Source organism: Arthrobacter zhaoxinii (assembly GCF_024385505.1).
In the GTDB taxonomy this organism is placed as follows: Bacteria; Actinomycetota; Actinomycetes; order Actinomycetales; family Micrococcaceae; genus Arthrobacter_B; species Arthrobacter_B zhaoxinii.
The window spans coordinates 394,113-509,455 of the sequence record NZ_JANFLT010000002.1; the positions used below are offsets into that span (position 1 = coordinate 394,113).

Consider the following 115,343-nt stretch of genomic DNA (forward strand, 5'->3'; position numbering starts at 1 on the left):
TCTCGGTGCTGAACGGCTTCATCAGTCCGGTCAGTTCCAGCTTCTCGGCGACGACGGCGCGCTTGGCCGTGCGGCCGCCGCGCAGCCGCATCTTGACGTTCTGTTCAACGGGAAGGGCTTCCGGCGGGCCGGCTTCCAGGAATTTGGCCAGCCGGGTCTGGGCCGCGTGGTACCGGTTGGCCATGTCGGAGCGGAAGGCAGCCTTGTTCTTGTACATGTTGACGAGTTCCTTGAGCTTGAGATGCTCCTCGTCCCAGCGCCGGCGCAGTTCCTCGAACCGGGCGTTGCGGTCTTCCCTGGCTTTGACGTAGCTGCTGAAGGCGCCGCCGTGGATCCAGGCGGAGGCGCCGTTGATGCCCGGCTCCAGGGTCACGATGCGGGTGGCGGCGTTGTCCAGCAGCTCGCGGTCGTGGCTGACGAACAGCACGGACTTTTTGGAGGCGGCAAGTTTTCCTTCGAGCCAGCGTTTGCCGGGCACGTCCAGGTAGTTGTCCGGTTCATCCAGGAGCAGGAGCTCGTCCGGGCCGGCGAAAAGCGCCTCCAGGACCAGCCGCTTCTGCTCACCGCCGGACAGCGTTGCTGCCTTGCGGTACTGTGCCCGGTCGAAGGGCAGGCCGAGCGCGGCCATGGTCACCTCGTCCCAGACGGTTTCCTGCTCGTAGCCGCCGACGTCGCCCCATTCGGTGATGGCGGTGGCGTAGCGCATCTGGGTGGGCTCGTCGTCGTGCTCCATCATGGCCAGCTCGGCGGCATCCACTTCGCGGGCGGCGGCAGCAAGCGCCGGCGGTGCGGCCGAGACGAGCAGGTCGCGGACCGTGCTGTCATCCCGGACCTGCCCGACGAACTGGCGCATGATGCCCATATTCCCGGACCGTGCCACCGTGCCCTCGTCCGGCCGCAGGTCACCGGCGATAATCCGCAGCAGGGTGGTTTTTCCGGTGCCGTTGGGCCCGATCAGGGCCGTCTTGTGCCCGTCGCCGACCTTGAAGCTGACGCCGTTGAGCAGCTGCCGTCCGTCGGAGAGGAAATAGTCAATGTTGGATACGTCGAGGTGCGCCACGTACCCATCTTCCCATTCCTTCCGGGCCGCCCGCCGGTGGCCCGGTGCCGCCGTCCGGACATACGATGAAAACCCTTGGAATGCAAGGAAAATCTCAAGAAAGCAGGACCGAAATGATCTTCATTACCGTCAAGTTCCTCGTCAAGCCCGAGTGGACCGAGCGCTGGCCGGAGCTGACCGCCGGGTTCACCGAAGCCACCCGCGCCGAGCCCGGCAACCTCTGGTTTGACTGGTCCCGCAGCCTGGAAAACCCGAACGAGTTTGTCCTGGTGGAGGCCTTCAAGGACGACGCCGCGGCCGCCCACGTCCAGAGCGACCATTTCCAGCAGGCCATGAAGGACATGGTCCCGGCACTGGTGGAGACACCGAAGATCATCAACACCGTCATTGACGGCGAAGAGTGGTCCCGGATGGGTGAACTGACCGTCGACTAAGGATGCGCCGGCCCGGCCATGGGGAACCTTCTGCATTCAGTTCCCCATGGCCGGCGCCCGCCCACCGGCCCGCGGCGTTTGCCTGCTGCTAGTCCCCGAACGTGATGTTGATCTTGTCTCCCTGGATATCGACCATGGCCGGCATCGAGTAGAGCTCGACCGTGCCCTTCTGCGTGCCCCACTCGTTGCCGCGCTTCATTTCGGCTTCCAGAGTGAACTGTCCGTCTTTCGCCTGCAGCGGGAACGGATAGGACGGGTCACCTTCAATGGACTCGTAAGTGGGCTCCTTGGTCATGCTCCACTTGATATTGCGGAAATTATTAGGGTCCTCGCCGTCCGCCTTGTTGGGGCACCCCTGAGGCTGCAGTTCCGTGGACTTCATGCAGCTTGCCAGGTGTGCCTTGGTCTGGGCCTTGATTTCCTCTCGGGCCGCATCCGTGAGTTCAGGCCGGTAGACGACATCCAGCACCTCCGCGGGCACCTCCGGGTCACCCACACCCACGCTCACCTTTTCTTCACCGCTGTAACCGACGTACTCGGTGCCCTTGGGGGTGTTGAAGGTGTAGTCACCCGGGTAGACCGAGAAGTACTTGGAATCCTCGAATCCTTCAATAGCGACGCCGTTCACGGCCAGTTCCGTGCTGTCTCCGTCCACCCGGTACGCAATTTCCGACTCCTGCAGCGGAGAGGTCAGCTCCCACTTTTCGAAAAAGACCGCCGCATCTCCCGCGGACGTCAAGTCAAAGGTCACGGACGTGGTCTCGTCACCCTGTTTCACGTCCGCTGTCACTTCGGCGAAGATGCCGGAGGCGTCCACATTGGTTATTTCGAATCCGCTGATCCGGTTTTCGGCCTTCGAATAGATCTCGTTGGTCATCAGGGAAAAGTCCTGCGCCGCGTAATAGCCGTTCTCTTCGTCATAGGCCGCGACCATATCCATGGCCCCTTCAACGTCCCCGTCGACTACTGCCTGAAGGTATGCCTCAACCTGCAGCTTCGGGTTGTGCTTCTCGCTCAGGTGCTTGTACCCAAAGAACCCGCCGACCACCAGGAGTACCAACAGCCCGCCGACAACACTGCCGGCAATAATCAGGCGTTTACGCAGCTTCGGGTTCGGCTTCTTCGGTGCGGGCACGGGTGCGCCCTCGTACCCGGCTCCGGGAGGCACCGCATAGGGCGACTGTCCCTGTGCAGCGGCGCCGGGCGGCGGCGGAGCCCCTTGGTATCCCTGCGCGTCAGCTCGCGGGCCTTGGCTATCCATTTGTCTGTCCCCCATGACTTGTTCCCCGGTTCAAGTACCGGCGGCGGTGCCGGTACCCGATAACATACAAGGTTTTGCGGCACGGGTCACAATCTTCCAACGGCCCCCGGACCGGGGATATCGGGTGGGTCACAGACGGCAGGCGTGGCGGTGTCCCCTGCCCGTCTCCTACGGGGCCAGCGGGGGCACGGGCAGCCCGAACACGTCCTTCAGGGCGAGGCTTGCCGCGTGCAGGCCGCCCATGCCGTGTACTCCGGGGCCCGGCGGGGTGGACGCGGAGCTGAGGTAGACACCGGGAACCGCAGTGCGCCACGGTTTCGGCGACAGGACGGGGCGGATCAGCATCTGGGCCAGCGTCACGGCCCCGCCGCCGAAATCCCCGCCCACATAGTTGGCGTTGTACTGTTCCAGGTCCGCCGCCGTCGTCACCCGCGAGTCGACAACGACGTCGCGGAATCCGGGGGCGAACCGCTCAATCTGCGCCGTGACCGCTTCGGTCATGTCCGCCGTGGAACCTGCGGGCACATGGCAGTAGGACCACAGGACGTGCCGGCCCGCGGGGGCACGGGTGGGGTCGAAGCCGCTGGGCTGGGACAGCAGCACGTAGGGGCGGCGCGGATGCCGCCCGGACGCAACGTCGTCCTCGGCAGCAGCCAGTTCGGCGCGCGTGCCGCCCAGATGGGCCGTTCCCGTGCGTGCCATCTCCGGGTTCGCCCACGGCACCGGGCCGGAGAGGATGAAGTCCACCTTGCACGCAGCGTTCCCGTAACGGAACCGCTCCAGGGCCTTGGCATAGCGCGGCGGCAGCCGGTCCCCGCCCAGCTCCAGCAGCACCGAGGGGGACACGTCCAGAATGACTGCCCGGGAATCGGCCACCTCGTCCAGGGACATGATCCGGTGCCCGGTGGAGATCTCACCGCCGTGCGCCCGCAGGTCATCGGCCATCGCGTCGGCGATGGCCTGCGAACCGCCTACCGGGATTGGCCAGCCCACGGAGTGGGCCAGGGTTCCCAGCATCAGTCCGCCGCCTGCGGAAGGCAGCGACGGCATTTTCCCGACGGGGTGCGCCGCGACGCCGGAGAGCAGGGCCGGCGCGGCGTCCTCCACGAACCGGCGGTTCCACAGGGGCGTGCCCTGGTCCAGGGCGGCCAGGCCGAAGGCGGTTAGCGCAACCGGATCCCGGGGAACGCTCAGCAGGGAGCCCATCAGCAGGTCGGTGACGGCCTCGCTGCGGTTCACCAGCGGTGCCATCAGGCGCCGGTAGGCGGCACCGTCGCGTCCCAGCCCGTCCACGGTCCGGTCCAGGTCCTTATACGCCAGTGCCGCACGTCCGCCGTCGAGCGGGGAGGCGTAGGAAATCTCCGGCACCACCAGGTCGATCCGCCGGTCCAGCCCGAAGCTGCGGAAGAACGGAGAGGCCAGGGCCATGGGGTGCACTGCGGAGCAGATGTCGTGCAGGTGGCCGGGTTCCATCAGTTCCTTGGTGCGGCTGCCGCCGCCTACCGTGGACCGGGTTTCGAACACGCGGACCGTGAGGCCGGCGCGGGCCATGATGACCGCCGCCGCGAGCCCGTTCGGGCCGGCCCCGACTACACTGACATCGCTCACTAAGCCGCCTCTTTGCCCCTCCGGCCGGTGATCCGGCCCGCCAGTCCCTTGGCGGAGTCCGGGAAGCTGCGGAGTTTCCCGGGCGCCTCCCGCCGCAGTTTCAGGGCGTTTGCCACCAGAGCGTACCGGAGCGGATGCAGGGGAATGTCATAGGTGGTGGGAATGGTGACCACGGTCTTGGAGAAGTTCCGCTTAAACGTGGTGACGTTGATCAGGCCCGGATAGTTGTCGCTGACGATGCCGGTGAGGCCGCACGCGGTGTTGCCGGCCTCCTTGAGGACCTTGAAGGCCTCCCAGAGCAGCAGGTAGGGGGCGTTGGTCTTGCGGGCGCTGTGCGAACTGGCCGCGAAGTAGTAGACGGAGTAGCCGCGGTACTCCGTGGTGATGAGCCAGGACACCGGCTGGCCGTCCATGTAGGCCACCATGAGGCGCAGATGGTCACCGAGTTCGGTGAGCAGGGTTTCGTAGAAGCCGGACTCGAAGCTCGAGAAGCCGTCCCGCGAGGCGGTTTCCTGCATGATGGGGAAGAGTTCGGTGCGGAACACCTCGGCCCAGCGGTCGCGCTCGATGGTCTGGACCTTGACGCCCAGCTTCTCCGCCTTGCGGATCAGGTTCCGTGCGTTGGACCGGAAAGACGCGAAGATCTCGTCCGTATCCGGGGTCAGGTCGACGACGATTTCGCGTTCGTACCAGCCGTGTTCCAGCGGCCCGGTGACGGGCGGCTGCGGATGCGCGATCTGCATGCGGATGTACAGCGGGTCCACGGCGGGATCGGCCCGGAACTGTTCCTGCACAGTGGACACGAGCCGGGCTTCGGCGTTGTGCGTGCGCGTGGTGAACCAGGTGGGGCCGTTGACGACCACCAGGGACGGGCGCAGCCGCCGTTCGGAGCGGAGGTAGCTGGCCGTCGCAACCAGTGTGCCGCCGTCGTAATAGGCCCAGATGCCGTACGGGCTGCGGCCAAGCTTCCGCTCAAAATCAGCCCAGTAGGGGGTCTGCTCCAGCGGGATCACCACATCGGGGTGCGCGGCGGCGAGCGCCTCGAACTCCTCGTGGCTGAGCTGCTCGGAACGGTATGGAACGGGGGTCACTGTGCTTCTTTCGCCGGGGCCGCATGCGTTTCCAAGGATACCGGCCTTCGCCGCCGCAGGGCCCAGCGGTCGGGGGCACCGTCGAACGGCCCGCCCTGCGGATCATCCACGCCGCCCCGGCGCACCGGGTCGCCGTCGGGTTCCAGGATGTCGGACACCACCCGGTACATCAGATAGACCGTGGCCAGCACGTGGCCCAGCACAGCCAGCACGTAGTAGGGCGAATCGAGGTTGTTCTCGGCCGCGCCGCCGGAGGTCTCCTTCGCGAGGTACATCCAGATGGCCCACCAGTGCATCACCTCGAAGAACTGCCAGATCAGGAAGTCGAGCCACCTCGGCCGGGCCAGGGCGACGAGCGGAATAAGCCAGAGGACAAACTGCGGCGAGTAGACCTTGTTGGTGAGGATGAATGCCGCCACGATCAGGAACGCCAGCTGCGCCAGGCGCGGCCGGCGCCCGGCCCGCAGCGCCAGCACGGCGATTCCTCCGCACGCGAGTGCGAAAAGCAGGTACGCGAAGACGTTGATGAACTCCGCGCCGACGCCGGTTCCGCCGGCCCGTTCCACGGTCAGGTTCCACGCGAACCAGACGGAGGAATAGCCGGCCGGGCGGTCCCCCGTGAAGGTCAGGAAGAAACGCCAGGACTCGTAGTCCCGGAGCATAAACGGGAGGTTCACCGCCAGCCAGGTGAGTGCCGCGGCCGCGAAGGCCAGCAGCGCCGGGCGCAGGCGCAGGGTCCGCAGTGCCAGCACCAGCACGGCGCCGAGGATCAGCACCGGATAGAGCTTCAGCGCGGTCCCCAGCCCAATCAGCACTCCCGCCGCCACCGGGCGGTTCCGGGCAAAGGCCAGCATTCCCAGCGTGGCAAGCATCACGGCGAAAATGTCCCAGTTGATGAACACGGACAGGATCGCCGCCGGGGCCAAAGCCACCATGGCTGCATCCCAGGGCCGGCGGCCGGCCAGGCGCATGGTGGCAATGACCGTGGCCATCCACGCCGCCGTGGCCAGCACTGCGTTGACGTCGAAATACTGCAGGGATCTCAGTGCGGTGCCGCCCTCGCCGGGTACCACCAGGGCGGTGGCTCCGGCCAGAAGGCCCAGGAGGACCGGATACTCAAAGAACGAGCCCTCCGTGAGGAACGGGAAGACCCCTTCCGCCAGTCCCCGGGTGCGGAAGAGCTCCGGCCAGTCCGAATAGCAGGCGGCGTAAAAATGGTCCGGAGTGTTCCAGCCGCCCGCGCGGCAGGGGGTCTTGACCAGGACCGCCAGCAGTGCGGCGACGACGGTGAACAGGATCAGCACCCGTTCCACGGTGAAGAATCCAGGGGAAACAATGCCCGGCGCGGCGTGGCGGCCCATCGGGCCGCCGATGCCTTCCGTGAACCTCCGCAGGAACGGATCGTTGCGGGACGGCACCACAATGCGCTGCGGGCCGCGCCGGGAGTTGGGCTGCATGGGTCCAGTATCCATCAGTGAGCTGCAGCTTCCGGCACGGCCGCAAGGCCGGCAGCCGCGGCTTCCCGGACATGGTGCACCGGGCCCAAACCGCCGATGTGACGGCAAGCACGTAGACTATGGGGGTTGTCTGCGCCCGCGGCGGGCGTTCAACATTTTCTTCAAAGGAGAACCGTGTCCGAGAATCCCATTCGGGTGGCAATTGTCGGTGTTGGAAACTGCGCAGCTTCGCTGGTGCAGGGTGTCCAGTACTACCGAAGCGCCGACCCCAACGAAACCGTTCCAGGCCTGATGCACGTCAAGTTCGGCGATTACCACGTCAATGACGTGAATTTCGTTGCCGCTTTCGACGTGGACAGCAAGAAGGTCGGCCTCGATCTGGCTGACGCAATCGGTGCAAGCGAAAACAACACCATCAAGATTGCCGATGTTCCGCAGACCGGCATCACGGTGCAGCGCGGGCACACCCTGGACGGGCTGGGCAAGTACTACCGGGAAACCATCACCGAATCCGATGCCTCGCCGGTGGATATTGTTGCTGCCCTGCGGGACAACGCCGTGGACGTTATGGTCTGCTACCTGCCGGTGGGTTCCGAGCAGGCGGCAAAGTTCTATGCCCAGTGCGCCATCGATGCCGGCGTCGGCTTCGTTAATGCGCTGCCAGTTTTCATTGCCGGCACCAAGGAATGGGCGGACAAGTTCACCGCGGCCGGCGTGCCGATTGTCGGCGACGACATCAAGAGCCAGATCGGCGCCACCATCACGCACCGCGTGATGGCCAAGCTGTTCGAGGACCGCGGCGTCGTCCTGGACCGCACGTACCAGCTGAACGTCGGCGGCAACATGGACTTCAAGAACATGCTTGAGCGCGAGCGCCTGGAGTCAAAGAAGATCTCCAAGACGCAGGCCGTCACCTCCAACACCTCCGCCGAGCTGAAGGCCGACGACGTCCACATCGGCCCGTCGGACTACGTTGCCTGGCTCGATGACCGCAAGTGGGCCTTTGTCCGGCTCGAAGGCCGCAACTTCGGCGACGCTCCGGTATCCCTGGAATACAAGCTGGAGGTCTGGGATTCCCCCAACTCCGCCGGTGTCATCATCGATGCCGTGCGCGCCGCCAAGATCGCCATGGACCGCGGCGTCGGCGGACCCATCCTCTCGGCCTCGAGCTACTTCATGAAGTCTCCGCCGGAGCAGTACAACGACGACATTGCCAAGGAAAAGGTGGAGCAGTTCATCCGCGGCGAGGTCGAGCGCTAAGACCCCGGCAGCACAAGGCCCCCGTCCCCGGAACGCTCCGGGACCGGGGGCCTTGCCGTATCCGGACCGCTCCGGCCCACCCGGGCCGCTCCGGCCCACCCGGGCCGCTCCGGCCCTCCCCGGGCGGATCCTAGATAAGTCCGCTCGGCGTCCCGTCCGCGGCCACGCCCATGCGCAGCGCCGCCGGCTCCCTGGGCAGTCCCGGCATGGTCATGACCGCCCCGGTCAGCGCCACCACGAAGCCGGCCCCGGTCTTGATGGACAGATCCCGCACGTGCAGGGTGAAGCCCGACGGCGCGCCCAGGGCCGCGGGGTCGTCGGAGAAGGAGTACGGCGTCTTGGCCATGCAGACCGGCAGGTGCTCCAGGCCCCGCGCCGCGATTTCCTCCAGCCGGCGCAGCGCGGCCGGAGCAAATTCGACGTCGGCGGCACCGTAGATCTCCCGGGCCACGGCCCGGATCTTCTGTTCCACCGGCAGCTCGTCCGGATAGAGGAACCGGAAGTCCGCCGGCCGCTCCAGGGCCCGGAGCACCGCCGCCGCCAGGTCATCGCCGCCCGGACCGCCGCCGCCGTGCGCCCACACCTCGGCCACCGCGGCGCTGACGCCCTGCTCGGCGCACCAGTCCATCAGCCAGCGCAGTTCGGCGTCCGTATCGGTGCTGAAGCGGTTGACCGCCACCACGGGGTTGATCCCGAACCGGCGGACGTTCTCCAGGTGCCGGTGCAGGTTGACGACGCCGGCCTGCAGCGCCGGAAGGTTCTCCGCCGCCAGCCCGGTCCTGGGCACGCCCCCGTGCATCTTCAGTGCCCGGACGGTGGCCACCACCACTATGGCGTCCGGGGCGACATCCGCCACCCGGGACTTGATGTCCAGGTACTTCTCCGCTCCGAGGTCCGCCCCGAATCCGGCTTCCGTCACAACGAGATCGGCCAGCCGGAGGGCAGCGGACGTGGCAATGACCGAATTGCAGCCGTGCGCGATGTTGGCGAACGGCCCGCCGTGGACGAGGGCCGGGGTTCCGGCCAGGGTCTGCACCAGGTTCGGTTTCAGTGCGTCGCGCAGCAGCAGCGTCATGGCGCCCTGCGCGCCGAGATCGGCAACGGTGACGGGCCGCCGGTCGTAGGTGTACCCGACGGTGATCCGGGACAGGCGTTCGGTGAGGTCCGCCAGGTTCCGGGCGAGGCAGAAAACAGCCATCACCTCCGAGGCCACGGTGATGTCGAAGCCGTCCTGCCGCGGCACGCCCTGGGCCGGTCCGCCAAGGCCGATGACGACCTCGCGCAGGGCGCGGTCATTCATGTCCAGGACGCGTTTGATGGTGATGCGCCGCGGATCCAGGCCCAGCTGGTTGCCCTGGAAGATATGGTTGTCCAGCAGTGCGGCCAGTGCATTGTTCGCCGAGGTAATGGCGTGGAAATCGCCGGTGAAATGCAGGTTGATGTCCTCCATGGGCACCACCTGCGAATAGCCGCCGCCGGTGGCGCCTCCCTTCATGCCGAGAACCGGACCCATGGACGGCTCGCGCAAGGCAATCATCACGTTTTCCCCGGCCCGGTGCAGGGCGTCCGCCAAACCCACCGTCACAGTTGATTTTCCTTCACCGGCAGGCGTGGGGCTCATGGCCGTCACCAGGACCACCCGGCCGCGGACCGAATCCTCCCGCAGGAGCGCCGGATCGATTTTCGCCTTGTACCGTCCGTAGGATTCCAGGGCGGCGTCGGGAATCGACGCGGCGCGGGCAATCTCCGTGATCGGCAGCAGGCGGGCCGCCCGGGAAATTTCGAGGTCCGAGGGCATATCGGCACTGATACCCATGGTCTGCGTTCCTTCCGCTGTGCCGTCAACGGATTCGCTGGACGGCTGCTGGTCGCTGGTTGGAAGCCAAGCTACCAGCAGTGCCGGACCGCGGGGGCTGCTTCGGCCTACTTGCGCACCGAGCGGCTGGCGAACTGGTCCGCTGCCTCCCGGTAGCTTTCCGCCGTCAGCATGGCTGTCCGGCGCCAGCCGAACGCCTGGGCATGGGCAGCCGCGCCTTCTCCGAGCGCACGACGGCGGTCGGTGCCGTCGTAGAGTGCCTCCAGTTCAGCGGCCCACCGGCCGGGAGCATGGCCGTCAACAAGGACGCCGCTTCGACCGTTGCGCACGGCCTTGGGCAGCCCGCCCACGTTCGCAGCCAGGACGGGAGTTCCGCAGGCCTGGGCTTCCAGGGCCACCAGGCCAAACGATTCGCTGAACGAAGGCACGGCAACGACGTCGGCGGCACGGAACCAGTCTGCAAGCTGGTGCGGTTCCACCGGAGGCCGCAGGGACACTGTGTCCTGCAGGCCAAGGCGGCGCACAAGCGGTACCAGGTCCAGCACGGAGGAGCCGCTGCCGGCGCCGAGGATGCTGACGCGCAGGGGAATGTCCGGACGGCGGCGGCGCAGCTCGGCGGCCGCCTCGACCAGCACCTGGGGGCCTTTGAGTCGCTGGATCCGGCCGGCGAAGACAACGTGGAAAACGTCGGGCAGGAACCCCAGGCCGGCCTGCACCCCGGGCCTGCCCCGGGGAGAAAACACATTCAGGTCCACACCGGGCGCCACCACATCCACGGCGGCCGGATCGGCGCCGTAGAGCGTTTCCAGTTCGGCGGCCTCGGTGCTGGTGTTGGCAATCAGGCGGGTGGCCCCGAGCACCACCTGCTGTTCGCCGTCGATCCGGATCTGCGGTTCGGCGGCCTCGCCCGGCTGGGCCTGGAGGTTCTTGACGCGGGCCATGGTGTGCATGGTGTGGACCAGCGGGAGGTCCCACTGCTGCGCGACGGACAAGCCTGCCGTACCGGAGACCCAGTAGTGCGAGTGGACAACGTCGAACCCGCCGTCGAGCAAAAACGGCTGCGCTTCGGCCACTGCAGAGGCCAGGTCCAGATAGGGCAGCTGTTCCTTGGGCATCTTGCGGGCCGGACCCGCGGTGACGTGGCGGACGGTCACTCCCGGCACCAGCTCCACGTCGGCAGTCTGCAGCGGGTCGGTGGCACGGGTGAAGATCTCGACCTCGGTGCCGCCGCGCGCCAGTTCGAGGGCTACCGAGCGGACGTACACGTTCATTCCGCCGGCGTCGCCGGAGCCTGGCTGTTCAAGCGGGGAGGTATGGAGGGAGAGCATGGCCACACGCTTGACCTGGGGCACCTTGCTCCCTTCCTTACCGAAATCTTCTCTATCGACTTTATAACGCCGCGCGCCTGAGCTTTGTTTCCTGTCGGCTGGAACACTTCCGCATCAGCCCTGGCCCATGCCCCGGAGGCGGTTCTGCCCGGCACCTCGCGGAGGTGCCGGGCAGAACCCGTCGAACCGTTCCGGGTCAGGCCCGGAATCACTTAACCGAATGGAAGTAGTGCAGGAGCAGGTAACCCTGTTCACCGTTCAGGGCCGCATCCAACCGGGCGTCGTGGACGGCACTGGAGCGGAGGTAGGAGCTTCGCAGGCGCTTGAGCATGAAGTACACCCCCTTGGCGGCTCGTCGCAGGACCGGAGCGGGTTGTTCCGGAGGCCGGGCCGGAGGCAGCAGCTGCACATCGTTGCCGGCGGCATCCTTGGGCAGTCCGGTCCGGAATCCGGGATCGGTAAGGGTTTTTTTGGGCAGGGTCGTATTGGGCTGGGGGTATTCAGGCACTGGAATCTCCGACAGGAATGGCCCGGAAAAGGGCACAAAAGAATAAGGAGGTAAACAAAGCATCTAAAATGATGCGGAAAGCCCCTCTAGAATGGCGTCAGTAATTACGTCAAGGCGATTTGCGGGAAATACCCGACCATGACGGGACGGCACGATTCAAGGGGAATGCCGGCTGCTGGACAGCACATAAACCCCGGCGCCGCCGGGCGGCTCCCTGGGAGGAGCGGCGCCGAGGGTCTAGTGCCGGAGAAGTTGTGCGTGATGCCTGCACCGGAGGCGCTGGGCGGCTTTGCCGGGGCGGCAGCGTCTACGCTGGAACGCCCGGCCGGCCTGCAGCCGCGGTAAACCGCGAATCAACGTACAGCCAGCCCGAGAGGACCGAAGACGGTACCCGAGGGAAGGATGGCCGGAGATTGCCGCCGGCATTGCCACCGGTTCCAACAATGTGAATGCCATTAGTGTTCATCAATCTCCACCTCCTGTTTGCGGTACCCGGGGTACTGGACACGGGAATCCAGTTCGGTCTAAAGCGGACCATCAAAGTGCCCGCAAAAGAAAGGTACAACAAGCACCCGGACGCTGCCAAGCCCTTTTAGAGAAATTCCGGAAAAACTTTATTTCGGGGCGGGGTGAAACGTTCCTTGCCGCAGTGTCAGAGGTTCCAACCCACAACGGCAGGAGTGTGCTTATCCCAGCCGAGGGTGCAGACCGCCGCGGTGCTCAAGGCGAAATGCCGACCCATCTCGGGAGGAAGACCCAGCCAGCGGGCCGCCAGGATGCGCAGGAAATGGCCGTGCGCCACAAGGAGGACTTTCTCCACCGGCACGGCCTCGGGATCGCGGTCCATTTCAGTTCCGGAGCCGGCCTGCACGGAGGAGATGATGCGGTCTGCCCGTTCGGCCACCTGGGCCAGGGTTTCCCCGTTGGGCACACCGTCCTTCCAGATCAGGTAACCCGGATTCTCGGCGCGGACCTGGCGGCTGTTGCGGCCCTCGTTGTCGCCGTAGTCCCATTCGTGGGCATGCGGAACCACCTCGGGGTCAGGGTAGCCGACCAGTTCCGCGGTGCGGCGGGCACGGATCAGCGGGGAGGAGAGCACCCGGTCGAACGCCACCGGGCCGATCTTCTCACGGGCGGCTACGGCCTGCGCCTCGCCCTCCGGGGTCAGCGGAATGTCCGTGAGGCCGGTGTAGTTGCCTTCACGGGACCATTCGGTCTCACCGTGGCGCAGCAGCCAGAGACGGGGCAGCCGGGTTCCGGAGGGAGTCAGGTCCGGAACTGCCGGTCCGAAGTTTTCCCCGTTGCTCATTTGCTGTCCTTCTCGTTCGTCCCGGGTGATTCCGGTTCCCCGGAGGGTTCCTTTTCCGTTGTATCAGGTGTTGTGCCACCGGCGGCAACCGGGTTTTCGGGCTGCTCGGCCCACCAGGCGCGGAGCAGCTGCGCTGTTTCCTCCTCGCTGCGGGGTCCGTTCTCCATCCGTTCCTCGAGCAGGAACCGGTACGCGCGTCCCACCACCGGGCCAGGCCGGATCTGCAGCAGGGCCATGATCTGCTCGCCGTCCAGGTCCGGGCGGATGGCGGCCAGCTCCTCCTGCTCCGCCAGGGCGGCAATCCGCTGTTCCAGGTCGTCATAGGCGAAGGCCAGCCGCTCGGCCTTGCGCCGGTTGCGGGTGGTCACGTCGGAGCGCGTGAGGCGGTGCAGGCGCTGCAGCAGCGGCCCGGCGTCGTTCACGTACCGCCGCACCGCCGAGTCGGTCCAGCCCGCGTCGCCGTACCCGTAGAAGCGCATGTGCAGCTCCACCAGCCGGGCGACGGCCTTGATGGTGTCATTGTCGAACCGCAGGGCCTTCATGCGCTTGGCAGTGAGCTTGGCGCCCACGCCGTCGTGGTGAAGGAAACTGACGGAGCCGTTTGGCTCGAAACGCCGCGTGGCCGGCTTGCCGACGTCGTGCATCAGGGCAGCGAAACGCAGGACGAAGTCCGGCGCCGGCACCGGACCCTCGCTGCCGGTTTCCAGCTCGCAGGCCTGGCGGAGCACCGTCAGCGAGTGCTGGTACACGTCCTTGTGCCGGTGGTGCTCGTCGATCTCCAGCCGAAGGGCCGAGACCTCGGGCAGCACGTGGTCGGCCAGACCGCTCTCCACCAGCAGGTCCACACCGGTCCATGGAGCCTTCCCGCAGATCAGCTTGGTCAGTTCATCCCGGACCCGTTCGGCGGAGATGATCCCGATCCGTCCGGCCATCTCCCGCATCGCTTCAAAGACATCCGGTGCCACTTCCACGCCCAGCTGGGAGGCGAAGCGGGCGGCCCGCATCATGCGCAGCGGATCGTCGGAGAACGACGTCGACGGCGCACCCGGGGTGCGCACCATGCCGGCGTGCAGGTCGCGGGCTCCGCCGAAGGGATCCACCAGTTCCATGGACGGCAGCCGCAGCGCCATCGCGTTCATGGTGAAGTCACGGCGGAACAGGTCGTCTTCAAGCTTGTCGCCGAAAGCCACGGCGGGCTTGCGGGAGTCGGGATCATAGGCATCGGCGCGGTAGGTCGTGACCTCCACCTGGAAGCCGTCCTTGCGCATGCCGATGGTGCCGAACTCCCGGCCGATCTCCCAGTAGGTGTCGGCCCAGCCCTTGATGATCCGGATGATGTCGTCCGGGCGCGCGTTGGTGGTGAAATCCAGGTCGGGGGAAACCCTGCCCAGGAACAGGTCGCGGACGGGACCGCCAACGAGCGAAAGCTCGTACCCGGCATCCTCGAAACGCGCACCGAGGTCCGGGATCACGTCGGGTAACGGGGAGTTCAAGGCCGAACTATCAAAAAGGTGCACCATAGTGCTTTAAGCCTGCCAGATAAAACAGCGAAGACCGACAACAGGGCTTCGCCGACGGGCGGACACGCCGAGGGTTCCCGCTTCCTCCCCGGCAGCCCGGATAACAGTCATCATCGCCGGGCAAAGATCGTTACAGTGGGAGTATGGCCCATCCCGTACCGAGCGCCCCCAAGCGGACCCCGTTGACAGCGTCAATGGGCGGCGCCGGTGCGCATTCGGTACATGCGCCCCTCCCCACGGTCGAGGAAGTGTCCGCCGGCGGGATTGTGGTGGACACCTCCACCGGGCAGCTGCAGGTCGCCATCATCGCCCGCCTGAACCGCGGCGGGCGGCTGGAATGGTGCCTGCCGAAGGGCCATCCCGAAAACGACGAAGACAACCAGGCCGCTGCCATCCGGGAAATCGCTGAGGAAACCGGCATTGACGGCCGCATCCTCACGGCGCTGGGCAGCATTGACTACTGGTTCACGGTCAGCGGGCACCGCGTGCATAAGACGGTCCATCACTTCCTTCTCGAGGCCTGCGGCGGGCACCTGACCATCGAAAACGATCCGGACCATGAGGCCGTGGATGTTGCCTGGGTTCCGTTGGCAGAACTCGGCCGGAGACTCTCCTTCCCCAACGAGCGCCGCATCGCGGACCTCGCCCGCGAGATCCTCCCCCGCTACCTCTGACCCGCCCCGGCGCCGGTTGAGGCAATCCGGACCCGAGGTGAGAACATAGGGTCACGATGGCCGAAAAGAACATAGCCCCCAGTACCGCGCGTTCGAGCGCCGTGATGGCAGCCGGAACACTCGTTTCCCGCGTCCTAGGATTGGTCCGCACCGCACTGTTGGCAATTGCCATCGGAAACACCGGGCTCGTCACAGACATCTTCAGCTCCGCGAACGTGCTGCCCAACTTCATCTACCTGATGGTGGCCGGCGGCGTCTTCAACGCGGTGCTGGTTCCGCAGATCATCAAGGCAAGCAAGCAGGAAGACCGCGGGACGGAGTATGTCTCCCGGATCCTGACCCTGAGCCTCATGCTGCTGGCAGGCATTGCCCTTGCCGCCACCCTCCTGGCGCGGCCGATCCTGGACTTCGTCCTGTCGCTGAGCCCGGAACAGCTGCCGCTGGCCACCACGTTCGCGTACTGGCTGTTCCCGCAGATCTTCTTCTACGGCGCCTATGCAGTGATCGGGCAGATCCTCAACGCCAACGGCAGGTTCGGTGCCTATATGTGGGCGCCCGTGGTCAACAACATCGTGGCAATCGCCGGCCTGCTCGTCTTCATCACCTTCATCGGCAGGGAGGAGACGTCGTCGTTCTCCCCGGACACCTGGACCGGTCAGGCCACCCTTATCCTCGCCGGCAGCACCACCCTGGGCATCGTGCTGCAGGCCGCCGTACTCCTGTTTCCCCTGCGCCGGCTCGGACTGGGACTGCGGCCGTCCTTCGGGCTGCGGGGCGTGGGGCTGCGGCAGACCGGCAAGGTGGCCAAGTGGACCATCATCACCATGCTGATCGGCAACGGCGCGTACCTGGTCTACACGCATGTGGCCACGATTGCGTCCAAGGCCCGGCCCGAATACCAGGCCATGGGCCAGGAGATCGCCGGCCACCTGAACCTCGAGACGGCGTCGATGCTGTACATCATTCCGCACTCGGTCATCACGCTGTCACTCGCCACCGTGCTGTTCAACAACATGTCCCACGCCTACGCGGAAAAGGACTACGACGGCGTCCGGGAAACCCTCTCGCAGGGGCTGCGGGCAATCGGTGTGGCCACCGTCTTTTGTTCCGCCGTGCTGATTGTCCTGGCCGGACCGATCAGTATCTGGTTCAGCGGCGGGTCGAATGTCTCGGCCGCCCTGCAGGCCCAGGTGCTGGTGCTGCTGGCTGTTACTGCCCCCTTCCTCAGCGCCACGTTCCTGATGAACCGCGCCTTCTACGCCAACGAGGACGGCCGGACCCCGCTGATCATGCAGGTCATCCTCTCGGCCCTCGGCATCGGCCTGGCCCTGGCCGCGGCCACCCTGCCTGCTGACAAGATCGTCTTTGCCCTGGCCGGAGCCTATTCAGTAGGCAACATTGCCGCCGTCATCGTGAGCCATATCTTCCTGAAGCGCAGCCTCGGGGACTACGGCGGAGCCAGGGTCTTTGACGTGCACGTCCGTCTGGTGGTTGCGGCCCTTGCTGCGGGGGCCGTCGGTTCCGCAGGGCTTGCCCTGCTGGGCGGATACTCGACCGGAGGCTTTGCCTGGCAGTCGGTCCCGTCAGCCACCGTCACCATGGTGGTCTGCGGCGGTCTTATGGCCGTGGTGTACTACCTGATGCTGCGTGTGCTGAAGGTGCAGGAGCTCGATGCGTTCCTCCGGCCGCTCCTTGCCAAACTCCGCCGAACTCCCTAAAGTGCCTGCTCCGGCATTCTGAGAAGTCACAGGTAGCATGGGAACACAGCAGGCAGTTCAGGGCTGCGGCAGCCGGCCGTGTTCCGTGTCCGTGAACAAAGATCCAAGTATGCATGGTCAGATACGCAGAGTCAGATAATCCTGACGCAGTCTTATTGCCGTTTTCATGGGAGGAACACGTGCCACAGTCGGTAGACGTCGGTTCAGTACTGGGCGGCCGTTACAAGGTGACAGCCCGGGTACTCGCCTCAGCGGAGCAGGATCTGGTGCTCGACGGTGTGGACCAGGTCCTCAACCGTTCCGTCAGCATCCTCGTAGCCGCCCCCGTGAACGCCAGCCAGGTCTCGGCAAGCGCCCGTGAAATCGCCACCGGTGAACGCTACGGCAACGTTCAGGTGCTCGATCTGGGGGTCAGTGACGGCCGCACCTATCTGGTCACGAACGATGCCAATGCTGCGGATCTGCTGGATCTCGTGATCGAGCGGGATGCCCCCTATGTAGAGCCGTTCTTCACCGACACCCTGGGCTCGGAAATCTTCGGTATGCCCCGCTCCCGTGAGCCTGAAACCGATGGGGAAGACCGCTACGAAGAGCATGAGGAGCGGGAGCCCCGCAAGCCGCTGCTCTCCGGCATCCACAAGCCCAAGTTGCCGCGGTTCGGCCGGAACGGCGCGGCGGCCGGCGCGGTCGCCGGGGCCGGGTCCGCCGCTGCGGAACGCGATCTCGAGTTCGGGGATGCCGCCGGTGAACCTGCGGAAGCAGCCACCGGAGGTGCCAATGTTCCCCCGGCACCGGCCACCCGGCCCAAGCAGCCCGCGGCGGCCAAGGTCACCAAGTGGGAAGAGGACGAGGAAGCCCGGGAGGTGCCGGTTCCGGAACGCGGCGCGCGTTCGGCGTCGACTTTCCCCAAGTCCGCCCTGGCCGCAGGCAACTATGAGGACGACGGCTACGCCTCCGACAGCGACGCCTACGGCAATGCGGACGAAGACTACGACGACGACAGTGCCACGGACAGGCCGAACCGCAAGTCCGGCCGCGTGCTCATTGGTGCGGTCCTGAGCCTCGTGCTCGTCCTGGCCGTGGTTCTCGCGCTCTCCCAGCTGGGCAAAATGGGGGACATGTTCGCGTCCGGCCAGGAGGCGGAAGCTTCAACCGCTCCGACGCAGGAAGCCGCACCGGCAGCCCCGGACGCGAGCGAAGCGGCACCCGCGCCGGCTCCGGCGGCGGAAATTGCCGGCATCACCCGCGTCGTTCCGGGAAACCCGCAGCTCGATTCTGCCAGCGACGGCGCCCTGCCGCAGATCATCGACGGCAATCCGTCCTCCTACTGGTCCAGCTATGTGTACGCCAGCGACACCTTCGGCGGACTCGCACCGAGCCTTGCCCTGGTAGTGGACCTGGGCGCTGAATCGGCAGTCAATGAGGTGAACATCACCCAGCTGAACGGCACGGGCGGCAGCTTCTCCGTGATGCTCAACGACACCCCGGATCTGGAGGGGGCGACGTCGGTGGCCCAGAGCGGCTTCACCGGCCCCACCACCAGCATTCCGGTGCCCAAAACGGATGATCAGGCTGCCTCCGCCCGGTACGTGATTATCAACTTCACGCAGCTGCCCCGCCTGAGCGGCGTACAGGCCGCGTACCCCTGGGGCCTGAGGATCGCCGAAATCGGCGTGTCCTGACTCTGCGCTTCGGTCGCGGCCGCCCGGCCGCGACCGAAGCACCACCGCCGCCGGAATAAGCTGGAGACGATAGTGGTTGTGCAGGGTGATCCACTCGTCGAATCGGCCCTGCATATTCGGTTCGCATTTTTAGTTCAACAAGGAAGAGGTTCACCGCCCCGTGAGCACCGCAAACCCCGTTGCCTCTGCCGGCGACGTCCGCGAGGTCATCATCGTCGGCTCCGGCCCCTCCGGATACACCGCCGCAGTCTACGCAGCGCGTGCCAACCTGAAGCCGCTCCTGATCGCCGGCTCCGTCACCGCCGGCGGCGAGCTGATGAACACCACGGACGTCGAGAACTTCCCCGGGTTCCCCGAAGGAATCATGGGTCCGGACCTGATGGCGAACTTCGAAAAGCAGGCAGCACGTTTCGGAACGGAAATCCTTTTCGAGGACGTCACCGAGGTCAGGCTCGACGGCGACATCAAGACGGTCACCATCGGTACCGGTGAAACCTTCCGTGCCCGGGCCATCATCATTTCCACCGGTTCCGCTTACCGGGAACTTGGCCTGCCGGACGAAAAGCGCCTCTCCGGCCGCGGCGTGAGCTGGTGCGCAACGTGTGACGGCTTCTTCTTCAAGGGCCAGGACATTGCTGTCGTAGGCGGCGGCGACTCCGCTCTGGAGGAGGCCCTGTTCCTCACCAAGTTCGCCTCTTCGGTGACGGTGGTCCACCGCCGGGACAGCCTGCGTGCCTCCAAGATCATGCAGGAGCGCGCCCTGTCGCATGAGAAGATCCGCTTTGCCTGGGATTCTGAAGTAGCTGCCATCCGCGGCGAGGACAAGGTCACCGGCCTCGTGCTGCGCAACACCAAGGACGGCTCCGAGTCGGAGCTTCCCGTCACGGGCGTGTTCGTGGCCATCGGCAACGACCCCCGGGTGGACCTCGTACGCGGCCAGCTGGAACTCACCGAGGAAGGCACCATCGCCGTCCTCGGCCGCACCTCGAAGACCTCGCTGCCGGGCGTTTTCGCGGCAGGCGACGTCATCGACCCGACGTACCGGCAGGCCATCACGGCCTCCGGCTCCGGCTGCGTGGCCGCCGTCGACGTCGAGCACTACCTCGCCGATCTGGGCGACTCCGTTGCCACGGCCGCGGAGGTCCCCACCCCGGCGTCCGAATCTGTTTCCGAACACGCCGCCCTTTAATTTCCGTTCTTTGTTAGGAGAGCAAAAATGAGCAGTGCCAAAGCAGTAACCGACGCTTCCTTCGGTACCGATGTCCTGACCGCCGAGAAGCCCGTCATCGTGGACTTCTGGGCCGAATGGTGCGGCCCCTGCCGCATGCTGTCCCCCATCCTCGACGACATTGCCGCACAGTACAGCGACAAGGTCGACGTGGTGAAGGTCAACGTGGACGAAAACCCCGCGATCGCCGCCCAGTACGGCATCACGTCCATCCCGGCGGTTTACGTGTTCCAGGGCGGTGAGGTTGCGGCGACTTCCATCGGCGCCAAGCCGAAGCAGGTCCTGGAGCAGGAATTCGCGGCCTTCCTGAAGTAAATATCAATGACTGTGCATGCTGAAAGCCTGCGGAGGCTGGATGCCAGCCGGCGTGTGGTGGCGCTTCGTGAAGCGTTGCTGCGCGCCGGCGTCACCCTGTCCTACCTGGCACCGGACGCCGTAAACGATCCGACCATTTTCGATGACCACGTCGACGCCGCGGTCCGCGCTTTCCAGCAAAGCCGCGGCCTGATTGTTGACGGGGTCGCCGGGCCGGATACGCAGCGCGCGCTTTCCGAAGCACAGTTCCGGTTCGGGGACCGCACCCTGAACTACGTCGAGGGTGCGCAGCTGCGGGGCGACGACGTCGCTGAACTGCAGCGTCATTTGTCGCATCTGGGTTTCTACTACGGCCATATCGACGGCAGTTTCGGCGTGCGTACCCGCTATGCAGTAGCCGAACTGCAGCAGAACCTCGGCCTGCCGGGCAGCGGGGTATGCGACGGCGACACCATGCGCTCCATGTCCCGGGTGAACCGTGCCATCACTCCCAGCCAGGCCTTCGCCCTGCGTGACTACGAACGGCTGGACCGTTCCACCGCAGCCCTGCGCGGGCGCGTCATTTCGGTGAACATCGGCCGTTCCCGGCTTGAGTCCCCGCATGCCGCCGAGCGGCTCAGCGGGGATCCGCTGACCGAGCAGCTGGTCACCACGGACATCGCGGGGCGCGTGGAACGCATCCTGCGGGAATTCGGTGCCCTGCTGGTGCCGCAGCAGCGCGAGCCGATGCGGGAGGCAGGGTCGCGGCGGAACCCGCCCAGCCTGAACCTGGACATCCACTGCGACTGGCTGGACCAGCAGGCAGCCTCCGGCATGGCCGCCTATTACTGGGGTCTTCCCGGCACCGGAGAGGCGCGCTCCCCCATCGGCCACCGTGCAGCCATCCTCCTGATGAAGGAGCTGGGCGCCCGCACCGACCTGGACAATCTGGGTGTCCACGCCCGCACCTGGGACACCTTGAAAGTGCCGGGTGTGCCGTCCGTCGGGCTTGATCTGGGTTATCTCAGCAACGCGCACGACGCCGAGCGCCTCGCCGATCCAGTCTTCCGCCAGACGGTTGCCGATTCCATTGTGATCGGAATCCAGCGCCTGTACCTGCTGGAAGAGGAAGACCAGCCCACGGGAACCCTGGCCCTGGACGACGTGCTGAAGTTCAACCCGAGGGAAGATCCGGCTGCCCGGCGGGTTTCGGGCCTGTAGGTTCCCTCTTCCCAGGCTGCCTCAGGACGGCTTGAGGGCGCTGATGAATCCCTGTGCCTGCCGCTCCCGGCCTGCCGGAGCGCGGCTCAGAGTGGCGCGGACCCGGAAACCGTTGTGGCTTCCCGGGCCAGACAGACCATGCGCCGCGAGATGTCGCATCAGTCGACCGCCAGCGCAGCGAGAGTGTCGAGATAGGTAATCATCCGTCCGGGTCCGCATCCTGCGTCCAGGATGGCTGCCCCTGACGGAAGTGACGCGGCAAATTCCCTCACCATGGCCAGCTCCTAGGTCCGTTTCCGGGTCACCTTCCCTGCCGGCGGTGGGGATTAGCTCCGCATAGGAGCGGGCGACGACGTCGTATGCGCGCGCGACGTCGGCGGCCGCAACCCCCGTGTCTTCCTCCTCCATGGCACCAACGTACCGTCCCGCATGCCATGCTTCTGCCATGACGACTCGAGGGATCTTATGACGACGAATGCTGTCCGCCTGTCGCCGAATGAGGAAGCCGTCGCTGCGATGCTGTCGGTGGAGCCCTACCTGATTGACGTTCTCCCTGCGGGCGAGGTCGTCCCGGGCATGGGCAAAGACACGATACTCGTCTCGGGGCCCCTGATGCGCTGGCAGGATTACACCGGATGCCAACGCTTCGCGGTTGTTGGCGCTGCATTATTTGAAGGTCTGGCCTCCTCTGAAGCAGAGGCGGATGCCCTGCTCCGTTCGGGCGCTATCCGGCTGGGCTCCTGTCACGACTACGGCAGCGTAGGTTCCCTCACCGGGGTCTGCACCGCTTCAATGCCGGTTCTTGTGGTGCAGGACCGGGTGTCGGGCAGAACGGCAACCTGCAGGATGAATGAAGGCCCGGGAACACAGGCACTGACATTCGGATCCCGCGGACCTGCAGTTAGTGCCAACCTTGCCGTCATCAGGGACCAGGTGGCTCCGTCCCTTGGCCGCATCCTTCGTGACGCGCCGTTGCCGCTCCTGCCGGTCATGGCTTCGGCCCTGTCCATGGGGGACGAACTTCATGGAAGGTCAAAGGCTGCGGCGCTCCTGTTCCGGAATGCCATCCTCGAAGGCGTTGTGAACAGTCCCGAAACCTACCCGGACACCGCGGCATTGCTGGCCTACCTCGACACTGCGGTATTTCACTTCCTGCACGTCGCCATGGCGGCCGCGAAGCTGGTGGCTGACGCGGCGGAGGGGATTGCCGGCAGCTCGATCGTCACGGCCATGGCAATGAACGAGAAGGAGTTTGGTGTTCGGATTTCCGGCGTTCCCGGGCAATGGTTCCGTGCACCGCTGCCCCCAGTCTCCGGGTTTCCCGGAAGGTTCATGGCACCTTGGACCTCCAACGACCTGGGGTATAGCGGAGGCGACAGCCTCATTCTGGAAACGCTCGGCTTGGGCGGCGCTGCCGCTGCCGCTGCCCCTTCGCTGAGCCCCGTCTCCGTTGGAACTCCCGCAGAGATGGCAGACCTGACTACGTCCCTCTTCAAGGTCGCGCTGACGGAGCATCCGACGCTGCGGATACCAGCACTGGGCGGGCGAGGGATTCCGTACGGCTTGGACGTTGCGTCGATTGCCCAGCACCGACTCGTGCCACCGGTGCACCTTGGCGCAACGCTGCGCACCGGCGGCCTGGCCGGGGCCATCTTTTTCACCCCTCCGCTGCAACCGTTCAGCGAGGCCTACGAACACCTGCAGGCTTCTTTACTCGGCGTTTCACGTGAAACAACTGAAGCGGTCTCCGAAAGTAGATGCTTGATCTAAGTCTTTAAAATCAAACAATTGCAATTGTTAGTCCGTGTTTTGCGCAGCTGGAGTCTCGGGTTCCGGTCCGGTGCCGGCGTCGGGGTGGATGGCCAGAAAAAGGGAATAGGGGGTACCGCCGTCCGCAGCTTCCTCCGCTTCGGCTTCGTCTAGCAAATCCTGGACGCGTTCCAGCAGCCTCGCATACCCGTCTTCCGTCAGGCGGATGCCCAGCCGGGAAATCGCGACCTGCTCTGATGCGGGTACTTGCCCGACCTCGGACATAAATGCACCGATCATGGCGCCCCGCAAACGCAGGTCCCGGCCGTCCAGATTCAGTTGCCATGATTTTCCCGTCGCACGGTATGGGATTTCGAATGCGCCACTGGGGCCGGACCGGGCCTCCTGCGGTTCCAGGAAACCCGCCGCAACAAGTTTTCGCACGTGATAAAGCACTGTCGCCGGGTTGGCCGCGAGCTTGGTCGCGATTTCCTTGTTGGTTAGCTGCTCTTTGAGGCAGAGACGCAGGATCCGGATCCGCACCGCCGAAGCAAGGGCTTTTGCCTCATCCTCACTTGCTGACCGCCGGGGGGTCTGCCCGCTCTCCTTTGGCATGCCTGCAGACTACCAGAGGTCTATTGACAAACATCAATCGATTGGCGAGAGTCAACCGCATGACGACTGAAGATGGTGCCGGCAGCAAGGCCAACGGTGGGGTCCTCAAGGATCATGACTTCCGTTTCCTTTTCTATTCCACCTCGCTGAGCCAGTTAGGGCAGCAGATCTCAGGCCTCGCCCTGCCGCTGGTGGCCGTGGTGACCCTCGCTGCCAGTGAATTCGAAGTCGGAATGCTGTCCGCAATGAGCACCGTCGCTTTCCTGCTGATCGGATTGCCTGCCGGCGTCTGGGTTGACCGGCTTCGGTACCGCCACATACTTATCTCATCGGATGTCATCCGAGCGGCCGTACTGCTGACCGTTCCCGCTGCTTGGTGGATGGGAGTCCTGACGGTCTGGCAGCTCTACGCGGTAGCGCTGGTCATGGGCGTCTTCAGCGTCTTCTTCGACGTGGCCTACCAGAGTTACCTCCCACGGCTTATCGGGCGCGGCCAGCTGGTCGAAGGAAATGCCAAACTGGAGACAGTCCATTCTGTGGCGCAACTTGGTGGCCCCGTTGCTGCCGGGCAACTCATTGCCTGGCTCACGGCACCTGTGGCGCTGGCCCTGGATGTCGTCGCCATGGGCCTGTCTGCTCTGTTCATTGGACGCATGCGGTACCGGCAGTCCAAACCGGTGCCCCTCCCAGGATCACGGCTCACTGCCGATATTGCGGAGGGCCTTCGGTTTGTTCTGGGCAATCCGCTGCTCCGCGTCATCGCCGGGTCAACAGCGTTGTTCAACCTTGCCTTCTCGGCCTACACGGCCATGCTGGTGTTCTTCCTGCCCCGTGAACTCGGGCTGGGTGCACACGAGGTCGGCATCGTCTTCTCGGTCCTGGGTGTCGGCGGCCTAGCCGGCGCCCTGGCAACGCGCCGGGTGACCCTGTGGCTGGGTGAGGGAAGGACAATCTGGCTCTCCATGGCTCTGACAGCGCCGTTTGCCCTCCTTCTTCCGGCGGCTCAGGATGGATGGTCAGTCTGGCTTGGCGCCGCCGGGCTGGGCCTAGTCAGCTTCGGAGTAGTTATCTACAACGTTACGCAGGTGAGTTTTCGCCAGCGGGTGACCCCGGACCGCCTGCTGGGGCGCATGAATGCCACGATGCGCTTCCTGGTGTGGGGAACCCAGCCCGTCGGGGCCTTGCTCGGAGGCGTGCTGGGGCAGTTCTACGGTGCGGAGGCTGCGCTCTGGATCGCGGGTACTGCGGCCTGCGCAGCGTTCCTGCCGGTCGCGCTGTCCCCCTTGCGGAAAATGCGGCAGTTGCCGGACGCTTCGCCTGCGTCCCTTCCTTCGTAGTATTTGGCATCGGCTCCGCGCTGCCGATTGCCGTATGCCGGCGCACTGGTCCCACAGGGAGAACTCGTTTCTCCTTGAGACCCGGGAAGTTGAAGGCCGGTTGCGACCGAGTTCCCGAAGCAGGAGCCTGAGCGCCGGTGCTTCCCGGTTACGCCCCGGGGCTCTGCCCCCCCTACCAAACAGAGGTGCGCAGGAAGCGCCGGGAGTAGGTACGGGCTGCTGCAGGAAGCGTGCTGGCGTCCTGTCCTATCGGACAGGCCCTCAGGTTGTCCTGTCCCTGCGGCAGCCGGAGGCGGCCGGAAGCGGCCGGCAACGGGCGTACATGTGTACAGGTACAGCCGGTGCGGGGCACTGCCGCCGCATCCACCCCTTCCCTTCGCCGGGAGGCGCTCAGCCGGCGTGACGTGGGGGGGGGCGGACAAATACGGAATCCAGCCCCCTCGTCCTTCGCGGTGAGGTTCCCCATCCTTCCCTCTTGGGCGGAACTACGCAGACCGACGGCAGCTCTGCTGCGATGCTCTGGAGTGACACCTCCGAAACCTTCCTCGCGGAGCCGTGGACGATGCAGCTGGACCGCTGGGCGCTGACAGGGCAGCTGGGGATTCGTTCAGTGCTTGGTTCGGGCGGGGAGGCCGATCCCTATCGATCCACTGGTTCTGGGCTGCTGCACCCGCAGCGCAGCTTTCCCGCAGCCCTGCCTACCGAAACTGAGCCACCCGCGCGGCAAGTGGTCGCTTTCGGCGAGCGAACGGCCAATGCATTCCACAACAACACCCGGCGGTAAGCACGACTGGCACCACCAGGGGCTTGCCCCCGTGCATTTATTCCAGTCCTGCAACTCGACCCTTGGAAGCCGTGAGCCCGGTCAGATGACGAACCTGGGGAAGTTGGCCCGATTGCACCGATGCCGCGATCCGCTCCTGGTGGCTATGGCACCGGTTGCCTGACCATGTGCTGACGACCTTGGCAGATGACGACAATTAAACTGCCAGATCGCGCGGTCGCACACCAGAGGACAGCGGCCCGCCATCTGCAGGATCCGCAGTATCCATTGGAGATCGCGGCAATAGGATCCTGTGGTTCGGCTAGGGTGCTCCAAAGCTCCTACGCTGCTTCTCTAGTGCTGCACCAGTAGTGAACATCACTGCGTTTCACGTGAAACAGTGAGTTTCAGGGCGTCGCTTCGCACAGAGCGGTGACCGGTATCTTACGGTGTTTGCCATCAGGGATCATGTTCTCAGAATTGCTCCGCGCTTGATGCCAGTGACCGGACGGCTCGTTTAGCTCGACGTTGAACGCCGGCGATCATCTTGAGCGCCGCGGCAGTAGGCGGCCACCACACACACAATAGGTGGGCGGATCATGTCACGAGTGGCTAGCTTTCGCTCACTCAAGCGGATGTGTTAGCTACCTCCCGTGCGCGTATCCATAGTCTTTCCGCCCTTCAAGCATGGGATCCCGCACAATTTGACGCCGTTTCACGTGAAACACGCGTACCGGGACCAGCTCCAGGAACCGTCGGAACGCGCGCACCTCCACCACTTCGCTCGAGGAGCCACCCGTCCTACATCAGTTCGATCCTTGGGCAAGCCACACGTGAGTTCAGCTCCGCACCGGCCACCAACGATGCTGCTTCCAGGCAAGAGTAAGCTACCGAGCTTCACGATGACGCAGTCCGCACACTGGGTCGGGAGATGCTCTTGACCAAGATCAGTTGCGCATGCCCACTCTGCGGTTGTGACGCTTGAAAAGAACCAGTGTGCACGGCCCTCCGGAGGACCTCTTCCGTTTTAGCGGAGCTCAGATAGCACCCGTCCGAGCGATGTTGTTGTCGTCGTTGAGAGCCCACACAGGCGGGCGCCTATCCGAGTATGTTCCAGGAGCTATAAGGCTAATGCGGCGCGGCAGTTGGAACGGACAGGCCAGGGCATGACAACGGTCCAGTGGGGCGCGGGTACGGATCGAAAGGGGGCAGTTTCACGTGAAACATTGCAGCACTGCACTGGCACCCCGATACCCTCGGGCCCGCGCGAATCTAGACCAAGTTCCCCAGGCCGGAGCCATCCTCAGACCGCCGGGGGTAGTACGTCCTGGCACCTACTAACACGGATGGGAGATCCCGCTGCTTGCGAGCAGACCACACGGCCGTATATCAGGAAGGGGCCATTCGGATAGCCCGCCGAATACTGGCGCGCCTCACCGCGGAAGTCATCTGGCAGGCTTACCCCGGAGAAGCAACCAGCAACCGGACAGTACTCGGCGCTGCTTTTCCCATGTTCCGCGTATCCAATGCAATAGCTCTCCTAGCCGACAGCAGCATTTTGGTTCGCATTGGCCGGCCCTCGTTTCACGTGAAACGATGCATCATCTCCGACCCCGAGAGACCATTAAAGAGGGAAGAACCAACGTGCGCAACCTTGAGGCATAGACTCGGGAGTATAAACAATGGTTTACTGTCGAGTTTATCCGGAAAGATGACAGGGCGCGATTGCACGGAACCAGGCCAGCACACCGTGGCTTGCAGGGCAGGACACGAGCTGCACAGCGGCAGCATGGAACAGACCGCCTATTAGATATGTGTGGAGGGCGTGCCTGACGGAGTGCCCATAAACCGCGGGCCTATCGCCACCAAGTTTAAAGTCGCATCCCGGAAAAGCCTGTTGCCTGGCTCGTCCTGGCGCTAATGGAGCAGCAGTCTCGCTGTTTCACGTGAAACAAGGCGGTCGTGCTAATCGATTTAGGGGTGCCGGCACGTACTCCCCACGGAGGGCAAACACCTGCAACCTCTGTTGCGGGCTGGCCCGCGATCGGCCAACCTTCGCTTTACGACCGCATAGCCTGCGCGCCTAGCCGTCCTGAACGAGGTGTACCCAACCAAATGGACGTGCATACCGATGCGGATACGGAATAAATGATTCTCTCGGGATCGCAGCCACCGTCTGGATTCCAATGGCAACACTGCCGGACAAGGGCTGCGACGGGGAACGCGGGGGCGAGGGAGACGCTGACTGCAGTAGAAGCATCACGGGACAAGTCCTTACCGCCACAGATCGAACTCCGGGCACACAGGTACGACCGGTTAAACGCTCGTAATGCTCTGCGGGGCCGCTACTCGCTGGGAGCGGCAAGAACTCCCATGATCCGGTTCAGGTCATCGACACTGGCGAATTCGATGCTGACCTTGCCCTTACGTGCTCCGAGAGTGATCTTGACATTGGTATCAAGGCGGTCGGAGAGCGACGTTGCCAGGTAGTCGAGGCGTTCGTGACGTGCGCCGACTTTCGGTTTGGACGACTTTGCCGGCTTCCGAAGCCCGTCGGCAAGAGAGACGATTTCCTCGGTGGCCCGGACAGAGAGGCCCTCTGCCACAATTTTCTGTGCCAGCTTCTCCATCTCAGCGGGATCCCCCAGGCCCAGCAGGGCGCGCGCATGTCCTGCGGACACGACCCCTGCAGCAAGACGCCTCTGCACCAGCGGGGGAAGCTTCATCAACCTGAGGGTGTTGGTTACCTGGGGCCGCGACCTTCCGATGCGGTCCGCTAGCTCCTCGTGCGAGCATTCAAAATCGTCCAGGAGCTGCTGGTACGCCGCTGCTTCTTCAAGGGGGTTCAGCTGGCTCCGGTGCAGGTTCTCCAGCAGTGCATCACGGAGGAGGTCAACATCCTGGGTTGATCGGATGATCGCCGGCACAAAGTCCAGCCCGGCCTCCCGCGATGCCCGCCAGCGCCGTTCACCCATAACCAGTTCATAGGGGTGTTCTGCATCGTCTTCAGGAGAAGGGCGGACAACGATGGGCTGCAGCACGCCGATTTCACGAATGGAATGCACCAGCTCGGCCATGTCATCTTCGTCGAAGACTGAACGTGGCTGCTTGCGGTTCGGGTGGATGGAATCAATCGGCAGTTCCGCAAAGATTGCCCCGGGAACCTGAACTAGCCCCGTGCCGCCGTCATCCGAACGCGATGTTTCACGGGAAACATCTGCGGCCTGCTTCCGGCCGGCGTCATCCGTGGGCTGCCCGGCGACCTCCTGGGGATCGGATCGATCCGCGGCGGCCATCGGTTCGACGGCGGCTGCCGGGTCCTTGCTGCCGTTTGTAGACGCAGTCGCTGCGTCCGGCGCGCTCTTGTTCTCTGTCACTTCCGGAGCAGTGGCGGTGTCTTCGGCAGCACGTCCTGCAGTAGTACTTCCAGCGGCCTTCTCAGCCCGTTTGGGCGCCTGGTTTCCCGTTGCCGGGGAGGGCTCGCCTGTAGAGCCGGACGAAGCCAGGGTAGCCGGCTGAACGGCCTCGGGGGCAGCAGCAGCGCTGACCTCAGGGAGCTCTGCATCCTTAGCAGCGTCGTCCTGGGCAGACGACCGCGCGGTGGAGCTACGGGTGGTGGACTTCTTTGCAGGTCCGCGCAGGGCTTCCTTATTAATCCCCGCGCCCCGACGGGGACCGGACCCGGAGGCAGAGGCACGGGGCTCGTCCGCTGCAGCGAAAAACAAATCAACCGGACGGCCGGAAGCAACGTTTGCCTGGCTCGGAGTTTCAGTCTCCGCAGGCTCCGCGCTGCTGGGAATCAATGCACCCAGACCGCGGCCTAAACCGCGACGCTTCTCGGCCATGGGTAAGTCCTTCCCTTATGCACGCCTATCAAGCGGCACGGATTGATTGTGAGAGTATTCTACGGCGAGGCGACGGACTGGCGTCCGAACCGCGCCGGGGTGTCCCTAGGCCCGCTGGGCTATCTCGGCAGCCGCTTCCGAGTAGGACAAGGCGCCGGTAGAGGACGGATCATAAGTCATTACCGTCTGCTGGTAGCTCGGCGCCTCGGAAACTCGTACGGAACGCGGAACAACTGCACGCAGCACCTGTTCCGGGAAATGCTCACGGACCTCCGCCGCCACCTGAGCGGCGAGGTTGGTTCTTCCGTCATACATGGTCAGCAGAATCGTGGAGACAACCAGATCGGCGTTCAGGTGCTTCTGGATCATCTCAATGTTCTTCAGCAGCTGGCTGAGGCCCTCGAGCGCGTAGTACTCGCACTGGATCGGGATGAGAACTTCCCTTGCCGCGACAAAGGCATTGACGGTCAGCAGGCCGAGGCTGGGCGGGCAGTCGATGAAGATGTAATCGAGCCGCTCCAGGCCCTGCTTTTCCCGCTCGGCAGCGTAAACATTGATTGCCCGGCTCAAGCGCTGCTCACGCGCCACGAGGGAGACCAGCTCGATTTCGGCGCCGGCCAAGTGGATCGTGGCCGGCGCGCAGATGAGATTGCTGATGTCCGGGCACTGTGCAACCACATTGGCCAGCGGAAGGTCATCGATCAGCACATCGTAGATACTCTCCACGTCCGCACGGTGGTCAATGCCGAGGGCCGTTGATGCATTCCCCTGCGGATCGATATCAATAACCAGGACGTTCTGGCCCGCGGTAGCCAGGGCGGCCGCCAGGTTGACCGTCGTGGTGGTCTTTCCGACCCCGCCCTTCTGGTTACTTACCGTCATGATCCGCGTCTTGGGCGGGCGCGGCAAAACGCGGCCGCGCAGCTTTTCCCGGCGCCGGTTTTCGCTCACCAGTTCCCGGGCCAGCGGAGTGCTCTCATCCATCAAGTCCATAACGTCTACCGATGACGGCGCGGGAGCGGCTTCATCGGATACACCACCTTCGATAGCTGGGGGGGCCGGCACGAGTACGGCACTGCTTTCAGGCTGGGCGGGCTGCGGCGGCTCAATTGCCGCCGTTTCACGTGAAACAACCGCCGGTGATTTACTAGCTTCACTCACCTGCGGTTGCTTACGGCCGAATGATGCAGACAGGGCAGAACCGAGTGCGGCAAAAGGGGGAATTCGTTTTGCGGCAGAATCACGCGCACTCACCTGGTCATGCTCACTTTCCAACATAAAGCGTTAAGGCATTAGTCCATCTAGACTATCCGCTTCGCCGCCATTCCCCGTGACCGGCGTGGGTGTGTGCATGAAGGCTAAGGTGTCAGACAGCTCACCCTACAGAGATGCGCACCACGGTGGTGGGTTCCTCGAGGACGTCTGAACCTACGGTGAGCACGGCCGTATCGCGGCCGCCCAGCTTGCGGATCGCCTTGGCGGCCTTCTGGACCTCTTCTTCAGCACTGCGCCCCTTGATGGCCAGCACCTGTCCCTTGCCGTGCAGCAGCGGCACGGTAAGGCCCGCCAATCCACCGAGTGCGGAGACGGCACGCGCCGTGGCGACCTCCACATTGACCTCGTCTACCACCTGTTCGGCGCGGCCGCGGATCACCCGCACGTTGTCGAGACCCAGATCGGCGACGACCTCGTTGAGCCAGATCACCCGCCGTTCGAGGGGCTCAATAAGCGTCATGGCAAGGTCCGGCCGGGCGATGGCCAGGCATAGCCCGGGCAGCCCGGCGCCGCTGCCGACGTCGGCAACAGTGGCGTTCGCAGGAATGAGTTCTGCGACCACGGCACAGTTGAGCACGTGCCGGCTCCAGAGCCTCGGAACTTCACGGGGACCTAGGAGGCCTCGTTCCATGCCCGACGTCGCGAGGTGCTCCACGTATCTCTGTGCGAGATTCAGTCGATCACCGAAGATTGCCCGGGCGGCGTCCAGTTCTGCGGGCGTTGTTTCAACCACTTACTTGATATTCCTTGTCTGCACTGCCGGGACGATAACTAGGATGCCGGCAGGGATACGACGATGTGACGGTCCGCGCCTTCACCCTCGGATTCGCTGACCAGACCCAGTTCCGCGACGGCGTCGTGAACTATTTTGCGCTCATAGGCACTCATGGGAACGAGCGCCACTTCCTGCCCGGTCTCCTTGGCACGCTTGGCTGCATCCTCGGCAATGGACTGCAGCTGGCCGCCGCGCTCTTCACGGTAGCCGGTGATGTCCAGGACCAGCCGGGAGCGGTTCTCCGTGGCCGTCAGCACCGACAGCCGGGTGAGCTCCTGCAGGGCCTCGAGTACTTCGCCGTCGCGGCCCACAAGCGCCTGGAGGGCTGTGTCGTCGCCCTCCTCGGATACTACGGAGATGTACGTGCGTCCGTTGCGGACTTCAATGTCGATATCACCATCGATGTCGGCGATGTCCAGGAGTTCCTCAAGGTAGTCGGCGGCTACGTCGCCCTCCTCCTCAAGCCGGCCGGTGCGCCCCGAAACAGGTTCCGCAGCATCCTCGACGGGGGCTACGGGATCGTCAATGTGCTCCGGGCTCATTTTCTTTTCCTGTTCTTCCGCTGCGGCTGGGTGCGCTGGCCTTTCGGTGCTGCAGGTACTTCTACCGGCGCCTCGCCCTTCTTTTCTCCGAGAAGCGGGGCCATCGGCAGGCCCTTGCGGGCACGGCGCTCAGCGAGTGCCTTGGCAGCGGGCGAGCCGGGGGTGGGCATCCGGCGGATCACGAAGAACTGCTGGCCCATGGTCCACAGGTTAGTGGTGGTCCAGTAGATGAGAACACCGATGGGGAAGTTGATGCCGCCGACGCCGAAGACGATGGGCAGTACGTACAGCATCATCTTCTGCTGGCGCATGAACGGGCTGGCCAGGGCCTCCTCGGACATGTTCTTGGACATGATCTGCTTCTGCGTAATGAACTGCGAAGCGGTCATGGCCAGGATCATGACGATCGAGAGCAGCACTACGGACAGGTGTCCCTCGTCGCCGAAGCCGTGCAGGAGCGAGGAGGACAGCGGCGCACCCAGAATGGTCGCCTCGTCGAACTGCTGGATGGCACTGTGGGACAGCGCACCCTGGCCTTCGCCCCGAGCGTTGGAGGTGGAGATTCCGTTCAGCACCTGGAACAGGGCGAAGAAGAACGGCATCTGCACGAGCATGGGGAGGCAGGCTGCAAACGGGTTGGTCCCGTGCTTCTTGTACAGGGCCATCTGCTCCTGCGTCATTGCCTGACGCGAGAGCTGGTCGGTCTTACCCTTGTACTTCTGCTGCAGCTTGCGCAGGTCGGGCTGCAGGGACTGCATGCCCCGCTGCGCCTTGATCTGCTTCACGAAGACCGGGATCAACGCGGCGCGGATCACGATCACCAGGCCGATGATGGACAACGTCCAGGTCCAGCCGGATGCGGCATCCATCCCGAGGAAAACAAATCCCTCGTGGAAGACCCACATGATCCATGACACTACCCACTTAAAGGGGAACAGTATCGTCTCGAAGAAACCCATTTACTCTCCTCAGGCCGCCGAGCGGCTGTCTTCGTCAGCTGGAATCACGGGGTGATTCAGCACAATGATCCTCGGGACCTTCGTTGAGTCCCAAATCCGGTGTCCATCAGGTACGTGGTCCACGCCGCCGCCGTTCCAAGGATGGCAGCGGATCAGCCGACGGAAAGCCAGCCAGGAGCCCTTGACGGCTCCGTGGACGGTGACTGCTTCGAGGGCATAGGCGGAACACGAGGGGAAAAATCGGCAGACCTGGCCGTAAAGCGGCGAAACGGCCTTGCGGTAGGCCATCAACAGGCCAATGAGGAGCAGGCGCGGAAGGTTCCATAAAAAACGGGCAACAGCAATCAAGGCCCTCAACGGATTTGCTCCGGAGTCCCTCATCGCTGGCTCATCCTTCCTCACCTGGCATGTCTAAAGCTGCGAAAGTTTGGCTATACAGGCGTTCAAAGCACTGTCGTAATCGGCGCGGAGCACAGGCCACGACGCCGAGGCAGAAGCGGGCAGGGCCCGCACTACTATGTCCAAACCAGTCGGGTGGAGAGCAAGGCTCTGCGCTGCCGCTTCCCTCAGTCTTCTCTTAACGAGGTTGCGTGTCACCGCGTTCCCGACGGATTTGGCCACAATAAAGCCTATGCGGCTCGGTTGGTCACCCGTACGGACCGCATATAGCACTACGTTCCGGCGCCCGCTTCGGGCACCGGAACGTACAGTACGAGAAAAATCTGCCGATACCCTGACCCGGTTCCGCACGGCCAACATTAGGACCACCTGGAATCCGGGCTAGAGCTGCTTAGAGGCAGCATCGACAAACTTTGAGGTTATTTAGGCCGACAGTTCGGTACGGCCCTTGCCACGGCGTGCAGAAAGGATGGCACGGCCGGCACGGGTACGCATGCGAAGGCGGAAGCCGTGCTTCTTGGCACGACGGCGGTTATTCGGCTGAAAAGTCCGCTTGCTCACGGTAGTTACTCCAAGACAATCTTGAGTCGCGCCGGCACTTGTTGCGACAAGGGGGAAGAACAAGCGGCGCTTTTTTCATGTGTCTGTCTGTACTCGCCCGGACCTGGACCCTGATTTCCAGAACCCCTGCAGGGCATGTGTGAGTACAGATAGCAGACACAAAGGACTACTTCACGTTAGGGGAGACAGGGGCGCCAGTCAAACCAGGATCCGGACTGCATCCTGCGTGCAGCCATACCGGGTTGTGGACAGGCTGTGGACAGTCTGTGGACAAGCCGCACCCCGGCTGTGTACCGAGGTTTTTCAACAGTTGTGGACAACTACTGTGGGTATCTTCCCGCACCAGGCTCTGTGAGACGCCCGACAGGCGCTTGTTCCAGCGGATTTCCAGCTACCACCAAGGGAAATCATCCTCTAGGCTTGGCGACGGGTACTTTATCCACTATCTGTGTATAACTCTGTGGATGAAGTGCCGGGGTCCCCACCGGGATCCCGAGTTTTCTTAGACAGCCGCAGGGCGTCATGAGAGGTTTTTGTGGGTACGGACGAAATCAACGATGTTGGCAGCTCCTGGCGCAAGGTCATTCGGACTCTGGAGTCCGATGACCGGGTAACTCCCCGACAGCGTGGATTCGTTGTGCTGGCACAGGCCCAGGGCCTGATCGGCACCACCCTTCTGGTAGCGGTTCCCAACGAACTGACCCGCGAAGTACTGCAGACACAACTGAAGAACATCCTCGACGAGGTTCTCCGAGGCGTCTTCCAGGCTGATATCCAGTGTGCGTTCGTCATTGATTCGGACCTCACGCCGGTGGCGGAGGCGGAGCCCGAGCCCGAGGAACAGCCGGCGGCCCCAAGCCCGGTGCCTTCCGGGGAAAGCGGCGCACCCTCCCCGACGCCGCCGAGCACCAGCCAGGAATTCGGCCGGCTCAATCCCAAGTATGTCTTTGAGACCTTCGTGATCGGGTCCTCGAACCGGTTTGCGCATGCCGCAGCCGTTGCTGTGGCGGAGGCTCCGGCCAAGGCCTATAACCCCTTGTTCATCTACGGGGACTCGGGGTTGGGCAAGACCCACCTCCTTCACGCCATCGGCCATTACGCACGCCACCTCTACACGGGGATCCGCGTTCGGTATGTGAATTCGGAGGAATTCACCAACGACTTCATCAACTCCATCCGGTACGACGAGGGTGCCAGCTTCAAGCAGCTCTACCGCAACGTGGACATCCTGCTGATTGACGACATCCAGTTCCTCGCCAACAAGGACGCCACCCAGGAAGAGTTCTTCCACACCTTCAATGCCCTGCACAATCACAACAAGCAGGTCGTCATCACCTCCGACCTTCCGCCGAAGCAGCTCTCCGGGTTCGAGGAACGGATGCGGTCGCGGTTCGAGTGGGGCCTGCTGACAGACGTCCAGCCGCCGGAACTTGAGACCCGCATCGCCATCCTTCGAAAGAAGGCAATCGGCGACAGCCTGAGTGCGCCGGACGACGTCCTCGAATACATCGCGTCCAAAATCTCCACCAACATCCGGGAACTGGAGGGCGCGCTGATCCGGGTGACCGCCTTCGCCAGCCTGAACCGGCAGCAGGTGGATGTGGGGCTGGCCGAGATTGTGCTGAAGGACCTGATTACCGACGACGGCGCCCAGGAGATCACTGCCGCGTCAATCCTCGGGCAGACCGCCGCCTACTTCCAGATCAGCCTGGAGGAACTTTGCAGCAAATCCCGGACCCGCACGCTGGTCACTGCCCGGCAGATTGCCATGTACCTCTGCCGCGAGCTGACCGACATGTCACTTCCCAAGATCGGCCAGGAACTGGGTGGACGCGACCACACCACCGTGATCCACGCAGACCGGAAAATCCGCGAGCTGATGGCTGAGCGGCGGGCGATCTACAACCAGGTCACCGAGCTGACCAACAGGATCAAGCAGCAGCAGCGCGAGGCCTGAGACAGCCGGGAAGAGGGCCCCGAAGGGGCTCGAATTAACATTTGTGGACAAGGGTGTGGATAACCCGGTGGACAACCCGTGGTTACGCACACTTCCCTGTGGATACGCGGAATCCTTAAAAAGTTTCCAACAGCCCGGAGCGCAGCGGCTGCGGAGCGTCCACAGGTTATCAACAGGCTTAAACAGCCGGGATGCCCCGGTGCAGGCGGTTATCCACAGTATCCACAGGAGTTATTAACACTACGGACCTTAAGCAATTGGGTTCCACCAAATAACAACTAAGCTTTCGACACCCTCGAACCGACCCGACATCTCAACCCCAAAAATCTCATTGACCGGACCGGTCACCACCGGACCGCCGGTCCCTTGGAGTTGATACCGGTACAGCAGGCCAGTCGACGGGGCTAAGCTGTCACAGAGTATGGTTGTCATTCGCAGATACACCCGTACGGTCCGGCAGCCGGGGCGAAATCCCCGGTATCCGCCTCCGGACCGGACCTGTCCGCGGATGCTTCAACCCGTTCCACCACACACGGCTCACTCCGAGCCCAAGACAAAATCAGTTGTACTGAGAAGTACGTTGCGAAAGGCGGCACCCTTCAGTGAAGTTTCGAGTTGAGCGGGATGTCCTGGCCGAGGCCGTTACGTGGACAGCACGTTCCCTGTCCCCGCGCCCCCCGGTTCCGGTCCTTTCGGGACTGCTTATCAAGGCTGAAAACGGCTCCCTGAGCATCGCCAGCTTCGATTACGAAATTTCCGCCCGCCTGCAGATCCCTGCCGACATCAGCGAAGAAGGCACCATCCTGGTCTCCGGCCGCCTGCTGGCCGAGATCTGCCGGAGTCTTCCCTCGGCGCCGGTGGAAGTGGAAACCGACGGAGCAAAGGTCACGCTCACCTGCCGCAACAGCCGGTTCAACCTCGCCACCATGCCTGAAGCGGAATATCCGGAACTGCCGGCCCTTCCCGAGGTGAGCGGCGTCGTCGACGGCGACGCTTTTGCCCAGGCCGTGTCGCAGGTCATCATTGCCGCCAGCCGGGATGACACTCTGCCCATCCTCACCGGTGTTCGCATGGAAATCGAGGATGACCTCATCACGTTCCTGGCCACGGACCGGTACCGTCTGGCGCTTCGGGAACTGTCCTGGAAGCCGGCTACTCCGGGAATTTCCACCAGTGCCCTCGTGAAAGCCAAGACCCTCAACGAAGTCGCCAAGACTCTCGGCGGAGCCGGGGACCTCAACATCGCCCTGTCCGACGACAGCGAGCTCATCGGTTTTGAGAGCGGCGGACGGCGCACCACGTCACTGCTGGTGGATGGCGATTACCCCAAGATCCGGTCACTTTTCCCCGAAAACACGCCTATCCATGCCACCGTGGAAACCCACGCACTGGTGGAAGCCGTACGCCGCGTCTCCCTCGTCGCCGAGCGGAACACCCCCGTCCGGCTGGCCTTCACCGACGGCCAGCTCTCCCTTGACGCCGGTACCGGTGAAGATGCCCAGGCCTCCGAAGCCCTGGAAGCCGCACTGGTCGGCGATGACATCACGGTTGCCTTCAACCCGCATTACCTGAGCGAAGGCCTGAGCGCGTTCCCGAGCAAATATGTCCGCTTCTCCTTCACCACGCCGCCCAAGCCGGCCGTGATCTCGGCCCAGGAAGAGCTCACCGGCGATGACCAGGCGGACTACCGCTACCTGCTGATGCCGGTGCGTCTCCCGAACCAGTAGTCCACCGCCGTCCGCCCGCCGGATCCACCTGCAGTTCGCTGCCGGAGAAAGCGGGCGGCGGCGTAAAAAATCCAGCGTAACAATGCCGATGTAACACAATTTGACATTGTCTGTCCGGGGTTGGTGCCTGCCGGCCGGCATATGAGCGGGAGCCAGACAGGTTGAACGGATAGGAGAGAGGACCAGGACCGATGTACGTTGACCACCTGTCCCTGACCGGTTTCCGCAGCTATGCGCAGCTGGATGTTCGGTTGGAACCGGGTGTCACCGTGTTTGTGGGTCCCAACGGCACCGGCAAAACCAACATTGTCGAGGCCATCGGTTACCTGGCGACGCTCTCCTCCCACCGTGTGAGCACGGATGCCCCGCTGGTGAATTTCGATGCGGCCCAGGCACTGATCCGGGCGCGGCTGGTGCGCGGCCCGCAGGCCACCGGCGTGGAACTGGAGCTGAACCCCGGCCGCGGCAACCGGGCGCGGATCAACCGGGCCAATCCGGTCCGTGCCCGCGACATCCTCGGCCTGTGCCGGACCGTGCTTTTCGCCCCGGAGGACCTGGCGCTGGTCAAAGGCGATCCCGGCAGCCGCCGCCGTTTCCTGGATGAGCTGATTGTGTCCCTGGTGCCGCGCCATGCAGCAACGCGCTCGGATTATGAGCGCGTACTGAAACAGCGGAATGCACTGCTGAAATCCGCCCGCGCCGCCGGCCGTTTCAGCTCCGCCCACGAAGCCACGCTGGATGTCTGGGACCAGCACATGGCCGTGGCCGGCGCCCAGCTGGTTGCTGCGCGGCTCGAAGCCCTGCAGCGGCTGCAGCCGCATCTGCAGTCCGCCTACCGCGATCTGACCGACGGCTCCAAGACTGCCCGGGCCATCTACCGCTCCACGCTGCAGGGCGCAGTGAACGACGACGGCGCAGTGGAGGCAGCGCAGGATCCGGATGAGCTGTATGCCCTGGACGTACCGGAACTGACCGAGCGGTTCCTGCAGGCCTTTGCCGCCAACCGGCGCCGCGAACTGGACCGCGGGATCTCCCTGGTGGGCCCGCACCGGGATGAACTGGAACTCGTCCTGGGACAGGCCCCCGCCAAGGGGTATGCCTCCCACGGGGAAACCTGGTCCTTCGCACTGGCTCTTCGTCTGGGGTCCTACTACCTGCTGACCAGCGATGACCCCACCCCCGGCGCGGGGCCGATCCTGATCCTGGACGACGTGTTTGCCGAGCTGGATGTGCAGCGCCGGCAGCGGCTTGCCGGCATTGTTGCCGGTGCTGAGCAGGTGCTGGTCACGGCGGCCGTGGGAGATGACATCCCGGAGGCACTGGCGGGACGCGTCATCAACGTGGTTCCGGGAGGCGTCAGTGTGCCCGTCTCCTGAGCGCGTGCTCCCCGGCGAGGAGCCCGAGGACCGGCCCGATGCCGCCCGGGAGCAGCTCAACCGCATGCGCCAGGCCGCACAGGCCCGCGGAAACCAGCGCACCCCCGCAACCCGGCGCAAGACCGGCCGCAGCCGGCAGACCCCCTTTATCCCAGGAGAGTACGTCGGCCGGGACCCGCAGGGTCTGGGCAACGTCTTCACCCGCTTCGTGAACGAGCGCGGCTGGAACTCTCCGGTTGCCGTCGGATCCGTGATTTCCCGTTGGGAAGAGCTTGTGGGCAGTGAAGTGAGTGCCCACTGCAAGCCGGAGTCCTTTCAGGACACCACCGTTCAGGTCCGCTGTGACTCGACGGCCTGGGCGACTCAGCTTCGGTTGCTGCGGGACACCCTCATTGCCCGGTTCGACGCCGAACTGGGCTCCGGCGTCGTGACCAAGATCGAGGTCATCGGCCCGGCGGCGCCGAACTGGCGCAAGGGACTGCGAAGCGTCAAGGGCCGCGGTCCGCGCGACACCTACGGGTAGGGCGAATGACCCGCCGCCGTCTTCCCTTTGCAGCGGGAAGGCGCGGAAACCCGGCCCGTACAGGAGCCGGTTAGGGGCCGGAGAACCCCCTGGTTGGTATCCGTCCCTATCCGGGGCGCTCCGATTCGCTTCAAACCGTCATTGGTGGCCTGTCAGGGGGTGTTTTGGGCAGGTTTGCCGCCCGCGGCGCGGTAGAATTGAGAGTGGAGATGCCTGTCCGCTGGGGAGGCTTCAATTTCTGACGAACACAAGAGGAGTCGACAGCACCTGTGGCTAACGACAATGAGATGGACAACTCAGAGGTAACACCAGAGGACCACGCCGCACCGGAAAAGGCCACCCCCGTGGAATACGGCGCGAACGAAATTACGGTCCTGGAAGGCCTTGAGGCAGTCCGCAAACGCCCGGGCATGTACATCGGTTCCACCGGTCCCCGCGGCCTGCACCACCTGGTGTACGAAGTGGTTGACAACTCCGTCGATGAGGCACTGGCGGGCTACTGCGACCACATCGAGGTGGTCCTGCAGGCCGACGGCGGCGTGCGCGTCACGGACAACGGCCGCGGCATCCCCGTGGACCTCCACCCCACCGAGGGCATTCCCACCGTCCAGGTTGTTATGACCATCCTGCACGCCGGCGGCAAGTTCGGCGGCGGCGGTTACGCTGTGTCCGGCGGGCTGCACGGCGTCGGCATTTCCGTGGTCAACGCCCTCTCCGAGCGGGTGGAAACCGAGGTGCGCCGGCAGGGCTTTGTCTGGCACCAGAGCTTCGCGAACGGCGGGCACCCCGTCGGCGAGCTGCGCCAGGGCGAAGAAACCAGCGAAACCGGCACCACCCAGACCTTCTACCCGGACCCGGACATCTTCGAGACCACCGAGTTCGACTTCGAAACCCTGCGTGCCCGCTTCCAGCAGATGGCCTTCCTGAACAAGGGCCTGCGCATCCGGCTGACCGACGAGCGGACGCTGGAAGAGGAAACCGAGGAAATCGCCGAGACCACCGACGCAGACGCGGCTCCGAAGCACCGCACGGTGGACTACCTCTACGCGGACGGGCTGCTCGACTACGTCAAGTACCTGAACTCCGCGAAGAAGGTCGAAGTTGTCCACGACGATGTGATCGCCTTCGAGACCGAAGACTCGGACAAGAAGATGGCCGTGGAAATGGCCATGCAGTGGACCACTGCCTACTCCGAGAGCGTCCACACCTACGCCAACACGATCAACACCCATGAGGGCGGAACGCACGAAGAAGGCTTCCGCGCCGCCATGACGTCGCTGATCAACCGGTACGCCCGTGAGAAGAACATCATCAAGGAAAAGGATGACAACCTCACCGGCGATGACATCCGCGAGGGCCTGACCGCCGTTATCTCGGTCAAGCTCGCCGAACCGCAGTTCGAAGGCCAGACCAAAACCAAGCTCGGCAACTCCGAAGTGAAGGGGTTTGTCCAGCGGGTGGTCACGGACCAGCTCGGCGACTGGCTTGAGCGCAACCCGGGCCCTGCCCGCGACGTCATCCGCAAGTCCATCCAGGCCTCCCAGGCCCGGCTCGCCGCCCGCAAGGCACGTGAATCCACGCGCCGCAAGGGGCTGCTGGAATCCGGCGGCATGCCCGGAAAGCTGAAGGACTGCTCCTCCAAGGATCCGTCGAAGTCCGAAATCTACATTGTGGAGGGTGACTCCGCAGGCGGCTCGGCCGTCCGCGGACGCAACCCCGAAACGCAGGCCATCCTGCCGCTGCGCGGCAAGATCCTGAACGTGGAGCGCGCCCGTCTCGACCGGGCCCTGGGCAACGCGGAAGTCCAGGCAATGATCACCGCGTTCGGCGCCGGGATCGGCGAGGACTTCGACGTCGAAAAGGCCAGGTATCACAAGATCGTGCTGATGGCCGATGCCGACGTCGACGGCCAGCACATCACCACCCTGCTGCTGACGCTGCTCTTCCGCTACATGCGTCCGCTGATCGAAAACGGCTACGTCTACCTGGCCCAGCCGCCGCTGTACCGCATCAAGTGGTCCAACCACGCCCACGACTACGTCTACAGCGACCGTGAGCGGGACGAGGTCATCACCCGCGGCCTGGCCAACAACCAGCGCCTGCCGAAGGACAACGGCATCCAGCGCTACAAGGGCCTGGGCGAAATGGACTACACCGAACTCTGGGACACCACCATGGACCCGGACCACCGCACCCTGCTGCAGGTCACCATGGACGACGCAGCTGCCGTGGACTCCGTCTTCTCGGTGCTGATGGGCGAAGACGTTGAGTCCCGCCGCAGCTTCATCCAGCAGAACGCCAAGGACGTGCGCTTCCTGGACATCTAGGCGATTCGGGGCCGGCGCCAGCTGCCGGCGGCAACGCATGTGGACTTTAGCGACTTAGAAACGGAAGCAGAACTATGAGTGATGAGACTCCCGAGGTAACCGGGGACGAGACTCCCCTGGCCGGGACCGCACTGACAGACCGGGTTGAGCAGATTGACCTGCAGACCGAGATGCAGCGCTCCTACCTTGACTACGCCATGGCGGTCATTGTGGGGCGCGCGCTCCCCGATGTGCGGGACGGTCTGAAGCCCGTGCACCGCCGCGTGCTCTACGCAATGTTCGACGGCGGCTACCGCCCGGACCGCTCCTTCAACAAGTGCGCCCGCGTGGTCGGCGAGGTCATGGGCCAGTACCACCCGCACGGCGACTCGGCGATCTATGACGCCCTGGTCCGCCTGATCCAGGACTGGACTATGCGTTACCCGCTGGCCCTGGGCCAGGGCAACTTTGGGTCCCCGGGTAACGACGGCGCGGCGGCACCCCGTTACACGGAAACCAAGATGGCACCGCTGGCCATGGAAATGGTCCGCGACATCGACGAGGAAACCGTCGACTTCCAGGACAACTACGACGGCCGCAACCAGGAACCGACCATTCTGCCGTCCCGGTTCCCGAACCTCCTGGTCAATGGTTCCTCCGGCATTGCCGTGGGCATGGCCACCAACATCCCGCCGCACAACCTGCGCGAAGTTGTTGACGGCGTCCAGTGGTACCTGCAGAACCCGGACGCACCGAATGACGAGCTGCTCGAAGAGCTGATCCGCCGGGTTAAGGGCCCCGACTTCCCCACCGGTGCTCAGATCCTGGGCCACAAGGGTATCGAGGATGCCTACCGCACCGGCCGCGGCTCCATCACCATGCGTGCCGTCGTCAACGTCGAGGAACTCCAGGGCCGCACCTGCCTGGTGGTCACCGAGCTGCCCTACCAGGCCAACCCGGACAACCTCGCCGTGAAGATCGCGGAACTGGTCAAGGACGGGAAAATCTCCGGCATCGCCGATATGCGCGATGAAACCTCCGGCCGCACCGGCCAGCGCCTGGTGATTGTGCTCAAGCGCGACGCCGTCGCCAAGGTGGTCCTGAACAACCTGTACAAGCACACCCAGCTGCAGGACAACTTCGGTGCCAACATGCTGGCCATTGTGGACGGCGTGCCCCGCACCCTGAGCCTGGACGCCTTCATCCGGCACTGGGTCACCCACCAGCTCGAAGTCATTGTCCGCCGCACCCGGTACCGGCTGCGCAAGGCCGAGGAAGCCGCACACATCCTGCGCGGCCTGCTCAAGGCCCTGGACGCACTGGACGAGGTCATTGCCCTGATCCGCCGCTCCTCCACCGTCGAGGACGCCCGGAACGGCCTGATGGGCCTGCTGGAGATCGACGAGATCCAGTCCCAGGCCATCCTGGACATGCAGCTGCGCCGCCTGGCTGCCCTGGAACGCCAGAAGATCACGGACCAGCACGCCAAGCTGGAAGCCGAAATCGCCGAGTACAACGTCATCCTGGCCTCCAACGAGCGCCAGCGGCAGATTGTCAGCGAGGAACTGCAGGAAATCGCCGACAAGTACGGCGACGACCGCCGCACCCATATCCTCATGGGCTACGACGGCGACATGAGCATGGAAGACCTCATTCCCGAAGAGGAAATGGTGGTCACCATCACCCGCGGCGGCTACGTCAAGCGCACCCGCAGCGACAACTACCGGCAGCAGGCCCGCGGCGGCAAGGGCATCAAGGGCGCCCAGCTGCGCGGGGACGACGTCGTCGAGCACTTCTTCGTCACCACCACGCACCACTGGCTGCTGTTCTTCACCAACCTGGGCCGGGTCTACCGCGCCAAGGCCTACGAACTGACCGAAGCCGGCCGGGACGCCAAGGGCCAGCATGTCGCCAACCTCCTGGCCTTCCAGCCGGACGAGCACATCGCCCAGGTGCTGGCGCTGCCGGATTACGACGCCGCTCCGTACCTGGTGCTGGCAACCAAGCGCGGACTGGTCAAGAAGACCCGTCTGGCGGACTATGACACGAACCGGTCCGCCGGCGTCATCGCCATCAATCTGCGTGACGGCGACGAGCTGGTGTCCGCCCAGCTGGTGTCCGAGACGGATGACCTGATGCTGGTCTCGCGCATGGGCCAGTCGCTGCGCTTCACCGCCACCGACGATGCCCTGCGCCCGATGGGCCGGGCCACCTCCGGTGTGACGGGCATGAAGTTCCGCGAGGACGACGAACTCCTGGCGGCCGACGTCGTCACCGAGGACTCGTTTGTCTTCACCGTGACCGAAGGCGGCTACGCCAAGCGTACGAGCTCGGACGAATACCGCGTCCAGGGCCGAGGCGGCCTGGGTATCAAGGTGGGCAAGCTCGCGGAGGAACGCGGCCACCTGGTGGGTGCCATGGTGGTGCAGGAAGAGGACGAAGTGCTGGTGGTGATGCAGGGCGGCAAGGTTGTCCGCTCCTCCGTCACGGGAGTTCCGTCCAAGGGCCGCGACACGATGGGCGTGATCTTCGCCAAGCCGGACAAGAATGACCGGATTATCGCCGTTGCCCGAAATTCCGAGCGCGACCTGGCCATTGAAGAGGACGCGGACGCGTCCGAAGCGGCGGCGTCAGCAACCGGGGCGGAACCTGTAGCGGCCTCAGGCGATGAAGTACCGTTGTCTACAGACGAAACGGCTGCGCCCGACGCACAGTCAGCACAAGATGGAGGTAGCGAGTGAGCTCGACCAACCCAAGCCCCAGGTCGTCCTCGGGCGGCGGGCCGCGGGTAAAGACCCCGGCCCGTCCCGCCCAGCGTCCTGCAGGGGGTCAGAGCGCCTCAGGCAACCGCGAGCCGCTGGTCAAGCCCGCTCCCAAGGCCAAGGCCCGCAAGGCCAGGCTCCTCGTCAGCAAGGTTGATCCCTGGTCCGTCCTGAAAATGGCGTTCCTGCTTTCCGTGGCTCTTGGCGTGGTCACCGTGGTGGCGGCAATCGTGCTGTGGTCCGTGCTGGACCTGACCGGCATCTTTGACCGCGTCAACACGCTGCTGGGAGAGATTGCCGGCAGCGAATCCGGCGGTTTCGACCTCCGCGACTTCGCCTCGCTGGGACAGGTGGTTTCCTTCGCCACCATCATCGCCGTGGTGAACGTGCTGCTGCTGACGGCACTGTCGATGCTCTCCGCCGTGCTCTATAACATCGCCTCCACGCTGGTGGGCGGCATTGGTGTAACCCTCACGGACGACTAGTTTCCTGCCGTTCCGGAGGCGCCTGACAGGGGGTCTCCGGAACGCCGAGGAACTCGATTTGGCGCGGGGCCGAAGGTGCGGTAATGTTTTATCTCGGCCCGAGAAGGTATCGGGGCGCATAGCTCAGGCGGTTAGAGCGCTTCGCTGATAACGAAGAGGTCCCAGGTTCAAGTCCTGGTGCGCCCACGGAACACCTTGCAAAAGGTGGACCACAACGGCAAGGAGATTTCCGTGAAAAAGTTGCTGGCAGCTACGGCGGCAGCCGCTGCGGGAATCTTTGCTTTCAAGAAGTGGCAGGAAACTGCCGCTGAGAAAACCGTTTGGAAGGAATCGACCGACAAGGTCGACTGACTGACAAAAGGTTGGTCTGGTTATAACCCCCGGCAACGGTAGGCTATACTGGACAAGTTCTCCTTTCGGGGGCATGGCGCAATTGGTAGCGCACCTGCTTTGCAAGCAGGGGGTTCGGGGTTCGAGTCCCCGTGCCTCCACCGAATACAGAAGGTCCCCGCTCTTCGGAGCGGGGACCTTCTGCGTTTCTGCCGGTTCTCCCCGGCACCGCCGGCTCCTGTCACCGCGCCGATGCCACGGCAGCCCTGCACTAGTGTTGGCCTGTGAATGTTTTCCTTGCGGTGGTAGGCGTGCTGGGTGTTTCCGCATCAGGCCCCATCATGGCCGCGACTGCCGCCCCTGCCCTGGCCATAGCCTTCTGGCGCAACGCCCTCGGAGCAGTGCTCATGGGCACTCCCGCTGTGCTGGGCCGCCGCCGGGAGTTCGGCAGGCTGACCGCACGCGACTATAAATGGACCACAGTGGCCGCAGTGGCCCTTGCGCTTCACTTCGCCTGCTTCATTACGTCTTTGCAGCTGACATCGGTTGCTGCAGCCACTGCACTGGTGTGCCTGCAGGCGGGCTGGATTGCCCTCTTCAATGTGCTGCGGGGCATCCGGGTCCCGCCGGTGGTCCTGGCAGGACTTGCCGCCGCATTTGCCGGCGTGGTGGTTATTTCCGGGTTCGACCTGGGCCTCTCGGAGGAAGCACTGTTAGGCGACGTGCTGGCCGTGGCCGGAGGCGTCCTTGCCGCCGTCTACACAATCGCAGGAGGCAAGGCCAGAGAGTCTATGTCCACCGGCACCTATACAACCCTCTGCTACGGCGCCTGCGCCGTACTGCTCCTTGCCCTCTGTGCCGCCTTTCGGCAGCCGATCGTGGGTTTCCCGCCGGCGGCCTGGTTGGGCATCCTCGGGGTGACTGTCGTGGCGCAGATTCTGGGCCACACGGTATTCAACCACCTGCTGGCCGTGATCAGCCCTCTGGTGGTCTCCATGATCATCCTGCTGGAGATCCCGGGCGCAGCCATCCTGGCAGCTGTCTTCCTCCATGAGCAGCTTCCCGCCGGCACATATGCAGGCCTGGGACTGATCCTGGCGGGACTAACGGTGGTAGTGGCAGGCCAGGGCAGGATCCGGCGGCAATCCGGGGCCAAGCAGCAGCCGGTGGTGCCTCCGGCCCCGCCTGCCCTGGGCGGGGACGCCCTGTAGTCCGCCGCCAACGCATCAAAGGAGGGCCCCGCCATCGGCGGGGCCCTCCTTTGATGGTCGTCCCGGGACCGGCGATTCAGCCGGTGCCCGAACGGGTTCTGCTACTTGCCGGTGTTGTTCTCCGAGTGGGCGCCCGAGGGCTTTGCAGCTCCCTTGGCGTCACCGGTGGTTCCCTTGGTGTGCTTGCCGGCGTCAGAGTCCTTCTCGCCGGAACGGGCGGCAGCGCGCTCGGCGGCCTCCTTGATGCTGGCTACGGTTTCCGCTGTATCGGACGCAGCCGGAGCGGAGGTCTCCGTGGCCTTGGCAGCAGGCTTGGCTGCCGCCGTCGGCTTGGGAACCTCAACCTTGGCCGTAGCCGCAGGCTTGGTGGCTGCGGCCGAGGAGGAACCCGTGCTTGCAGGGGCCGTTGCCGGAGTGGTGGCGGCGGCGGGCTTGGCTGCTGCCGGAGTCGCGGCCGAAGTGGTGGCCGGAGTGGTGGCGGCGGGCTTGGGCGCCGGCGTCTTCCACGGGTCCTCGACCGGACGGGAAGCGCGCCAGGCGGCTACGCCGGCGGTCACTGCAGCTGCAATGATGCCAAAGACCAGCCAGCCCTTGCCGCCGCCCTTCTGGCCCTTGCGGGCTTCCTTGGCAGCCTGTGCAGCAGCCTTCTGGGCCCGCTTCAGGGCCTTCTTGTTGCCGGTGACCTTGGCAACGGCCGTCTGCACGGGCACGTTGGCCGCGGTCAGGCTGCGCGAAACGCTGTCTGCGGCGGTACCGATGCGCGTGGAGAGGGCGGGAATGTAGTCGTCGACAACCCGGTCCTTGGCAGTGTTCAGTGCCGGGGTTGCCCGGTCCAGGGTGCCCTGGATGCGAGGAGTGGCTTCATCCACAGCGTGGCTGATGCGCGGCCCAACCTTCTCGAGCCCGCCCTGAATGCGGGGCGTCACGGTGGCTACACCCTGGGCGATTTCGTCGGCAGCGCGCTTGATGCCGTCCTGGATCTTCGGGGATGCGGTTTCGATCCCCTTTTCGATGCGCGGAACGGCCCAGTCTCTGGCTGCTTCGACCTTGGGTGATGCCCAGTCGCGGGCAGTCACGATGCCTGCTGCGACGTTGGCTTCGAGGTCATGGGTGATGCGGTCCTTCTTCAAAACTACCTCCCGGGATAGTTGTCGTTTCAGCCTTAGCCTACGTGTTCCGGCTGGTCTCTGCTATTAGGTGCCCTGGCAGGGCGCGGTTTTCACTGTGCGCTGAACAAGGCCGTTTCCGCCCGCACGCAGAAGTGCCGTGGAACAATGGGCTTATGACTGCTATTCCTACAGCAAAAGCAACCATCCACACTTCCATGGGCGACATCAGTGTCAACCTCTTCGGAAACCACGCCCCCAAGACGGTCAAGAACTTCGTCGGCCTGGCTACCGGCGAGATCGAGTGGACCGATCCGGCGACGGGCGAAAAGACCAACCGCCCGCTCTACGACGGAACGATCTTCCACCGCATCATCAAGGACTTCATGATCCAGGGCGGCGATCCCCTGGGCCGCGGCACCGGCGGACCGGGTTACCAGTTCGACGACGAGATCAACCCTGATCTCGACTTCTCCGCCCCGTACAAGCTGGCCATGGCCAACGCAGGCGTGCAGATGGGCCGCGGCACCAACGGCTCGCAGTTCTTCATCACCTCCGTGCCCACCACGTGGCTGCAGGGCAAGCACACCATCTTCGGTGAGGTTGCCGACGACGAATCGCGTGCACTGGTTGATCAGCTCAACGCTGTTTCCACCGACGGCCGCGACAAGCCGACCGAAGACGTGGTCATCAACAGCATTACCGTCGAGCAGCTCTAGTCTGCTCGAAGGTGCCCCGGCCGGATTCTCCGGCCGGGGCCTTTCTCCAATCCGGGAGTTCCAGCAATGTCATATGGAGTGCCGGCCGAGGTGCCGGATTCGCAGGTTCCCGTGTGTCCCCGCCATCCGGACCGGGTCAGCTACATCCGCTGCCAGCGCTGCGGGCGCCCGGCCTGCCCCGAATGCCAGAAGAATGCCGCCGTGGGTGTGCAGTGCATTGATTGCTTCAACCAGCAGCGCAAGGACCAGCCGACCTACCGCACCTCCTTTGGAGGCCGCGTCGCCGGCGATGGAAAACCCGTGGTTACCATCACGATCATGGCTGTCTGTGCCGTCGCCTACGTCATTCAGCTGCTGCTGCCGGAATTCACGCGCACCTTCTTTTACGCCCCCGTACTGACGGACTCCCAGCCTTGGCGGATGCTCACCTCGGCGTTCCTGCATTCCCAGGGCAGCCCCATTCACATTGCCTTCAACCTCTATGCCCTCTGGTTCCTGGGCAGCAGCCTGGAACCCCTGTTCGGCCGCGCCCGCTTCGCCCTGCTCTATCTGATTTCCGCAGTGGGGGGCTCCGTGGGCGTGATGTACCTCGGAGAGCCCGTCACAGCTGTGGTGGGGGCCTCCGGCGCTGTCTTCGGCCTCTTTGGTGCACTGTTCGTCGTGATCCGGCAGCGGCGCGGGGAACTGCGGTCCCTGCTGATCCTGCTGGCGGTGAACCTGGTTCTGGGGTTCGTAGTGCCCGGAATCGCCTGGCAGGCCCACGTAGGCGGTCTGCTGACCGGCGCGGCCTGTGCAGCCATTCTGGCGTATACCCCGAGGAGCAGGCACCGAACGGCCATCCAGTTCGCCGGACTGGCGGGGATTGTGCTGCTGCTTGTCGCGGCGGCGGTGCTCTGGCAGGCCCCCGTACGGATCATCCCGGGGTAACCGGCCCTTCCCGAAGAAACTGTGCCCGCTGCTTCCCTGCAGCGGGCACAGGCGTTTAACGGCGCCCACAGCGCTGCATAGTTATCCACAGGGATACCCACAGTGTTAATAACCTACATGGTTGTAGTTTCCGGATCCGGAGCCCGATCCACAGGGTTATCCATAGGCTGGGAAGACTTACACACATGTAATTCCACAGCTGTGGATAACCTGCTTCCCTTTATTTGCAAGGAAGTTCGAGAAGTAACCCACAGAGTTACCCACACCTGTGGATAACTCCGTGCACAACCTGTGAACAACAGGAAAATACGGGGATAGCGGCTCCCGGGGGCACAAAAAAGGCTTCCCGGTGCCGAAGACGGCACGGGGAAGCCTGCCCTGTATGCGGGTGTGTCAGCGCCAGCGCGTTGTCATCAGGAAGCCCACAATCGCGATGCCGAAGCCCACCAGGATGTTACTGGCACCGAAAGACGGCACAGGGTACTGGCCCTGGGTGATGTAGTACGTAATGATCCACAGCAGGCCCAGAATCATCAGGCCGAACATCACCGGTTTGTACCAAACGGGGTTTTCCTTGGGAGCGGACACGGTTTTGGCCGGGGCAGGGCGGGAAGCCTTCTTGCGGGACTTGGACTCAGGCACGGATCCTCCTAGCGGAACCGGCTCTGCAGACGCCGGTGGTTGTAGTCATGGTCGGGGACAACCGCGGCCCGCAGGAGAAGTCTCCTTCACCGCACAGACCTGTTAGGGTCATCCCTATTCTGATTATCCTAGCGAATTCCCCGGCCAAGCTGGCGCCGGTTCCCTGACGCCGCGAAATACCGGCACCGCCATAAGGAGAGCATTGGCTGAGCCACCCGTCACCACCATGCAGCGCCGCCGCGGGCGCCGTACCTCCTCCCGCCGTCCGGCAGGGAAAGGGAGGATGGTGGTCCAGGTTGTCGGTGAGCTGCTGATAACACTCGGGATTATCCTTGCCCTGTTTGTTGCATGGCAGCTCTGGTGGACCAACCTCGAGTCAAACCAGGCACAGCAGGAAGCCATTGACGTGTTGTTTGAGGACTTTGACCTGCCGGCAGCACCGGCCCCGGCAGCTTCGCCCCGGGACTACGGGGAACCGGTGGTGATGGAACCGATGAGTGCGGAAGGGACGACGTTCGCCGTTGTCTACGTGCCCCGCTTCGGCGAGGGGTATTCCACACCGGTGACCAGCGGCGTGGGAACGGCGGTGCTGGATACCCTCGGGCTGGGGCACTACCCCGCAACCGCCATGCCCGGTGCCGTGGGGAACTTCGCGGTAGCCGGCCACCGGCAGACCCACGGCAAGGCACTGGATCCCATCCACACCCTGGTACCCGGCGACCATATCTATGTGCAGACCGCTGACGGGTACTACGACTACGTCTACCGCAATACGCAGATAGTGCTGCCGGACCGGGTTGATGTACTCGCGGCCGTCCCCACGGAGCCCGCAGCGGTCCCCAGCGAGCGGTTCCTCACCCTTACCAGCTGCAATCCGCGCTTCGGGTCGCAGGAACGCATTATTGCCTATGCCCTGATGGACTCCTGGCAGCCCTTGTCCGCTGGTCCGCCGCCGGCAATCGCCGACGCCGTTGCCGCCAATGCCTCCGGAGGTCGCTAAAATGTACGGATGGTTGTTCCGGCACCTTCCCGGTCCGTTGTGGTTCCGGGTCCTTCTCTCCGCGGTGTTGATTGCCGCAGCAGTGCTGGCCCTGATGGAGTATGTTTTCCCCTGGCTTGCCGAGACCAGCTTTCTTCCTTCTTTGACGGATTCAACGATTGGCGGTTCCTAGCACCATGAGCACCCGGATCCTGGTGGTCGATAACTACGACAGCTTTGTCTATACGCTGGTGGGCTACCTTCAGGAACTCGGCGCCCAGACCACGGTCATCCGCAACGACGACCTGAGCGTCGAGGAGGCTGTGGAACTGGCCGCGCGCCATGACGGAGTGCTGGTATCTCCGGGTCCGGGGACACCGGGTGAGGCGGGGGTATCCGTGGACCTGATCCGCTGGTGCGGAGCCACCGCCACCCCCATGCTGGGTATCTGCCTTGGCCACCAGGCACTGGCAGAGGCCTTCGGCGGCACGGTCACGCACGCACCCGAACTGATGCACGGGAAGACCTCGCTCGTGGAACACGGCGGTGAGGATGTGTTTGCGGGGCTGCCCAGCCCGCTCACGGCCACCCGCTACCATTCGCTGGCAGCTGTTACCGACAGCATTCCCGCTGAGCTGCGAGTCACGGCACGGACCGCAAGCGGCATCATCATGGGGCTGCGGCACGCGGCGGCACCGCTGTCCGGAGTGCAGTTCCACCCGGAATCCGTCCTCACCGAGGGCGGCTACCAGATGCTGGGAAACTGGCTGGAATCAGCTGGTCTGGCAGGAGCGGCGGCCCATGCCGCCACGCTCAGCCCGCTCATCAGCAGTTAGGCACCCCGCAGCAGGCGGCCAGCGGCGTTCCGCGGACGCTGACTGCCTAGCGCCGTCCCGGCGGGGTGGCCGACGGGCTGGACGGCGACGGCGACGGCGAGGACGTCGGCTGGGGTGTCGGCTCCGGAGCCGGTGCCTTGGCAACCGTCAGAATCACGGTACTTCCCGGGGCCACATTGGTGCCGAACGGGAGGCTCTGCAGGATGACCGTCCCCGGCACGGCGTCCGAGGTTTCGACATATGTTACCTTGGGCGTCAGAAGCAATGAGGGATCGACCAGTGTTGCTTGAGCCTGGTCAACCGGAGAATCTACGAGATTGGGAACGGTTACCAGCCCGGTGGAGACCACGATGACCACTTCGCTGCGCGTGGGGACGGTCTCGCCGATAGCGGGATCGGTGGCGAGCACGCGTCCCCGCTCCATGGTGGAGCTGTTGGCCTCGGTCGTGGCCCCGCCCTTGAGCCCGAGCCCGCGAAGCTCATCCCGGGCGCCGGACTCGGTCATTCCGACCAGGTCCTGGGGAATGGTCACGGCGGATGGTCCCTGCGAGACGTAGAGCGTGATGGCCTCGTCCTTGGCGACATCCGCCCCGCCCGCCGGGCTGGTGCGGACGGCCAGGTCCTCGGCCACGCTGTCGCTGTATTCCTCGCTGATGCGGGGCGGCTGGAAGCCGGCACCGATGATCTCGTTCATCGCCTCGGTCTGGGATTTCCCCTCAACCTCGGGAACGGTCGCGGTAACGGGGGCGGGAGGTTCGGCGGTGAGAATGTTCCACCCGACAAATCCGCCGACGGCGAGGACCAGGACAAGCAGAATGCTGAAGACCGTGATCCAGGCCCTCCGCCGCGCCTTTTGCTGGGGGTCGCGGTCACCGGTGGACCCGATGGCCAGAACTGAGCTGTCCTCGTCCTCCCGGGGATGATCATCATCCGTCAGGAGCGAACCCCCGGCGAGGACCTTGGCCATGGCCCGGGTGCGGGGCTCGTCTTCAGCGGAAACGGTGACGGCAGTAGTGGCCGGTGCCGCCGGACCGCGCACGGGGATCGCCTGCGTGGCAGCGGTGACGGGGCCGCCGTCGCGCGCCGAAAGCAGGGCTTCGCGGAATTCCCGGGCCGTCTGGTAGCGGTGGTCGCGGTCCTTGGCCAACCCGCGTTTCAAAACCTCGTCCAGGGCTGCCGGAACCTCGGGGTTCAGGCTGCTGGCGGTGACGGGCTGTTCACGCACGTGCTGGTAGGCGACGGAGACGGGGCTATCACCGATGAACGGAGGCCTGCCCGTGAGCAGTTCGAAGAGCAGGCAGGCAGCGGAGTAAAGATCGCTGCGGGCGTCCACGGTTTCACCTCTGGCCTGCTCGGGCGAGAGGTACTGCGCTGTGCCGACCACGGCCTGTGTCTGGGTCATGGTAGCGGCTGAATCCGCCATGGCGCGCGCGATGCCGAAGTCCATGACCTTCACCCCGCCGTCGGCCGTCACCATGACATTGGCCGGCTTGATATCCCGGTGGACAATCCCCGAGCGGTGGCTGTAATCCAGTGCAGCGAGGACACCGAGGGAATAGTCAATGGCCTCCCCGATGCTGAGTCCCTCCGCCTTGATCAAATCGCGAAGTGTCCGGCCCGGAACATACTCCATCACGATGTACGGCAGCCGCACGTCGTCGCGCGGGGAGGTTGACTCCTGGTCCCCGGTGTCGTATACGGACACTACGGAGGGATGATTCAATCCGGCGACGGCCCGGGCCTCGCGGCGGAAACGGGACTGGAACAGCGGATCCCGGGCCAGATCGGGGCGCAGTACCTTGATGGCCACGGTCCGGCCCAGCCGGATGTCACGCCCAAGGTAGACGTCGGCCATTCCGCCGCGTCCAATGAGTTCACCTACCTCGTAGCGCCCGTTCAGGACGTTATCGGTGTTGAGGGTGGGCTGCCCTCGAAGGAATTCTGCGCTCATGGTCTCTTAGTTACTGCCTGTAGGGCCGGTCATGCTGGCGCCGCCGGGCTGGCTCAGCTCGGAGCCGGCCCCGGTGCCATTGCTGTTGCCGTTGTTGCCGGCGTTCCCGTTGTTCCCGTTGCCGTTATTGCCGTTATTTCCGGAGTTGCCGTTATTACCCGTCGGCGAGGGGACAGGGGCCTGGGCGGCCTCGGCAATGTAGTACGTGACGGAAGATCCGCTCGGCAGGGTGGTTCCCTCACCAGGATTGACTCCCACAACCGTGCCCGGTGCTGCATCGGACTGCTGGGTGCCGCCGTTGACCGGAACCAGACCGGCATTGACGATGAGCTGACGGGCATCGGCTTCCCGCTGTCCTGTCAGGGCAGGGACCGAAACCATTTCCGGACCCGAGGAGTACGTGATGGTCACTGCATCTCCGCGCTCCAGGGAACCCGACGGGTTAACCTCGATCACAGTCCCTTCCGCAATGTTGGCATCAGAGACCGGCAGCCGCTGGACCTGGAATCCGAGCGATATCAATTCGGAGTAGACGTCATTGACCGGCCGACCCGCATAATTTGCCGAGTCGAGCACGATTGTCTCATCGCTGGGGGTGGCTGAAGGGGTCTGCGAAGGTGTCGCCGACGGGGTCGGAGTTTCGCTGGGCGTCTCTGACGGGGTCTTGGAAGGGGAGGGGCTGCGGGACGGGCTGGCAGCCGACGAACTCGCGGCCGGGGCCGGATCTTCGTCACTTTCGGAGCCCGTGAGGATGAAGAAAGCTACGACGCCGGCCAGGATCAGCAGGAGCAGGGCAATCAGCGGAATCGTCCAGGGGCTCCGGCGCTTTTCCTCCGCAGCATCCCCCGGCCCGCCGTCGTCGTAATCGACATCGTCTTCGTCAGTCCACTCACGGGACGCAGCGAGTTCACCCGTGCGGGCGTCATCTGCGGCCACGGTGGCGCCGGCGACCGTGGGCAGGGCCGACGTCGACGGCGCGGTGTCCACCACGCGGGTAACCGAAGTGCCGGTGGTGGGGACCGGGGCAGTAACCGCACTGGCGGAGGAGCCGAAGAGCAGCATGCCCGGGACGGCCTCCTGCGCGGCATTGATGTCCCCGCGGCGGATGGCGGCAACGGCCAGGGCCAGCGACTCGGCGTCCGCGGGGCGGTCCGCCGGATCCTTGGCCAGCATGGACATGATCAGGGCGCGGACCGGTTCCGGAATGGTCTCAGGCAGCGGCGGAGGCGTGTCGTTGACCTGCGCCAGGGCAATCGCAATCTGGGATTCACCGGAGAACGGACGGCGGCCGGCAAGCAGCTCGTAGCCAATGACACCAAGCGCGTAGATGTCGCTGGAACCCGTAGCCTGCTGTCCCGTTGCCTGTTCCGGAGCCAGGTACTGGGCCGTGCCCATGACCTGTCCGGTGGCGGTCAGCGGTACCTGGTCGGCAAGGCGGGCAATGCCGAAGTCGGTGATCTTGACCTTGCCGTCGGGCATGATGAGCAGGTTGCCCGGCTTCACGTCCCGGTGCACCAGGCCCTGGTTGTGCGCTACGGCCAGCGCCGTGGCGACCTGCCCGATGATGGACAGGGTCCGGTCCGGGGAGAGCACCTTGTCGCGCTCGATGATGGTGGACAGCGGCTGTCCGGGAACGAGTTCCATGACCAGATAGGCGGAACCGTCCTCTTCGCCGTAGTCAAAGACGTTGGCGATCCCGGGATGGTTCAGCAGCGCCGTGTGCCGGGCCTCCGCCCGGAAACGGTTAAGGAATCCCGGGTCCCCGGTGTACTCCTCCTTGAGGATCTTGATGGCAACAATGCGGCCCAGGACCAAGTCCCGTGCCTTCCAGACCTCGCCCATACCGCCAATGGCAATACGGTCGGTCAGCTGGAATCTGCCGCCTAAGGTGATACCCGATGTAGGCCTCACTTGTTCAACACCGCCTCTAGGAGTTTCTGCGCGCTTGGAGTGGTCAATTGGGCACCGGTGGCCAGGTCCACGTCTTCCATAACAACGGAAATGGCGACCTGGGGATCGTCGGCCGGAGCGAAACCGGTGAACCAGGCATTGTCTCCCCGGCCGTCAACCTGGGCCGTGCCGGTCTTGCCGGCCACCTGGAAGCCAGGAACCTGGGCGGACTTGGCCGAGCCGTTGTCTACGACGCCGACCATCCACTCGGTGAGCTGGCGGGCTGTGTCGGGGCTGATGGAAGTGTTCAGTTCAGTGGGTTTCGGTTCGTCAATCACGGACAGATCAGGAGCGCGGACGCTGCGGATCAGGTTGGGGGTCATCTGTACGCCGTTGTTCGCGATCGCCGCGGAAATCATGGCGACTTCCAGCGGGGTGGCGGTCACGCTGCCCTGGCCGATGGAGGCGAGGGCCAGCTGGGCCTCGTCCTCGTTGTCGGGGAAGTGGCTCGCCACGACCTCGTTGGGGATGGCCAACGGGGTGTCGAAACCGAACTTCTTGGCCTGCGCCGCAATATTGTCCTGCCCGAGGTCCAGCGCCACCTGCGCGAAGACCGTATTGCAGGACCACGCAAGAGCAAAGGCGAAATCCGCCTCGGACCGGGCAGAACAGGCGCCCGTGGTGAAGTTCGGGAGCGAGATGTTGGTTCCGGGCAGCGGCAGCTCGGGCGGATTCGGAATCACCGAGTCGGCGTCATACTTGCCGGACTCCAGCGCCGCCGCCGTGTCGATGAGCTTGAAGACGGATCCGGGAGCCAGCAGCGACTGGGTGGCCGGGTTCAGGTAGGGAGACAGTCCCGGCGTGGACGTCAGTGCATCCATATTGGCTCCGAGCAGTGCGGTGTCATGCCCGGCCAGGAGATTGGTGTCGTAGCTGGGCTTGGACACCATGGCAAGGATGTCACCGGTCTTGGGATCCATCATCACAATGGTTCCACGCTGTCCGTCCGGAATGAGGTCGTAGGCCAGCTGCTGCAGCTCCGGATCGATCGTCAGTTCCACGGATGCGCCCTGGCTCTGGGCACCGGAGAAGAGGGAGACCAGCTTGTCGTAGAACTGCTGGGAGCTGTTGCCGGACAACTCGGCATTCATATTCATTTCCAGCTGGGTGGTCCCGTTCAGGTTGAAGAACCCTGTCAGGTGCGAATACAGCTCGGGGCTGTTGTAGACCCGCTGGTAATTGAACTCGTCGTTCGAGGGGACGGACTCGGCGATGGCCTTGCCATCGACCAGGATGGAGCCGCGGGGTTCCCCGAAGTCGCGGTAAATGCCCCGGTTGTTGTTCGGGTTGGTGTTGAGTTTGTCGGCGGCAAAAAACTGCACATACGTCAGCGAACCGAGAATGAGCACGAACATTGCCAGGGCCACTACCCAGCTGTTACGGATGGCCTGGTTCATTCGTCTCCTTCCTTAGTGGAACGCCGGGTACGTGCGGAAGCGCCGGACCGGGATTCGGACATGGCCGGAACCATGTCGGTGGACAGCGGACCGGTAGGCGTGGGCCTGCGGGCAGCATCGGAGATCATGAGCAGGAGCGCCACGATGATCCAGTTGGCCAGCAGCGACGATCCGCCTGCGGACATGAACGGGGTGGTCAGGCCGGTCAACGGGATCAGCCGCGTCACGCCGCCGATCACCACGAAGCACTGCAGGGCGATGATGAACGACAATCCGCATGCCAGGAGCTTGCCGAAACCATCCCTGGTGCCCAGGGCAGCGCGGAAGCCGCGGGACACCAGCAGGACGTACATCAGGACAATCGCAAAGATGCCGATCAGGCCCAGTTCCTCGCCGAGGGCGGCAATAATCATATCGCTGTTCGCGAAGGTCACCAGATCCGGACGGCCCTGTCCCAGGCCGGTGCCGACAAGCCCGCCGCTGGCCAGGCCGAAGAGGCCCTGTACCACCTGGTAGCTGCCGCCGACCCCGTTGTAGACCTCCGGATCGAAAGCGTTCAGCCAGCCGTGGATGCGCCGCTGCAGGTGGCTGAACAGCTGGAGGGCGACGAATCCGCCCGCTGCCAGCAGGCCCAAGCCGATCAGCACCCAGCTCACGCGGCTGGTGGCGACGTAGATCATGGCCATGAACAGGCCGAAGAAGAGGATGGACGAGCCAAGGTCCCGCTGGAACACCAGGACGCCGATGCTGACGAGCCAGGCAACGACCATGGGGCCCATGTCCTGCATACGCGGGAACTGCAGCGGCCCCACTTTCCTGCCGGCGAGCAGAATGAGGTCACGGTTGGTGGATAGATACCCGGCGAAGAATATGGCCAGGGTGATCTTGGCGATTTCACCGGGCTGGAAAGTCCCGATGCCCACGTTGATCCAGATTCGCGCGCCGTTGATTTCCTGCCCCAGACCCGGCATCAGCGGAAGCAGCAGGAGGATGGCGCTGACTATCAGGGAGATGTAGGTGTAGCGGCGCAGGATCCGGTGGTCCTTGATGATGAACAGCACGGCGATTCCGGCCGCCACGGCTACGGTGCTCCACAGGAGCTGCCGGTCCGCCGCATCGTCGCCGTTGGTGATGTCCAACCGGTGGATCATGGCCAGCCCGATGCCGTTGAGCGCCGTGACGATCGGAAGTATTACCGGATCGGCATACTTGGCGCGGAAGCGCAGCACGAGGTGGAAGACGATTACCAGGGCCATCAGGGTGCCACCCTGGACCCAGAAGTCCGAATCGAAGGCGCGGTCCTCGTCAAGGCCGACAATCATGTTCGCGCCGACCCCTACCAGCAGGGCAACGAGGAGCAGGAGCGCTTCGATGTTGCGGCGCGGCTTAGGCACGGTCTGGATGTCCGACACTACCGCTCACCTCCGCAGGCATTGTTCTGTTCGGTTCCCGGCGCAGACGTCGCACCCGGCGTAGGTGCTGCGGTCGGGGAAGGGGTGTCGGCCGGAGGGCACAGCACTGCCTTGGCAGTGTCGCGCAGCTCGCTGACAATTTCCCCGGCATGCTCCAGGTCCCGGGCCGGAAGGGTGTCCTCCACCCGGTTGCGGTGATACTCGGAGAGGCTGTCCACCGGAATATCGGAAATATCGGTGACGTGAGAGAGCTGGATAGGCCCAACCGTCTGGGAGACACCGTTGTAGATTGCAACCCGGTTGTCATAGGACCCCACGTAGTAGCGGGTCTGTGTCCAGGTGTAGCCCAGCCACACCACGACGACCAGCAGGAGGGCGACGACGGTCAGGAAGGCGGGCAGCAGCCAGCGCTTCCAGCCGGCACGGGGCGAATCCCCGTCCTGCTGCGGCTGCTCGGTTCCCGCCTTGTGGGTCAGCATGCGGGCAGCCCGGCGTTCCGCCGACCGCTTGGTGACGATGGGGATCTCGCCGGTTTCGGTAGCCAGCGAGGCAGCACCAACCAATACGTGGGGGCGGGAGGAGAGATCCTGGCGGATCAGGGCCGCGCGTTCCCGCTCGCTCTCGGGGTCTTCGGAGGCGGGGGCGGCCTCTGCCTCGGGTGCATCTTCCAGCGCGGGCGGTGCCGCGGCGGTCACTGCTGAGGCGCGGGGGCCGTGGTCGCGGGAGGGCAGTTCGGAGAGCCGCGCAGTGGCGGGTGCGGAGCCGGCGTCGGGATCCTCGGTGATTTCGATGACCGCCACCGTGACATTGTCCGGAGAACCGCCGGCCAGGGTCAGCTCAACCAGGGTGTCCACGCATTCCTGCAGGTCCTGGGTGGAGCTGAGGACTCCCTCAATGTCGGTGTCCCGCAGAACCGCCGTAAGCCCGTCGGAACAGAGCAGCCAGCGTTCCCCCGGCTCCACGTCGAAGGTAGCCAGATCCAGTTCCGGGCTGGCGTCGACGTCTCCAAGGACACGCATCAGCACGTTCTTGTGCGGGTGTACTTCAGCCTCTTCGGGCCGCAGCCGGCCTTCGTCGATCAGCCGCTGCACGAAGGTGTGGTCAATGCTGATCTGCTCGAACCGGCCGTCTTTGAGCCGGTAGGCACGGGAATCACCGATGTGCGCCAGCGCCAGGCGCTGCTCGTGCAGCAGCAGTGCCGTGACTGTGGTTCCCATGCCGGAGAGCTGCGGGCTGGTGGTCACCAGTTCGGACAGAAGCGAATTTGCCGCCTGGATTTCATCGGCAAGGACCGTCAGGGGTTCGTCCTCGTAGACAGCACTGTCCAGATGGACCAGATCGAGCACGGTGGAGGCGGAGGCGACGTTGCCCCCGGCATGTCCGCCCATGCCGTCGGCAACCACGGCGAGGTATCGGCCTACGTAGGCGGAATCGTCATTCTTGAAACGAACCATGCCGACATCGGACCGTGCTGCATATCGAAGAACCAGGGCCACCGTCAGGGCCTCAATTCAATGACCGTCTTACCGATGCGGATGGGTACACCGGGTTCGACGGGCAGCGCCCGGGTGAGTTGGCTTCCGCCAAGGTAGGTTCCGTTGGTGGAGCCGAGGTCCTCAACGAACCAGCGGCTGCCCTGGGGGAAGAGCCGGGCATGGCGGCCGGAGGCGTAATCGTCTTCCAGGACGAGCGTTGCTTCCTGCGCGCGGCCGAGGAGGATGGGGCTGGCGGACAGCTCCAGAGTGGTGCCGCGCAGCGGGCCTTCCGTGACGACCAGTTCGCGGGGCGTCACCTTGCTGGGCGCCGGTGCCCGCTTTTCAAGGGTCGGGTCCTTACGGATCTGGCGCGCCGTGGGGGTTCCGGTCCGGTTACGGCTGCCGACGGTGAGGTCGCGCCGGATGGCGCCTACCACGCTGATGACCATGATCCACAGCAGGATCAGGAAGCCGTAGCGCAGGAGTGTTTCGGTTAATTCGCTGAGCACTAACGTCCCCCGGTCCGGACGGGCAGCAGCCGAAAGACAATTCGGGTGCGCCCCATGGCAATGGTGGATCCGTCGGTAAGCACTGCTTCACCTTGAACTTTCTGGCCGTTGACGAAGCTGCCGTTGGTGGAGCCCAGATCGATGGCGCGGCTGGCCCCGTTCTCGGTGCGGATCTCCAGGTGACGGCGGGAAACTCCTGTGTCGTCCACGAGGATGTCGGCTTCTGAGGAGCGTCCCAGGACCACGGACGGCGCGTTGAGGGTGTAACGCTGGCCGTCTACATCCAGGACGGGCTGCATCCGGGCCGACGGTCCCTGCCGCGGCGCCGGGGGAGAGGGGACCCGGGACTGTGCCGAAGAGGCCTTCTCGGTGGACGAATCCACTTCGAGTACCCCTGCTTTAAGGGACGAATCCCGGGTGAACGAGACCCGGACCGGGCCCTGGAGTGTGTAGGACTGGCTGCGGGCGTGCTTGATGACGACGTCGCAGAGTTCTTCAGCCAGCGGCGCGCCCCACTTCTGCGCCTGGGTGAAGTCTGAATTGGAAAGCCGCACCGTAAAGACATTTGGTGCCAGGGTACGGCCCTGGCCCAGGACCATGGATCGCTGGTCGAGTTCCCTGCGGAGTGCGATGGCAAGTTCCAGGGGTTCAACACGGCCGGACGAACCGGATGAGAAAGCACCGCGGACGATCTTTTCGATTCCGCGTTCGACATTGTCGAGTAAGCCCATGTCCGTCTCCTTCCGTGTCCTGTCCGATGAATTGCGGCGTCCGCTGCATCTGCCCCCGGCACCGCGGTGCGGGCGGAAATGCCCGCCGGGACTGGTGGAGGACTGCTTCCGGCAGGGCACAGGTACATGCGTCCACTCCGATACTACTGGTGAGCACAGATAAATGTCTTACCGCGGCCCCGAGCGTCCCCCGCGCCGCAGGATGCCGATCTGCGGCGGGAAGGCGGAGCAGGGAGGCCCCGGCGGGGCCACGGATGCAGGCCGGTTTTCCCTGTAAAGCCGCGGGTTTCGAGCGGGTTTATGAGCCGTTTAGGTGTTTGGCCCAAATGCCGGTATGCTTGATTCTGCTGTTCCCGAGGAAACGGAACGGATCACCGCAGTACATGGTCAGGCAGGACCGCTGAGGTTATCCAAACAAGTTCTCCACGGGAAACCATTTATGCGCGAGTGGCGGAACGGCAGACGCGCTGGCTTCAGGTGCCAGTGTCCGAAAGGGCGTGGGGGTTCAAATCCCCCCTCGCGCACATAGATAAAGAAGAACCCCGGTCACATGGCCGGGGTTCTTCTTTTTGTCCGAAAGACCTGCCGCTCAGCTCGCAGGCTCATCGGGGCCGGACAACCCCCGGCAGGACACCCCCGGCAAGACAAGAGGGACCGTGCAGTGGCTGCGCGGTCCCTCTCTTTTTCAGGTCCTGTGTATATCGGACGGCTGCTTTAGGCGCCTGCGGCCTTTTTCGCTTCAGCTTCCTTTACCCGCTGGGCTTCGGCACGAACGGCAGCAAAGCTGGCGCGTTCTTCCACCAGCCATGCCGGCGGCTCGGCCAGCAGTGCCTTGATTTCCTCGGTGGTCAGCGCTTCGGTCACGCCGGCGCGGGTCAGGCCGCCGATCGAGACGTTGAGTTTCTGCGCCACGACGGGGCGCGGGTGCGGGCCGTTGCGGCGCAGTTCGTTGAGCCACTCGGGGGGATTGGACTGCAGCTCGTCGAACTGGGCCCGCGAAATAGGCCCGTCCTGGAAGTCCTGCGGCGCTGCAGGCAGGTAGATGCCCAGTTTCTTGGCTGCCGTGGCAGGCTTCATGGATTGGGGAGATTTCTCGGTGCTCATATTCCAAGGGTATCCGCCAGACGGGCCCCCACCCTGTGGGCTAAGGTGTTCTGATGCCCACAGACACATCAGCACCCCTGCAGGGGTCGACGTCGCGGCCGCTGACCGTGGCCTACGTACCGGGCGTGACGCCGGGCAAATGGATTACCCGCTGGCGGGAACGGCAGAACCAGGAACTGCGCACTTTCCAGTGCGAGGAACCCGCAGCCCTGGAGGAACTTGCCTCCGGCCGGGCGGATCTGGCCTTTATCCGTATTCCTGCCGAAGGTTTTGCACGCCCGGACGGCGTGAACATGATTCCGCTTTATGAAGAGCAGCCGGTGGCCGCTGCCTCAAAGGAGCACCCGCTGGCTGCCTTCGACGCGGTTGAGCTGGCTGACCTCGACGGAGAGACCATCCTGGACATCGGTGAGATGGGAGGTGTCGCCGTCGCTCTGGAGGTGGCGGCGGCCGGCAGCGGCATTGTGATCCTGCCCATGTCGGTAGCCCGCCTGCACTCCCGTAAGGACATTGAAGCGCGGCCGGTGAACGGCGTTCCCGCAACACGGATCGGCATTGCCTGGCTGCAGGATCGGGACGAGCCCGATATCGAAGAGTTCATCGGTGTGGTGCGGGGACGGACCGCGAACAGCTCCCGCCAGCCTTCCATCCAGGCCGAACAACAATCCTCCGCGAAAAAGCGGACCAAGGAACGCCAGACGCGGAGCGGGCCCAAACCGGCCACGAAGTCAGGCGGCCGTCCAGGGGGCAAGGCCAAGGGCGCCGGCAAGGGCGGGAAACCGCGCCGCAGCCGGTAGGCCACCACTTCTTCCGGCACGGCTGACACCGCCCGGAGCCGGGGGTACCCTTTGGCGGATGCGGATCAAAATGAGCGGCATCCACGTGGTCGACCCGGAGCGCGCCTACGAGTTCTATACCGGCACCCTGGGCCTGGAACCCCTGATGGCGATGCCAGAATACAATCTGTTCATCGTCTGCTCACCGGAGGATCCGGGCGGACCGGGGCTGCTGCTCGAACCCAGCGACAATCCGGTTGCCGAAGCCTACCGGTCAGGGCTTTACCGGGAGAAGCTGCCCGTCCTGGTGCTTGGTGTTCCCGATGTGCAGGCCGAGTATGAGCGGCTTACCGGGCTCGGCGTCGAATTTCTCGGCGAGCCGACCCTGGATTCGACAGGCTCCCAGGCGATTTTCGACGACGGCTGCGGCAATTATCTTCAACTTCACCAGGACTGACTGCAGCGGTCAGTGCTCGCCAAGCCGCGGCCGCAGGCGGGATTCCTCCAGGTCCAGCAGCCGCTGCGCCTCCGCAAGGGTCCGCGAAGCAAAGCGCCCTTCCCTGCGGGCCAGGAGCAACTGGTCCCGTTCGGCCTCGACGACGGCGCGGCGCAGCGCCCGGTACTGGAGCTGCGGCGTCGGATCCTCGTTGGCCCCGAGCGCCCGCACCCGCTCCCAGGCGAGCTCGCTGCGCAGGAAGGTGCTCTGCCGCACCCTTTCCACTACGTCCGGGTCCACTTCCTGAGGCACGTCCAGGCATTCTTCGGGCTGCTCCAGGACCGTGAGTCCGGCACCGCTGAGCTCATCGAGCAGCCTGGCCAGCTCCCGCTGGTCCATGGCCACATCCCTGCCCTGTACGCCCAGGACGCGGATCAGCCAGGGCAGGGTGAGGCCCTGCAGCAGCAGGGTGGCCACGGCGACGGTGAAGGCGATCAGCACCAGCTGCTCGTGATACGGGGTCTGTTCCGGCAGGGACTGGGCTGCGGCCAGGGTCACCACGCCGCGCATGCCGGACCAGGAAATCACCATGCCGCCGCGCCAACCCAGACCTTCGCGGTTCAGCTGTTCGACGTCGGCCCGGCGCCGCAGGTAGAGCAGCTCGGCGCGCCGGTGCCGCCGGCGCTGCCGCTCATCTTTCAGTCCCCGTGCCTTGATCCGGTCCAGGCCGAGCCGGAACCGCTTGGTCCGCCGGGCCTGGTGCCGGACCTTCAGCCGCAGCAGGTAGATCAGCGGCGTCACCCAGGCGAAGCGCAGCAGGATCAGCAGCACAGTGGTGGCAAGACCGATCAGCACGGCATCGAGGACAGGAAGAAGACTGGTGTCGACGTTCTCCACCAGGTGGCGCAGTTCCAGCCCCATCAGCAGGAACACGCCGTTTTCCAGCAGGAACTGGATGGTCCGCCAGTTGATGCTGTCATTGATCCGGGCCTGCGCCGTGAACGCGGACGCGCTTCGGTGCCCGGTGTACAGTCCTGCAACCACCACGGCGAGCACACCGGATGCCCCGGCTTCCTCCGCCGGGATGAAGGCAAGGAACGGGACCACGAAGGAGATTGCGGTGTCCAGCACCGGATCGGAGAGTTTTGACCGGACGAAGACGGTGGCCGCGCCTACCAGCAGGCCAACGAGAACGGCAACGACGACGGCGAAACCGAAGTCGCCGATGCCGGCCCAGATGCTGGACAAGCCGCCGGCAGAAGCTGCGACGGCGGAGCGCAGCAGCACCAGGGCGGTGGCATCGTTGACCAGGCCTTCGCCTTCGAGCACCGTGACCAGGCGTGGAGGCAGGCCCAGTTTCTTTCCGATCGAGGTGGCCGCAACGGCGTCGGGCGGGCTGACGACGGCGCCCAGGGCCACCGCGGCGGCGAAGTTCAGGTCCGGCAGCAGCAGGTAGAGGAGCAGGCCCGTGGAGAAGGCGGAGAAAAGCACGAGGAAGACGGAGAGCGAGGAGATTGCGCCGATGTTCCGCCGGAAGTCCACCACGGGGACGTTCACCGCCGCGGCGTAGAGCAGCGGGGGAAGCACACCCATCAGGATCCATTCGTGCGGAACCGAGAACTCAGGGACGCCCGGCGTGTAGGACAAGGCCAGGCCCACCACCACCAGGATCAGTGGTGCAGCTATCCCAAGACGCCTGGAGAAGGCAGCAACGATGACAATGACAGCGACGCCCACCACGGCAACAAGACCCAATTCCACATATCAACATTAGCCCCGCTTCGGTGGCGGTCGCTGGCGGAGGGTCGGGTCAGGAGTAGGGGGACCAGCCGGTCAGGGCAGTCATGCCGTCGATGGTGACACCGAAAATCGCGTAGATGGTCACCGGCACCATCAACGCCCACTCCCGCCAGGATCCGGCCGCGCCGATCAGCGGCAGCGAAAAGGCCCCGCTGCTCCGCCAGAGCTTGCTGACCACTGGAAAGCGGACAAGCGAACGCGGACGTTTGATCCGAAGCGGCCACAGGATCATGACCCCTTGATGGGTGAGGAGGTCGCCGACAATATGGACCGCCACGCCCAGCCCTACCGCAACGGGCAGCCAGTCGTTGTTTTCCGGGGCATACACGGCAATGAACGCCGAGAAAGCCAGGGCAAGGAACCAGCTGCGGGCCGGACCGCCGGCTATCTTCAACGCTTTGAAGGCGAATCCCATCAGCAGCACGGACAGGATCCCCGCACCCAGCGCTACGGAGCCGAAGACCGGCACGTCGGTGGTGATCCTGCCCAGCGCCGTCGCCAGGGCCACGAACACGGCCAGGCCGAGCAGGGAATGCGTGCCTCGGCGGTGCCCGCCGCTGACGGTTTCCGTCATGCGGGCGAGGATTTTCGTAATAGGCGGAAGGGAATGCGCAATGGTGCCGCTGTGATGATCGAGGTCTGGCAGCAGCGCTGCTCCGGCCGTCAACAGGGCGCCGGTGACGACGCCGAGCGGCGTCACCGGATACCAGCCGAAGGCGTGCGGAGCAGTGGAGGCGACGGCTACCCAGGCCGCGGCGCCGCTAGCGGCATGGTGGCCACCCATCATGGTTGAAAAGTCCTTCCAGAGGGCGGTGCAGGCGCCGAAGAATTTAGTGCAGCTATCTATTTTTCCACGGTTTCCTGCAGCCGGTGTTCACTCCGGACCGGCCGCATCAGCGGTCAGGCCGCGGCGAAGCCCAGATGGTAGAGAATGGCGTCCACGATTTCGGCCGGCGTATTTGTAATCTCGATCTTCAGGCCTGCCTCATCCGCGGACAGCGGCTCCAGGGTGCTCAACTGCGAGGGGAGAAGCGACGGCGGCATGAAGTGTCCGCTGCGCGTTTTCATGCGTTCGGCAAGCAGTTCCCTGTCTCCGTCCAGATGTACGAAGGTGACCGCTCCCGGCGCCTGGGCAAGGACGCTTCGGTAAGTGCGTTTCAAGGCGGAACAGGTGACGATGGTGGAACGGCCGTTGGCTTCCTGGATGCCCATCCAGTCGCGGATGGCGTGGAGCCACGGCCACCGGTCGTCGTCATCCAGCGGGACGCCGGCGGACATCTTGGCGATGTTGGCTGCGGGATGGAACTCGTCCGCTTCGGCAGCGATCCAGCCGAGGCGTTTGGAGAGCAGGTTGGCGACGGTGGTTTTCCCCGAGCCGGCAACGCCCATGATGACGAGGTGCTGTGCAGTGGTGGACATTTCAATCTCCTTGGGGACGCCATTGTCAGGGTGTGGACCGGCTTGCCGCTCGGTGGCATAAAGGTATCACCAAAGCAGTGGGAATTCCTGGACCCAATGGCTTGGGGGAAGAACTGGACTGCAGAAGGTCAAGGGGCGGACGCTAGGCTGGAGCAGGTTCCTGGTAGGAGGACCGCTGACCAAATAGCCGCTTCTCTATATGCACTTCGGAGAATATAGCGCCTGAACCCCGGAAAGACGCGAATTATGAGTGAATCCGCCGGCGCGCCGGCTGCGGTCCTGAACGCCCGGATCATCGAGACGCTGGGCCGGGACATTGCCTCTGGTGTGCTCGCACCGGGGGATCGGCTAACGCTCGAAGGGCTCCAGCAGGAGTTTGGTGTTTCCCGCACCGTGGTCCGCGACTGCATGCGGATCCTGGAGTCCATGAACCTGGTGTACTCCAAGCGGCGGGTCGGCATTGTGGTGCAGAAACCCGAGGTGTGGAATGTTTTCGATCCGCGTGTGATCAAGTGGCGCCTTGCCGGGCCCGGGCGGGCCGAACAGTTCCGGACGCTGACCGAGCTGAGGGTGGGAGTGGAGCCGGTGGCGGCGGCTGCTGCGGCCCGGAACGCCGCGCCGGATGAACGCACCCGGCTGGTGGAGCTGGCTGAAGCACTCAGGCGGCTCGGGGAGGCAGGGGAGCTGGACGCGTTCCTGCAGGCCGATATCGAATTCCATACGTTGCTGCTGCGTGCCAGCGGCAATGACATGTTCGCTTCCCTGCAGGATGTGGTCGCCGAGGTGTTGGCCGGCCGCACCCGTCAGGGGCTGATGCCGCCGCATCCGACCGAGGAGGGTCTGCACGGGCATCTGCTGGTGGCTGAAGCCGTTGCCGCGGGGGACGGTTCCGCTGCACTGGCGCACATGACCGACCTGCTGGAAGAGGTGCGGCAGGCCGTCGTCGGCTAGCCGGCGCACCCCCCAGACACGGGACGGGCCCGGCCGCGCCTGGAAAACCCCGTAGACAACAAATGCCGGTGTACCCCGCGGAACGGGGCACACCGGCAAGGGAAGCTAAGCAGTCCTAGCGGGTCGGCTCCATGTTGCTGTCCTCGGGGGTGACCACCGAGGCGGTGGCGGAGATGTTCTCGGCGTCGACCATCCAGGCGTACTGCTCCAGCTTGGCAATGAAGCCGTGCAGGATGTCCGCGGTGGTCGGGTCTTCCTCGTCGACCTGATCATGGACATCGCGCATCGTCTTGACGACGGCGTCGAGCATGGCGACCACGTGGGTTACGGTGTCGCGGGTGTCGACCAGGCCGGCGGGGAACGGGGGCAGGCTGGTGCCGTTGGCCACCGCTACGCTGCGGCCGTCCGGCACTGCGCGGAGCGCGCGCATGCGTTCGGCCAGTTCATCGGCGAAGATGCGTGCATCGTCAATGATCTCGTCAAGCTGCAGGTGCAGGTCCCGGAAGTTCTTTCCCACCACGTTCCAGTGGGCCTGCTTGCCCTGCAGATGCAGTTCGATCATGTCCACCAGGACGGCCTGCAGATTGGTGGCCAGCTCTTCAGATGCCTTCATGTTTTCCTCCAATGTTGACGAAAAATGAGTACTGAATGCACCCTCCGAAGAGTCCGGTACTGCGTCCGGACACGGTCCGGACCCGGGGCTTCGGCGGATGGATTGTTCCCCAGCCTAACCCCGGGGCACTGCCCGTGCCAGAATGGCCCGGCTCCCGGGGAAGCTACTATAAGCAACCTTACTTCCAGTTGAAGTGCCTTGTCCTCCTGTGTACGGTGAGGAAATCGGGGCTCGTGGGAACGGGCCCGGCCAGACGCAGGATTCGCACTACCGGAGGGACCAGATGACCACCGTAGAAGAGTCAATCAACGTTTCAGTACCCGTCACCACTGCCTACAACCAGTGGACGCAGTTTGAGTCCTTCCCGCATTTCATGGGCGGCGTAGTCTCCATCACGCAGCTTTCGGACACCACCACCCACTGGGTGACGAAGGTGGCCGGAGTCGAGCGGGAGTTTGACACCGTGATTACCGAACAGCATCCGGATGAGCGGGTTGCCTGGAAGAGCACGGACGGAAAGTCCCATGCGGGCGTCGTGACGTTCCACCGTCTGGGCGATTCCGAGACCCGGGTGACTGTCCAGCTGGACTGGGATCCCGAAAACTTCCTCGAGAAGCTCGGTTCAGTGGTCGGTGCCGATGACCGTCAGGTGAAGTCGGACCTGGCACGCTTCAAGGAGTTTATTGAAAGCCGCGGTTCCGAGACCGGCTCGTGGCGGGGCAACGTGGATGCCCCGGGCAACGCCGCAACCGGTGCAACCGGCACGGCCGCAACCGGGCCCACCTCGACCGACACGGAGCGGCTTGCCGCGGCTCCCGAGGCGGATCCGGCGATGGATGACCCGGAGTCGGGCGGCCCCCGGGCGGGCTTGTAGCTCCACCGGCTTTTTAACCACGAACTGCGGATGCCGCCACGGCATCTGCAGTTCGTGGTTAAGGGAGGCTCAGGCGGGATCGAGGTCCTTTACAGCCGGGCCTTCAAGCAGGGTTCCCGTGGCACTGAAACGGGAGCCGTGCAGCGGGCAGTCCCAGGACTGCTCGGCGTCGTTCCAGTTCAGGACGCCTTTCAAATGCGGGCAGACGGCCGACACCCGGCTGGTTTTGCCGGCCACTGTGCAGGTTCCCACCGGCTTGCCGTGCTCCCGCGAGACCACGCCCTGCCCCTCCGACGGCGCCGCTTCGGTGCTGTTGGCCAGACCTGCAGCCCAGCCGGTGAGCATGGAAAGCCCCACCTCGGCGTTGTCCTTCAGGGTGGACGCGGCATCCAGCGGAGCCACCCGGGGCTTATACAGCTCCCGGGCCCACGGATTCTCTCCGCCGAGAATCTCCGCGCTCAGGGCCAGCGAAGCCGCAACGGCATTGGTCATGCCCCACTTGTTGTAGCCGGTGGCGGCGTAGATGTGGGCACCCATCAGCGGCAGCTGGCCTACGTACGGCAGGCTGCCTGCCGGCGAGTAGTCCTGGGCGGACCAGGCATAACTGGCAGCGCTTCCCACCGCGAAGTTCTCCACGGACCAGTCCACCAGATCATCCACCAGTTCCTGGGTGTGCTTCTTCCGTCCGACCGTGTGCCCGTTGCCGCCGGCCAGCAGGTAGGAGATGCCGTTGGACTCCGCGGTCCGCAGCGAGCGGGTGGGTGAGTCGACGGAGAGGTACATTCCCTGCGGCACCGCGCCCGTCACCGGCAGGGCGACGGCGTAGGAACGCTCCGGCTTCAGGACGGCGAAGTAGCCGCCGCGGTCCAGGATCGGGATGCCCGTGGCGAGCACCAGATGCCGGGCGCCCACCTCACCGTGGTTGGTGAGGACCTTGATGCCGTTGCCGTCTTCGTGGCGGGCTCCGGTCACCCGCACCCCTTCGATGAGGCTGCCGCCGTGGGCACGGAAGTCCCGGGCCAGGCCGGCGAGCACGGTCAACGGGTGGATCTGGGCCTGGTCCCGGAGCCGCAGCGCGCCGGTGGTTTCAAACGGCAGTTCGGTATCCGTGGTGAACTCGACGTCGAGTCCGGCCGCGGAAGCCGCCTCCTGTTCCTTCCGCAGGCTCTTGAGCCCCTGCGCGGTGGTGGCGTAGGTGTAGGCATCCCGAAGCTCGTAGCCGATGCCGTTCTCGTCGCAGAAGCGCAGCAGCCAGCTTTGCCCCTGGCGGTTGGCTTCGACATACTGGCGGGCGATTTCCGCATTGTGGTGCGACGTGATGCTGGACAGCTGCGTCCCCTGCAGCAGGGAGACCTTGGCGGTGGTGTTGCCGGTGGCGACGGCCCCCACCGTACGGGCTTCCAGGACGGCCACGCGCTGTCCGCTGCGGGCCAGCAGCGCCGCCGTGGTCAGACCGGTGAGACCGGCGCCGACCACCACGGTGTCGTAGGACGCCCCGGGGTCGAAGGGATCAGTGGATATAACGGGCGCGGTATCGAGCCATAGAGATTTCAAGTTATCCTTCCCGCCAAACTGACGAAGTGATGTGGGAGCCGGCCTGCGGTCCCATCTGGAGCATGCCGCCGTCGACGGCCCAGGAGGCACCGGTGACGTAGGACGACGCCGGCGAAGCCAGGAACGCAACGACGTCGGCGATTTCGGCGGCGTAGCCGGGCCGGCCGAGGGGAATCCCGGGACGGTCCTCGGCCATCGGGTCGGAATCCGTCTGACCGGTCATGGGCGTGGCGATTTCTCCGGGGGCTACCGAATTGGCGGTAATCCCGTAGCTTCCCAGCTCCAGCGCAATGGTCTTCATCAGCCCGCCCAGGCCGTGCTTGGACGCGGTGTACGCAGCGGCACCCACCCGGGGCTGATGTTCGTGGACGCTGGTGACTGCGATCAGCCGGCCGCCGTTGCCGGCCGCGACCATACGCTGCGCGGCCCGCTGCAGGCAGACAAACGCGCCGCTGAGGTTGGTGTCCATCGTGTTCCGCCACGCGGCATAGGACAGGTCCAGGAACTTCTCCCCGTCACCGGTCCCGGAGTTGTTGACGAACACGTCCAGGCCGCCCAGCTCCTCCGCCAGGGAATCCACGACCGCCGCGCAGGACGGCAGATCGGTTGTGTCCAGACGGGCGACGACGGCGGCACGGCCGTGCGAGCGGACCTCCGCCGCAGTGTCCTCGGCGCCCTGTTCGTCGGAATGCCAGGTGATGCCTACATCCATTCCGGCCTTCGCCAGCGCTACCGCTGTGGCACGACCGATGCCGGAATCCGATCCGGTGACTATTGCCTTTCCAGGCGAAAACACCATTGGTACCCCCTCGTCGAAAGTCAGTATGCTTCCCACCTTGCCCCAATCGTGCAAGAGTTTAAAGTCCTGATCACCTAATCCTCCCGGCCCGGCCCTCCGGTGCTGCGGAGCAGAGGAGTCATCATGGCATACTCCAGTTACAGTTCAGGCGGCCTTACCTCCCGGCGGACCAATGCGCAGAAAGCAGCCATGGTTTTCGGGATTGTTTTCCTGCTGATCGGCGTCCTGGGGTTCATTCCCGGGGCCACCATCAATTACGGCCAGCTGTACTTCTCCGGTTACGCCTCCGAGGCCGCACTGCTGGGAATCTTCCAGGTGTCGGTGCTGCATAACGTTGTCCATATGCTGCTGGGATTTGCCGGGCTTGCCATGGCGAGAAAGCATTCCTCGGCCAGGCTCTACCTGCTGGGCGGGGGCATTCTCTATGCCCTGCTCTTCATCTACGGGCTGCTCATCCCGCTGGAATCAGACGCCAACTTCGTCCCGTTCAACACGGCGGACAACTGGCTGCACGCGGTCCTGGCCGTGGTTATGATCCTGCTGGGTGTTTTCCTTGGCCGACAGAGCGAGCCGAGCTCCTACCGGAGCAACCCGAATCCCGGTGAAGGGTCAATTCCCAACTAGCTTTCCGTGGGATGCCTGCCCCGGTTAGCGTGGAAGCATGGACACACAGGAGATTCAGCACCGGATCCAGGAACTCGTCGAGAAGGAACAGGCCCTGCGCGAGGTGGATCCCGCTGCAGAGCCGGAAAAACACGCCGCCGAGCTGCGCCGGATAGAGGAACAGATCGACCAGTACTGGGATCTGCTCCGCCAGAGGCGCGCCAAGGCCGACGCCGGGCAGGACCCGGACGAGGCGCAGGAGCGCCCCGTGGGCGAAGTCGAGGGCTACCGCCAGTAGGGTTCCGGCCCGCGCTGACCGCCCGGCAGCTAGGGCCGGCTGCTGCCGCCGGCCTTGTTCGCCGCCGGGTCCTCCCCGCCGGTGACCTGCCGCAGCAGCGTGGCCGCACCGACGCTGCGGCGGAACCTGCTGTCCCCCCGGAAGGTTTCCCCGAGGGCCCAGAGAATCAGGCAGCCTTTGCTGAGGCTCTTCAGCAATCCGGCGTTCCGCGGCGTCAGCGCCATCATCGACGCCGCGCCGAACACCCCCCAGCCGATGAGCGGCCCGTTGGGCACCTTAAAGATTGTCTGCCGGCCGAACTGATCCGTGAAGAAATTGCGAGATGCCATGGTGTCTAGGCGCCTTTCCGGGTCTTAGCGGTGCTCTTTGAGGCCGCAGTCCTGGACTTCGCCGGGGCCTTCTTGGCGCCGTCGTCGTCCTCTTCGTCCTTGGACTTGGACTTGGAATCCTTTGAGTCCTTGGTGCCGGACCCGCCCTTGGCGCCGCGGTTCTTCTCCACGCTGCGGCGCAGGGCCTCCATGAGGTCCAGGACCTTGCCGCCCTCATCCTCCTCGGATTCTGAACCGAAGGTTTCCTCAGTGTCGAGCGAATCCCCCTGTTCAAGCTTCGCGTCGATGAGGGTTTTCAGCTGTTCCTGGTAGTCGTCGGTGAACTCGGAAGGGTCGAAGTCGCCGCTGAAGGAGTCCACGAGGGCCGCAGACATCTCCAGCTCTTTAGCGGAGATCCGCACCTTTTCATCCAGCGAGGGGAAGCTGGCCTCCCGGACCTCGTCCTCCCACAGCAGGGTCTGCAGGGTCAGCACATCGCCGCGCACCCGCAGTGCGCCCAGCCGGCTCTTCTGCCGGAGCGAGAACTGCACCACGGCCGTGCGGTCGGTGTCCTCAAGGGTGCGGCGCAGCAGGACGTAGGATTTTGTCGACTTGGAGTCCGGTTCAAGGTAGTACGTGCGGTCGAACAGGATGGGATCCACCTGCTCGCTGGGCACGAATTCCACGACATCTATTTCCCGGCTTTTCTCCACCGGCAGGGAGGCCAGATCCTCGTCGGTGAGGACGACTGTCTGTTCGCCGTCGTCGTAGGCCTTGGCGATGTCCTTGTATTCCACCACCTCGCCGCAGATCTCGCAGCGGCGCTGGTAGCGGATGCGCCCGCCGTCCTTGCCGTGCACCTGGTGAAGGCTGACGTCGTGGTCCTCGGTGGCGGCATAGACCTTGACCGGCACGTTGACCAGCCCAAACGCAATGGCGCCTTTCCAGATCGCTCTCATGTAGTCCAGTGAACACTAACTTCCGGTTCCGTTGCCAGAGCCGGGTTTCCCTGCGCGTGCCTCCCGCAGATGGTCCCACAGCAGCCGGTACACCCTTGGATCGTCAAAATAGGCGGTGTGGGATTCCGGAAACGGTTCGCCGGAGTCCACCTCGCTGTCGGTCACGTTCACCTCCCGGCCCGCGAAAACACGTTCCGCGCAGAAGGAAAGCAGGTCACGCTCGTCCCAGAAGTTCAGCCAGGGGACGGCCGGACCCGTGCCGCCGCGGACCGGTCCCAGATAGGCAAGGGCGTCGAGGAGGTAAAACCACGGAGCCGGGGAGCCCACGGTCACCAGCAGATCGACCCTGAAACCCGCTGCATCGGGGGAACTGAGCAGGTCAACGGCAGCCACCGAGCCGAGGCTATGGCCAAACAGCACCACCGGAGCGTCCTGGTCCGTGCCGTGGAGGGTGTCGGCGATGCGCGCACGGGCTGCAGGACCGTGACGCAGATAGAAGGCGACCTTGCCGAAAAAACCTCCGGCCGCGTCGGTCAGGCGGATCCGGTGCCGGATTCCCGTATCCGTGATCACCCCCAGAACCAGGTCCTGCAGTGTTTCCCCCAGGAACGCGGCGTCCGGCCTGGCGGGCGGAGCACCGGCGGAGGCTGCCCGCTTCAGCGGATCCGCCGCACCCAGATCCATGCCGAAGAGCGCCAGCGCCAGGGAAGCATCGGATACCCCCGGCGGATCGTCGGCAACATACCTCGGGGGCAGCGCCGGGACAAAACTGACGTCATCGGGCGCGGCTGCTGCCCAGTCAACGGCCAGCACCCGGTAATCGGACAGCCCCGGCACCCCGGCCACCTGCTCCCGGATCTGATCCGCAAGCCTGGGGTTGGGCCGGCCGGTTCCAGGCAGGAAGACCAGGGTTCCGGGCTTTTCCGGCGGTCCGAGGGGGACGGGCTCCACGGCTGCCTCCTTCATTGCGGCGGCACCTTCACCGACCGATGATGCAGTGGTTTAGGCGCAATAGGGACACTTTCACATGCCGTCGTTCCGGCCGCCAGCGAGGGGAGGGAAGGACAGAGCCCCGCCGGCATGGAATCCGGCCCGTGACGCCGGCGCAGGTATCAGCGGGGAACGGCAGCGACGGGGCTAAAGACGCGGGTCTGCATAATCACGTCACCCGGCCCCTGTAGATCAACCACCAGGCCTTCTCCGCTCTTGAGCGAGTTAAGGATGCCTGCCGACTTGCGGGTCCTCATCTGGACGCTCGACTCCCAGCCGACAAGGTGGCCGGTGTCCAGGGTGAACCCCTCACCCGCTTTCAGGGAGACAACATCCAAGGCACCGTACGAGGAAACCAGGAGGTTCCCCTGGCCGCTGACCCTCAGGACAATCAATCCCGACCCCGAGAACATGCCGTTCAGCGAGGCATCCGGGCCCACGTCAAGGTTTCCGTCGTTCGCCAGCCAGGCTCCCTTCGTCAAGCGGAACCCCGTGGCGTTGTCCACACCGACGGAAACCACGTCGCCGACGCTGTTGGAAATCACATCGACCCACCCGCCATGGGCAGGGGCGGTGAAGACGGTGGTGTGGAAGCTTTCCCCGCCCATCATCTTTCCCAGGCCCTTCATAAAGCCGCCGTCAGCCTTTGCAGTAAGCGTCACTCCGTAGGAATGAGCCATCATCGCTCCCGGCTGCACTTTTATTTCCTCGTGCGGCGCAAGAAAGCAACGGGCTACGGCGTAGGCCGGGCTGTGACGGATTTCTACTTTCACGATTACCTCTTAGATAGGGAATTTACTGGTCTGAGCTGCGAATATAACTGCCCGAACCCCAAGTGTCGGGTTCCGCGGACCGGCGCGCCCGCACAATTGCCTCCGGCAAGTCAGCTGGCGCAGCGGGCGGATAATGGGGTGCAGTCAAGGAAAGGCGGTGCCGTGGAAACGAATACACCCGGAGCCGGACCGGCACGCGCTGAACTGTCCGTGGGACAGGTGGCCGAGCGCAGCGGGGTCAGTGTCTCCGCCCTGCACTTCTACGAGCGGCAGGGACTGCTCTCCAGCCGCCGGACCCAGGGAAACCAGCGGCGCTATGACCGTTCGGTGCTTCGCCGGGTGGCCGTGATCCGCGCCGCACAGCAGGCGGGCATCCCGCTGGCCGTGATCAACCGGGCCTTTGCCGAGCTTCCCCCGGACGGAGTGCCGGACCAGGCTGACTGGCAGCGGCTTTCGGCCGCCTGGCAGCAGGAGCTTAATACCCGCATCCGGCACCTGCAGGCACTGCGTGACCGGCTGGGCGGGTGCATCGGCTGCGGCTGCCTCTCGCTGGCCCAGTGCCGTTTTGTGAATCCCGATGATTCGGGCACAGGTACCGGTGCCCGGGCGTTTGACCTCTGAAGGCGATTTGACCTCAACTATGGTTCAGGTTCTAGCGTTGAGGAATGCCCACAACGGGCTGGTCTGCGGAAGGACTCTGATGACGCGGGATACGGCTCTGTGCGAGCGGAATGTAACGGATGCATTCAAGGACGCCTTTCGGGCACATCCGGCGGGCGTGGCCATCATTACGGCCGACGACGGCAGCGGCCCGGTGGGGCTGACCGCCTCCTCGGTGTCCTCAGTATCAGCGGAACCGCCGATCCTGTCCTTTTCCCTGGCCTCGACCCATGGGACGGCCGGGGTGATTGCCCGCGCCGAGACCGTCGTCGTCCATCTGCTGGGTGCTGACAACGCAGCGCTGGCAGCACTTTTTGCCCGGCAGGGCGCGGACCGCTTCGGCTCCACGCCAACCCGCACGCTGCCCGGCGGCGAACCCCTCCTGGAGGAAGCTCCGGTGGCGCTGCGCTGCCGGATCGACGGCAGGATCCCCGTGGGCAGCTCCATCCTGATCGCTGCCACCGTGCTGGAGATCCTGCCCGGCGGCACGGACCAGGAACCGCTGGTCTATCACAACCGGACCTATCACCGCCTGGGCGGGCACTCGGTGCTGGGCCAGGCCGGGCAGATTGCTTCCGGAAGCGGCCGATAGCGGATAATCGGGGTCAGGCCCGTCCGACGACCGTCGGCGGGAACAACCCGGCGGAAGGCACGGCGATGGCAAAGAAAAAATTCAAGGACCTGAGCAGCGGACAGAAAAAGGGCTTCGGAGCCCTGGCCGGAGTCCAGTTCCTGCTCGCCGGCGCCGCGCTGCGGGATTTGAAGAAGCGGCCGAAGGACCAGATCCGCGGCAGCCGCGGATGGTGGATGGCGGCGTGCGGCATCAACTTCGCCGGTCCCATCGCCTACTTCCTCTTCGGGCGCCGGTCCGCCTAACCATGGTGCGTTCGCGCAGCACCGGAACCAAACCGCCGGTCCTTGAGCCGGTCCGCCCGCAGGACCTGACCGACGGTGCCGGCGTTCCGGTGGGCAGCCACCAGGAAGCGGTGGCCTATAACGGAGAATCCTTCGCCGGCCTCGAGCTGCGCGGGGCAGTGTTCTCCGAATGCAGCCTCACCGGAGTGTCCCTGGACAACGCCGACCTCACCGCCGCCCGGTTTCTGGAATCAACCCTGGAAAACCTGTATGCCCCGGTGTTCCGGGCGGTACGAACCACCTTCCGGGACGTGGAGATTTCCAACCCGCGCCTGGGGTCCGCTGAGCTATACGGCGGAAGCTGGAACTCTGTCCGGGTTGACGGCGGAAAGATCGATTTCCTCAACCTGCGCGGCTGCACGCTGACCAACGTGCTGTTCTCCGACTGCATCATCGGGGAGCTGGACCTGGACGGTGCGCGGCTGAACCGGGTGGCATTCCGCGGCTGCCGGATCGACTCCCTGCTGCTGGGAAGCGGCGGCACGGCGGTGGATGCGGACCTGCGCGGGTCCGCGTTCCGCAGCATCACCGGACTTGCCGGCCTCAAGGGGTTCACCGTGGATGAAGAGCAGCTGATGCTGCTGGCTCCGCTGCTCGCGGACCAGCTGGGCCTGCGGGTGGAAGCCTAGGGCTGTCCCGCGTACTGGTCCCAGGGGATGTTCCAGTCGCCGTAGCCGTCATCGATGGGCACCGGACCGGCTTCGGTGTTCAGTACCTGCACCACGTCACCGGCGTCGAACGTGTCATAGAAGTACTTGGCACCCTCGGCGGACATTCCCACGCAGCCGTGCGAAACATTGATCCGGCCCAGGGCACCCACTGCGCCGTTGAGGGCCTGGTGGACAAAGACGCCGCTGTTGGTCAGCCGGCTGGCCCAGGAGGCGTCGAACGGCTCGTAGTAGTCGGGGTCTCCGGGCGACAGGCCGATGCTCTCCGCACGGAAGGGCAGCTTCTCATGCTGGCTCACGACCACCTGATAGCCGGACGGCGAGGGCCAGGTGGGTTCGCCGAGGGTGACCGGGAAGGTGCGGACCAGCTGCCCGTCGAGGAACACCTGCATGGTCTTGGTGTTGTTATCCACCACGGCCAGGCGGGTGTTGTGCGTGTTGAAGGTACGGGTTTCGTTGAAGTTGCCGATCATGCCGTTGCCGAAGTCCACGCCGAACAGCTGCATGTCCACGGTGACGGCGCTGTTGGGTGCCCAGAAGGCCTCCGGCCGGTAGCGGACTTTGTTGTCCGTGATCCAGTAGAACGCACCGGTCTGGCCGGAAGTGCTGGTGATCTTGATGGCCTGCTCCACCGCGTCCTTGTTAAGCACGGGTTCACTGAAGGTGATGTCGATGGGCTGGCCGACGCCCACACTGGCGGCGTTCTGCGGGTACATAAAGGCATTGGCTTCATTCGCGGGAAGCACTGTTTCGAAGCCCTGCCTGCGGGTGGTCTCCTTGCCGGCGGAATCCGTCAGGACCACTTCGAAGCCGTACTTGGTGTTGAACGCCAGCGGAGCCCCGGCGGTCCACACGGCGCCGTCGGCGGACATCACGCCGGGAACGGGCTCGCCGCCGGCCTCCGGCTTCAGGGTCACCTTTTTGATTTCCCCGTTGGTGGCGCTGACGGAGGGCATTTCGGCCGGGTTGACGCCTACAGCCCCGTCAGCGGGCGTAGTGGTGATGGACACCGGGGCGGCCTGTTTGGACGGCGCAGCCGACGACGATGAACCGGCGTTAGACGAGGAACCGGCGCCGGGGGATGACTCCCCGGAGTTGTCCGGGGTGCAGGCGGCTCCGCCGCCCAGAACCAGCACGGCGGCTACTGCTGCGGCTATTGGCCACTTGCGGCTTTTTCTGTCCTGCACAGCCAGGTCCCCTCAAAGTATCCGCCGGGACCGTCAAGCAGACGGAGACCGGCACTATTACAGCTGAGCCGGCTGGTCCGGCGCCTATTATCCTACCGATGATATTAGCTTCCCGGGATATCCAGGACACCGTTACGGAATTGTCGCCTAACCGGCCGTTGACTCAGCCGCCGGCGGTGTCAGCCGCGCCGCCTGCCGGATGATGTTTTTCGCCATGGAAGGGAAGATCAGGCCGTGGAAGGGGGCAATGAGCCACCAGTACAGCTTCCCCGCCAGCCCCTTCGGGAAGTAAACGGCCCGCTGCCGGTACAGGCTGCCGCCGTCGCCGTCCGGGTCCACGCGCATCTCCAGCCAGGCTTTGCCCGGGACCCGCATCTCCGCGCGCAGCCGGAGCAGGGTGCCGCGCTCCAGCAGTTCCACCCGCCACCAGTCCACCACGTCACCGGTGAACAGGGTGGTGGGGTTGCGCCGGCCGCGGGTCAGGCCGGCTCCGCCCACGGTCTTATCCAGGACACCGCGGATGGCCCACGCCATGGGCAGCGAATACCAGCCGTTGCGGCCGCCCACCCCCTCGATGACCTGCCAGACCGCTGCCGGATCGACGGCGGCACGGCGCTGCCGGGAATCCACATAGACCGTCTGGCCGGCCCAGTTCGGGTCGCTGGGCAGCGGATCGGACGCCAGATCGGCAGAGGCGGAGGCATTGGCCCACGTGGTTTCCACCTCGCCGCGCTTTTCCTTGCCCAGCGCCCGCTTCACGGCGTCGTGGTAGTCCGTCAGCCCGCCGTCGGGCAGCGGCAGGTACCGGTCGATGTCGTGTTCCTTAGCGACGGCGTCGTGCTGCAGGGACTCGACGAGCGGCAGCGCCATGGCACGCGGAATCGGCGTCACCAGGGCCACCCAGTGTCCGGCCAGCCGCGGGGCTGGCAGCGGCAACGCATAAATGCGCCTGCGGGGCAGCCCCGCTTCCTCCGCGTACCCGTTCATGATCTCTGCGTAGGTGAGGACTTCGCGTGAGCCGATGTCGAAGGTCCGGTTCACCTCGGCGGGAATGTCCACGGCCCGCACGAGGTAGTGCAGCACGTCCCGGACGGCAATCGGTTCGATCCGGCGCCGCACCCAGCTGGGTGCCGGCATGACGGGCAGTGTTTCGGTGAGGTGCCGGATCATTTCGAAGGACGCAGACCCGGACCCGATGACGACGCCGGCCTGGAACACCACCGCCGGCACTTCGCCTTCGAGGAGGATGCGTCCCACCTCGGTCCGGGATTTCATGTGCGGCGACAGTTCGCCTTCGGGATGCAGGCCGCCGAGATACACGATCCGTTTCACGCCCGCTTCCGCGGCGGCGTCGGCCACCAGATGGGCGATGGCGGACTCCTGGCTGCTGAACCCTTTGCCGGAGGCCATGGAGTGCACCAGGAAATACAGGGTGTCGATGCCGGTGAACGCCGCCGCGGCGGATTCCCGGTCCGAGAGGTCGCCCTGGACAATCTCGACGTCGGACGCCCACGGCACATCGGAAAGTTTTTCGGGGGACCTGGCCAGGACCCGGACCTGGTGGCCGTCCTCGAGGAGAAGCGGAACCAGCCGCCCGCCGATGTAGCCGGTGGCACCGGTGACCAGGACCTGCTGGCGTTCTGTCATTTCCCCAACATACACACGCGCCGGCCCCGGTGGTCAGGGCCGCGGGACGCTGTGCGCGAAACGCCGCGAACCTCCGTGCCGTTTCCGGGAGCGTCATTCCGGAACGATTGATAAGCCCCCTGATGAAATGCTGGTATTTGTCCGATATCCCGGTAAGACTAGGGGGCATGGCGACAGGCGGAGGTAAGCAGCAGGAAACCGTCAGTGTGGAGGGGCACCGGCTCCGCTTGACCAATCTGGACAAGGTGCTTTATCCGGAAACGGGGACCACCAAGGCGGATGTGATTTCCTATTACGCCACCGTGGCCGAGTTCATGCTGCCGCACTCGCGCAACCGCGCCGCCACGCGCAAACGGTGGGTGCACGGTGTGGGGACGCCCGAGCACCCCGGCCAGGTGTTCTTCCAGAAGAATATTGAGGACTCCGCTCCATCCTGGGTAAAGCGGTTCTCCATTGAGCACAAAACCTCCACCAATACCTACCCGCTGGTGAATGACCTGGCCACGCTGACCTGGCTGGCCCAGTCCGCCGCCCTGGAAATCCATGTGCCGCAGTGGCAGTTCGGGCCGCGCGGCAGGATCGGCAATGCGGACCGGATGGTGCTGGACCTGGACCCCGGTGAAGGCGCGGGCCTGGCTGAATGCGCTGAAGTGGCCCGCCTGGCCCGGGCCATCCTCGCCGACATGGGCCTGGATGCCCGACCCGTGACCAGCGGCTCCAAGGGCATCCACCTTTACGCCGCACTGGACGGCAGCCAGAGTTCCGACGACATCAATGCCGTCGCCCACGAACTGGCCCGCGCCCTGGAGGCCGACCATCCGGACCTGGTGGTCAGTGACATGAAGAAGGCGCGGCGCCTGGGCAAGGTGCTGGTGGACTGGAGCCAGAACAACGGCAATAAAACCACCATCTGCCCGTACTCGCTGCGTGGCCGGTTCACTCCCACGGTGGCCGCTCCGCGGACCTGGGAGGAACTTGAGGACCCGGATCTGGCGCAGCTGGATTATCTGCAGGTCCTGGACCGCGTCGGCAGCGGCTCCGATCCGCTCGCCGGAATGGAGAGCGGCGCCTTCGCGGAAGAGTCGCTGGAGGAGGCCACGGCGGACTCCGGGGAGGCGTCCGGGGAGGTCCGGTCCGCGGGCGGCGGCACGGACCGGCTGACCAAGTACCGGAGCATGCGCGACGCCGCGAAGACGCCGGAGCCGGTCCCGGAGGAGGCGTCCACTCCTTCGGAGGGCAACAGCTTCGTCATCCAGGAACACCATGCCCGCCGGCTGCACTGGGATTTCCGTCTGGAGCACGACGGCGTGCTGGTGTCCTGGGCGCTGCCCAAGGGGCCGCCGTCGACCTCCGGAAAAAACAATCTGGCCGTGCAGACCGAGGATCACCCGCTGGATTACGGGAAGTTTGAGGGACATATTCCCAAAGGGGAATATGGCGGCGGGGATGTCACCATCTGGGATCACGGCACCTATGAGCGGGAAAAGTGGCGGGACGGCAAGGAAGTCATCGCCGTGCTGCACGGCCAGCCCGACGGCGGCCTCGCCCGCGAAGGGGCAGCCGACCGGCGCTACGCGCTGATCCACACCGGCTCGGGCGGCGACAGGGCGAACAGCAACTGGCTGATCCACCTCATGAAGAACCAGCCGAAGCCGGGCGAAAAGGGGACCCCCGAAGCTCCGGCTAGCCCGTCCGCCGCCGCTCCTGCTGACACTCCCGGGGACGCACCGGACTCGCCCACGGAGTCCGTGGCCGCTGCCGCCCGGACCCGGCCGGCCACCGCCGCCGCCCCGGCAAAAACCGCATCCCTCGACGTCGGGAAGGTAACCCGCGACGCGGACGACGCGTCGGTGCCCGCCGTCGACCCGATGCTGGCAACGCTCGGCAGCCGGGCGGAAATCAACGATGACGACGAGTGGGCCTTCGAAATGAAATGGGACGGTGTGCGCGCCGTCGTCACGGTGACGCCGGAGGGCACCCGGCTTCTCTCCCGCAACGGGAACGACATGACCGCCGCCTATCCGGAACTGCAGGACCTCAGCGCGCACCTCAACGGCGAGCGGGCCGTACTGGACGCCGAAATCGTCGCACTGAACAAGGCCGGCCGGCCGGACTTCGGCCTGCTGCAGCCCCGCATGCACCTGACCAAGCCGCGGGAAATCGCCGCCGCCGGGCGGACACCGGTGCACCTGATGGTCTTTGACCTGCTCTGGCTGGACGGAAACTCGCTGGCGGACCTCACCTATGAACAGCGCCGGGAAATCCTCGAGCAGGCCGTCGAACCCGTTCCCGACGGGCACCTCCAGGTCCCGCCCGCTTTGGACATGTCCATGGATGAAGCGGTGGCAGCCAGCAAGGAACTTGGCCTGGAAGGCGTGATGGCCAAGCGCCGCAGCAGCACCTATGCCCCCGGCCGGCGTTCCAAGAACTGGGTGAAGCTGAAGAACCAGCTCACCCAGGAGGTTGTGGTGGTGGGCTGGCGGCCGGGGCAGGGCAACCGGCAGAACAAGGTCGGATCCCTCCTGGTTGCCGTTCCGGACGGGGTGGACCTGAAATACATCGGACGGGTGGGGTCCGGCCTGAGCGAGAAGGACCTCGCAACCATCGGTCCGCGCCTGAAGAAGATGTCCCGCAAGACGGCGCCGCTGGACGACGTGCCCTCGGCCGATGCCTCCGATGCCCAGTGGGTACGGCCCGCGCTGGTGGGCGAAGTGACCTTCTCCGAGCGCACCGGCACCGGAAAACTCCGCCATCCCGTCTGGCGCGGCCTGCGCCCGGATAAGAAACCGTCCGACGTCGTGGTGGAGACCGCCTAGGCGCACCACACTGACACCGACCGGAAAGGACCCTCCGATGACCGAGACCAGTGCCGCCCCGCCGGACCGCATTCCCGGCACCGAACCGCATCCCGACAGCGCCCTGGACGGCGTGGACGCCTGGTGGCGGGCCGCGAACTACCTCTCTGCCGGGCAGATTTACCTGCGGGACAACCCGCTGCTGCGCCGGCCGCTGGAAAAATCCGACGTCAAGGCGCGGCTGCTGGGCCACTGGGGGACCACCCCCGGGCTGAACTTCATCTACGCCCACCTGAACCGGCTGATCCGCGAGCAGAAACGCAGCGTCCTGTTCATCACCGGACCCGGGCACGGCGGCCCTGCCAACGTCGCCAACGCCTGGCTGGAGGGCACCTACTCCGAGATTTACAGCCATGTGGGCCGCGACGAAGAGGGCCTGCGCACCCTGTTCCGGCAGTTCTCCTACCCCGGCGGAATCCCCAGCCACGCTGCGCCGGAGACCCCCGGCTCCATCCACGAGGGCGGCGAACTGGGCTATTCCCTGGCCCACGCCTACGGGGCAGTCTTCGACAACCCGGACCTGGTGGCTGCCACGGTGATCGGCGACGGCGAGGCCGAAACCGGTCCGCTGGCCGCCAGCTGGCATTCCAACAGCTTCCTCGACCCGGCGGTGGACGGAGCGGTGCTGCCCATCCTGCACCTGAACGGCTACAAGATCGCCAACCCCACCATCCTGTCCCGGATGCCCGAGGAACAGCTGCTGAAACTGCTCGAAGGCTACGGCTACCGCCCTTACGTGGTGACAGTGGAGGATCCGGCCGCCGTCCGGCAGGCGCACGAGGACTTCGCGGCCGTGCTGGAGACCTGCCTGGCGGAAATCACCGCAATCCAGGAGCCGTACCGTACCGGCGAAAAGACCGCGGTAACCCCGGACGTCCCCGGCGCCGACGCGCTGGAGCAGCACGCTCCCCGCTGGCCGATGATCGTGTTCCGTTCACCCAAGGGTTGGACCGGTCCCGCCGTCGTCGACGGGCTGCAGGTCGAAGGCACCTGGCGGGCCCACCAGGTCCCGCTGTCCGAGATCCATGACAACCCGGAGCATCTGGCCCAGCTGCAGGAATGGCTGCAGTCCTACCGTCCCGGGGAACTGTTTGACGCCGAGGGCCGGCTGATCGAAGAGGTTGCCGCCCTGGCCCCGGAAGGGGACCTGCGGATGAGCGCGACGCCGTACGCCAACGGCGGGCGCCTGCTCCAGGACCTGCACCTGCCGGACTACGCCGACCATGCGGTGAAGATCGACCATCCGGGTTCCGAACGGGTCAGCCCGATGTTTAACCTGGGCGGCTACCTGCGCGAAGTGATCCGGAAAAACCCGTCCAACTTCCGGATCTTCGGCCCTGATGAAACGGCCTCCAACCGGTTGCAGGCCGTGTACGACGTCACGGACAAGGCCTGGCAGCAGCGGATCGACGAACTCGACGAGCATCTGGCCCGCAGCGGACGTGTGGCCGAGGTGCTCAGCGAGCACCTGTGCGAGGGCTGGCTGGAAGGCTACCTGCTGACCGGCCGGCACGGCGTGTTCAACTGCTATGAGGCATTTGTGCACATTGTGGATTCCATGTTCAACCAGCATGCCAAGTGGCTGAAGGTCAGCCGCGGGCTGAGCTGGCGCCAGCCGGTCGCCTCGCTGAACTACCTGCTCTCCAGCCACGTCTGGCAGCAGGACCACAACGGGTTCTCGCACCAGGATCCGGGCTTCATTGACCATGTGGTGAACAAGAAGGCAGACGTCATCCGGGTCTACCTGCCGCCGGACGCCAACACCCTGCTGGCCGTCGCCGGGAACATCCTGGACAGCCGGGACCGGGTCAACGTGGTGGTGTCCGGCAAGCAGCCGGCCCCGGTCTGGCTGGATCCGGAGCAGGCGCTGCTGCATGTGGAGCGCGGCGTCGGGATCTGGGACTTTGCCGGCAGCGAAGGTTTCGGGCCCGGCGTCCGGACCGACCCCGACGTCGTGATGGCCTGTGCCGGCGACGTGCCCACCCTGGAGACCGTGGCCGCCGCGGCGCTGTTGAAGGAACAGCTGCCGGAGCTAAAAATCCGGGTGGTCAACGTGGTGGATTTGATGGTGCTGCAGGACCCGCGCGAGCATCCGAACGGGCTGCCGGACCGGGATTTCGACACCCTGTTCACCCAGGATCGGCCGGTGATTTTCGCCTATCACGGCTATCCCTGGCTCATCCACCGCCTGACCTACCGGCGCACCAACCATGACAACCTGCACGTGCGCGGCTACAAGGAGGAAGGCACCACCACCACGCCGTTCGACATGGCCATGCTGAACCAGATTGACCGGTTCCAATTGGCCATCGACGTGCTGGACCGGGTAGCGTCGCTGAGATCGACGCAGGCGTCCTTCCGGCAGCATTTGCAGGACGAACGGGCACGTGCCCGGCAGTACACCCGCGACGAAGGGCAGGATCCGCCGTACATCACCGGCTGGAACCTGCAGGAAGCAGAGCAGGACACGCCCGGCTGATTTTCCCGGCCGGACGCGGTACGCAGAAGCTTCGGCGGCGCCCGTCAACGGCAGCCCGCCGTGGAAAAGTACGATCCATCCATCCAAGGAGAGTTCATTGACCACTGATCAGACGAGCATTGCAGTAAACCGGGTCATCGACGCCTCGGCCGCGGACATCTTCAACCTGTTGTCCAACCCCGAGCGCCACCACGAGCTGGACGGTTCCGGCATGGTGGTTTCGGACGAGAAGACCGACCGGATCACGGCTTCGGGCCAGGTCTTCACCATGAACATGCACAACGAAAAAATGGGCGACTACCAGACGGAAAACCACGTCACCGGGTACGACCATAACAAGCTGCTGGCCTGGCAGACCGCTCCGGCCGGCACCGAACCCAAGGGCTGGCAGTGGGTCTGGGAACTGCAGGCCGACGGCGCCGACTCCACCGAAGTCACGCTGACCTACGACTGGTCCCATGTCACGGACAAGGAAACCCTCAAGAAGGTCTCCTTCCCGATGGTGTCCAAGGACGACCTCGAGGGATCCCTGAACAAGCTCGCCGCAGCGGTTTCCGGCGCGTAAGAGCTTTTTACGACGGCGGCCGGCACCTTCCGTGAGGAAGGCACCGGCCGCCGTCGTGTTTATCTGCGGTAAGAGATTAGACCGCGGACCAGCCGCCGTCGGAGGGCAGGATGGCGCCGTTGATGTTCACGCCGTCATCGCTGAGCAGGAACGTGATGGAGGCCGCGAGGTCCTCCGCCGAGGCCAGGCCCGGAATGTTGACGCGTGCCGGGGACAGGCGCGCCTCGCCGTACTCGCTGGTCTTGCCGCCCATCGGAATGCCGGTGGCTACGCCGCCCGGAGCCACGGCGTTTACGCGTATGCCTTCACGGGCATACATAAACGCGGTGCTGCGGGTAATGCCCACCACGGCGTGCTTGGACGCCGTGTAGGCCACGCCGGAGGCGGAGCCGCGCAGGCCGGCCTCGGAGGTGATGTTCACAATCGAACCCTTGCGGGCTTCGAGCATGGTCGGCAGCACGGCGCGGGTCAGGCGCATCAGGCCCTCCACGTTGACGGCGAAGATCTTCTGCCACATGGCATCGGAGACCTCGTGCAGCGGGGAGAAGTCGTCATTGATACCGGCCACGTTGGCCAGGCCGTCAATCTTGGTGCCGGCAGCCGCCATGATGCTGTCGATGGCGGCGGCGTCGGTCAGGTCGCCTGCAACCGGAACAATGGCCTCGCCCAGCTCTTCAGCGAGTTCCTTGATCTTCACCTCGGCGATGTCGACGGCAATCACGCGGCCGCCTTCACGGGCGATGCGGCTGGCGGTGGCACGGCCGATGCCGGAACCGGCGCCGGTGACAATCACGGTGCGGCCTTCGAAACGGCCTTCAACGGTCGGCAGGACGGTTTCGGCGATCTCGGGCATCACGCCGCCGTTGGCCTGCTTCACGAGTTCATCCACGGCAGCCTGCGGGAACTTGCCCTGGCTGAGGTCAACCAGCTGCTGCAGCTTCATGGTCAGGGCGGGGCCGAGCGTGTTCTCGTCGCTACCGGCCTGCGCGAGGAAACCGCGGATGGCAGGTCCGCCGGCGGGGTGGTCGAGCCACTGCTGGACGGTGTTCTGGGCGGTGATGGGCGAATTGGCCACGAACCGGTCCTTTCGATCGGGAAGCGGCCGTAATCTGCGGCCGCAGGTATCGGCAGCTCGCCACGATGGTTACACGTGTAAGTTGCCTGTATCGTCAGACTACCGGAGAAACCTCCGGAGGATAAGGGCCTTGCGTCGCCGTGTTTCGGGCCGGCGCGGCCGAGGCCGAAGCGACAGAGGGACTTCAATGAACCGCAGGGTTACGTCCAACGACGTCGCGCAGGCTGCGGGCGTCTCCCGCGCCACCGTCAGCTACGTACTCAACGGACGCACCGGGCAGAGCATCTCCTCCGCGACGCGGGGACGGGTGCTCGACGCGGCGAGGGACCTTGGTTATGCGCCGTCGACCGCCGCCCGCACCCTGCGCCGCGGCCGCAGCGACCTGGTGCTGATGCTGCTGCCGCCTGAACCGCTGGGCCGCGCCCTGGCGATCATCATCGACGCCGCCTCTGAAGAGGTGGAACGGCAGGGACTGCGCCTGGTGGCGCACCGGCTGCCGGCACAGGGGGGAGCGCCGTCCCTGGTGCAGTCGCTGGCGCCGGCAGCGCTGATCCTCATCACTCCGCTCCCGGAGCAGGAACTGGCAGCCTTGGCGGCAACTGGTCTCCGGGTGGCGTCCCTGCACCAGGCGCAGGAGAACCCCCTGGCACCGGACCTCGGCATCGGAGCGCGGCAGGTGCAGCACCTGGCCGAGGCCGGACATCAGCGGATCGGCGTGGCGGTGCCGCCGGAGTCCGGTTACGCCTGGCGGGTGGATGTCCGGCTGGCCGCCATCGAGGACGCCTGCGCCCGGCTGCATCTGCCGCCCCCGGTGGTGGCGCGGCTGGGGCTGGACGCCGGGGAGGCAGCCGCCGTCGTCGGCCGCTGGCTGGAGGGCCCGGAGCCGGTGACCGCGGCCTGCGCCTTCGACGACGAGCATGCCTTCGCGTTGCTGGCCGGGCTGGCGGCACACGGCCGGACCGCCCCGGAGGACCTGGCCGTCATCGGCGCCGAAGACATCCCGCTGGCGTCGCTGGCAGTGCCTCCGCTGACGAGCGTCTCGGTGGACGCCCAGTCGCTCGGGAAGCGGTTCGCGCGGATGGCTATTTCTTCGCTGGACCTGCCGGAAAACGAAGCAGGAGCCAGCGGGCAGTCGGCTGAATCACCGCTGCCGCCGGTTCGCCTGGTGCGGCGCGCTTCGGCCTGACCGGGGCCGTCTGGCTCTGATCCTGCGAAGCCGCCTACGCGCACCACCCGTCAGCCGTGCGGCCAGTCCGCCACCGCCTGCGCAATGGCCCGCCGCTTGGCTGCCGAGACCCGTTCCACCAGGTCGATGACCGGTTCCGGGGTGGCCCGGGAGGAGGTGCGGGGCAGCCGCCAGGTGCCCACCGCCACGCCGTCGTCGAGGACAGCGGGACGGAAGACGCCGTTGCCGCCCGGGACGATAGCGGCCAGCATCGCCGGGCCTGCAACCAGGGAGCGGTCCGCGTACCCGAGGATCCACTCATCAAACGCCGGCACCAGTGACACTCCGGAAGGCTCCGGAATCTCCGGCTCACCGATGATCCACGCCGGCCGACCGTCCACTTCCACCTTGACCAGGTCCTCAATGCCGGCTGCCGCCTTCCGCACCATGGTCTTGGGCAGCTTGGTCCACCACGCCGGATCGTTCTCCGTGACCGGGCCCCGGGCGAGCACGAAGCCGCGGACCACCGCGGACAAGTCGGCATCGTTGGCAGAGTCCGGGTCGGCAGCGGCCGGTGCCGTAAGGGTGAGGAGCTGCTCCGAACTGCCCGGAGAAAACCGTCCCCAGTGCGCCAACCCCTCCACGGAAAGGTGCATAAGCAGGTGATATCCCCGGCCCTCGGAGGTGGGGATCCCCGCCGCTTCCCAGAGTTCCAGAACTTCCGAGCGGCGCAGGGGACGCTCGCCCAGGGCCTCACGCAGGATGTCCCGGCCCCGCGCCACAATCGATTCATCGAGGCCCAGCTCGGACCGCCGCCGCGCCGCCATGTTGCGGATCCGCTCCGCCGTGAAGGACAACAGCGTCGCCAGATGTTCCGGCGTGGTGGCGAACAGGGTGCCGCGCATGGGCCAGCCGCGCACCAGTTCGCCCCGGTCAAAAGCGTCCCGGACATCCTGAACGGTGGTTCCCGGGCGGGAGCGGACGGCAATGGCACGCAGGACGGCCGGCAGGTCCTGCCCCTGCAGTGCCACCGCGCGGCGTACGACGTCGGCCGGGGAAAGGCCCGAAACGCCCAGCAGCTGCGATTGCCGCCGCATCCGCCGCGCATCCTGTCCTGAAAGTTTCCTGGCCACGAGGCAAAACTATGCGCCCCGGCAGTGCCGGGCAAGGTTCCGGGAATTAACGCCGGAGCGGCCGGCGCCTGGTCTTACTGCTCGGATTCCCTTGCCCGGTAAAGCTGCATCTGGCGGTAGCGGCGGCCCAGGGATTCCCGGCGGGGTTTGGCCGGGGCGTCCTCCGGCTCCGCCGTGAGGTCAATGTGCTTCCTGCCGAAGCGCCAGAGCAGCAGGTCATCCAGCAGCCGGTCCGGGCCGGGGGAGTACCGGTGGTCCAGGGCGGCCCGGACCTTGGTGATGGCGTCGGCCTGCAGCAGGTCGGCCAGGTCCATGGTGGTCTTCATCCCGTGCGCAGCCAGCATTTCCGCGGCCCAGCCCCAGTCATCTCCGGACTTCCGGTTAACGTGAGGCAACAGGGTCATCCACACATCCCGGATCCGGTTCGGGGTCAGCGGTGCGCTGCCCTGGCCCTCCTCGTCCCAGTACCCGGTGACGGTTTCATAGCGTTCGTGCAGCTCGGCGAAGGCCGTCTCCACCGTCTCCAGCATGGCGGCCGTGGCCGTGAACTGGCGGTCGAAATAGGGGTTCCAGGCCCGCGGATCACCGGCCTTGAAGCGGATGTCGTGCTCGATTTCAGACCAGGCGTGGGCCAGCACGGTGCGGATCTGCACCTCGAACAGGTAACTGCCGTTGGGACGCTGATCCGGTTCCAGCAGCTTGTGGAACTGCCGGACGGTCTCGTTCTGGATGGTCCGCAGGATCAGATGCCGGCTGGAGTAGCCGTAGGTACCGGATTCGATGGAGCCGATATCCTTCTCACGGTCGCCGCGGCAGTCGAACTCCGCCCGCTGGCGCTTGATCAGGTTGGCCGCTTGATCCACCTCGTGCGGCAGCGTCATGATGATCCGCAGGCCCACCAGATCAATCAGGTTGCGCAGCGGATCCGGGAACAGCAGGGTGGGAAGTTCCCCGGGATGTTCCGGCGGCAGCATCCGGGAGGCCTTGTCCCGGAAAGATTCCACCGTCTTGGTGCGCGAGGCAACAAACAGCGGCTTCACCGGGCTGTCGGCAAAAACGGCGCGCAGGTTCGCTTCCATTTCTGCGGTGACCGCTTCCAGTCCCGGCCGGACCCGGGCATATTCATCGGTGCTGGCCTGGACTGTGGGCCGCAGCCGCTCATCCAGTGTGTCCCACGCGCTCAAAGCTGTATTCCTTTCCCCTGCCTGTCGCCCCCTACGGCACAGTGTTTTTTCTACACGGCGATAGGCTCCCTATCAGATTAAGCCCGCGAGCAGGAAGGATCCTCATGCCGGTGACAGCCTTGCATGTTTCCTACGGTCCGGACCCGGACCAGTACGCCGAGCTCACGCTCCCCGGCTCCGCGGCACACGCCGTGGTGGTCATCATCCACGGCGGCTACTGGCGTGCAGCCTACGACGCCGAGCTGGGCCGGCCGCTGGCGGCGGACCTGGCCGCGCGCGGGTTTGCCGCCTGGAACCTTGAGTACCGGCGGGCCGGCAACGGCGGGGGCTGGCCGGAAACGTTCGAGGATGTCTGCGCAGGGATCGACGCACTGGCGCCGGCTGCCCGGGAGCACGACGTCGATCTCTCCCGGGTGGTCCTCCTGGGCCACTCCGCCGGGGGCCACCTGGCCGTGCTCGCTGCCGCCCGCACCGACCCGCACGTTACACCGGCCGGCGTCGTCAGCTCTTCCGGTGTCCTTAACCTGGCCGAGGCCCATGAGCTGGGCCTGAGCGACGGGGCGGTGCGGAACTTCCTCGGCTGCACACCGGAAGAGGATCCCCGGCGTTACCGGGATGCCGACCCCATGCATGCCCTGCCGCTGCAGGTTCCGGTCTGGGCGCTGCACGGCGAGGAAGACAGCACTGTGCCGCTGAGCTCCTCCAGCAGCTGGGTGGATGCCGCCCGGGCCAGCGGAACCCGGGCACAGCTGCGCATGATCCCGGGGGACCATTTCGCAATGATTACCCCCGGCACCGAGGCATGGGACGCCGTCGTCGACGTGGTCTGCGAGGCCGCCGGAATCCCTGCCGTTTAAGGAAACAAAAAGAGTGCTCTGTTAGGTTGGCGGTGTGCTTACAGTTATTGGCGAAGCCCTTGTGGATGAAGTTGTCAGCGACACGGCGCCGCGGCGGTCGCACCCCGGCGGCAGCCCGTTGAATGTGGCGGTGGGCGTGGCACGGATGGGCCGGCCGGTGCAGTTTGTGGGGCGCTTCGGCTCGGACACCTACGGTGCGATGATCGCCGAGCACCTCCGCAGCAATTCGGTGCTGACCGCCTTCGAAGCCGATGAGCTGCCTACCAGTGTGGCCACGGCCGTGCTGGATCCGGCCGGCGGTGCCCGGTATACCTTCGACCTGGAATGGACGCTGCCCGGCCTGGACCTTCCGGCACTGCTGGACGGCACCACCATGCTGCACACCGGATCCATCGCATCCATGCTCTCGCCAGGTGCCGGACACGTGCTGCACGCCGTGGAACGGGCACGGCCCGGATGCACCATCACCTATGATCCGAACTGCCGCCCGACGATCATCACCGACGTCTCCTATGCCCGGGAACAGGCAGAAAAATTCGTGGCACTGGGCGACGTCGTCAAGGCCTCCGACGAGGACCTGCGATGGCTTTACCCCGACGAACCGGTGGAGGAATCCGCGCGGCGCTGGCTCGCGGCCGGCCCCTCCATAGTCGTGGTCACGCGGGGCTCGAAGGGGCCGTGGGCTGTGGCCGCGTCCGGTGAATGCGAAGTGGCCGCACCGGCCGTCACCGTCGTGGACACCGTGGGTGCGGGGGATTCCTTTATGTCCGCCCTGCTGGTGGGGCTGATGGACCGGGAGCTCGACGGCGGTGCCCGCCGCAGCGACCTCGCCCGGGTCAGCGTGACGGAACTCCGGGAGCTGATCTCCTTTGCCGCCCGCGCCGCCGCCGTCACCGTGTCCCGCGCCGGAGCCAACCCGCCGTACCGCCGCGAAGTCCTCTGACTCCGGCGCCGCAACCCTAGCTGCGTATGCCCGCAGTGCCGTAATACCCCATGATCTGAGAGGAAAACAGTGGAAAGCCGAAACCCGTACGAGGCCCTCCCGCAGGTGCCCGAGTTCACCGTCGAGAGTGAGGAATTTGCGAACGGAGCCACGTTCGCACCAGCCCAGTACAGCGCCAAGATGGGGGTAGCCGACGGCAGCGATGCCTCGCCGCAGCTGACTTGGTCCGGGTTCCCGGAGGAGACCCGCAGCTTCGCCGTCACGATGTACGATCCCGATGCCCCCACCGCCAGCGGCTACTGGCACTGGGCCGCCTTTAATATTCCGGCTTCGGTCACCGGACTCGCTGCGGATGCAGCCAACACGGGACAGATGCCCGCCGGCAGCGTGCAGTTGGCCAACGACGCCGGATTTGCCGGCTTTGTGGGCGCGGCCCCGCCCGCCGGACACGGACGGCACCGCTACTTCGTGGTGGTCCACGCCGTGGATACGGAGAATCTGGACGTCCCGCCGGACGCCACCCCGGCTGCCCTGGGCTTCGCCCTCTTCACCCACACCCTGGCGCGGGCCACGATGATCGGCACGGCGGAAATCCCCGGGGACTAGGTTCCGTGCAGGCCGCGCACCCTGCGGCCTGCACTGTGTCGATTCGGCGCTGATCCCGGAAGTAAGCTGGATTCCATGCAGGGACAGCGGGGGCCGGTACGGCTGATAGCAAGTGACATGGACGGCACCATCGTGGGTGCGGACAACAGCATCAGCGACCGGACCGTCAGGGCCTTCCGGGCCTGCATGGCAGCGGGCATCGACGTCGTCTTCGTGACGGGACGCCCGCCCCGCTGGCTGGATCCGCTGCGCGAGCGGATCGGGCACGAGGGTACCGTGATCTGCTCCAACGGGGCCATCACCTATGACCTGGCCGCCGAGCAGGTCCTCTCCACCCGGCTGCTCCCGCTTGAACAGATGTTCGCTGCCGCGGAAGTCATCAGGGACCTTTTCCCGCGGGCACGTTTCGCGGCGGAAACGGTGGACGGGCTCCATCTTGAGGACGGTTTTGTGGATACCGGATCCATCGAACTACTCGGCGGCATCATTCCCGGACCGCTGCACGAATCCCTCGCGGGCTCACCGGGTGTGGCGAAATTCCTCGCCCGAGGAGCCGACATCTCCCCGGATGAGTTCCTGCGCCGGGTGGCGCCGGCCGTGTCGAAGCTGGTGGAGACCACGCACTCGGCACCGCGGATGCCGTTGCTGGAAATGTCACTGCCGGGCCTGAACAAGGCCGCGACGCTGGCCGCCTATGCCAAGGAGAAGGGTATCGACGCGGCAGAGACCATAGCCTTCGGCGACATGCCCAATGACATTTCCATGCTGGGATGGGCCGGCCGGGGCTACGCGATGGCCTCCGGACACCCTGCCGCCCGCGAGGCGGCGGCCTACACCGCGCCCGGCTTTACGGACGACGGCGTGGCAGTGATCCTTGAGCAGCTGCTCGATGTTCGGGAAGCCGCCTCAGGAGCTGGTGCGCGGTAATCACCACCGCCAGCCAAGCGGCTCCGAGCGTCCAGGCCACCAGGACGTCCGTCAGCCAGTGATGGCCGAGGTAAACCCGGCTCATGCCCACCGCGAAGGTAAAGGCCGCTGCCGCCAGGACAACAGCTGCTTTCGCCCGGCGGTTATGCACGTGCAGGATCACCAGATAGGCCAGGATCCCCGCGATAACAATCGAGTTCAGGGTGTGCCCGCTCGGGAACGAGGCGGAGGACTCATACGGGGGCACGGCGTCGGCCAGGGCCGGCCGGGTCCGCCCGATGAGTGCCTTTCCGGTCACCGTCATCAGCAGGGAACCGCCGGCTGCGGCAGCCGTGAGGATCAGCGGCGTCCAGGAACGCCAGCGCAGGCACATCACCAGCACCACGAGTCCGGCAATGATCGGCATGCCGACAGTGCCCGCCAGGTTGGTGAAGCCGGTGACGGCTGCGTCGAGTTCCGGGTTGCGCAGCTGCAGCGCCTGATCCAGTGCCGGCCGGTCCAGCCCGGCGATGCCGTCGGCATCCGTGACCGAGTCATAGACCTCTGCGGACACCAGGGTAAGGGCCAGGGCCGGAACCAGGCCGGCAGCCAGAATGACCAGCAGGGTCACGTGCGGCGAGGTTGCACGGGTGATCGCATGCAGCAGGCGCCGCAGCGGATTTTCAACGGGGGCGGGGCGCTGCACGGGATCCGGGCTCATGGATCAAGTATGCCAAGCCGCCGGGACAGCCAGTCCAGGTTGTTCTCCAGCCCGGCCCGCCAGACCTGCCAGGAATGACCGCCCGGAAGCTCCTGGAGCTGTACGTCCGCACCGGCGGCCCGGGCCGCCTCGTACACCTGCCGCCCCTCCGGCGCGTAGACCTTGTCCTCACGTCCGACGACGACAATGCCGGCGAGTTCCGGGAATGACATCCGGCGGAACCGGTCCACGGCGTTCTGTTCCGCAAACGCCCGTTCATCGCCGCCGAAGTAGGTGTCCAGCAGCGCCTGGTGGCCCTCGGCGTCGGTGGGTTCGTTTTCCCCGGCGATGTCGAGGAACGTCGGGTAGACGTCGGGATGGTTGGCGGCCAGCTGCACCGCGCACGTGCCGCCGAACGAATACCCGGCGACGGCCCACTGGCGGGCGCCCGCCGTCCCGGCCCCCAGCTGCTGCTGAACCCAGGCGGGAAGGTCCCGGGCCAGGTAGGTGGCCGAGTCGCTGACCGAGGTGTCCAGGCACAGCGGCCAGTCGGGGTTGGAGTCGTTGCTGGCGTCCGGCATCACGACAACCGGTGCCAGTCCGGCATGGCGGGCCGCAAAGCCGTCCATCATTTCGGCTATCCGGCCGCTGACCAGCCAGTCATTCGGCGAACCGGGCTGGCCGTGGATCAGGACCAGCACCGGCAGGCTGACGGCGCCGGGGTCGGCGAGGTACGCCGGCGGGAGGTAGATCAGGGCAGGGTGGGAGGCATATCCGGAGCCCGCCGCCGGGATCTCGGCGCGGTACACCTGTCCTTCCCCGGGCATGTCCGGCGGCGGGGACCAGTTCTGCTCGGAGGCAGCAGGCCGGTCCGCGCCGGCGTCGGCGGGCCGGGGCAGCGGATCATCAGTGGCTGACGGAGGATCCAGCAGGGACCGCACCGTAGGGTACTGGGCATAGGCAAGGTTCACCGTGCAGGCCAGTGCTCCCAGCAGGGCCAGTGCGGCCAGGACCCCGGCTGCCCGGCGGACGGCCGGAGTCCCCGGGGCCGTCACCTGGCGAAAGGCCAGCTGGAAGCCCAGGACCGCCAGGGCGCTGTAGACGTAAAGCGTCCGCGGCAGGGAAGCATTCCACCAGAGAAATATATGTTCGGCGAGCACGTAGAGCAGCGCCGTGCTGCCCGCGGCCACAATGGCGAAGACCAGGATGGTGCGCAGTCCCAGCTTCCTTCCGGCTATCCCGAGCCACAGCAGGGCGACGACGCCCAGGGCCAGGAAAACGGTCGGGAGGAACCCGTCAATCAGCGACAGGGACAGCACGGCCTGCGGCGGCCTCATCCGGTGCGGTCCACGATCCGGCGGGCCAGCGACAACCCCTGGCTGAACGACAAATCGGGGACATATGCCCGGGTCAGGGCGTTGGCGATGGCCGGCAGTGACGCCGGATCCAGATAGGTCATGAACAGCGGCACGTATTCCGGGCCGAACTTGGCTTTGAAGGCCAGCAGGGACCGGAATCCGTACACGGGTTCCAGCGTGTCCCCCAACCGGTCCAGCAGCCGTTCCATGACGGGCGGTCCTTCCTCCGCGCCGTCGTCGTGATCGGGTGCACGGGCAAGCGGCGCCCCGGACAGGCTGAGGAAGGAAAAGCCTTCGTCCTGGAGGGACAGGGCAGCGGAGGCGATGAGGAAGTCCATCCCCAGCCGGAAGCCGCTGCTGCGCCGGCGCATAAAATCCAGGGTCCAGCCCGCAACGGATCCGTCGCGGTACACCGGGAGCCAGGACGTCACTGCATGCACGGTGCCGTCTGAGTCGACGGCCAGCAGGCACCGCACCTCCGGATCGTCCACTTCTTCCAGCCCGCCCAGCGTGAACCCCATTTCGGGCATCTTCTTATCCGCCACCCACTCCTCCGAAATGGCGTAGACCTGGTCCTTCACCGCCAGCGGTGCACTGGGATACCTCACCCACTGCGCGCGGATGCCGTGCTTGCGCGCCTGGTTCATGGCTGTGCGGATGTCCTGGAACCGTTTCCCTTTAAAGACCAGCGACCCCAGCGGGAGCACGGTCTCCTCCGCCACCTGGAGCGAGGAAAACCCCAGCCGTTCACTGGCCTCACGTACCTGGGGTCCCACCGAATAGAAGCAGGCCGCGGTGCCGTTGGCGGCACAGAACGCCGCAAAGCCTTCCACGGAGCTGCGCAGCTCCTCCCGGGGGCCCACCGGCTCCCCAACGGTGAGGGCCACACCGAGGTCCAGCCGGTAGGCAACGTAGGAATTCCCGCCGGGGGAGAACCAGTAGTGATTACCCTGCCAGAGGGTCATCCATGCGAGCGTGCTGCCGCCGTGGGTCCGAAGCAGTGAGCGGGCGCGGTCTGTGTCCCTGGCGGCCGGGCTGTCCGGCGGCACCAGGAAAGAGCGCAGCAGCAGAGTGCACGTGACAATCCAGAAAAGCACCCCCACCCCCTCGTAGAGCAGCACCGCGGGCAGGTTCTCGGGCACGATTCCGGGTGCGCGGCTGGTCACCTCCAGAACGGGAAGGAACCGTCCGGGCAGATCCGCCGTGAGCAGGGCCGGTGTCGCCGCGGGGGAGAAGCCGTTGCGGTTCAGCAGGCCCGCGCCCAGATAGAGCGCGGCGAGCAGGACGGCCAGCAGGGCCACGGTCCCCGCGAGTCGGCGGTAGGTGCCGGCGGGGGCTGCGACCGGAAAGAGCCTGCGGGTGAAGGCAAGCAGCACCAACACGGCCAGCGGAACCGCCATGGGCACCACCAGTGCAATAAAACTTCCGGTGCCCGGGGACAGGTTGCCTTGTCCTGCCAGCAACCGGCCGATCCGTACTGCGGCCAGCACGGTCATGGCTCCCTGCAGCAGCAAGGCGGCCAGCCAGGCAAAGTGCCTCCCCCGGCGCAGGCCGTCGGAAAAAACGGCGAGCAGCACCAGCGGCAGAGTGGCCAGGAAAAACGCCGCAGGTCCGGCGCGCAGCTGAAGACGTGCAGCGGCGCAGCGTGCGGAATCCGATTCGACGCCGCATAGCTGCGCCAGTTCTGCGGGAGTGCGGACCTCCACATCCGTGAACAGGTACCGCAGCACCGCCAGCGGGCCTACGGGCTGGGTGCTGAGTGCACTGATCACCGGGCCGGCGGCGGAGGCCAGCACTATCAGCGCCACCAGGACCCGGGCTTCGCGCCTGCTGGTGACCAGCCGGCGCGGAAGGGCAGGCCGCCGGCCGGCCAGATAGGGTCCCGCCGCCACGCCGGTAACGGCCGCGCCGAGGACCGCGAGGCTGGAAAAGCTTCCACCGTAAAGCGCCAGCAGGACCAGCAGAGTGAAGAGACTAACCCGCAGGCGGCGGCGCCACAGGGTCCCGAGCTGTGCGCTTGCGGCGGCAAGGGCGGCGGCCAGGAACGCCGTCGGGCCCACATAGGACTCGGAGACGAGGATACGGGACCAGTCACCGATTGAGGCACTGGTCAGATAGGCGAACCCCGCGGTCAGCAGCAGACCCGCAACCTGCCCGCCCAGACCAGCGAGCAGGAACCGTCCGGTTCCCAGCAGCCGCTCACAGGGGAGGCCTGCCAGCAGTGCGAACAGGGTCCCGCCCAGATAGCCGGCCGGGCTGCCGGCCCAGAAACCGCACAGAACCAGCGCTGCCGGATGCTCAGCCACGGAGTCCACGGAGACGGTTACCCAGTCCAGCAGCGGCCCCTCGGGACCTCGTCCAACCGAGTCGGTGAATGCGCCCAGGATCCAGAACAGTGCAATAAAACCAAGGGTGGCCGGAGCTACGCGGGCGCTTCCGCGCAGCCGCTGCAGCGGCCGGTTCAGCAAAGCCCCGAAACGGGGCAGGGCGGCGAGCATGTCAGGCACGGTACTGACCTCCACGAGCTAAACCGGCTGGAGCTGCTGCCGGTCGCGGTCCTGCCAGTCTAGGCTCGTGCCCCCGCGCCAAGGACCGCCTTTGGATTAGGCCGGTCCTTGGTAGGGTACAAATGTGCTGGCAACCTATCCATACTTCCGTGCCCCTCGGGACACCGGGAACATCCGCCCGGCATCGTCGCCGGCGCCCATCGCCCTGGCTCACCGGGGCTTTTCCCCCGAAGGCTGCGAAAACACGCTCCCGGCCTTCCGGGCCGCGGCGGAGCTGGGGATCAGCTACCTGGAAACGGACGTGCGCACCAGCCGCGACGGCATCCTGATGGCCTTCCACGACGAAACCGTCGACCGGCTGTCCGGCGGGGTGGTGGGGAAAATCAGCCAGCTCACCCGGAAGGAACTCCGCGAGGTGCTGATAGGCGGGGCGGAACAGATCCCCACCTTCGAAGAGCTTCTGACCGAATGGCCGCAGATGCGGTTGAACGTTGATGTCAAGGATGCGGCCGGGGCGGCACTGCTGGCTGCGCTGATAGAAAAGCACTCCGCCCATGACCGGGTCCTCGTCGCGTCCTTCTCGGACGTCCGCCGTCTGGGCACCCTGCGCCGCCTCACCCGGCCGGCCGCAAGCTCCGCCGGCAGTGCCCTGACAGCGGCACTGCGCCTGCTCGCTCCGCTGGGGGCGGCCGGCCTCCTCGCCCGGCTGGGCCGGTTCCAGTGTGTCCAGGTTCCGCTGCGGTTCGGTCCCGTACCCGTGGTGACACCGGGGTTTGTCCGCAGCTGCCACCGCGCCGGAATCCAGGTCCACGTCTGGACCGTGAACGACGCGCCGACCATGAACCGGCTGCTGGACCTGGGCGTGGACGGGATTGTCTCTGACCGTTCGGACATCCTGGTGGACGTCCTCAAAGACCGCGGGCAGTGGACGTAACGCCTGATTAAACGCCCCTTGTCCGTCCCGACTGGCAGGATGAAGGCATGCGCGTAGTTATTGCTCCGGACAAGTTCAAGGGAACCCTCAGTTCTGCGGAAGCCGCAGCGGCCATGGGTGAAGGGGTGCTGGCGGTCTATCCGGACGCCGTAGTCACCGCGGTTCCAGTGGCCGACGGCGGCGAGGGCACCCTGGACGCCGCACTGACCGCCGGGGCGCAGCCCCGCACCGCCCGGGTTCGGGGGCCGCTGGGCCGCGAAGTCACCGCGGTGTGGGCCCTCGAAGGACATACGGCCCTGATCGAAACGGCGCGGGCCAGCGGGCTGGCCCTGCTGGATCCCACCCCGGGGACGGCATTGGACGCCACCAGTTACGGCAGCGGCCAGTTGATCAGCGAGGCGCTCGACGCCGGTGCGCGCACCATCATCCTTGGCATCGGCGGGTCGGCCATGACGGACGGCGGCTCCGGAGCGCTGGCCGCCCTGGGTTTGAAGATCCTGGACCGCGACGGTGTGCCGGTTCCTGCCGGAGGAGCGGGCCTGATGCACGCCGCCTCGCTGGACGCTGCCGGCCTGGACCCGCGGCTGGCGGAGGTGGATCTGCGGATCGCCGCCGACGTAACCAATCCGCTGCTCGGCCCTGTTGGTACGGTGGCGGTCTTCAGCGGCCAGAAAGGTGCCGGTCCCGCGGAAATGCCGGTCCTCGAAGAGGCGCTGACCAACTGGGCGGATCTCCTGAAGTCCGCAACCGGGGTCGACGTCGATGTCCCCGGCGCCGGTGCGGCGGGCGGCTTCCCGTCCGGGTTCCTGGCCTTTACCGGGGCGTCGCTGAACCCCGGGTTTGAACTGCTCAGTGCCTTTACCGGCCTGGACGCCGCACTCATCCGCTGCGACCTGGTGCTTACCGGTGAAGGCTCCCTTGATGAGCAGTCGCGCTACGGCAAGGCTCCGCTGGCGGTTGCGGCCCGCGCCCGGGACGCCGGAATTCCCGTGGTGGCCGTGGCCGGCCGGATCACCCTGACTCCGGACCAGTTGGAGGAGTACGGAATTGTCGCGGCGGTCAGCCTGCTGGACGTGGTGCAGCGGCCGCAGGATGCAATGGAGCAGGCAGCGAAGTATGTTGCGCAGGCCACCCGCCAGGTCCTGGAAGGGGCATAGCCTTCGGCTAGCCGAGCCGGCTTGGTTTGGCTCCGGTGTCCTCGTGCGGCTGGTCCGGATCTGTGCCCCGCCAGCGGGCGATCGCCTGCATGCCGTGATAGGCAATCAGGGTGGCCCCGGTGCCCAGCGCAATGCCGCCGAACTCCAGCCCCGCCACGATCCAGGTGAAGTTCGCGATGGCAATGATCAGGCCCAGCCCGGCGGTGGACAGGTTGATGGGGTTGGAGAAATTCACCCGGTTGTCCACCCAGATGCGCACGCCCAGGATGCCGATCATGCCGTAGAGAACGACGCCGGCACCGCCCAGCACCCCGCCGGGCACCGTGGCGATCATCGCGCCGAACTTCGGGAACAGGCTCAGCAGGATGGCGACAATGCCGGCCACCCAGTAGGCCGCCGTGGAGTACACGCGGGAGGCCGCCATAACGCCGATGTTTTCCGCGTAGGTGGTGGTGGCAGAGCCGCCGCCGGAGCCGGCCAGCATGGTGGCCACGCCGTCGGCCATCAGCGCCCGGCCGGCGTACGGGTCCAGATCGCGGCCGGTCATGGCCGCCACGGATTTCACATGCCCGATGTTTTCGGCCACCAGCACCAGGACCACCGGAACAAACAGTCCGATCACCGAGAAGTGGAAGGTGGGGGACATGAATTCCGGCAGCCCGATCCAGGCGGCGTCGCCGATGGCCTGGAAATCCACCTCGCCCTGCAGCATGGCCGCGATGTATCCGGCCACTACTCCGACCAGGATCGACAACCGGCCAAGGAATCCCTTGAACAGGACGGTGCTCAGCAGGATCACCACCACGGTGATGGTGGCAGTGAGCGGGCCCTGCTCGAAATTGTCCCTTGCCGAACCGGCTAGGTTAAGCCCGATCAGGGCAACGATCGTGCCGGTGACAACCGGCGGCATCAGGACCTGGATCCAGCGGGTACCGGCCAGCTGCGCTGCGAGTCCGACCAGGAACAGGACAAAGCCGGCCATGATGATGCCGCCCAGCGCACCGCCCGGGCCGTGCTGATTGGTGGCCGCGCCGATCGGTGCAATGAACGCAAAGCTCGAGCCCAGATAGCTGGGCACCCGGCCGGCGGTGATGATCAGGAACAGGATGGTGCCGATGCCGGAGAACAGCAGGGTGGTGGCCGGCGGAAAACCGGTCAGGAGCGGCACGAGGAAAGTGGCGCCGAACATGGCCACCACGTGCTGGGAGCCGATGCCGATGGTCCGCGGCCAGCTCAGCCTCTCCTCGGGAGCAACATAGGAGCCCGGCCGGATGGTTCTGCCGTCTCCGTGGAGGGTCCAGTCCATACCGAATCTGCTCATGGTGGTGCCTTCCGGAGAAAGGGGTGTTTAGACAAAATTCTAGCCGCCTCTGATATCCGGGATGTTACGTTGCATAAGAAGGGTGCCAGGTGCAGGACAGGGCCTTGGCAATCACGTACCGACTGGACGATGGAGCAGCATGAGCATTTCAGTTGCAGGACGCGTAGTTCTGATCACGGGCGCCGCCATGGGCATGGGCCGCCTGTACGCCGAGCGTGCTGTGCGCGAAGGGGCGGCGGCCGTGGTGCTGTGGGACCTCAATGCCGAGGCCCTGGCGGACACGGCTGCGGCGCTGCGGGAACTGGGCGCCGCAGCTATCCACCCCTACACGGTGGACGTTGCCTCCCTGCCGGAGATCACCGACACCGCCTCGCAGGTCATCCGGGAGGCCGGGGTTCCGGACATCCTGATCAACAACGCCGGAATAGTGCGCGGCAAATACTTCTGGGAACACGCGCCGGCAGCGGACATAGACGCCGTGATGCAGATTAATACGCTCGCACCCATGCAGATAACGCGGGCCTTCCTGCCGGGCATGATCGAGCGCCGCACCCCCGCACGCATCCTCAACGTGGCCTCGGCCTCCGGCACGCTGTCCGTCCCGAAAATGAGTGTCTACACGGCCTCGAAGTGGGCAGTCATCGGCTGGAGCGATTCCCTGCGCCTGGAACTGAACGAGTCCGGCAACGGCCACGTCTGTGTGACCACGCTGATTCCCAGCTACATCAAGACGGGGATGTTCGAGGGCGCCCGCGGGCCGCTGCTGACGCCGCTGATGGAACCGGAATACGTGGTGGACAAGGCCTGGGAGGCCCTGCTGGCGGGGAAGGCACGGCTCCAGCTGCCGTGGACCGTGGCCCTGGGCAGTGCCCTGCGCAACGTACTGCCGCAGCCGGCCTGGGACGTGGTGGCCGGACGCGTCTTCAAGGTTTACCAGTCCATGGACCACTTCACCGGCCGGAAACCCGCCGCTTCCACCGACGAAATCGCACCGAAGGAAACCACCCAGGCATGAGCGAAATAGTCTCAGCATTCCCTGCACCCCCCGGCAATTCCCCCGACGGTTCCCCGGAACCTTCCCCGGCAGCTGTTCCCGCCGTCCTGGCCCAGGTCCGCGAAACCTACGCATCCGGGCGTACCCGGCCCCTCGCCTGGCGGCGGGAGCAGCTCGAGGGGCTCATCCGCCTGTTTCACGAGCGGGAACAGGAACTGACCGACGCCCTGGCAACAGACCTGGGCAAAAATCCGCTGGAAAGCTACGTCACCGAGCTTTCGCTGGTGCGGGCCGAAGCCGAACACGCGCTCAAGCATCTGGAAAAGTGGACCCGCAGCCGGCGCGTCCCGGTTCCGCCGGGCCTGCAGCCGGCGTCGGCCCGGACCGAACCGCAGCCGCTGGGCGTGGTGCTCATCATCGGCCCGTGGAACTATCCGGTGCAGCTGGTCCTGGCGCCGCTGGTCGGCGCCCTGGCCGCCGGGAACGCCGCGGTGCTCAAACCCAGCGAACTGGCCCCGGCGACGTCGGCCGTGCTGGCCGACCTGCTGCCGCGCTACGTTGACCCGGCCGCAGTCGCTGTGGTCGAGGGCGGGCAGGAGGCCAGCACCGCCCTGCTGAAGGAACAGTTCGACTCGATCTTCTTCACCGGCGGGGAGCGCGTCGGCCGGATTGTCCTGCAGGCCGCCGCGGAGCACCTCACCCCGGTCACCTTGGAACTGGGCGGCAAATCGCCCGCCGTGGTGCTGGACGGCAACTGGGCCGCCGTTGCCCGCCGGCTGGTTTTCGGGAAGCTGCTCAACGCCGGGCAGACCTGCGTGGCCCCGGACTACGTCCTGGTGACCGAGGAAGCGGCGCCGGCGCTGAAAAAGCACCTGGTGCGGGCCGTCACGGAGCAGTTCGGCAAGGACCCGTCCCGGAGCGTAGACCTGGGCCGGATCGTCAACGAACAGCACTGGGAACGGCTGGTGGGCCTGCTGGACAGCGGCACCATCCTGGCCGGCGGGCGCAGCGACCGCGGCAGCCTGTACCTGGAACCGACCATCCTCACCGACGTGGCCCCGGATTCACCCGTGATGCAGGAGGAGATCTTCGGACCCATCCTGCCGATCATCGAGGTAAAAGACCTGGCTGAGGCCATGAAGTTCATCAACTCCCGTCCCGTACCGCTGGCCGCCTACCTGTACAGCAATTCCGCGGCGGACCGGAAGGCGTTCGAGGACGGGGTCCGGGCCGGCAGCATCAGCCACAACGCCAGCACCGTGCAGCTGGCCGTGCCAGGCCTGCCGTTCGGCGGTGCAGGTGCCAGCGGCACCGGCGCCTACCACGGGAAATACACCTTCGACACGTTCAGCCAGCTGCGGCCGGTCTTCACCAAGGGCACCCTGCTGGACACCCTCCGGTTCGCGTACCCGCCCTACACCGGACTGAAGAAACGGGTCCTGCGCCGGCTGCTGTGATCCGCTGCGGATAAACGGAAGGGGCGCACCAACCGGTGCACCCCTTCCGTTTTTTTAGCGGAACCTAGGAGATTACGCCGTCCACAATGGCCTTGGCTTCGGCCTGGACCTGGTGCAGGTGTTCCTCGCCCTTGAAGGACTCGGCGTAGATCTTGTAGACGTCCTCGGTGCCCGAGGGGCGGGCGGCGAACCACGCGTTCTCCGTGGTCACCTTCAGTCCGCCGATGGGCGCACCGTTGCCCGGCGCCTCGGTCAGGCGTGCCGTGATCTCCTCACCGGCCAGGGTGGTGGCAGTGACGTCCGACGGCGAGAGCTTGGCCAGCGCTGCCTTCTGCTCGCGGGTCGCGGGCGCGTCCACGCGTGCATATTCGGGATCGCCGAACTGATTTGTCAGCTCTCGGTACCGCTGGGACGGGGTCTTGCCGGTCACGGCCGTCATTTCGGAGGCCAGCAGGGCCAGCAGGAGGCCGTCCTTGTCGGTGCTCCAGGGCCGGCCGTCGAGCCGGAGGAAGGACGCACCTGCGGATTCTTCGCCGCCGAACGCGGTTTCGCCCGAGAGCAGGCCAGGTACGAACCACTTGAAGCCCACGGGTACCTCCATGAGGACCCGCCCCAGATCAGCGGTGACCCGGTCGATCATGGAGGAGGAGACGAGGGTCTTGCCGACCATGGCGTCCGCGCTCCACCCGGACCGGTTGCGGTACAGGTAGTCAATGGCGGTGGCCAGGTAATGGTTCGGGTTCATGAGTCCCGCATCCGGGGTGACAATGCCGTGCCGGTCGGCGTCGGCGTCGTTGCCGGTGGCAATGTCGTAGTCCCCGGCCCGGGAAATCAGCGATGCCATGGCGTAGGGCGAGGAGCAGTCCATGCGGATCTTCTCGTCCCAGTCCAGGGTCATAAAGGCCCACTGCGGGTCAACATTGGGATTGACCACGGTCAGGTTCAGCTTGTGCCGTTCCGCGATGGCGCCCCAGTAGTCCACGGAGGCACCGCCGAGCGGATCGGCGCCGATGTGGAGCCCGGCGCTGCGGATGGCGTCCAGGTTCAGCACCGCGGGCAGGTCTTCCACGTAGTGCGCCAGGAAGTCATAGGTGCCCACCGAATCGGCCAGGCGTGCCTCGCCCAGCGGAATGCGGCGGACACCGTCCAGGCCGTTCTCCATCAGCTGGTTGGCGCGGTCGGCAATCCAGTTGGTGATGTCCGATCCGGCGGGTCCGCCCGTGGGCGGGTTGTACTTGAAGCCGCCGTCCGCCGGCGGATTGTGCGAAGGGGTGACCACAATCCCGTCCGCCTGCTCGGTGCGCGTGGAATTGTGCACCAGGATGGCGTGGCTGACGGCGGGGGTGGGGGTGAATCCGTTGCGTGCATCGATGAGCACATTCACGCCGTTGGCGGCCAGGACCTCCAGCGCGGTGTTCTGTGCCGGTTCGGACAGCGCGTGCGTGTCCTTGCCCATAAACAGCGGTCCGGTGATTCCCGCAGACGTACGGTATTCCACGATGGCTTGGGTGATTGCCGCGATGTGCTGCTCATTGAACGCCCCGTTGAGGGAGGATCCGCGGTGCCCGGAGGTGCCGAACGCAACGCGCTGGGCGACATTGGACGGATCCGGGACGACGTCATAATAGGCGTCCAAAAGCGCGGTGAGATCTACAAGGTCGGAAGGTTCGGCACGCTGGCCGGCACGATTAGACATACCCCTAAGCATGCCAAAAAAACGGTCCCGGCGGCAGACGCGCGCCTGCCGCCGGTCGGTCCTGCTTTTCCTGAAACTACTCGTTGCCGGTATTCAGGCCCTGCCTCCGCCTACCAAAGCCGGCTGCTGGCCAGCCGGGCACCTTCTCCGAGGGCCGCCAGCTTCGCGGCCGCAATCTGCGGATGCACCCGTCCGCCGAGCCCGCAGTCGGTGGAAGCGATGACGTTTTCGCGGCCCACCAGCCGGGCGAAACGCTCAATCCGGTCCGCCACCAGTTCCGGATGTTCCACGACGTTGGTGGCGTGGGAGACGACGCCGGGAAGAAGGACTTTTCCGTCCGGCAGCTTGGTGTCTTCCCAGACCCGCCATTCGTGCTCGTGCCGCACGTTGCCGGCTTCGAAGCTGTAGGCACCGGCGTTGATCTGCAGCAGGGTGTCCGTCAGATGGCGGAACTCGATATCCGTGGTGTGCGGTCCGTGCCAGGAGCCCCAGCACAGGTGGAAGCGGATCTGCTCTTCGGGCAGGCCCCGCAGGGCGTAGTTCAGTGCTTCCACCCGGATCTGCGTGAACTTGAGGTAGTCGCTGACGGAAGGTTCGGGATTGATCTGGTCCCAGTTCTCCGCGATGGACGGATCGTCAATCTGGACGATCAGCCCGGCGTCGACAATGGCTCGATATTCCTCCCGCATCGCGTCCGCGCAGGCGTAAATGAACTCCTCCTCCGTGGCGTAGTACTCGTTGGCAATCCGCGAACAGGAACCGGGGGAGAGTGAGGCGAGGAAGCCTTCCGTTGCACCCGAGCCGGCCAGGCCGGCCTTGAGGTTGGCAATGTCGCGGGCCACGGCGTCGTACCCGGTGTACTCCACGGGCCCCGTGACCTTGGGGAAGACCTTCTGGGCGCCGGTGGTGATGCCGGAGGACGGGTCGGTGTAGGCATCAGCGAAGCGCCGGCGGTCGCGGCGGTCTCCGAAGCTGGTGAGGACCACGTTGCCCGGCTCCGAGCGGTGCGGCTCCATGTTCCAGATTCCGGTTTCGGCCACGCTCAGGCCGCCGAGCCGGGAGAAGGAATAGGACCACCAGGCACCGTAGTCGACGTCGGCGGACATCGCGTGCCCGTATTCGCCGTCGTTGGGAATGTCGATGCCCGCCTGCAGCTGGCGGCGCACCATATCGGCGACGGCGGCCTGCAGCAGGTCCGCGTAACCCTCGGTATCCGAAGGGTCGGCTTCCCGTGCTGCGTTCGCGGCAAGCAGTTCAGGGGTGCGGGGGAGGGACCCTGCGTGAGTGGCCAGAATACGGTCGGTGCTTTTGCGCATGGCGGCGATCCTTTGGAATCCGTGCTCTTGCCCGCACCGGATGCCCGAAGGGCGGTGCAGGCCGCTTCGTCATCCGAACCACCCGCGAAGCATGGGGTTGGTGCACGGCCAAGTCGGAGCTTGGCGGCCGTGTCTCCTGAAGCTGGGACCATCCTAGCCATGCCGGCGGGGCGCCTCCAAGCACATGACGCAACATAAAAAAGGACGGCGGTACCGGAAAATTCCGGTACCGCCGTCCTTGGAAAAGCTCCGGGTGCTTAGCGCACGCCGCCCATGAGCTTCTTGATCGACGGTGTGGCCGCGGCCAGGGCAATGCCCAGGATGATCGCGGTGACCCCGCTGAAGGTGAAGTAGCTGACTTCGGTTTCCGGGTCGTAGAACTGTGCCAGCCAGCCGGCCAGGGTGGTGCCCAGGGAGACGGACAGGAAGAACAGGGCCACCATCTGGGTCCGGAAGACTTCCGGAGCCAGCTTGGTTGCCACGGACAGTCCGATCGGGGACAGGAACAGTTCAGCAAAGGTGAACAGCAGCAGGATGCCGGCCATGGCCAGCAGCGGGGTGCTGTTCGGGGCTCCGCCGGAGAACGGAATGAACGCCAGGAAGGCAAGGCCCATCACGGCCAGGCCCAGGGCGAACTTCAGCGGGGAGGACGGCTGGCGGTCGCCCATCTTGGTCCAGACGCCGGCGAAGACAGCGGCGAAGATGATGATGAAGACCGGGTTGATGGACTGCACCCAGCTCGGCGGCATTTCCCAGCCGAAGATGCTGCGGTTCAGTGAGGAGTCCGCGTACATGGCGACCACCGTGAACTGCTGCTGGAACAGGGCCCAGAACGCAGCGCTGGCGATGAAGAGCGGCATGAAGGAGTACACCCGGCGGCGTTCCACCCGGTTCACCTTCTTGCTGCTGAGGATGATCACGAAGTACGCGACGGCGGCCACGATGGCGAGGATCGCCATCACCACCGCGAGGTTCTTGGCGGTCAACAGGTCGAAGACAACGGCCAGCACAATGACGACCACAGCGGCAGCTGCGATGAGGCTGACCTTCATGTACTGCTGCTTCGGCAGCGGGTTGGCTACCTGGTGGGCGGATGCGGGCAGGTTCTTGCGGGTCACGCCGTACTGGACCAGGCCGATGGCCATGCCGATGGCGGCCAGGCCGAAGCCGTAGTGGAAGCCGTATTCGCTCCACGCCAGGCCGGTCAGGATCGGGCCGATCAGGGCGCCGATGTTGATGCCCATGTAGAAGATGGAGAAGCCGGCGTCGCGGCGCTGGTCCTTTTCGTCGTACAGGGTGCCGACCAGCGACGTCGCGTTGGCCTTCACACCGCCGGAACCCAGGGCGATCAGGATCAGGCCGGAGGCCAGTCCGACGGCGCCGGGCAGCACGGCCAGGGAAATGTGGCCCAGCATGACCAGGGCTGCAGCATAGAACAGCACCCGTTCGGCGCCGAAGACCCGGTCCGCCAGCCACGCACCGAGGATGGTGGAGAGGTAAACACCGCCGCCGTACGCACCGACCAGCGACACAGCAACGGCCTCGTTGATGCCGAGGCCGCCGTCGGTGGTGCTGTAGTACATGTAATACAGCAGGATGCCCTGCATGCCGTAGAAGGAGAATCGCTCCCACAGCTCAACGCTGAAGAGGTTGGCCAACATCCGGGGATGGCCGAAGAAGGTTTTACGCGCTTCTTTTACGCCTGAGGTACTGGGGGTATGGCTCACGAGTTTAATATTCCCACTCTCGGCAGGTGGTCAAGCAGGCAAATCCGAAAGAATCCGCCGGGGACAAGGAAGGTTGCCATCCCTGAGTGCCCAAAATCACAGGCAAAACGGATGCTTTTGCCTGCATTACATGCTTGTAAGCCTGCATGACGGAAGGATTTGCGCGACCGGTCCGGAATTCCCTAGCGGGAGGCCGGGTTGGAAGGGGTATGGCCCGCCTCAGTGTTCCCGTTTCCATCCTCGACCGCGCGAACAACCGTGAGGGCTTTTCGGAAGCTGATGCACTCTCGGCCGTGCTCCAGCGGGCGGAGATGGCGGACAGGCTCGGATATCGGCGCTTTTGGGTGGCCGAGCACCACGCGGTGGCGGGAATTGCCGGTTCGACTCCCGCCGTCCTGATGGCTGCTCTGGCCGGACGCACCGGGAGCATCCGGATCGGCTCCGGAGGCGTGATGCTGCCGAACCATCAGCCGCTGGTCGTGGCTGAGCAGGCCGCCACCCTGCAGGCCCTGTATCCCGGCCGGATCGATCTCGGGCTGGGCCGGTCCGTCGGTTTCACTCCGGCGGTGCGCGCCGCACTGCAGGCGGGGCCGGCCGAGGCGGAGCAGTTCGAGGAGCAGCTGGGACAGCTGCTGGCCTACCTCAACGGCACCGCACCGATCACCGCGCGTCCCCGGGACAGCGGACGGACGCCGGTGTTTGTGCTTGCCACCGGAGCAGGAGTGGAAATAGCAGCCCGGGCGGGCCTCGGCGTCGTCCTGGGCGGCCCGGCACTGTTCCGGCGGAACAGCGCCGGGCAGACGGGCGCACTGGAGCGGTACCGCTCGGCGTTTCGTCCCTCGGACCGCTTTCCCCGGCCCTACGTGCTGGCGGCAGTCAACGTTGCCGTGGCGGACAGTGAGGAGAAGGCAAGGGAACTGCTGCTGCCCGAGGCGCATGCCATGGCCGATTCCCGGACCAAGGGCGTGTTCCCCGCCCTGTCACGCGCGGAGGGCGCCGCCGCCCTGTCCGCACGGCAGCAGGACCTGGTCCGCGCCACCCTTGCCACCTCCGTCTACGGGACAGCGGGACAGGTGCACGGCCGGCTCGAGGAACTGGCGGCCTCCTCGGGTTCGGACGAGCTGCTGGTGACCGGCGGCGCGTTCGACATCGAGGGGCAGCGGGAATCCGATCGGCTGCTGGCAAGCCTCTTCTAATCCGGGCGGTCAGTAGCCTAGCTGCGCTGCCACGGCCAGGAGATCCGCTTCCGCACCCGGACGCCCGATCAGCTGCACACCCATCGGCAGTCCGGCCTCCGTGTCCAGCACCGGCAGGGTAATGGCCGGGAGGCCGCAGACATTCACCATGGATGTGAACGGGGAGTAGCGGCACTGACGGGCGTAGTCCTCATCCGCGCGGTCTTCAGGCGCCTCGTGGCCGCTGCCGTACCAGCCGATGGGACGCGGCGTCATCCCGAGAGCGGGGGTCAGGATCATGTCGTAGGCGCTGTATTGCCGGATGGTCTCGGCCTCGAAGGTCCGCAGGACGTCGACGGCGGCCACCAGGTCCGCGGCGCTGCGCCGAAGCGCCCGCTGCCGCATCACCGCCGCCAGATCGGTCAGCCGGTCTCCGCCGCCCGGCGGCAGGGCGGCGGTGGCCAGCCCGGCCGTCCACACCACCTGGAAGGCGTCCGGATACCGCTCGTCATACACCAGGTCCGCGTCCGCCAGGTCATGGCCGGCACTGCTCAGGGCCGCAATGCCGGCGTCGAGCGCCTGCACCGCCTCGGGATCAAGCCGGATATCCAGCCGGGACTCGAACGGCGAGCGGGTGCTGACCCCGATCCGGAACCGGCCCTCGGCGCGCAGCGCGGCGGCCAGGAAGGTCCCGGGCACCGGTGCCGCGCTGGTGGCGCGGTAGTTGGGTTCGTCCACCATCGCATCGAGCAGCAGGGCCGCATCCGCTGCGGTCCGGGCCAGCGGACCGGCCACCACGAACTGTCCGAGGTCCTGCTGCGCCGAGCCGGACGGGATCCGCCCGCGGTTGGGTTTGAGGCCCACCAGGCCGGTCGCCGCTGCCGGGATGCGCACGGAGCCGCCGCCGTCGGTCCCCGGCGCAAAGGGGATCAGGCCTGCGGCCACAGCGGCTGCGCTGCCACCCGAGGAGCCGCCGGGGCTGAGCCGCGGATCCCGGGGATTCCGCGCCGGCGGACCCACCCGGTTCTCGCTGTAACTGCTGAGTCCGAATTCCGGAACCTGCGTTTTGCCCAGGCTGATGGCTCCGGCCCGGCGCAGCACGGCCGGCAGGGGCGCGTCCTCCTCGGCGACCCGCGGGTCCAGGGCGGTGCTGCCCATAGTGGTGCGGACCCCCGCAACATCGGTCAGGTCCTTGTGCGCCAGCGGCACCCCGTGCAGCACCCCCAGCTTCTCGCCCCGGATCCTGCGCGCATCCGCCGCCCGCGCCTCGGCGACGGCGAGTTCCGGCGTCGTTGTCAGGAAGGCACCCAGCTCCGGATTGAGTTCCTCGATGCGCCGCAGGTAGTGGATAGTGACTTCCTCGGCGCCGAGGGCGCCGGAAGCCAGTGCATCCCGCAGCTCGACTGCGGTCAGTTCGTGGGGAGCGGGCATTGCCTGCCTTTCGGTACGTGCGGGTGCCGGGGGTTTGTTCTCTCGGACCGCGTCCCACTATAGGCTGGAGAAAACGGCCCCTGCGGCGGCCCGGGCGCGCCCGGACTGCGGTGCGGGGCGACACCCCGTACGACAGTGAGGGCAGCCATGACCGAGATGCAGAGCGTAACCGTAGACACCATTCCCGAGGGAGCGAAAATCCTCGACGTCCGGGAAGACTACGAATGGGAAGCCGGCCACGTCGACGGTGCCCTCCACATTCCGCTCGACCAGCTGCCCGATGCCCTCGAAGCGCTCGACCCGGACCAGGACCTCGCCGTCATCTGCCGCACCGGCGGCCGCAGCGCCCGCGCCACGCAGTGGCTGGAGGCCAACGGCTACTCCGCCGTCAACGTGAACGGCGGCATGGGTGCCTGGCTCGAGGCGGGCAAACCCATGGTTTCCGACAACGGGCAGGAACCGACCGTTAAATGACCTCCGCCGCCGACACCCAGGCCGCCCCGCACCACCCCGGCCCGCTGGGGGAAACCCCGGTCTATGCCTACCTCGGCCCGGAGGGCACTTTCACGGAGGCGGCCCTGCTGAGTATTCCGGGCGCGCAGGACGCCGTCCGTCTTCCGGCACCCAGCGTGAACTCCGCGCTGGAAATGGTCCGCTCCGGGCGGGCCACCGCTGCAGTGGTGCCGATCGAGAACTCCGTGGAGGGCGGCGTCAGCGCCACCCTCGATGCGCTGTCCGCCGGAACTCCGCTGCGGATCCTGCGCGAGGTCCTGGTGCCCATCACCTTTGTGCTGGCGGTGCGCCCGGGTCTGGCACTGGCCGATATCCGGACGGTCTCCACCCATACGCACGCCTGGGCGCAGTGCCGGGAATGGGCCGCAGTGAATATTCCTGATGCGGAATATCTCCCTTCGGCCTCCACGGCGGCGGCGGCCGTGGAACTGAGCGAAGCGGAGCCGTCCTTTGACGCTGCGATCTGCGCCCCGCTGGTGGCGCGGCGGCTCGGGCTGGAAGTCCTGGCCGAGGACATCGGCGATGTCCGGGACGCCGTCACCCGCTTCGTGATGATCAGCCTGCCGGGGCTGCTGCCCGAACCCACCGGTTCCGACAAAACCACCCTGGTGATTCCCCTGCCGGAGGACCACCCGGGCGCCCTGATGGAAATCCTCGAGCAGTTCTCCTCGCGGGGAGTGAACCTCAGCCGGATCGAGTCACGTCCCACGGGGATGTTCCTCGGCGACTACTTCTTCAGCATTGACGCCGACGGCCATGTGGCCGATGCCCGGATGGCCGACACCCTGAAGGGCCTGCACCGGATCAGCCCGGATCTGCGGTTCCTGGGGTCATACCCGCGGGCTGACCACCGCGAGACCGAAATATCCCGGCACACCAGCGACGAGGCGTTCCGCGCCGCCGACATTTGGCTTGACTCCCTGCTGAACGGATACTAGGGCTAGACGCCGCGGCGGAACCGGTCCGCAGCGGGCGAAAGGTGCGGACGATGGCTCGGCTTCGGCGAAGCAACTGTGAACACCCCGGGTACTCCCGGCGGCGCTGGGGCAAGGGTTTCAGCTACCGCGACATCCGCGGCAACGTCATTGCCGACCGTGCGGTGCTGGCCCGGATCCGTTCGCTGGCGATACCGCCCGCGTGGACCGAGGTGTGGATCAGCCCCTATCCCAACGGCCATATCCAGGCCACGGGAACCGACGGCGCCGGCCGCAAGCAGTACATCTACCATCAGCACTGGCGCGAGATGAAGGACCGGGAAAAATTCGACCGCGCGCTGGCATTTGCGCAGTCACTGCCCGCAGCGCGCCGCCTGATCACCAAGCACCTGCGCGCCGACGGGTGCAGCGGGGACCGGGCCCTGGCGGCCGCCCTGCGGATTGTCGACGCCGGTGCGCTGCGGGTCGGCGGCGCCCGGTATGCGGAGGCCAACGGCTCCTACGGCACCACCACGCTGCGCATCGAGCACGTGCATCTGGACGGAACGGAAGTACGCTTCGACTTTCCCGGTAAGAGCGGGCAGGAATGGCACACCACAATAAAGGACGCAGACCTTGCCGCCGCCCTCGAGCCCATGCTCCGGCGCCCGGACGCGGACACGGCCCTGGCGTATCTGGGCGCTGACGGGGCCTGGCACAGCGTTGATGCCGCCCAGCTGAACGCTTTTTTGAAGGAAGTCACGGGTGGGGAGTTCAGCGCCAAGGACTTCCGCACCTGGCAGGCCACGGTGGTGGCTGCCATGTCCCTGGCCCGGCTGGCACCGGAGGCCACCACCAGCCGGGCGAAGCAGAAGGCCGTGGCCGCCACGGCCCGCGATGTCGCAGACCACCTGGGCAACACGCCGGCCATTGCCCGCAAGTCCTACATTGACCCCCGCGTCGTGGACCGCTTCTTCGACGGCCACGTCATCCCGGTCACCGGATTCTCCGCCTCGGAGACCGCGGTGCGGAGCATGCTCGAGGATTAAGCGGGTTTCCGCCGGCACCGGCGATAAGTATGCTGAGGGAAGGCGCGCGCAGTATTGGCGCACTGGAAAACCACCACAGAAGGAAGGTGCCGGCATGAGCGAGTACCCCAATGAACAAGAGCAGCTCAAGGACCCGAAGCCCAGCGGTGTCTCCACCAATGACGATAACTACCGCGGCGATGTCGGCGACCAGGGCAACGACATCCGCTTTGCCGAGGAAGAGGCGCTGATCCGCGAGCAGGCTTCCCCTTCCTCCCTCGATGAGGACGAAGGCAAGTACACCGCCGCCGAGGGCGCCAAGACGGACGAGGACCGCGAAGGCGGCTACACCGACTCCGAGGGCACCCAGGACGGCAAGTAACGCCTGGCCCCTCTGGAACGGCCCCGCACCC

At 65.5% G+C, this 115,343-nt stretch carries 101 protein-coding genes, 3 tRNA genes, 1 pseudogene and 1 riboswitch (1 of these 106 only partly in view); of the genes and pseudogenes, 53 read left to right on the forward strand and 52 right to left on the reverse strand.

Annotated elements, in window-relative coordinates; translation table 11 throughout:
- A protein-coding gene (locus tag NNX37_RS05430; RefSeq protein WP_255791285.1) for an ABC-F family ATP-binding cassette domain-containing protein crosses the window boundary here: on the reverse strand, positions 1–1,060 show its 5' portion. 623 nt of this gene lie to the left of the window's left edge; only the first 1,060 of its 1,683 coding nucleotides appear in the window; it begins with the start codon at positions 1,058–1,060; its stop codon lies beyond the left edge, outside the window.
- Between the two features lie 113 nt (positions 1,061–1,173).
- Here NNX37_RS05430 and NNX37_RS05435 point away from each other — a divergent pair, with 113 nt between their 5' ends.
- The gene (locus tag NNX37_RS05435) at positions 1,174–1,494 is read left to right on the forward strand and encodes a putative quinol monooxygenase (protein ID WP_255791286.1); all 321 of its coding nucleotides are present in this window, start codon (positions 1,174–1,176) and stop codon (positions 1,492–1,494) included.
- 88 nt (positions 1,495–1,582) lie between these two features.
- Here the strand turns inward: NNX37_RS05435 and NNX37_RS05440 are convergent, their stop codons facing one another.
- The 4 genes from NNX37_RS05440 to NNX37_RS05455 all read right to left on the reverse strand — a co-directional run bounded on the left by NNX37_RS05440 (position 1,583) and on the right by NNX37_RS05455 (position 6,911).
- Positions 1,583–2,629 carry a zinc ribbon domain-containing protein gene (locus tag NNX37_RS05440; RefSeq protein WP_255791288.1) on the reverse strand — a complete coding sequence of 349 codons (1,047 nt, stop codon included), beginning with the start codon at positions 2,627–2,629 and terminating at the stop codon, positions 1,583–1,585.
- 294 nt (positions 2,630–2,923) lie between these two features.
- The gene (locus NNX37_RS05445; RefSeq protein WP_255791290.1) at positions 2,924–4,363 is read right to left on the reverse strand and encodes a phytoene desaturase family protein; all 1,440 of its coding nucleotides are present in this window, start codon (positions 4,361–4,363) and stop codon (positions 2,924–2,926) included.
- Complete coding sequence (locus tag NNX37_RS05450; RefSeq protein WP_255791291.1) at positions 4,363–5,454, reverse strand: lipid II:glycine glycyltransferase FemX; 1,092 nt, start codon at positions 5,452–5,454, stop codon at positions 4,363–4,365. The genes NNX37_RS05445 and NNX37_RS05450 overlap by 1 nt, the downstream gene beginning before the upstream one ends.
- Positions 5,451–6,911, reverse strand: coding sequence for a glycosyltransferase family 87 protein (locus tag NNX37_RS05455; protein WP_255791292.1), 1,461 nt, complete (start codon positions 6,909–6,911; stop codon positions 5,451–5,453). The genes NNX37_RS05450 and NNX37_RS05455 overlap by 4 nt, the downstream gene beginning before the upstream one ends.
- 174 nt (positions 6,912–7,085) lie before the next feature.
- Here NNX37_RS05455 and NNX37_RS05460 point away from each other — a divergent pair, with 174 nt between their 5' ends.
- Positions 7,086–8,171: an inositol-3-phosphate synthase gene (locus tag NNX37_RS05460; protein ID WP_255791293.1), complete on the forward strand. Its 1,086-nt coding sequence runs from the start codon at positions 7,086–7,088 to the stop codon at positions 8,169–8,171.
- 130 nt (positions 8,172–8,301) lie between these two features.
- Here the strand turns inward: NNX37_RS05460 and NNX37_RS05465 are convergent, their stop codons facing one another.
- The 5 genes from NNX37_RS05465 to NNX37_RS05485 form a co-directional block, all read right to left on the reverse strand.
- Entirely contained in the window at positions 8,302–9,987 is a 1,686-nt protein-coding gene (locus NNX37_RS05465; protein ID WP_304659131.1) for a formate--tetrahydrofolate ligase, read from the reverse strand.
- 107 nt (positions 9,988–10,094) lie between these two features.
- Positions 10,095–11,339, reverse strand: a complete 1,245-nt coding sequence (gene mshA, locus NNX37_RS05470; protein WP_255791294.1) for a D-inositol-3-phosphate glycosyltransferase — start codon at positions 11,337–11,339, stop codon at positions 10,095–10,097.
- A gap of 184 nt (positions 11,340–11,523) precedes the next feature.
- Positions 11,524–11,823, reverse strand: coding sequence for a hypothetical protein (locus tag NNX37_RS05475; protein ID WP_255791295.1), 300 nt, complete (start codon positions 11,821–11,823; stop codon positions 11,524–11,526).
- A 652-nt stretch (positions 11,824–12,475) separates the two neighbouring features.
- Positions 12,476–13,132, reverse strand: a complete 657-nt coding sequence (locus NNX37_RS05480) for a histidine phosphatase family protein (protein WP_255791296.1) — start codon at positions 13,130–13,132, stop codon at positions 12,476–12,478.
- A complete protein-coding gene (locus NNX37_RS05485) occupies positions 13,129–14,652 on the reverse strand; it encodes a CCA tRNA nucleotidyltransferase (protein WP_255791297.1) in 1,524 nt (507 codons plus the stop codon). The genes NNX37_RS05480 and NNX37_RS05485 overlap by 4 nt, the downstream gene beginning before the upstream one ends.
- Positions 14,653–14,795: 143 nt before the next feature.
- Here NNX37_RS05485 and NNX37_RS05490 point away from each other — a divergent pair, with 143 nt between their 5' ends.
- From NNX37_RS05490 to NNX37_RS05520, 7 genes are all read left to right on the forward strand, one after another.
- The gene (locus NNX37_RS05490) at positions 14,796–15,326 is read left to right on the forward strand and encodes an NUDIX hydrolase (protein WP_255791298.1); all 531 of its coding nucleotides are present in this window, start codon (positions 14,796–14,798) and stop codon (positions 15,324–15,326) included.
- Positions 15,327–15,382: 56 nt separating this feature from the next.
- Positions 15,383–17,044 (forward strand): murein biosynthesis integral membrane protein MurJ, encoded by a 1,662-nt coding sequence (gene murJ / locus NNX37_RS05495; protein ID WP_255791299.1) that lies wholly within the window; start codon positions 15,383–15,385, stop codon positions 17,042–17,044.
- A 179-nt stretch (positions 17,045–17,223) separates the two neighbouring features.
- On the forward strand, positions 17,224–18,726 hold the full coding sequence (locus NNX37_RS05500) for a discoidin domain-containing protein (RefSeq protein WP_255791300.1): 1,503 nt from the start codon (positions 17,224–17,226) through the stop codon (positions 18,724–18,726).
- A 160-nt stretch (positions 18,727–18,886) separates the two neighbouring features.
- Complete coding sequence (gene trxB, locus NNX37_RS05505; RefSeq protein WP_255791301.1) at positions 18,887–19,915, forward strand: thioredoxin-disulfide reductase; 1,029 nt, start codon at positions 18,887–18,889, stop codon at positions 19,913–19,915.
- Between the two features lie 27 nt (positions 19,916–19,942).
- The gene (gene trxA / locus NNX37_RS05510; protein WP_255791302.1) at positions 19,943–20,269 is read left to right on the forward strand and encodes a thioredoxin; all 327 of its coding nucleotides are present in this window, start codon (positions 19,943–19,945) and stop codon (positions 20,267–20,269) included.
- Between the two features lie 6 nt (positions 20,270–20,275).
- Positions 20,276–21,469 (forward strand): peptidoglycan-binding protein, encoded by a 1,194-nt coding sequence (locus NNX37_RS05515; protein ID WP_255791303.1) that lies wholly within the window; start codon positions 20,276–20,278, stop codon positions 21,467–21,469.
- Positions 21,470–21,934: 465 nt separating this feature from the next.
- Complete coding sequence (locus tag NNX37_RS05520) at positions 21,935–23,239, forward strand: oxamate carbamoyltransferase subunit AllG family protein (protein ID WP_255791304.1); 1,305 nt, start codon at positions 21,935–21,937, stop codon at positions 23,237–23,239.
- Positions 23,240–23,266: 27 nt separating this feature from the next.
- On the opposite strand, the gene NNX37_RS05525 is transcribed toward NNX37_RS05520, so the two are convergent.
- A complete protein-coding gene (locus NNX37_RS05525) occupies positions 23,267–23,833 on the reverse strand; it encodes an ArsR/SmtB family transcription factor (protein ID WP_255791305.1) in 567 nt (188 codons plus the stop codon).
- Between the two features lie 59 nt (positions 23,834–23,892).
- Between NNX37_RS05525 and NNX37_RS05530 the strand changes: the two genes are divergently transcribed.
- Positions 23,893–25,170, forward strand: a complete 1,278-nt coding sequence (locus NNX37_RS05530; protein WP_255791306.1) for an MFS transporter — start codon at positions 23,893–23,895, stop codon at positions 25,168–25,170.
- A 3,108-nt stretch (positions 25,171–28,278) separates the two neighbouring features.
- Here the strand turns inward: NNX37_RS05530 and NNX37_RS05535 are convergent.
- From NNX37_RS05535 to rpmH, 8 genes are all read right to left on the reverse strand, one after another.
- Complete coding sequence (locus tag NNX37_RS05535; protein ID WP_255791307.1) at positions 28,279–29,778, reverse strand: ParB/RepB/Spo0J family partition protein; 1,500 nt, start codon at positions 29,776–29,778, stop codon at positions 28,279–28,281.
- A gap of 105 nt (positions 29,779–29,883) precedes the next feature.
- Positions 29,884–31,032: a ParA family protein gene (locus tag NNX37_RS05540; protein ID WP_407079921.1), complete on the reverse strand. Its 1,149-nt coding sequence runs from the start codon at positions 31,030–31,032 to the stop codon at positions 29,884–29,886.
- Between the two features lie 121 nt (positions 31,033–31,153).
- Complete coding sequence (gene rsmG, locus NNX37_RS05545; protein WP_255791308.1) at positions 31,154–31,786, reverse strand: 16S rRNA (guanine(527)-N(7))-methyltransferase RsmG; 633 nt, start codon at positions 31,784–31,786, stop codon at positions 31,154–31,156.
- Positions 31,787–31,824: 38 nt separating this feature from the next.
- Complete coding sequence (locus NNX37_RS05550; protein WP_255791309.1) at positions 31,825–32,370, reverse strand: Jag family protein; 546 nt, start codon at positions 32,368–32,370, stop codon at positions 31,825–31,827.
- A complete protein-coding gene (gene yidC, locus NNX37_RS05555) occupies positions 32,367–33,329 on the reverse strand; it encodes a membrane protein insertase YidC (RefSeq protein ID WP_255791310.1) in 963 nt (320 codons plus the stop codon). Before yidC ends, NNX37_RS05550 begins: the two co-directional genes overlap by 4 nt.
- Before the next feature lie 9 nt (positions 33,330–33,338).
- Positions 33,339–33,710, reverse strand: coding sequence for a membrane protein insertion efficiency factor YidD (yidD, locus tag NNX37_RS05560; protein ID WP_255791311.1), 372 nt, complete (start codon positions 33,708–33,710; stop codon positions 33,339–33,341).
- A 30-nt stretch (positions 33,711–33,740) separates the two neighbouring features.
- Positions 33,741–34,088, reverse strand: a complete 348-nt coding sequence (gene rnpA / locus NNX37_RS05565; RefSeq protein ID WP_255791313.1) for a ribonuclease P protein component — start codon at positions 34,086–34,088, stop codon at positions 33,741–33,743.
- A gap of 63 nt (positions 34,089–34,151) precedes the next feature.
- Complete coding sequence (gene rpmH / locus NNX37_RS05570) at positions 34,152–34,289, reverse strand: 50S ribosomal protein L34 (protein ID WP_022892375.1); 138 nt, start codon at positions 34,287–34,289, stop codon at positions 34,152–34,154.
- 535 nt (positions 34,290–34,824) lie between these two features.
- On the opposite strand from rpmH, the gene dnaA reads away from it, so the two are divergent.
- The 11 genes from dnaA (at position 34,825) to NNX37_RS05625 (ending at position 46,966) form a co-directional block, all read left to right on the forward strand.
- Positions 34,825–36,246 (forward strand): chromosomal replication initiator protein DnaA, encoded by a 1,422-nt coding sequence (dnaA, locus tag NNX37_RS05575; RefSeq protein WP_255791314.1) that lies wholly within the window; start codon positions 34,825–34,827, stop codon positions 36,244–36,246.
- A 602-nt stretch (positions 36,247–36,848) separates the two neighbouring features.
- On the forward strand, positions 36,849–37,973 hold the full coding sequence (gene dnaN, locus NNX37_RS05580; RefSeq protein ID WP_255791315.1) for a DNA polymerase III subunit beta: 1,125 nt from the start codon (positions 36,849–36,851) through the stop codon (positions 37,971–37,973).
- 191 nt (positions 37,974–38,164) lie between these two features.
- The gene (gene recF, locus NNX37_RS05585; protein WP_255791316.1) at positions 38,165–39,349 is read left to right on the forward strand and encodes a DNA replication/repair protein RecF; all 1,185 of its coding nucleotides are present in this window, start codon (positions 38,165–38,167) and stop codon (positions 39,347–39,349) included.
- A gap of 4 nt (positions 39,350–39,353) precedes the next feature.
- Positions 39,354–39,872, forward strand: coding sequence for a DUF721 domain-containing protein (locus tag NNX37_RS05590; protein WP_407079922.1), 519 nt, complete (start codon positions 39,354–39,356; stop codon positions 39,870–39,872).
- Between the two features lie 269 nt (positions 39,873–40,141).
- On the forward strand, positions 40,142–42,199 hold the full coding sequence (gene gyrB / locus NNX37_RS05595; RefSeq protein ID WP_407079923.1) for a DNA topoisomerase (ATP-hydrolyzing) subunit B: 2,058 nt from the start codon (positions 40,142–40,144) through the stop codon (positions 42,197–42,199).
- Between the two features lie 74 nt (positions 42,200–42,273).
- Positions 42,274–44,919, forward strand: a complete 2,646-nt coding sequence (gyrA, locus tag NNX37_RS05600) for a DNA gyrase subunit A (RefSeq protein ID WP_255791317.1) — start codon at positions 42,274–42,276, stop codon at positions 44,917–44,919.
- Entirely contained in the window at positions 44,916–45,425 is a 510-nt protein-coding gene (locus NNX37_RS05605) for a DUF3566 domain-containing protein (protein ID WP_255791318.1), read from the forward strand. The genes gyrA and NNX37_RS05605 overlap by 4 nt, the downstream gene beginning before the upstream one ends.
- A gap of 112 nt (positions 45,426–45,537) precedes the next feature.
- Positions 45,538–45,611, forward strand: a tRNA-Ile gene (locus NNX37_RS05610).
- A gap of 18 nt (positions 45,612–45,629) precedes the next feature.
- Positions 45,630–45,776 (forward strand): DLW-39 family protein, encoded by a 147-nt coding sequence (locus tag NNX37_RS05615; protein WP_255791319.1) that lies wholly within the window; start codon positions 45,630–45,632, stop codon positions 45,774–45,776.
- 67 nt (positions 45,777–45,843) lie between these two features.
- Positions 45,844–45,916, forward strand: a tRNA-Ala gene (locus tag NNX37_RS05620).
- Between the two features lie 123 nt (positions 45,917–46,039).
- Positions 46,040–46,966 (forward strand): DMT family transporter, encoded by a 927-nt coding sequence (locus NNX37_RS05625; RefSeq protein ID WP_255791320.1) that lies wholly within the window; start codon positions 46,040–46,042, stop codon positions 46,964–46,966.
- A 101-nt stretch (positions 46,967–47,067) separates the two neighbouring features.
- Here NNX37_RS05625 and NNX37_RS05630 read toward each other — a convergent pair whose 3' ends face one another.
- The gene (locus NNX37_RS05630) at positions 47,068–48,096 is read right to left on the reverse strand and encodes a hypothetical protein (RefSeq protein WP_255791321.1); all 1,029 of its coding nucleotides are present in this window, start codon (positions 48,094–48,096) and stop codon (positions 47,068–47,070) included.
- Between the two features lie 152 nt (positions 48,097–48,248).
- On the opposite strand from NNX37_RS05630, the gene NNX37_RS05635 reads away from it, so the two are divergent.
- Positions 48,249–48,791, forward strand: coding sequence for a peptidylprolyl isomerase (locus tag NNX37_RS05635; protein ID WP_255791322.1), 543 nt, complete (start codon positions 48,249–48,251; stop codon positions 48,789–48,791).
- 66 nt (positions 48,792–48,857) lie between these two features.
- Positions 48,858–49,718: a rhomboid family intramembrane serine protease gene (locus NNX37_RS05640; RefSeq protein ID WP_255791323.1), complete on the forward strand. Its 861-nt coding sequence runs from the start codon at positions 48,858–48,860 to the stop codon at positions 49,716–49,718.
- A gap of 393 nt (positions 49,719–50,111) precedes the next feature.
- Here the strand turns inward: NNX37_RS05640 and NNX37_RS05645 are convergent, their stop codons facing one another.
- Positions 50,112–50,360 (reverse strand): cell division protein CrgA, encoded by a 249-nt coding sequence (locus tag NNX37_RS05645; RefSeq protein ID WP_255791324.1) that lies wholly within the window; start codon positions 50,358–50,360, stop codon positions 50,112–50,114.
- Between the two features lie 226 nt (positions 50,361–50,586).
- Here NNX37_RS05645 and NNX37_RS05650 point away from each other — a divergent pair, with 226 nt between their 5' ends.
- Entirely contained in the window at positions 50,587–51,360 is a 774-nt protein-coding gene (locus NNX37_RS05650; RefSeq protein ID WP_407079929.1) for a class E sortase, read from the forward strand.
- Between the two features lie 176 nt (positions 51,361–51,536).
- Complete coding sequence (locus tag NNX37_RS05655; RefSeq protein ID WP_255791325.1) at positions 51,537–52,175, forward strand: aminodeoxychorismate/anthranilate synthase component II; 639 nt, start codon at positions 51,537–51,539, stop codon at positions 52,173–52,175.
- 46 nt (positions 52,176–52,221) lie between these two features.
- Here the strand turns inward: NNX37_RS05655 and pknB are convergent, their stop codons facing one another.
- The 7 genes from pknB to NNX37_RS05690 are packed head-to-tail and all read right to left on the reverse strand — an operon-like array spanning position 52,222 to position 61,600.
- A complete protein-coding gene (pknB, locus tag NNX37_RS05660) occupies positions 52,222–54,126 on the reverse strand; it encodes a Stk1 family PASTA domain-containing Ser/Thr kinase (protein WP_255791326.1) in 1,905 nt (634 codons plus the stop codon).
- Positions 54,127–54,132: 6 nt separating this feature from the next.
- Positions 54,133–56,037 (reverse strand): protein kinase domain-containing protein, encoded by a 1,905-nt coding sequence (locus NNX37_RS05665; protein ID WP_255791327.1) that lies wholly within the window; start codon positions 56,035–56,037, stop codon positions 54,133–54,135.
- Positions 56,034–57,473 carry a peptidoglycan D,D-transpeptidase FtsI family protein gene (locus NNX37_RS05670; protein WP_255791328.1) on the reverse strand — a complete coding sequence of 480 codons (1,440 nt, stop codon included), beginning with the start codon at positions 57,471–57,473 and terminating at the stop codon, positions 56,034–56,036. The genes NNX37_RS05665 and NNX37_RS05670 overlap by 4 nt, the downstream gene beginning before the upstream one ends.
- Positions 57,470–58,885, reverse strand: a complete 1,416-nt coding sequence (locus tag NNX37_RS05675; protein ID WP_255791329.1) for an FtsW/RodA/SpoVE family cell cycle protein — start codon at positions 58,883–58,885, stop codon at positions 57,470–57,472. Before NNX37_RS05675 ends, NNX37_RS05670 begins: the two co-directional genes overlap by 4 nt.
- The gene (locus tag NNX37_RS05680) at positions 58,885–60,339 is read right to left on the reverse strand and encodes a PP2C family protein-serine/threonine phosphatase (protein WP_255791330.1); all 1,455 of its coding nucleotides are present in this window, start codon (positions 60,337–60,339) and stop codon (positions 58,885–58,887) included. The genes NNX37_RS05675 and NNX37_RS05680 overlap by 1 nt, the downstream gene beginning before the upstream one ends.
- Before the next feature lie 44 nt (positions 60,340–60,383).
- Positions 60,384–60,869 (reverse strand): FHA domain-containing protein FhaB/FipA, encoded by a 486-nt coding sequence (locus NNX37_RS05685; RefSeq protein WP_455423608.1) that lies wholly within the window; start codon positions 60,867–60,869, stop codon positions 60,384–60,386.
- On the reverse strand, positions 60,869–61,600 hold the full coding sequence (locus tag NNX37_RS05690; protein WP_255791331.1) for an FhaA domain-containing protein: 732 nt from the start codon (positions 61,598–61,600) through the stop codon (positions 60,869–60,871). The genes NNX37_RS05685 and NNX37_RS05690 overlap by 1 nt, the downstream gene beginning before the upstream one ends.
- A 441-nt stretch (positions 61,601–62,041) precedes the next feature.
- Here NNX37_RS05690 and NNX37_RS05695 point away from each other — a divergent pair.
- A tRNA-Leu gene (locus NNX37_RS05695) sits at positions 62,042–62,124 on the forward strand.
- A gap of 190 nt (positions 62,125–62,314) precedes the next feature.
- Here the strand turns inward: NNX37_RS05695 and NNX37_RS05700 are convergent.
- Positions 62,315–62,677, reverse strand: a complete 363-nt coding sequence (locus NNX37_RS05700; protein ID WP_255791527.1) for a DUF5997 family protein — start codon at positions 62,675–62,677, stop codon at positions 62,315–62,317.
- A gap of 80 nt (positions 62,678–62,757) precedes the next feature.
- Here NNX37_RS05700 and NNX37_RS05705 point away from each other — a divergent pair, with 80 nt between their 5' ends.
- Together NNX37_RS05705 and NNX37_RS05710 are read left to right on the forward strand one after the other, a co-directional pair.
- On the forward strand, positions 62,758–63,501 hold the full coding sequence (locus NNX37_RS05705; RefSeq protein WP_255791332.1) for a LysR family transcriptional regulator substrate-binding protein: 744 nt from the start codon (positions 62,758–62,760) through the stop codon (positions 63,499–63,501).
- A gap of 58 nt (positions 63,502–63,559) precedes the next feature.
- Positions 63,560–63,937: a VOC family protein gene (locus tag NNX37_RS05710; RefSeq protein WP_255791333.1), complete on the forward strand. Its 378-nt coding sequence runs from the start codon at positions 63,560–63,562 to the stop codon at positions 63,935–63,937.
- A gap of 9 nt (positions 63,938–63,946) precedes the next feature.
- Here NNX37_RS05710 and NNX37_RS05715 read toward each other — a convergent pair whose 3' ends face one another.
- From NNX37_RS05715 to NNX37_RS05725, 3 genes are all read right to left on the reverse strand, one after another.
- On the reverse strand, positions 63,947–65,677 hold the full coding sequence (locus tag NNX37_RS05715; protein WP_255791334.1) for a cation:proton antiporter: 1,731 nt from the start codon (positions 65,675–65,677) through the stop codon (positions 63,947–63,949).
- 49 nt (positions 65,678–65,726) lie between these two features.
- The gene (locus NNX37_RS05720) at positions 65,727–66,503 is read right to left on the reverse strand and encodes a metal-dependent hydrolase (protein ID WP_255791335.1); all 777 of its coding nucleotides are present in this window, start codon (positions 66,501–66,503) and stop codon (positions 65,727–65,729) included.
- A gap of 113 nt (positions 66,504–66,616) precedes the next feature.
- On the reverse strand, positions 66,617–67,135 hold the full coding sequence (locus tag NNX37_RS05725; RefSeq protein WP_255791336.1) for a gluconokinase: 519 nt from the start codon (positions 67,133–67,135) through the stop codon (positions 66,617–66,619).
- 246 nt (positions 67,136–67,381) lie between these two features.
- Here NNX37_RS05725 and NNX37_RS05730 point away from each other — a divergent pair, with 246 nt between their 5' ends.
- The gene (locus NNX37_RS05730) at positions 67,382–68,086 is read left to right on the forward strand and encodes a FadR/GntR family transcriptional regulator (protein ID WP_255791337.1); all 705 of its coding nucleotides are present in this window, start codon (positions 67,382–67,384) and stop codon (positions 68,084–68,086) included.
- 115 nt (positions 68,087–68,201) lie between these two features.
- Here NNX37_RS05730 and NNX37_RS05735 read toward each other — a convergent pair whose 3' ends face one another.
- The gene (locus tag NNX37_RS05735) at positions 68,202–68,699 is read right to left on the reverse strand and encodes a Dps family protein (protein ID WP_255791338.1); all 498 of its coding nucleotides are present in this window, start codon (positions 68,697–68,699) and stop codon (positions 68,202–68,204) included.
- A 283-nt stretch (positions 68,700–68,982) separates the two neighbouring features.
- Between NNX37_RS05735 and NNX37_RS05740 the strand changes: the two are divergent.
- Positions 68,983–69,426: pseudogene (locus NNX37_RS05740) on the forward strand (SRPBCC family protein); the annotation flags it as partial.
- Between the two features lie 216 nt (positions 69,427–69,642).
- Here the strand turns inward: NNX37_RS05740 and NNX37_RS05745 are convergent.
- Together NNX37_RS05745 and NNX37_RS05750 are read right to left on the reverse strand one after the other, a co-directional pair.
- On the reverse strand, positions 69,643–71,127 hold the full coding sequence (locus NNX37_RS05745) for an FAD-dependent oxidoreductase (RefSeq protein ID WP_255791339.1): 1,485 nt from the start codon (positions 71,125–71,127) through the stop codon (positions 69,643–69,645).
- Position 71,128: 1 nt separating this feature from the next.
- Positions 71,129–71,926, reverse strand: a complete 798-nt coding sequence (locus tag NNX37_RS05750) for an SDR family oxidoreductase (RefSeq protein WP_255791340.1) — start codon at positions 71,924–71,926, stop codon at positions 71,129–71,131.
- 123 nt (positions 71,927–72,049) lie between these two features.
- Between NNX37_RS05750 and NNX37_RS05755 the strand changes: the two genes are divergently transcribed.
- A complete protein-coding gene (locus NNX37_RS05755) occupies positions 72,050–72,550 on the forward strand; it encodes a DUF4383 domain-containing protein (protein WP_255791342.1) in 501 nt (166 codons plus the stop codon).
- A gap of 37 nt (positions 72,551–72,587) precedes the next feature.
- Positions 72,588–72,827 (forward strand): DUF2630 family protein, encoded by a 240-nt coding sequence (locus tag NNX37_RS05760; protein ID WP_255791343.1) that lies wholly within the window; start codon positions 72,588–72,590, stop codon positions 72,825–72,827.
- Positions 72,828–72,856: 29 nt separating this feature from the next.
- Here NNX37_RS05760 and NNX37_RS05765 read toward each other — a convergent pair whose 3' ends face one another.
- The 4 genes from NNX37_RS05765 to NNX37_RS05780 all read right to left on the reverse strand — a co-directional run bounded on the left by NNX37_RS05765 (position 72,857) and on the right by NNX37_RS05780 (position 75,857).
- Complete coding sequence (locus NNX37_RS05765) at positions 72,857–73,156, reverse strand: hypothetical protein (protein ID WP_255791344.1); 300 nt, start codon at positions 73,154–73,156, stop codon at positions 72,857–72,859.
- Between the two features lie 5 nt (positions 73,157–73,161).
- Positions 73,162–74,094, reverse strand: coding sequence for a non-homologous end joining protein Ku (gene ku / locus NNX37_RS05770; RefSeq protein WP_255791346.1), 933 nt, complete (start codon positions 74,092–74,094; stop codon positions 73,162–73,164).
- 15 nt (positions 74,095–74,109) lie between these two features.
- Positions 74,110–75,045, reverse strand: coding sequence for a hypothetical protein (locus NNX37_RS05775; RefSeq protein WP_255791347.1), 936 nt, complete (start codon positions 75,043–75,045; stop codon positions 74,110–74,112).
- A gap of 161 nt (positions 75,046–75,206) precedes the next feature.
- Complete coding sequence (locus NNX37_RS05780; RefSeq protein WP_255791348.1) at positions 75,207–75,857, reverse strand: TIGR00266 family protein; 651 nt, start codon at positions 75,855–75,857, stop codon at positions 75,207–75,209.
- A 162-nt stretch (positions 75,858–76,019) separates the two neighbouring features.
- On the opposite strand from NNX37_RS05780, the gene soxR reads away from it, so the two are divergent.
- The 4 genes from soxR (at position 76,020) to NNX37_RS05800 (ending at position 78,061) form a co-directional block, all read left to right on the forward strand.
- Complete coding sequence (gene soxR / locus NNX37_RS05785; RefSeq protein WP_255791349.1) at positions 76,020–76,478, forward strand: redox-sensitive transcriptional activator SoxR; 459 nt, start codon at positions 76,020–76,022, stop codon at positions 76,476–76,478.
- Positions 76,479–76,557: 79 nt separating this feature from the next.
- On the forward strand, positions 76,558–77,109 hold the full coding sequence (locus NNX37_RS05790) for a flavin reductase family protein (RefSeq protein ID WP_255791350.1): 552 nt from the start codon (positions 76,558–76,560) through the stop codon (positions 77,107–77,109).
- 65 nt (positions 77,110–77,174) lie between these two features.
- Complete coding sequence (locus NNX37_RS05795) at positions 77,175–77,393, forward strand: PLDc N-terminal domain-containing protein (protein ID WP_255791351.1); 219 nt, start codon at positions 77,175–77,177, stop codon at positions 77,391–77,393.
- Between the two features lie 2 nt (positions 77,394–77,395).
- On the forward strand, positions 77,396–78,061 hold the full coding sequence (locus NNX37_RS05800) for a pentapeptide repeat-containing protein (RefSeq protein ID WP_407079924.1): 666 nt from the start codon (positions 77,396–77,398) through the stop codon (positions 78,059–78,061).
- On the opposite strand, the gene NNX37_RS05805 is transcribed toward NNX37_RS05800, so the two are convergent.
- Positions 78,058–79,287, reverse strand: a complete 1,230-nt coding sequence (locus tag NNX37_RS05805) for a L,D-transpeptidase (protein WP_255791353.1) — start codon at positions 79,285–79,287, stop codon at positions 78,058–78,060. The two genes, NNX37_RS05800 and NNX37_RS05805, sit on opposite strands and share 4 nt — an antisense overlap.
- 147 nt (positions 79,288–79,434) lie before the next feature.
- On the reverse strand, positions 79,435–80,934 hold the full coding sequence (locus NNX37_RS05810; RefSeq protein WP_255791354.1) for an SDR family oxidoreductase: 1,500 nt from the start codon (positions 80,932–80,934) through the stop codon (positions 79,435–79,437).
- A 167-nt stretch (positions 80,935–81,101) separates the two neighbouring features.
- On the opposite strand from NNX37_RS05810, the gene NNX37_RS05815 reads away from it, so the two are divergent.
- The 3 genes from NNX37_RS05815 to NNX37_RS05825 all read left to right on the forward strand — a co-directional run bounded on the left by NNX37_RS05815 (position 81,102) and on the right by NNX37_RS05825 (position 86,833).
- Entirely contained in the window at positions 81,102–83,750 is a 2,649-nt protein-coding gene (locus NNX37_RS05815) for an ATP-dependent DNA ligase (protein WP_255791355.1), read from the forward strand.
- A gap of 37 nt (positions 83,751–83,787) precedes the next feature.
- Complete coding sequence (locus NNX37_RS05820; protein WP_255791356.1) at positions 83,788–86,268, forward strand: phosphoketolase family protein; 2,481 nt, start codon at positions 83,788–83,790, stop codon at positions 86,266–86,268.
- A 97-nt stretch (positions 86,269–86,365) separates the two neighbouring features.
- Positions 86,366–86,833 (forward strand): SRPBCC family protein, encoded by a 468-nt coding sequence (locus NNX37_RS05825; RefSeq protein ID WP_255791357.1) that lies wholly within the window; start codon positions 86,366–86,368, stop codon positions 86,831–86,833.
- 76 nt (positions 86,834–86,909) lie between these two features.
- Here NNX37_RS05825 and NNX37_RS05830 read toward each other — a convergent pair whose 3' ends face one another.
- Positions 86,910–87,908, reverse strand: a complete 999-nt coding sequence (locus NNX37_RS05830; protein ID WP_229951333.1) for an SDR family NAD(P)-dependent oxidoreductase — start codon at positions 87,906–87,908, stop codon at positions 86,910–86,912.
- 187 nt (positions 87,909–88,095) lie between these two features.
- On the opposite strand from NNX37_RS05830, the gene NNX37_RS05835 reads away from it, so the two are divergent.
- Positions 88,096–89,094, forward strand: coding sequence for a LacI family DNA-binding transcriptional regulator (locus NNX37_RS05835; protein ID WP_255791359.1), 999 nt, complete (start codon positions 88,096–88,098; stop codon positions 89,092–89,094).
- Positions 89,095–89,144: 50 nt separating this feature from the next.
- Here NNX37_RS05835 and NNX37_RS05840 read toward each other — a convergent pair whose 3' ends face one another.
- Complete coding sequence (locus NNX37_RS05840) at positions 89,145–90,206, reverse strand: winged helix DNA-binding domain-containing protein (protein ID WP_255791361.1); 1,062 nt, start codon at positions 90,204–90,206, stop codon at positions 89,145–89,147.
- Positions 90,207–90,280: 74 nt separating this feature from the next.
- On the reverse strand, positions 90,281–91,390 hold the full coding sequence (locus tag NNX37_RS05845; protein ID WP_255791362.1) for a GTP pyrophosphokinase: 1,110 nt from the start codon (positions 91,388–91,390) through the stop codon (positions 90,281–90,283).
- Positions 91,391–91,494: 104 nt separating this feature from the next.
- Here NNX37_RS05845 and NNX37_RS05850 point away from each other — a divergent pair, with 104 nt between their 5' ends.
- From NNX37_RS05850 to NNX37_RS05865, 4 genes are all read left to right on the forward strand, one after another.
- Positions 91,495–92,247 carry an alpha/beta hydrolase family protein gene (locus tag NNX37_RS05850; RefSeq protein WP_407079925.1) on the forward strand — a complete coding sequence of 251 codons (753 nt, stop codon included), beginning with the start codon at positions 91,495–91,497 and terminating at the stop codon, positions 92,245–92,247.
- A gap of 34 nt (positions 92,248–92,281) precedes the next feature.
- Complete coding sequence (locus tag NNX37_RS05855) at positions 92,282–93,190, forward strand: carbohydrate kinase family protein (protein WP_255791364.1); 909 nt, start codon at positions 92,282–92,284, stop codon at positions 93,188–93,190.
- Positions 93,191–93,259: 69 nt separating this feature from the next.
- Positions 93,260–93,796, forward strand: coding sequence for a YbhB/YbcL family Raf kinase inhibitor-like protein (locus tag NNX37_RS05860; RefSeq protein ID WP_255791365.1), 537 nt, complete (start codon positions 93,260–93,262; stop codon positions 93,794–93,796).
- A 75-nt stretch (positions 93,797–93,871) separates the two neighbouring features.
- Entirely contained in the window at positions 93,872–94,723 is an 852-nt protein-coding gene (locus NNX37_RS05865) for an HAD family hydrolase (protein ID WP_255791366.1), read from the forward strand.
- On the opposite strand, the gene NNX37_RS05870 is transcribed toward NNX37_RS05865, so the two are convergent.
- Genes NNX37_RS05870 through NNX37_RS05880 form a run of 3 tightly spaced genes read right to left on the reverse strand, consistent with a single transcriptional unit; the run spans position 94,644 to position 99,258 of the window.
- Complete coding sequence (locus NNX37_RS05870; protein WP_255791367.1) at positions 94,644–95,423, reverse strand: phosphatase PAP2 family protein; 780 nt, start codon at positions 95,421–95,423, stop codon at positions 94,644–94,646. The genes NNX37_RS05865 and NNX37_RS05870 overlap by 80 nt on opposite strands.
- A complete protein-coding gene (locus NNX37_RS05875) occupies positions 95,420–96,739 on the reverse strand; it encodes an alpha/beta hydrolase (protein WP_255791368.1) in 1,320 nt (439 codons plus the stop codon). The genes NNX37_RS05870 and NNX37_RS05875 overlap by 4 nt, the downstream gene beginning before the upstream one ends.
- Positions 96,736–99,258 (reverse strand): bifunctional lysylphosphatidylglycerol flippase/synthetase MprF, encoded by a 2,523-nt coding sequence (locus NNX37_RS05880; RefSeq protein WP_255791529.1) that lies wholly within the window; start codon positions 99,256–99,258, stop codon positions 96,736–96,738. Before NNX37_RS05880 ends, NNX37_RS05875 begins: the two co-directional genes overlap by 4 nt.
- A 133-nt stretch (positions 99,259–99,391) precedes the next feature.
- On the opposite strand from NNX37_RS05880, the gene NNX37_RS05885 reads away from it, so the two are divergent.
- Together NNX37_RS05885 and NNX37_RS05890 are read left to right on the forward strand one after the other, a co-directional pair.
- Positions 99,392–100,201, forward strand: a complete 810-nt coding sequence (locus NNX37_RS05885; RefSeq protein ID WP_308206303.1) for a glycerophosphodiester phosphodiesterase family protein — start codon at positions 99,392–99,394, stop codon at positions 100,199–100,201.
- Positions 100,202–100,248: 47 nt separating this feature from the next.
- Complete coding sequence (locus tag NNX37_RS05890; protein WP_255791370.1) at positions 100,249–101,358, forward strand: glycerate kinase; 1,110 nt, start codon at positions 100,249–100,251, stop codon at positions 101,356–101,358.
- Between the two features lie 7 nt (positions 101,359–101,365).
- Here NNX37_RS05890 and NNX37_RS05895 read toward each other — a convergent pair whose 3' ends face one another.
- On the reverse strand, positions 101,366–102,679 hold the full coding sequence (locus NNX37_RS05895) for a uracil-xanthine permease family protein (protein ID WP_255791372.1): 1,314 nt from the start codon (positions 102,677–102,679) through the stop codon (positions 101,366–101,368).
- A gap of 139 nt (positions 102,680–102,818) precedes the next feature.
- Here NNX37_RS05895 and NNX37_RS05900 point away from each other — a divergent pair, with 139 nt between their 5' ends.
- On the forward strand, positions 102,819–103,694 hold the full coding sequence (locus NNX37_RS05900; protein WP_255791373.1) for an SDR family NAD(P)-dependent oxidoreductase: 876 nt from the start codon (positions 102,819–102,821) through the stop codon (positions 103,692–103,694).
- Entirely contained in the window at positions 103,691–105,130 is a 1,440-nt protein-coding gene (locus NNX37_RS05905; RefSeq protein WP_255791375.1) for an aldehyde dehydrogenase family protein, read from the forward strand. Before NNX37_RS05900 ends, NNX37_RS05905 begins: the two co-directional genes overlap by 4 nt.
- A 64-nt stretch (positions 105,131–105,194) precedes the next feature.
- Here the strand turns inward: NNX37_RS05905 and pgm are convergent, their stop codons facing one another.
- The 3 genes from pgm to NNX37_RS05920 all read right to left on the reverse strand — a co-directional run bounded on the left by pgm (position 105,195) and on the right by NNX37_RS05920 (position 109,869).
- Entirely contained in the window at positions 105,195–106,826 is a 1,632-nt protein-coding gene (gene pgm, locus NNX37_RS05910) for a phosphoglucomutase (alpha-D-glucose-1,6-bisphosphate-dependent) (RefSeq protein WP_255791376.1), read from the reverse strand.
- A 110-nt stretch (positions 106,827–106,936) separates the two neighbouring features.
- Positions 106,937–108,142 (reverse strand): cobalamin-independent methionine synthase II family protein, encoded by a 1,206-nt coding sequence (locus NNX37_RS05915; protein WP_255791377.1) that lies wholly within the window; start codon positions 108,140–108,142, stop codon positions 106,937–106,939.
- An 18-nt stretch (positions 108,143–108,160) separates the two neighbouring features.
- Positions 108,161–108,284, reverse strand: a riboswitch (SAM riboswitch).
- A gap of 115 nt (positions 108,285–108,399) precedes the next feature.
- Positions 108,400–109,869 (reverse strand): peptide MFS transporter, encoded by a 1,470-nt coding sequence (locus NNX37_RS05920; RefSeq protein ID WP_255791378.1) that lies wholly within the window; start codon positions 109,867–109,869, stop codon positions 108,400–108,402.
- Between the two features lie 209 nt (positions 109,870–110,078).
- Here NNX37_RS05920 and NNX37_RS05925 point away from each other — a divergent pair, with 209 nt between their 5' ends.
- Positions 110,079–111,065 (forward strand): MsnO8 family LLM class oxidoreductase, encoded by a 987-nt coding sequence (locus NNX37_RS05925; protein ID WP_255791379.1) that lies wholly within the window; start codon positions 110,079–110,081, stop codon positions 111,063–111,065.
- Between the two features lie 9 nt (positions 111,066–111,074).
- Here NNX37_RS05925 and NNX37_RS05930 read toward each other — a convergent pair whose 3' ends face one another.
- Complete coding sequence (locus NNX37_RS05930) at positions 111,075–112,475, reverse strand: amidase (protein ID WP_255791380.1); 1,401 nt, start codon at positions 112,473–112,475, stop codon at positions 111,075–111,077.
- A 147-nt stretch (positions 112,476–112,622) separates the two neighbouring features.
- Between NNX37_RS05930 and NNX37_RS05935 the strand changes: the two genes are divergently transcribed.
- From NNX37_RS05935 to NNX37_RS05950, 4 genes are all read left to right on the forward strand, one after another.
- On the forward strand, positions 112,623–112,949 hold the full coding sequence (locus tag NNX37_RS05935; RefSeq protein WP_255791381.1) for a rhodanese-like domain-containing protein: 327 nt from the start codon (positions 112,623–112,625) through the stop codon (positions 112,947–112,949).
- A complete protein-coding gene (pheA, locus tag NNX37_RS05940) occupies positions 112,946–113,926 on the forward strand; it encodes a prephenate dehydratase (protein ID WP_255791382.1) in 981 nt (326 codons plus the stop codon). Before NNX37_RS05935 ends, pheA begins: the two co-directional genes overlap by 4 nt.
- 50 nt (positions 113,927–113,976) lie before the next feature.
- Positions 113,977–114,951 carry a DNA topoisomerase IB gene (locus NNX37_RS05945; protein ID WP_255791383.1) on the forward strand — a complete coding sequence of 325 codons (975 nt, stop codon included), beginning with the start codon at positions 113,977–113,979 and terminating at the stop codon, positions 114,949–114,951.
- Positions 114,952–115,045: 94 nt separating this feature from the next.
- Complete coding sequence (locus NNX37_RS05950; RefSeq protein WP_255791384.1) at positions 115,046–115,312, forward strand: hypothetical protein; 267 nt, start codon at positions 115,046–115,048, stop codon at positions 115,310–115,312.
- Positions 115,313–115,343 lie beyond the last annotated feature (31 nt).

What these genes read in the sequence shown, in the direction of transcription:
- NNX37_RS05435 (WP_255791286.1), top strand. Translation starts at nt 1,174, where the DNA reads ATGATCTTCATTACCGTCAAGTTCCTCGTCAAGCCCGAGTGGACCGAG.
- NNX37_RS05455 (WP_255791292.1), bottom strand. Translation starts at nt 6,911, where the DNA reads ATGCAGCCCAACTCCCGGCGCGGCCCGCAGCGCATTGTGGTGCCGTCC.
- NNX37_RS05465 (WP_304659131.1), bottom strand. Translation starts at nt 9,987, where the DNA reads ATGGGTATCAGTGCCGATATGCCCTCGGACCTCGAAATTTCCCGGGCG.
- NNX37_RS05480 (WP_255791296.1), bottom strand. Translation starts at nt 13,132, where the DNA reads ATGAGCAACGGGGAAAACTTCGGACCGGCAGTTCCGGACCTGACTCCC.
- NNX37_RS05485 (WP_255791297.1), bottom strand. Translation starts at nt 14,652, where the DNA reads ATGGTGCACCTTTTTGATAGTTCGGCCTTGAACTCCCCGTTACCCGAC.
- NNX37_RS05490 (WP_255791298.1), top strand. Translation starts at nt 14,796, where the DNA reads ATGGCCCATCCCGTACCGAGCGCCCCCAAGCGGACCCCGTTGACAGCG.
- murJ (WP_255791299.1), top strand. Translation starts at nt 15,383, where the DNA reads ATGGCCGAAAAGAACATAGCCCCCAGTACCGCGCGTTCGAGCGCCGTG.
- trxA (WP_255791302.1), top strand. Translation starts at nt 19,943, where the DNA reads ATGAGCAGTGCCAAAGCAGTAACCGACGCTTCCTTCGGTACCGATGTC.
- NNX37_RS05515 (WP_255791303.1), top strand. Translation starts at nt 20,276, where the DNA reads ATGACTGTGCATGCTGAAAGCCTGCGGAGGCTGGATGCCAGCCGGCGT.
- NNX37_RS05520 (WP_255791304.1), top strand. Translation starts at nt 21,935, where the DNA reads ATGACGACGAATGCTGTCCGCCTGTCGCCGAATGAGGAAGCCGTCGCT.
- NNX37_RS05525 (WP_255791305.1), bottom strand. Translation starts at nt 23,833, where the DNA reads ATGCCAAAGGAGAGCGGGCAGACCCCCCGGCGGTCAGCAAGTGAGGAT.
- NNX37_RS05530 (WP_255791306.1), top strand. Translation starts at nt 23,893, where the DNA reads ATGACGACTGAAGATGGTGCCGGCAGCAAGGCCAACGGTGGGGTCCTC.
- NNX37_RS05535 (WP_255791307.1), bottom strand. Translation starts at nt 29,778, where the DNA reads ATGGCCGAGAAGCGTCGCGGTTTAGGCCGCGGTCTGGGTGCATTGATT.
- NNX37_RS05550 (WP_255791309.1), bottom strand. Translation starts at nt 32,370, where the DNA reads ATGAGCCCGGAGCACATTGACGATCCCGTAGCCCCCGTCGAGGATGCT.
- yidC (WP_255791310.1), bottom strand. Translation starts at nt 33,329, where the DNA reads ATGGGTTTCTTCGAGACGATACTGTTCCCCTTTAAGTGGGTAGTGTCA.
- yidD (WP_255791311.1), bottom strand. Translation starts at nt 33,710, where the DNA reads ATGAGGGACTCCGGAGCAAATCCGTTGAGGGCCTTGATTGCTGTTGCC.
- rnpA (WP_255791313.1), bottom strand. Translation starts at nt 34,088, where the DNA reads ATGTTGGCCGTGCGGAACCGGGTCAGGGTATCGGCAGATTTTTCTCGT.
- recF (WP_255791316.1), top strand. Translation starts at nt 38,165, where the DNA reads ATGTACGTTGACCACCTGTCCCTGACCGGTTTCCGCAGCTATGCGCAG.
- gyrA (WP_255791317.1), top strand. Translation starts at nt 42,274, where the DNA reads ATGAGTGATGAGACTCCCGAGGTAACCGGGGACGAGACTCCCCTGGCC.
- NNX37_RS05635 (WP_255791322.1), top strand. Translation starts at nt 48,249, where the DNA reads ATGACTGCTATTCCTACAGCAAAAGCAACCATCCACACTTCCATGGGC.
- NNX37_RS05640 (WP_255791323.1), top strand. Translation starts at nt 48,858, where the DNA reads ATGTCATATGGAGTGCCGGCCGAGGTGCCGGATTCGCAGGTTCCCGTG.
- NNX37_RS05650 (WP_407079929.1), top strand. Translation starts at nt 50,587, where the DNA reads ATGCAGCGCCGCCGCGGGCGCCGTACCTCCTCCCGCCGTCCGGCAGGG.
- NNX37_RS05655 (WP_255791325.1), top strand. Translation starts at nt 51,537, where the DNA reads ATGAGCACCCGGATCCTGGTGGTCGATAACTACGACAGCTTTGTCTAT.
- pknB (WP_255791326.1), bottom strand. Translation starts at nt 54,126, where the DNA reads ATGAGCGCAGAATTCCTTCGAGGGCAGCCCACCCTCAACACCGATAAC.
- NNX37_RS05670 (WP_255791328.1), bottom strand. Translation starts at nt 57,473, where the DNA reads ATGAACCAGGCCATCCGTAACAGCTGGGTAGTGGCCCTGGCAATGTTC.
- NNX37_RS05680 (WP_255791330.1), bottom strand. Translation starts at nt 60,339, where the DNA reads ATGGTTCGTTTCAAGAATGACGATTCCGCCTACGTAGGCCGATACCTC.
- NNX37_RS05690 (WP_255791331.1), bottom strand. Translation starts at nt 61,600, where the DNA reads ATGGGCTTACTCGACAATGTCGAACGCGGAATCGAAAAGATCGTCCGC.
- NNX37_RS05700 (WP_255791527.1), bottom strand. Translation starts at nt 62,677, where the DNA reads ATGAAGCCTGCCACGGCAGCCAAGAAACTGGGCATCTACCTGCCTGCA.
- NNX37_RS05705 (WP_255791332.1), top strand. Translation starts at nt 62,758, where the DNA reads ATGCCCACAGACACATCAGCACCCCTGCAGGGGTCGACGTCGCGGCCG.
- NNX37_RS05710 (WP_255791333.1), top strand. Translation starts at nt 63,560, where the DNA reads ATGCGGATCAAAATGAGCGGCATCCACGTGGTCGACCCGGAGCGCGCC.
- NNX37_RS05720 (WP_255791335.1), bottom strand. Translation starts at nt 66,503, where the DNA reads ATGATGGGTGGCCACCATGCCGCTAGCGGCGCCGCGGCCTGGGTAGCC.
- NNX37_RS05725 (WP_255791336.1), bottom strand. Translation starts at nt 67,135, where the DNA reads ATGTCCACCACTGCACAGCACCTCGTCATCATGGGCGTTGCCGGCTCG.
- NNX37_RS05730 (WP_255791337.1), top strand. Translation starts at nt 67,382, where the DNA reads ATGAGTGAATCCGCCGGCGCGCCGGCTGCGGTCCTGAACGCCCGGATC.
- NNX37_RS05735 (WP_255791338.1), bottom strand. Translation starts at nt 68,699, where the DNA reads ATGAAGGCATCTGAAGAGCTGGCCACCAATCTGCAGGCCGTCCTGGTG.
- NNX37_RS05750 (WP_255791340.1), bottom strand. Translation starts at nt 71,926, where the DNA reads ATGGTGTTTTCGCCTGGAAAGGCAATAGTCACCGGATCGGATTCCGGC.
- NNX37_RS05755 (WP_255791342.1), top strand. Translation starts at nt 72,050, where the DNA reads ATGGCATACTCCAGTTACAGTTCAGGCGGCCTTACCTCCCGGCGGACC.
- NNX37_RS05760 (WP_255791343.1), top strand. Translation starts at nt 72,588, where the DNA reads ATGGACACACAGGAGATTCAGCACCGGATCCAGGAACTCGTCGAGAAG.
- NNX37_RS05765 (WP_255791344.1), bottom strand. Translation starts at nt 73,156, where the DNA reads ATGGCATCTCGCAATTTCTTCACGGATCAGTTCGGCCGGCAGACAATC.
- ku (WP_255791346.1), bottom strand. Translation starts at nt 74,094, where the DNA reads ATGAGAGCGATCTGGAAAGGCGCCATTGCGTTTGGGCTGGTCAACGTG.
- NNX37_RS05790 (WP_255791350.1), top strand. Translation starts at nt 76,558, where the DNA reads ATGACGCGGGATACGGCTCTGTGCGAGCGGAATGTAACGGATGCATTC.
- NNX37_RS05795 (WP_255791351.1), top strand. Translation starts at nt 77,175, where the DNA reads ATGGCAAAGAAAAAATTCAAGGACCTGAGCAGCGGACAGAAAAAGGGC.
- NNX37_RS05800 (WP_407079924.1), top strand. Translation starts at nt 77,396, where the DNA reads ATGGTGCGTTCGCGCAGCACCGGAACCAAACCGCCGGTCCTTGAGCCG.
- NNX37_RS05810 (WP_255791354.1), bottom strand. Translation starts at nt 80,934, where the DNA reads ATGACAGAACGCCAGCAGGTCCTGGTCACCGGTGCCACCGGCTACATC.
- NNX37_RS05815 (WP_255791355.1), top strand. Translation starts at nt 81,102, where the DNA reads ATGGCGACAGGCGGAGGTAAGCAGCAGGAAACCGTCAGTGTGGAGGGG.
- NNX37_RS05820 (WP_255791356.1), top strand. Translation starts at nt 83,788, where the DNA reads ATGACCGAGACCAGTGCCGCCCCGCCGGACCGCATTCCCGGCACCGAA.
- NNX37_RS05835 (WP_255791359.1), top strand. Translation starts at nt 88,096, where the DNA reads ATGAACCGCAGGGTTACGTCCAACGACGTCGCGCAGGCTGCGGGCGTC.
- NNX37_RS05850 (WP_407079925.1), top strand. Translation starts at nt 91,495, where the DNA reads ATGCCGGTGACAGCCTTGCATGTTTCCTACGGTCCGGACCCGGACCAG.
- NNX37_RS05865 (WP_255791366.1), top strand. Translation starts at nt 93,872, where the DNA reads ATGCAGGGACAGCGGGGGCCGGTACGGCTGATAGCAAGTGACATGGAC.
- NNX37_RS05870 (WP_255791367.1), bottom strand. Translation starts at nt 95,423, where the DNA reads ATGAGCCCGGATCCCGTGCAGCGCCCCGCCCCCGTTGAAAATCCGCTG.
- NNX37_RS05875 (WP_255791368.1), bottom strand. Translation starts at nt 96,739, where the DNA reads ATGAGGCCGCCGCAGGCCGTGCTGTCCCTGTCGCTGATTGACGGGTTC.
- NNX37_RS05880 (WP_255791529.1), bottom strand. Translation starts at nt 99,258, where the DNA reads ATGCTCGCCGCCCTGCCCCGTTTCGGGGCTTTGCTGAACCGGCCGCTG.
- NNX37_RS05890 (WP_255791370.1), top strand. Translation starts at nt 100,249, where the DNA reads ATGCGCGTAGTTATTGCTCCGGACAAGTTCAAGGGAACCCTCAGTTCT.
- NNX37_RS05895 (WP_255791372.1), bottom strand. Translation starts at nt 102,679, where the DNA reads ATGAGCAGATTCGGTATGGACTGGACCCTCCACGGAGACGGCAGAACC.
- NNX37_RS05900 (WP_255791373.1), top strand. Translation starts at nt 102,819, where the DNA reads ATGAGCATTTCAGTTGCAGGACGCGTAGTTCTGATCACGGGCGCCGCC.
- NNX37_RS05905 (WP_255791375.1), top strand. Translation starts at nt 103,691, where the DNA reads ATGAGCGAAATAGTCTCAGCATTCCCTGCACCCCCCGGCAATTCCCCC.
- pgm (WP_255791376.1), bottom strand. Translation starts at nt 106,826, where the DNA reads ATGTCTAATCGTGCCGGCCAGCGTGCCGAACCTTCCGACCTTGTAGAT.
- NNX37_RS05915 (WP_255791377.1), bottom strand. Translation starts at nt 108,142, where the DNA reads ATGCGCAAAAGCACCGACCGTATTCTGGCCACTCACGCAGGGTCCCTC.
- NNX37_RS05925 (WP_255791379.1), top strand. Translation starts at nt 110,079, where the DNA reads ATGGCCCGCCTCAGTGTTCCCGTTTCCATCCTCGACCGCGCGAACAAC.
- NNX37_RS05930 (WP_255791380.1), bottom strand. Translation starts at nt 112,475, where the DNA reads ATGCCCGCTCCCCACGAACTGACCGCAGTCGAGCTGCGGGATGCACTG.
- NNX37_RS05935 (WP_255791381.1), top strand. Translation starts at nt 112,623, where the DNA reads ATGACCGAGATGCAGAGCGTAACCGTAGACACCATTCCCGAGGGAGCG.
- pheA (WP_255791382.1), top strand. Translation starts at nt 112,946, where the DNA reads ATGACCTCCGCCGCCGACACCCAGGCCGCCCCGCACCACCCCGGCCCG.
- NNX37_RS05945 (WP_255791383.1), top strand. Translation starts at nt 113,977, where the DNA reads ATGGCTCGGCTTCGGCGAAGCAACTGTGAACACCCCGGGTACTCCCGG.
- NNX37_RS05950 (WP_255791384.1), top strand. Translation starts at nt 115,046, where the DNA reads ATGAGCGAGTACCCCAATGAACAAGAGCAGCTCAAGGACCCGAAGCCC.